Raw genomic sequence first — 115,343 nt, forward strand, 5'->3', positions numbered from 1 at the left:
ATATTTATTAACTATCCCTTTTTCACTGAAATATCAGCCTTATATCTCCTTCATCTTTAGTATCATCTATTTCCATACAGCTATATTCTCTTAATAAACATTTAAGATATGCTCAAGGTTTGAATTGATTAATAGCATTTCCTTTTTAAACACATATACTGGATTAAAAATACATACCTCAATTGATCAAGTGCACCGAACAAACATATGCAGAATACTCGTTCCTTTCATTACTTCACTTTTTATATAACATTAATAGATATTTATCCCATACCTATATTTACGTTTTACCGCTAAAAGAGCGAATCCTTTCACTAACAAAGCATTTAGTTTCATTTCTAGTATATATCCCCCTCGTATATTAATATTTAAGCCCTATCTCAGGCTTAGTTTTTCTCTCTAATAAGAGTCCAGTAATAAAGAAAATACTTGGACGTCTCAAGATATTTCTAGATAATGGTCTTAGGATCATTTGGGACAATTCTGTATTCCCCTGTGGATTTACCACACGAAAAGAGTGTTTCTCAGTGAACGCGCGGGGCTCCCTACTCGCAGGCTGAGCAGCCTGATCCTCGAACCTAGATGTTAGTAGCTCTAGGGCGGCTTTCGATTCAGGACTAGCTCTTATACACGAGGTTGTTGGTCGGCGTACACACTAGAGATATCTCGAGACGTCCAAGCAATGATTCTAAATCGAAAGGAGGTCTCTTACGTGAGATTATTTGTTGGTCTAGATGTAAGTTCGTTTGATATGAAAGTTTGCTTTTTAAATGGTGAAGGAGAAAAGCTAGATTCTTTTTCAGTCAGTAATGACTTACCAGGTGCACAGGTACTTAAAGAACGATTATTACAGTGCACAACCAATCAAGAGGTTGAAACTTTAAAAATCGGCTTAGAATCTACATCTGTTTACAGTTTTCACCCATCCATGTTTCTCCATCATGACGAAGACTTAAAAAGATTTGGCACAAAGGTATTTCTTCTAAATCCAAAACAAGTCGCAAACTTCAAGAAAAGTTATTCAGACATGAATAAGACTGACGAAATTGATGCCTTTGTCATCGCTGATTATTTACGATTTGGGCGAAATCAAATGTCCATCGTGAAAGAAAGTCAATACGTGGCATTACAGCAATTAACAAGAGCTCGTTATCAACTCGTTAGAATGTTGACAAAGGAGAAACAACATTTTCTACAACACCTAAGTTATAAATGTAATACGTTCTCACAAGAAGTCGATTCTTCTATATTTGGTAACGCCATGATGGAATTGTTCCTTGAAAAATTCAGTCTAGAAGAGCTAGCTGACATGCCTTTAGAGGAACTCGCTGAGTTCCTACAGGAAAAGAGTAAAAATCGATTTGGTGACCCGAAATGTGTCGCATCAACCATTCAAAAGGCTGTTCGCACGTCGTACCGTTTAGATAAGGTGGTAGAAGACTCAATCGATATTCTTTTAGGAACATCAATCGAAATCATTCGTACCTATCAAAGACAAATTAAAGAACTAGAAAAATCTATTAAGCGGATCATGGCTGGATTAACGCAAACATTAGAATCCATTCCTGGAATCGGGCCTATATATGCCGCTGGTATTATCGCTGAAATTGGCCAAATCGAAAGATTTGACGATGAAACCAAAATCGCAAAATATGCCGGGTTATATTGGCGTACATACCAGTCTGGCCGGTTCACCGCTGAAAATACTTCATTATCTCGTAATGGGAATCATTACTTGCGGTATTACTTAGTTGAAGCCGCCAACTCTGTAAGAAAGCATGTATTGGAATACCAAGAATATTACGCAAAAAAGTATAATGAAGTACCAAAACATCAACACAAACGTGCACTCGTTCTAACCGCAAGAAAATTTGTGCGATTGGTGGATGCGCTACTACGTAATCACCAACTCTTTACGCCTGAAAGGTGTGTGAAAGTGTGACATAAAACTTGTCATCGCTACCTTTCAATCAATTCCAGTATTTTACATGCGGTGCTGGTCTAGTTTCGTGATGTCTTTTTTAAGCAATTTGTCCTTTGATAACTTCAAAATATATTATTTTTCAGTTGACATACTACCGCAGGTCTTTTAAAATACATATAGAATCATAATTTCCTTTGTTTCTATCTCCCCCTAAGAATACAATACACAACCATACAAAAACAATTCTACAACAAGGTATACGACGGCTGCACAATTATAAATCATAATCCCCTCAATACCTACAGAGGTGCTGTCCGCCTTTAACGCAAATATATACTAAAAAAATTTCAATATGAAATGGGCCGGAATTTCTATTCTAAGAAAAATCCGGCTCTTATTTTTAAGCAACAACCAACATCATTTTTACATTTAGTATTAAATGTCTATTCAATATTCTCTACTCTGGTAAAGGTGAATGTATCATATCTGTCACTGCATAATATAGATTTTCTGGATGTTCGGCTATCCGATGACATAAATATAAATACCGTTATTTTCCACGAGTCAAATATACTCTAGCGTTATGTCCTTTGTTTTTCAAATCTCTTAACATATCCGGACGAATTCCATATAACATTTCTATTTCTACATTAGGGTGACTAAAATATTGACGTTGCTCCATCTCTTTAATAAGAATTTCATCATGTGTAGCTATAGATACAGGGTGATGGTTTTCAGCTAGTTTTTCTACAATTTGAAGATACTGTTGATTTAAATCAGTTGATCTAGGCATAGCAATATCCGGAACTTCTTGATAGGCACCTTTTACAACTCTTATTTTTCCTGGATAATGAAGGAGTTCTTGAATATCATTGTTTGAGCGGTATAAATGTGCCTGTATTGTTATCCCTACATTATGATATTGCTCAGTTACCTTTTTATAAATGGAAAGAATGTCCGCTGCTTTAGATGATTCTTCCATACTTATCATAAGGGTAGTTCCATGTACTTTCGCCTTCTCTGCCAACTCCATTAAATGAATATAAGATATTTCTGGATCTATAGACAATCCAATATGAGATAAATCAAGTGATACTGTTTGTTTCATAGATAGAGTACCTATGTCCCCAATAAGATTCAAAAACTCATTTTTTGCTTTATAACATCCCTCTATATCAAGAGTATTTTCCCCTATGCATTCTAGTGAAGTATGATAACCTTTTGTAATTAGTTCTTTTGCCGTCCCAATCCCCTCATGTCTCGTTTCTCCGGTGACAAAGCGTTTCGCAGCTTGTAACAATAACGTATAGAGTTCATTGGATTGTTGAACATATGCTTTTATATGTTCATTCCGTTTTACATACACCTTCTTTAAATCAGCTTATCCTTTCTAAATTTATTGCTGAAGATTATTTGGAACGGCATATTATGAAGATGAAAAAAATCTATAAAAATCGAAGAGACTTCCTTATCCAGCAATTAAAATCAACATTCTCAAATACAATCAATATTTTCGGTTATTTTACAGTATTACATCTGATTGTTGAATTCAATCAAGTTCAATTCACAAAAGAATTACTTGAGAAAATCCAACAACTCGGAGTGAAAGTATATCCTGTGGAAGATCACGCCATTGAAAAAGGAAAACATTACAATCGAATTATTATAGGGTATGGACATTTAACAACTGCAGAAATAAAAGAGGGTGTGAGTAGGCTCCAGAGGGTAATACTTCGTATATATATTCTTGTTAGCAAATAGACTTTAAAGCTTAGTCATATTTTTCCGAAGGTATGCTACTTAAATGTGAAATTCTAATAAAATAAAGTTGTTTCTTGCTAGATAAACTTACTCATAGAGCTTACATTAATTACAAGTTTATTTTACAAAACACAAAAAAGACAAGTCATTCTGACTTGTCTTAAAGTTGCTTGGCGACGTCCTACTCTCACAGGGACAAGGTCCCAACTACCATCGGCGCTAGAGAGCTTAACTTCCGTGTTCGGTATGGGAACGGGTGTGACCTCTCTGCCATCATCACCAAACTATTGAAGGCATATTCCTTCAAAACTAGATAACATTGCTACATATTATATGGTTAAGTCCTCGATCTATTAGTATTCGTCAGCTCCACATGTCACCATGCTTCCACCTCGAACCTATCAACCTGATCATCTTTCAGGGATCTTACTAGCTTACGCTATGGGAAATCTCATCTTGAGGGGGGCTTCATGCTTAGATGCTTTCAGCACTTATCCCTTCCGCACATAGCTACCCAGCTATGCCCTTGGCAGAACAACTGGTACACCAGCGGTGCGTCCATCCCGGTCCTCTCGTACTAAGGACAGCTCCTCTCAAATTTCCTACGCCCACGACGGATAGGGACCGAACTGTCTCACGACGTTCTGAACCCAGCTCGCGTACCGCTTTAATGGGCGAACAGCCCAACCCTTGGGACCGACTACAGCCCCAGGATGCGATGAGCCGACATCGAGGTGCCAAACCTCCCCGTCGATGTGGACTCTTGGGGGAGATAAGCCTGTTATCCCCGGGGTAGCTTTTATCCGTTGAGCGATGGCCCTTCCATGCGGAACCACCGGATCACTAAGCCCGACTTTCGTCCCTGCTCGACTTGTAGGTCTCGCAGTCAAGCTCCCTTATGCCTTTGCACTCTACGAATGATTTCCAACCATTCTGAGGGAACCTTTGGGCGCCTCCGTTACACTTTAGGAGGCGACCGCCCCAGTCAAACTGCCCACCTGACACTGTCTCCCGGGTCGATAAGACCCGTAGGTTAGAATTTCAATACAGTCAGGGCGGTATCCCACCAGCGCCTCCACCGAAGCTAGCGCTCCGGTTTCAATGGCTCCCGCCTATCCTGTACAAACTGTACCAAAATTCAATATCAGGCTACAGTAAAGCTCCACGGGGTCTTTCCGTCCTGTCGCGGGTAACCTGCATCTTCACAGGTACTATAATTTCACCGAGTCTCTGGTTGAGACAGTGCCCAAATCGTTACACCTTTCGTGCGGGTCGGAACTTACCCGACAAGGAATTTCGCTACCTTAGGACCGTTATAGTTACGGCCGCCGTTTACTGGGGCTTCAGTTCAGAGCTTCGCTTACGCTAACCCCTCTCCTTAACCTTCCAGCACCGGGCAGGTGTCACCCCCTATACTTCGCCTTACGGCTTCGCAGAGAGCTGTGTTTTTGCTAAACAGTCGCTTGGGCCTATTCACTGCGGCTTTCCGTTAAGAAAGCACCCCTTCTCCCGAAGTTACGGGGTCATTTTGCCGAGTTCCTTAACCAGAGTTCTCTCGCACACCTTAGGATTCTCTCCTCGCCTACCTGTGTCGGTTTGCGGTACAGGCACCTTTTATCTCGCTAGAAGCTTTTCTTGGCAGCGGGGAATCAAAGACTTCGCTCCATAAGGAGCTTCCCCATCACAGCTCAGCCTTCACGATAAGCGGATTTGCCTACTTATCAGCCTAACTGCTTGGACGTGCACAACCAATCGCACGCTTCTTCTATCCTTCTGCGTCCCTCCATTGCTCAAACGATAAAGAGGTGGTACAGGAATATCAACCTGTTGTCCATCGCCTACGCCTGTCGGCCTCGGCTTAGGTCCTGACTAACCCTGAGCGGACGAGCCTTCCTCAGGAAACCTTAGGCATTCGGTGGACGGGATTCTCACCCGTCTTTCGCTACTCATACCGGCATTCTCACTTCTAAGCGCTCCACCAGTCCTTCCGGTCTGACTTCACTGCACTTAGAACGCTCCCCTACCACTGATACCATTGGTATCAATTCGCAGCTTCGGTGGTGTATTTAGCCCCGGTACATTTTCGGCGCAGAGTCACTCGACTAGTGAGCTATTACGCACTCTTTAAATGGTGGCTGCTTCTAAGCCAACATCCTAGTTGTCTAAGCAACTCCACATCCTTTTCCACTTAATACACACTTTGGGACCTTAGCTGGCGATCTGGGCTGTTTCCCTCTTGACTACGGATCTTATCACTCGCAGTCTGACTCCTAAGGATAAGTCATTGGCATTCGGAGTTTGACTGAATTCGGTAATCCGATGAGGACCCCTAGTTCAATCAGTGCTCTACCTCCAAGACTCTTACACTTAAGGCTAGCCCTAAAGCTATTTCGGGGAGAACCAGCTATCTCCAGGTTCGATTGGAATTTCTCCGCTACCCACACCTCATCCCCGCACTTTTCAACGTGCGTGGGTTCGGGCCTCCATTCAGTGTTACCTGAACTTCACCCTGGACATGGGTAGATCACCTGGTTTCGGGTCTACGACCACGTACTAAACGCCCTATTCAGACTCGCTTTCGCTGCGGCTCCGCCTCTTCAGCTTAACCTCGCACGGGATCGTAACTCGCCGGTTCATTCTACAAAAGGCACGCCATCACCCATTAACGGGCTCTGACTATTTGTAGGCACACGGTTTCAGGATCTCTTTCACTCCCCTTCCGGGGTGCTTTTCACCTTTCCCTCACGGTACTGGTTCACTATCGATCACTAGGGAGTATTTAGCCTTGGGAGATGGTCCTCCCAGATTCCGACGGAATTTCACGTGTTCCGCCGTACTCAGGATACATTCAAGAGAGAACGAAGTTTCGACTACGGGGTTGTTACCCTCTACGACGGACCTTTCCAGGTCGCTTCGTCTACCTCGTTCCTTTGTAACTCCGTATAGAATGTCCTACAACCCCAAGAGGCAAGCCTCTTGGTTTGGGCTATGTTCCGTTTCGCTCGCCGCTACTCAGGAAATCGCATTTGCTTTCTCTTCCTCCAGGTACTTAGATGTTTCAGTTCCCTGGGTCTGTCTTCCATACCCTATGTATTCAGGTAAGGATACCATACCATTACGTATAGTGGGTTTCCCCATTCGGAAATCTTCGGATCAAAGCTTACTTACAGCTCCCCGAAGCATATCGGCGTTAGTCCCGTCCTTCATCGACTCCTAGTGTCAAGGCATCCACCGTGCGCCCTTTCTAACTTAACCAAACTAAAATTAAAAAAATATGAGCTACACTGTTATCTAGTTTTCAAAGAACATACATTTATATATGAGAGATAGTTCTCTCAAAACTGAACAAAACGAAACACGGAAACTTATATTGATGAACAGCGTTCATCAATTCTCCATAGAAAGGAGGTGATCCAGCCGCACCTTCCGATACGGCTACCTTGTTACGACTTCACCCCAATCATCTGTCCCACCTTAGGCGGCTGGCTCCAAAAAGGTTACCCCACCGACTTCGGGTGTTACAAACTCTCGTGGTGTGACGGGCGGTGTGTACAAGGCCCGGGAACGTATTCACCGCGGCATGCTGATCCGCGATTACTAGCGATTCCAGCTTCATGTAGGCGAGTTGCAGCCTACAATCCGAACTGAGAACGGTTTTATGAGATTAGCTCCACCTCGCGGTCTTGCAGCTCTTTGTACCGTCCATTGTAGCACGTGTGTAGCCCAGGTCATAAGGGGCATGATGATTTGACGTCATCCCCACCTTCCTCCGGTTTGTCACCGGCAGTCACCTTAGAGTGCCCAACTTAATGATGGCAACTAAGATCAAGGGTTGCGCTCGTTGCGGGACTTAACCCAACATCTCACGACACGAGCTGACGACAACCATGCACCACCTGTCACTCTGCTCCCGAAGGAGAAGCCCTATCTCTAGGGTTTTCAGAGGATGTCAAGACCTGGTAAGGTTCTTCGCGTTGCTTCGAATTAAACCACATGCTCCACCGCTTGTGCGGGCCCCCGTCAATTCCTTTGAGTTTCAGCCTTGCGGCCGTACTCCCCAGGCGGAGTGCTTAATGCGTTAACTTCAGCACTAAAGGGCGGAAACCCTCTAACACTTAGCACTCATCGTTTACGGCGTGGACTACCAGGGTATCTAATCCTGTTTGCTCCCCACGCTTTCGCGCCTCAGTGTCAGTTACAGACCAGAAAGTCGCCTTCGCCACTGGTGTTCCTCCATATCTCTACGCATTTCACCGCTACACATGGAATTCCACTTTCCTCTTCTGCACTCAAGTCTCCCAGTTTCCAATGACCCTCCACGGTTGAGCCGTGGGCTTTCACATCAGACTTAAGAAACCACCTGCGCGCGCTTTACGCCCAATAATTCCGGATAACGCTTGCCACCTACGTATTACCGCGGCTGCTGGCACGTAGTTAGCCGTGGCTTTCTGGTTAGGTACCGTCAAGGTGCCAGCTTATTCAACTAGCACTTGTTCTTCCCTAACAACAGAGTTTTACGACCCGAAAGCCTTCATCACTCACGCGGCGTTGCTCCGTCAGACTTTCGTCCATTGCGGAAGATTCCCTACTGCTGCCTCCCGTAGGAGTCTGGGCCGTGTCTCAGTCCCAGTGTGGCCGATCACCCTCTCAGGTCGGCTACGCATCGTTGCCTTGGTGAGCCGTTACCTCACCAACTAGCTAATGCGACGCGGGTCCATCCATAAGTGACAGCCGAAGCCGCCTTTCAATTTCGAACCATGCAGTTCAAAATGTTATCCGGTATTAGCCCCGGTTTCCCGGAGTTATCCCAGTCTTATGGGCAGGTTACCCACGTGTTACTCACCCGTCCGCCGCTAACTTCTTGAGAGCAAGCTCTCAATCCATTCGCTCGACTTGCATGTATTAGGCACGCCGCCAGCGTTCATCCTGAGCCAGGATCAAACTCTCCAATAAAGTTAGTTTGTCTAGCATCTAAAAATAAAAATTGACGTTTCACGTTGTTTGTTTCGTTCAGTTTTCAAAGAACTACTTAGTCGCTCATTTGCGACTTCCTTATGTTAACATCTTCATCTTTCAATGTCAACTAAGTTTTTCATTTCATTTGTCGCTTGCGACGTTATTGTCATCGGCGACTTGTTCTATATTACACCTCTAATCTCTAATCGTCAATATGTTTTTATAAAAAATATAAAAAGGCTTATTTCTTTTAAAATAAGCCTTTTTATCACATATCATTCTATTCATTTATTATTTTTCTATAATTGGTAAAGAGACGATAAATTGAATAATACCATCCCTATATTCCGCTCGAATACTACCACCTTGCAACTCAACAATACTTTTCGCAATCGCTAAGCCAAGTCCCGATCCTTCCGTTACTCTACTTCGAGATTGATCCTTCTTATAGAAACGTTCAAACAAATTCACTAACTCTTCTCTCGTAAACTCTTCACTATGATTCGCAATTACAATTTGTATATCCCTACGCTGCCTTTGAAGAGAAACTTTTATCTCTCCATCATCTTTACTGTACTTAATCGCATTCATTAGTAAATTATCAAATACACGAACCATCTTTTCCGAATCAATCGATGCATAAGTACGTTCCTCAGGAAACTTCTTAACAAACGTAAGTCCATGTTCTTCCGCCTGCGGTACTAACTCTTCTATTAATTGCTCAAGCAACTCATTTACACATACTTCTTGTTTTTCTAATACAACTTGTTCATTTGTTAACTTCGTATACTCAAATAAATCTTCTATTAAATTCTTTAACTGCTCCGACTTTACAAAAGCAATTCTTGTATACTCATCATGTTGTTCTTTATTTTCATATTTAGAATCTCGAAGTAATCGTAAGTAACCCATAATAGAAGTAAGTGGTGTACGCAAATCATGAGATACATTTGTGATAAGCTCATTTTTCTGCTTTTCTAATTTACGTTCCTTTTCTATATTATTCATAAGCTCTTCCGCCATATTATTAATATTCTCAGTTAAAGACGCAATCTCATCTTCACCTTTTTTCTCAATGCGGTACGCTAAGTTACCTCTTTCTATTTCCTTTACACCTTGTGCCATTGCTTCAATCTGCTTCATCTTTCTCTTTGTTATATAGAAGAAAGAGAAAATGAATACAAGAACACCCATTAAAAACGGGAATGGTCCTTCTACTTTATAGTACACTACCTCCCCTTGAGGAATCCCACTTACAAACATATATAAGTTCTTACCTTCAATTGTAATAGGCGAGAATGTAATAAACTCTTTTCTTGATCTTTCAATATCATTATTATTTGAATAATTGATAGCAAATGAAGTCGCATTACGAATTGTATTATGCAAATTAATTTGTTCTTCTTGCGCTTGCTTCGTTTTATACAAAACTTTACCATTTTCGTCAGTAACTAATATTTTAAAGGCATCATGCCCTTGCTCTAAATTCTCATTTTCTAGCTCTATCATGTTTTGTACAGCATCTAATTTATTTTCAACAACCATCATTTCCGCTGTACTTTGAGCTTTACGATTAATTTGCTCCATACCATCTCTGTAATTAATCTCGGCATGTTGGCTAGCATCTTCAAAAATAGGTGCTACTATCTTCGTTGATACAAAGAGACCTAATAACGCACAAGCAGTAAACGCCGTAATAAGTTGAATCCTTATACTCCGTTTCACGCTCTTTATTATCTTTTCAATTAATTCTCGAATTTTCCGAACGTAAGTAAACGGATTAAATATCTTTTTCAATCTTATATCCCACTCCCCATACCGTTTTTATATATCTAGGTTTCCTTGGATTCTCCTCAATCTTTTCACGCACTTTTCGAATATGCACCATTACAGTATTATCAGACTGGAAAGATCGTTCGTTCCACACCTTTTCATAAATTTGCTCCGCACTAAACACCATACCTGGATTTCTAGTTAGCAATTCTAAAATTGAAAATTCCCTCGGAGTTAGTTTCACTTCTTCTCCCTCTACAATAACTTTATGGGTCGAGATGTTGATTTTCATCTCTCCAATTTCTAACTCGTCCTCATTTTGGACAGCGAAACCATTCATTTTCATATAACGGCGTAACTGAGATTTAATTCGTGCAATTAACTCTAATGGATTAAAGGGCTTCGTTACGTAATCATCTGCTCCTGTTGTTAATCCTAAAATCTTATCCATATCTTGCGTTTTCGCAGAAAGCATAATAATAGGCATCTCTTTCGCTTCCCTTACTTTCATACACATATGAATACCATCCACTTTCGGCATCATAATATCTAATACGACTAGATGTACTTCATTTTCTTCTAGTAAACGTAATCCTTCTTCCCCGTCTCCTGCTTGCAATACTTTATATCCTTCATTCTTTAAATAGATTGTAATTAAATTTCGAATTTCTTTTTCATCATCTACGACAAGTATTGTTTCGTGTGCCACAATATCTCCCCCATCACTTTTTTAATCCCTAACTTCTATTATAGAAAAACTTCTGAAGAAAAACGCTCGGAAATCCTTAAGTTTTTCTGAAGACGCAAAAAAGGTCTAGACTCCCCTTAAGTCTAGACCTTTGAAAAAACCCCTTTTATTTACGAACGTAGATGAAATATAGTACGAATAAAACTCCCATAACATACATAATCGGATGAACCTCTTTACGACGACCACTCACAACCATTGTAATTGGATAGAAGATAAATCCAATCGCAATCCCAGTTGCGATACTATACGTAAGTGGCATAGAGATAATTGTAAAGAATGCTGGCACTGCAATCTCGAATTTCTTCCAATCAATTTCCCCTAAGGAAGAAACCATCAAGATTCCTACAATAATTAAAGCTGGTGCCGTTACAGCTGGCGTTACAACACTTAGTAATGGCGAGAAGAATAATGCCAGTAAGAAGAATCCTGCTGTTACAACTGCTGTAAATCCAGAACGTCCTCCTGCTGCTACCCCTGCAGAAGACTCAATGTAAGACGTTGTTGTTGATGTACCCAAGATTGCACCAATTACAGTTGCAATCGCATCTGCAAATAATGCTTTTCCTGCACGTGGTAATTTATTGTTCTTCATTAATCCAGCTTGATTCGCAACCGCTACAAGCGTACCTGCTGTATCAAAGAAATCGATAAAGAAGAACGTTATAATAACAATACCCATTTGAACAGTGAAAATATCTCCAAAGTGCGTTAACGCAGCACCGAACGTTGGTTCTAGACTCGGTATTGCTCCCACTACAGCTTTCGGAGTATCAATTAATCCTGTTGCCACTCCTAAGATCGCCGTAAGAATCATACCGTAAAATACTGCACCATTAACTTTCTTAATCATAAAGATGATTGTCGTAACAACCCCGAAGATTGCTAGTAACGTTGTGCCCTTTGTTAAGTCCCCCAACCCAACAAGAACAGCATCATTTTTCACGATAATTCCGGCATTTTGGAATCCAAGAAATGCAATGAACAATCCGATACCTGCTGCTACTGCAAACTTTAACTCCGATGGAATTGCATTGATGATTTTTTCACGAATACCTGAAGCAGTAAGAATAATAAAGATAATACCTGACATTAATGTTCCGGCAATGGCCGTTTGCCATGGAATCCCCATCGTTAACACTGCTGTATAAGCAAAGAACGCGTTAATTCCCATACCTGGCGCTAAAGCAATTGGATACTTCGCGAAAATACCCATAATTAACGAACCGATCGCTGCCGCTAATGCCGTAGCAACGAATACTGCACCTGGATCCATCCCTGTACCTGCTGGTAACCCTTTAACATTTCCAAGCGACAGCGTAGCAGGATTGACAAATAGTACGTAAGCCATAGATAGAAATGTCGTTAACCCTGCTATGAACTCAGTCTTATAATTCGTACCGAGCTCATCAAACTGAAAATAGCGTTTCATCCTACGTTTCCCCCGTTATATGATTACTCGCCGTATTTCCCCTAGCCCTCTTTTATCCCGAGAAATAAAAAAGGCTTCCATTGCATATATACATGGAAGCGTTCTATAAACAAAGACAAGTTTCCCCTCATCTTTATACAAACGCCTCGTAGTCAAGCCATTTACGGTAGCTAGGTAGAAACTTTCGGGCCATATCCCCGATATTATACGACGGCATAATATTCACTTTTCGTTTGAATTACATACTCATATTAACTCGAGGTAGTGTTTTTGTCAATTTAAAAACGAACAATTTTATAAATTTTTATATTTTCGTTCGTATTAATAACGAAAACAAAAAGATCCATCTATTCATGAATGATAGATGGATCTTTTTTATTACAATACTATTCCCACTCAACTTACAAAAAGCGTCACATAATAACACACACTGATAAATTAATACTTTTAAAACGCATAAAACACTTATTTTCATCTAAATCACTCAAATAAACATAAATAAGTACCATATGAGTACCACACAACATATAAACAAAAGAGCACAGCGTGTATATAAAGTGCGTCAACACTCTATATACCGTCCACCTGATTACGCCAGGTAAACATTTGCTATACTCTCATGAATTATTGTACATCATGTAGGGTTTCTTAAGCAACGTTTACCAAATTATTGGTGACGTTGCTTTTTTGTTTCTAAAAAAGGAGACCCTATAATGAAAAAACGAATCAACGTTATCGCAAATGAAGAATCCTTCCACAACTTATCCTCATTCAAAGATGTGGAAGAACTAAATCAAACGATACGCACATACAGAGACACAATCCGTATGTCTATTAAGCGTACCGATGTACAAGCTAAACTCCTTACATTACTTGAACTGTTAAAGCGCCACAGCTGCAAATATGTAGGTGTGAGTTTCCTATGCAAAAATAGTATAGCTGAAAAAATGAAAGTTTCCTATAAAACTGTGCAACGTCTTATGAAGAAACTTGTGGATCTAAAGATGATTAATCAAGTAGCAATGAAGCGTACAAAAGATATGTTACAAACTTCAAATGCTATTATCATTCAACCGATTGTGGAAGAAGTGTCCGACAAGGTAGGTATAAAAAGTCCTCCAAAGTGTCCTACCATTAAAACAAAACCTGTTTCCTTAAAACAAAATATAAAAGATATAAACAAACGTAATAGTAATACTCCAGAAGAAAATATTGAACAAGCTGATTTTGTTGCTCACTGGGTACCAGAACGTTTTGTTTCTTTGGTTAGTTCTTTTTACAGTGAATCTAAGACAATTCAAGAACTGTGGAAGGTCGTAAGACAGTGTAATAGGACCGTGAACTATACAACAGGTGAACAAGCCTTTACGAAAGACCAAGAACTAGTCATCGGCTTACAAGCAATAAAAGAATTTGTGATGAAAGTAAAATCGGGTATACATATGAAAAAAGGTCCATTTGCGTATTTCAATGGCATTGTCAATAACCTCATGGACAAGTTGTATTTTGATGAAACTTTCACGCACAAAGCGTTCCTATGAAAAAGCCTGTCCTACTCGTGGAGCGAATTAACCCTTTTTCTTATGTTGGGATATCAAAAAATAACTTGCACCACGCATATCGATTCTACATAGGATTGTCTATTTGCCGGACACTGTTTCGTTTTCGTACAGATAACATATGCAACTTACGATACAATGTGGATTGAGATATTTGTGTCTGTGCACAAATTTGATGAATGGTCATCTTTCTCTGTGCATAAAGAGCAAGGGCTTGCTCCAAATTAGGATGCTTTTCATGGTACTTTTCTACTCGCCCCACATACTTCCCTTTTTGTTTGGCAAGCTCAATGCCCTCTCGCTGCCGCATGCGAATGAGGTCTCGCTCTAACTGATTGACGCCGCCCATCACAGTCAGTAAAAATTGACTATACGGATTTTCAGATGTTAAATCCAGCCATGTATCTTTTATGGATTGTAAGTTGGCCCCCTTCTTTTGGATATAGGCGACTAATTCAAACAATTCCGCCGTACTTCTTGTAATGCGTGTTAAGTCTGTTACCCAGATCGTATCCCCCTTCTGTACATGTTGTAATAGCTGCTGGAGGATAGGCCGATGGCGGTCCGCCCCGGACGCCTTTTCTTGATATAAGATATCCATTCCTATTTGCTGTAACTGCTCGATTTGCCTCGCTAGATTTTGATCAACGCTACTCACTCGTACATATCCTATTTTTCTCATTTGTTTCTCCCCCTTACTCCGTACGTTCCACGCAAGATCCTCTGCGTATTGTCTCTTCTGTCGGGTTCTCTGTATACCCCATTCACATTTCACATGATATGTCATCTATACAACAATCTGTTTTTGATGTTTTTTGACGTACGAACGGCTCTTAACATTCCCTCTATCCCCACCCTTTATAAGTACCTTGACTGTTCCTCCGAAAAGAATCTCCCTATCCCCATCAAGTTCTCATCCGAACCGATCACGCATGAATGTGCCGATACAACGTAGATTGAGATATCTGTGTATATTTATAATTCTCTCTCTCAATATTCTGAATGATCATCCTTCTTGCAGGAAAACGAGATTTTTATACATGCAACCTTGAATCTTTATACGTTTTACAATATCCTCTAAACGCTGTAAACAATCTAGTCAGATATACTTAGCAAACAGGTTGCCCATTTGTACAAATGTGTAAAAATCACTTCTAAACGATTCCTTTTCACATATAGTAGACGTAAATACAACGATAGGATTTGAGGGAAGGGTGAATAGTTTGGTTACAATTAGTTTATGCATGATTGTAAAGAATGAAGAAAAAGTATTAGAACGATGTTTACAGTCCATCGAAGGCATTCCAGATGAAATTATTATTGTAGATACTGGATCAACAGATTGTACAAAGGAAATTGCAAAAAAATGGACGCCCCATGTGTATGATTTTAAATGGATAGATGATTTTTCAGCTGCGCGTAATGAATCCTTTCGACATGCGACGAAAGACTACATTTTATGGCTAGATGCAGACGATGTTTTACTAGAACAGGATAAGACCGCATTACAAACGTTAAAACATTCTTTACAGCCCCAAATTGATGCCGTATCTATGAAATATCATGCTCACTTTGATACACAAGGGAACGTAATTAGTAGTGCCTTTCGTTTTCGTCTTCTGAAACGAGAGCGGCAGTATCGTTGGATAGGGGTTGTCCATGAACATATTCCAGTGACCGAACAAGATCAAACCTATCAAAGTAATATTGTTGTGACACATCAAAAAGAAAATCCGCAACGTTCCGTTCGAAATCTAACTATTTATGAAAAATATGTAGCGGGTGGCGGTACACTCACGTCACATGATTTATTTCATTATGGAAGAGAATTAATTTCCAATCATAGATATGAGGAAGCAGTGGATGTATTTCACAAATTTTTAGATTCTCCGGATATATCAGATGAGATGCGGCTCTTTATTTTTAATGAGCTTGCCTCCTGCTACTATTTCTTACAGAATATAGAACAAGAGCATCAAATCACACTCCAATCTTTATCCTATGATATGCCGCAACCTGTATTTTGTTGTCGACTGGGAGAGCATTTTTTACGTCAAGGGAAAGTGGAGGGCGCCATTTTTTGGTACAAACAGGCGACACAGCTACCCGTTTCGTATTCTTGGACCGTGGACAAAAAGCCGTTTTATACGTGGTTACCCCATAAGCAATTGGGGGTTTGCTATGAAATGAAGAAAGAAAATCGACAAGCACTGAAGTATTATCAAAAATCCTTAACATTCCTTCCAGACGATACCGAAGTACAACAAAAGATTCAGCATCTAAAAAAACAAATGAAAAAAAAGTAATTCGTTATCTTTCATTCACTTGGTCATACCTATTATTGCATACAGCGTATGCTAGGACATGAGATTTTTGATACGAGGAAAAATAATATCGTATTAGAATTTACAGAATATCCTGTTATAAATATTTAATTGTATATTTTTCACACCAGGAAACACCCCCACTACATTGGCGCAGTTACACGGTAAATTGTAGTGGGGGGTTCTCTATTTTATCCTTTGTACTCCATAGATAGTCGTATGCAAAGGATTACGAAAATCTTTCTTACTAACTTAATTACTTGGAAATGGAAATGACATAAGGTGTTGTGCCTACAGGAATATTTCCGATAATCGTATCTGTAACTATATCGATTATCGCAACTGAAGCAGCGGTCGCTCTGGCAATATACGCTCGATTTAAGTCCACATTTACAGCTATTCCACGAGGTTGAGACGTAACTGGGATTGTGCCAATTACGGTATGAGATTCCGTATTAATTACCGACACACTGTTACCACCAGTATTTGAGACATATAACTTGTTGTGCACAGGATCTAATCCCATGTTCGTTGGCTGTGATCCTACAATAATCGTAGTAATCGAAGTATTCGTTATCGTATCAATGACAGAAACATTATTGCTACTAACATTGGCAACATATAACAGATTGTGTTCAGAATCTATTAGAACACCTTCTGGGCTGGTACCCACAACAATCGTCCCAATAACAAGATGCGTATCAATATCAATGATAGTTACAGTATTAGAATTATGAGCTGATACGTATAAATGATTCGTAATTGGATTTAGATCCATTCCAGCAGGAAATGGGCCCACAGGGATGGTCGCAATTACAATGTTAGTTGCCCCATCAATAACGGAAACAGTAGCATTGCCGTTATTAGAAACGTAAATTTGATTCTTAATTTGATCATCTATGACATATACTGGACCACTAATACCAGCAGTGATAGTAGTAATGACGACATTGAAAGATCCACTTATAACAGAAACAGCGTTACCAGTTCCATTTGCAACATAAATACGATCCGTAGTAGCATCCGCTGCTACACCACGTGGTAAACTTCCTGTTGAAATAGTGGCAACAACCGCATTCAAGTCGCTATTAATAACGGAAACATTATTAGTTCCTTGATTAGATACATACATATTTCCAGGTTGTGAAAGGGGCGGCGTACCTGGTCCCGTCGGTCCGCGGGCACCTGTCGCTCCTGTTGCACCAGTTGCACCGGCTGGTCCTGTTGCTCCTGTCGCTCCATTGTCACCTTCCACCCCTTGAATCCCTTGAGGTCCCTGCGGCCCTTGTAATCCTTGGATCCCTTGCGGTCCTTGGTCCCCCTCTGGTCCTTCCATTCCCTGCGGCCCGGCTGGACCTTGCAACCCTTGCGGTCCAGGAATGCCCTGTGCTCCAGGCGTACCTGGGGGTCCCGTCGGTCCCGTTACACCCGTGCTTGGTCCTGTTGCTCCTGTCGCTCCCTGAGGCCCTGCTGGTCCCGTCGGTCCTGTTGCTCCCGCACCACTACTAGGAACAGCTGCTGTTCTTGTCACTAAAGTAGATAAAATATTGAGGATTTGGTTGCGTGTGGCAACATCCATAATAAATTCTGCCATTAAAAATGATAAAGTAGTATACAGAGATTGTAACATGGTAGCAATTTGACCAACTTCTGCTGAAGTAGCTGAGGCTAAACGATTGTTAACAGCTAAGAGAAGATATAAACTATTTCGTGTAGCGTTCCTCTCAGTTGCAGTAGGAAATTCGTTGAGTAAAAAGTCATACAGATTCATTAAACTATTTTGTAAAGCTATACGATTTACTAAATTTGGGTTATTAAAATACGTATTAATAGCAATTTGTAATTGTTGGATTAAGGCTAAAAGTTGTGCTTGTTGCACTGGAGTAATAGGAACCGTAGGTACTAGCTGTGGGGTGATGAGATTATTAAATACATTTTCGTTCTTACTCATATAAATGATCCTCCTTGTTGTAACGTACCATACATCTGATAGGAAACTCGTAAGTTATTCATCATACACGTCCTCCTTTTTTAAGTGCGTGCACACACCGCAGCCACAACTTATGCCCGCCCAGTGCTTCCTCGAGCCACGCTAGGCGCTGGCGGTCAGGTGTGAAATAATAAATCTGCGGAACGGGCGTTCCTCGTTTTTCCGCCTGTTTGACCAGCCCCTCATAGCGACGCATGTTGCCAAGCGTTGTATACAAATTCTCCCCCGTATCGATTTCCACGACATGTAGACGCTGCCGATTATACCAATAGGCTGCCGGCACAAGCGCTTCCCGTTTACCAGCAGGTAATAATTCCTCGTGCCACCGCCACTCCGGATACCCGCACCATTCCCAAATGTCATTGCGGTAGAGGACATCGTAGATGTCATGTAAATCACTGAGCATCGTGACATGAGGTGTGCCAAGTAACGCCCCGCCTTTGCTATTGATTCCAAAAATATGACGAGACGGTTCGACAATACTGTGAAGATACGGACGCAGGTGCTCCAGCTTACGCAGAATACTGCGCCTACTATACGATCCCAAATAAGCAACGAGTTGTCCTGTCGTCGTCCATCCAAACTGCTGAATAACCCCCAACAATTCCAAATCTGTCACCATTTGTTTCACAATCACCTTTTTCGTCATGATCCAACCTCCTTTTTTACAAAATAGAAACAAACGAACAAAAAAGAATCCAGTACACACAAGGATTTCTACGAAAAAGTTCCCAATAGGGTGTACCCTAATGAATAAACTGTAAAACGTTAAGAATAGGGATATATTAGAATTATATAGAATATATTGGATATCTCTCTTGTTCGTTGCTCACACAACGCGTGATAAAAAGAAATACCTATCTTGTTCCAAGAAAAGTAAAACCTCTCTATCTCGTTGCTTACTGTATTCTATACAACCCCCAAGCACTTCGTGCTAGTTTTTTTGATTATTTCACCAAAAAAATGTGGTAATATCCAGAGAATATAAGAAAAATCCCCGAATATATGGTGAATTAAGCCAATCGCTCTATTCCCCAGTCAATGGAAAAGGGACTACTTTATATTTACAAACAAAAATATTATGTATAATAAACATTATGATTATGTATCTCCCGTTTCGTTTTACGAGATGCACACGAATATACCGATACAAACCATTTTTTATGCTTCTCATTGAGGTACACCCTATTGGGAACTTTACACCTCATATCAGCAGAAATACATGATACATATACCCAGAAAACGCATGATAGATTCCTACTTTCCTAGCTTTCAAACCATACAAACTCCCCTTCTGCTACTCTCCCATTTTTCAGTTCCTTCACCCACCAAAACAGACACACCCTGCCCCTTCCCCCCGTACATAGCCACTCCCCCTCTCACGCATTCCTCTACATCGGCCAATGCTTGCCCCACCTACGTTTTCCTCCCGACCTATTTCTTGTCATACAATAAAAATTGCCGCATGTTCTCTCCACTGCGCCATGGTTTTCACATCATTTCCTACAAAAGGAATCTCTTCTTTTCCGTTCCATCTACCCATCCTAGTTTCCTATCTTGCAAGATTTCCTAACAGTGATAACGGCCACTGTGGAAATTTTTTATGTAATAACACATGTTGCTTCTACCTTACATATCTTAGAGCACTCCCAGTTTATGATATGCCTTACAAAAAAAGCAAGCCAGACCACTATCCTGGCTTGTTTCTTCCCGTTTTATCTTTATGGTGATGAGAGCCCAGATATAAGTAAGCATGTACACTTATTCTTATTTGTAAGGAAGTGTCATATCTGCAATTTGGTCACATATAAGAAAAGTGATTCAGCATCGCTTCACATAGATGGTTCTATCACAAAACAGCGTACTCCAGTCAAGAATGCTCTTTTTTTATTTTTATCGTTCATATTCATTTCTACTGTTACATATAATACTATTGGTAAACCAACAATGGGAGATAATATATCTTTATAATGTCAAAAAAGAGCGTTCCTCACACTCGCCAGAGGAATGCTCTGCTTTTGCTTACCTCACATACACGTAGGCTTCACTTGCTGTTACATAGTATGTTTTTCCTTTGCTATTGTGTACTTTATATTGTGGTGAACTATTTACATTTACTTTCGCCTCAATTGTAAATCCTAACCCCTCATCCACAGTTCCCGCAACATCTCTATCTAACCAGGAAGGCTTTGAATAGAATCGTAAGTCATTCACTTTAGAAACTACACGTTTACCTTCCACAGATGACGATTCTTCTTTATAGCGAATGTATGAGGAATCGTTATAAATCCACTGATTTCCTCCAAGATTCAACCAGTTGCCTACTTTACCGCAGACTTTATATGCTTCACCTTTTTGTAATTTACGAATAACACTATTTATTGTGGATGGACCAGAACGAAGGTTTATATTGTATCCATCAATATACGCTACTCCCACTTCATTCATAACACCAGGTACTTCACTTGGTTGCTTTGGTTTCGCTTCAACTGAAATAGAATTTCCATTATATGCTTTTAATACATCAGTACGAAACTTTGATTCTGATACACCATGACTGAGAAGATAATCAATCGGATCTTCGTGATCTGTGCCACCAAGCTTATACGTAATGTCTTTATGCGTCCACAATCCAATGGATGGATCAATGTTTCTATCACGTAAAATCTTAGCGAGTAGCTTCACATATCTCTCATAGGATTTTTTAAATTTAATAGAGTCACTCGTTTCAGAGAGCTCTACATGAACAAATCGTTTATTGGCTGCTAAGCCCGCTCCCCATGCTTGATATTTTGTGGAAGCAATTTGAACTGTTTCATCCCAGTCTGTTACATAATGTACAAATGCCGAACGCCATGTTCTTGCTTCATAGTTTCGAATATTAATAGCAGGCGCTTCAGGAGTTGCTGTAGAATGTGCTATTACACCTTCATATGCTCCATATCCATTGCGATATTCGACTTTAGGTAACCCAGGAATAATCATTTCTCGATCAGCAAAGACACTACCTATTGAAGTAAATGCAATGATAGCTGCAGTAGAAATTGAGGCTAATAATTTAATAGATTTTTTCATTTGTCGTCACCATTCCCCATAATTTTTTGTTTAATATCTGATACATCCTTTGAAAGTGAACCAAATGCTTTTGCCTGTTCTTCGATGACTGCTTGGTTTTTTTCGATTACTTTTTGATACTGTTCTTCACGCTGTTCATTCTTTTTTTGCGTAGTAAAAAGCATCCACACAAATAACGCTGCGAATGCTCCTTGTTGAATCATTGAATTGAAGATTTGTTCCTCCACTGTTCTCATCCCCTTGAGCAAAATAAATAAGCCTGCTTATGCACGCTTAACTTGTACGATTTAAATTAAAAAGTTCATTGCAATATGAACCGTACTCCCGCTCGGAACACCATTCACGAAAATCCCCCCATCAGGTTTTATTGTCACTTCACACGCTGCGGGTGTATATCCATATGCCAGCGCTGGAAAAGCAATGTGTTGTACCGGTCTAAATCCAACTGGTAATGTAGCGAATACTGCCTCATTTTGAGGATTTCGAACTGAACCAATTACACTCATGTTTTCACCACTTCTCTTGTATTTCATATCTCTGTTAGCAACATTTTCCACCCCAGTTGTAGCAAGCTTAATCCATCCTGTATCATTTTCAGCGGTTGCTATCTTTTTACCTTTCAAGGTTGCTGATCCATCAGGTCGAACTATTAACCCACTTTGAGAATCCCAGGGAGTAGCACCGAATCCCATGTACAGATATTCTTCACCGTTGTTAGCCCCTTTGAAACGTCCCATTCCGCCACGATTAACGCTTCCGTCTGTGTCTTTATCCGCGTAGTGTAACCCACGAGCAGAAGGACCTGTCGCTGAATCAGGTTGAGTCATCAACATTTGACCCAGAGCATGGAACTTTAAAAGCCCTGTTATAATATCTCCTGTTTTCTTTAAGAGGTTCGTGTTAGATATAACTGTGAAAGTATCCGTGTCACTGAAGTAATCCCAAATAAACTTATTTGACGTGATATCTGAGAGTACTAGCTTATTCTGTCCCGCTTGACCTCTAAGAACATAATTATTATTAGTACTTCCACTTGATTTAAACTGAACTGATTTACCTGGGTCCATCCCTAGGTCACCTGTCATGGTGTCTCCGCTTTTCTTAACAACATCCATAGCATTTAATTTCTTCTGCAGCTCGTCTAACGTTTTCTTAATAATCTCAAACTCAGAAATATAGTTTTCGATTTTAATATTTCCTTCTTTTACATCACGTCTTAATGTAATACGAATGTCTGGTGTACTCATTCGCTCTGTACTTTTTTCCATCACAAAATAAGCTGTCCAATCATCTGATGTGGAAACAGCTTGAGATGTAAGGGTGTAGGAAAACACTCCATTCTTTGCATCTACGATTTGCGCATCATCACGAATACATCCTCCTGTATGATTGGTCGCTTCATATTTCACCGCATAACCTGTTAAATCGATAGGTTGCCCCTTTTCTCTTACATATACCGTAAGCTTCAACCCGTTTTTATCATTTTGCCTGGAACGAATTGTTTTTGTAAACACATGATCTGCTAAATCTATCACGATTTCCTCATTTCTCATGACTACACCTCTTTCTATCTTGTCCTTTTCACATGTCTAGGTGGCCTTCTCTGCCGTTTTTGCTTATTCCGGTGTCTTACATTTCCTTTTCGTGATATCGGCTCACTTTCTTCTAATCTCGCATCTGTTTTTGTCACGTATTCTTGAAACCCTCTGGTAAGTTGTGAAAGTATTCCATATAAACCAACTCCATTTTCCTCCGATTCTTTCGGAATAACGAAACCATAATGAGTAGGAATTGCCTCAGTAGTGATAGTTGGCTCTCCTTCCCCACGGTTCATACGCAATTCATAGAGCTTCGGAATGTCCGTTTTCAGATTATATTGTTTAATATCCCAGGCCATTACCTTTTCTAATATACTACTTGTAATCGGCCTAATGTTTGTTTTAAACATTACTTTGGAAGCCACTTTAAAATCAGAAGCAATGACACCCTGATAATAGGTCCCAAGAGCGGTTTTCACTTGGATATACCCATCTTCGTAACTCGAATTTCGTATCATCGCACTTGGGAGCATAATGTCTGTATCTCCTCCGGATGAAGTCCCAATACTTGCAATCCAATTATCATTCCGATAAAAGCGAAACTGATCTTTGACTTTAAACCTCATTTCACTTTGAGCATTTAGAACAATCATTTTATCAGCGTCAAGCATTGCATTCCCTGTTTGCGAAAAGTATAAAGAAGCTGCATTCAAGTATCCATTGCCCTCGAGTCCTTTTGTAATTCCGATTCCACCAGACTTAACGCTCGTATCTGAGAATTGGTACACCATAATAGCGCCATTCGCTCCAGTAGAATCGGAATTCCCACCTAAAATAAGAGTGGGTTGTATTTCATTTCTACTATTTTTGTAGTACCCGACAAACACCCTTGTTTTAGAAGACTCATACAGGCGGATAAATTGCTTTGAAATATTGACATAGTTGACACTATCTGAAGTTCGTAATGTTGCCCCTGTTATTTCTCCGCCTTGTACAAGATTCCCACTTAACGTACCCGCCGTAATAAAATCAGCAACAATTCTACCATCACTTGTAATGGCAGTTCCATATGGTCCATTCACACCTGTGGAAGAATACCCTAATCCATTCAAGTTCCACTGCCAAACTTTTTTCGCACTCTTTTCATCTTTCGTATCCATAATTAAAATACAATCTGGATAAATACGGACATGTCCTCCGAATCCTGAGTTAATAAGACTTGTAGCATTTGCTTTTGCTGCATCCAAAATAGAGCTTGGCATATTGGATAACTCTTCTTGCACCATGTCTACTTTACTAGAAATGTCCGTAAATGCCTCTTTACAATTCCCAATCGTTATGTCCAGATACTCTTTTTTGATGGGATCATACTTATACGCAATTACCTTCGCCTTGATCGAAATCCCATCTTCTTCATGGATTACTGTAACGGTATCTGCCATATACACACGTTGTAAATGCTTATAATCCTTATACTCTTCCGTTTGTGATAACTCCTGAAACGTAATGGTATACGTTGCTTTAGGTTGGTCGATTTTTTGAATCGTAAACATATCTTTAGCTGCTTGACGTAATAATCTATATGCTTCTTCTAACGGAACTGCATCTTCATCATCAGCATTTTCACCAATAGCCGCTTTAATATGTTTAAATTCAACCACTTTAATTTTAGGATGAGGATACTTATTTATAAGTGGGCTATCCACATATTTTTCAGGAAGAAATAACCCATCAAAACCTTGTGGCATAATTCTAGTTGTAGGACTTTTCCAATCCACATTCCCTTCATATCCTACTAAATCTTTCTTATGGCGAATCACTACTCCACGATCCATACCGCGATTTAGTAGCATCTTCACATCAAAATTATCTCGTTTTAATTCGCCGCCCCAACGATTCACAAATGAATTGTCTTGACTAGAATCCAATAATGCTTCTACAGGATTTTTACGGACAATACGTGCACTTGCAATAGTAGGGACATCAGAATAAAAAGTAAAAGGATGCTTGTATTGGCATCCTGCTACTATACGATTCATCGCCCCATTCCCATTTGTTGTTTCCGCAAAAATGTCTTCAATCAGATTTTCTGTTAGGTCATAAAAAATGTGATAACATTGCGCTGTAATCTCTCCCATACTGACTTTCGGCGTTACGACGCGAAATAATTGATCTCCATCAGGCGTTGGAACTTTAATAATACTCATTCCCTCTATTTCCAGACCATGCGGCGCAAACAATGGATAACGAAATGAAAATACAAATAAACCATTGAGTTCTTCCTCAACAGTTGCATGATAAATATCTTTATCCAAAGCCCCAATGCCGTTGTGTGTAAAATCCGTCTCATTTGGCTGATACAACACAATCATATATATCTCCACCTTGGCTTGATTGACATGAATTGAATGGCACCTGACCACTCTATTTTATTTTCTCCTATTTTCAATATCGGAAAGTCTCCTATCATTTTGTCGTTCATTGCGATTGTATCGGTATATGCTTCCAGTACTTCTGAATCTATGACAACCGAACCATTCACATCTTTTATTTGAAAAGAGACGTCATTGATCGTTATCCGGAACGTACCATTTCCCACAATCCATAGCTTAGGCTCAGATTCCATTGTACCTGGATTATACATAACACCTGGTTTGGTGAGCTTTAGGTTTACCTCTTCTGTATATACAAAGGGATCTAGCGTGAAATCCACCTCAAATTCACCGTGTTCTTCGATTTCATTTACAACATCGCCTATTGCAACATGTTTAATTTTCCGATATACATCGTCATCTGTAAAAAAGAGTGTTTTTCCCTGTAATAACCAGGGTTTTACACGTCGTAGAAAGAGCTTTATATTCTCCTTTTCCAACATATTGAATTTCACCTTAAGAGGGATATTTTCATATGCACCTTTCTTCGTAAGGGAACCGTGTCGTCCTGGTATTTCTATGTGTTCTACCTTTTGTTTTGCCGTTGGGATTACTGGACGACCTACTAAACCTAATCCGTAGCTACTTGCTAATTCATGATCGATTCCTATATCCAACAATTAAGTCATCCTCCCGATTCCTATTTTTGCATGACGTCCTTTTTGAGCCAGTGCATCATCTATTTTTCCAACCATGCGGTCGATATCACGATTTTCTCTTACGGAAGGATTATAAATATTGACGATAGTTGGTTCCGTAGACATCGTTGCTGCAATCCCTTCCCCAATCGCACCTAGTGTCTTTTTATTCAACGGTAAAACTGCTTCTCGCCCCGCTTCTCCTGCACCTTGCAACTGACCATTACTCATACCGAAAATGGTAGGTCTAGTAAAGATACCTCCTTTTGCACGCCATTGGACATCGATACCAGATGGGAAAGTAATGTCTTTACCCAAAATATTTTTCGTACTAGTCTGCAGACTGAAGTGTGGCATTTTAGGCATTTCCGGTTTCGGAATCTTTAATTTCAAATCATTGAAAAACCCTTTGATTTTATCAATGAATCCCTTCACTTTTTCCACCGCATCTTTAATTGGATCAATAATAAAACGTTTAGCTGCTTCGAATTTTTCCATCGCTGCATTTTTTACAGCGTCAAATTTCTCTTTTGCACTGGTATACATTTCACCAAATTTTTCTTTGACTGAATGATAGACATCTGTAACTGGTTGAATAACATATTGTTTGACTACATTCCACGCTGAAAGTGTGTAGGATTTTAATGTTTCCCAGTTTGAATTCACCCATGATACTAAATCCCCAATCTTTCCTTTCGTCCAATCCCACAATTCTTGAACCGGTTGAATCACATACTGTTTTACCAAATTCCATGCTGTGAGTGTATAAGATTTCGCTGTTTCCCATTGTGAGTTTAACCAAGAAACAAGCTCACCGAGCTTTTCTTTACACCAGTTATACGCCTCAGTAATCGGATCAATCATGTACTTACTTATGGCTGCCCAGGCAATTTGTGTACCTGCCTGTATCAGCAACCATCCCGCTTCTAGTATCGTAGAAACTGCCGAAATAATAGGATCTAAGACGGTCAGTATCGTATTCCAAGTATCTTGCCAGGCTTGTGTCAATGCTCCCCACAAGCTTGATGCAGTTGTGACAAGATTCGACCACCAAGACGATGCTGTTTCGACAATTCCAGACCATAAATCACTAAAAAACTGACCTATGGGGTCAAAGAAACTATGCAGCATTTCCACAAAAGAAGACCAGGCTTCTGAGAAATACTCAACTGTAGAAGACCAACCATCACTACAGACTTGAACTATACTAGACCACAATCCACCAAACCAGGATGAAAATTGTGACCACTTTTCAGAAAGCCAGTCAGTTATGGCACCCCAGTTTTTTATTAACATGATAATACCAGTTATCACCAAGGAAACTGCTGCAATGGTAGCTATCACAGGTAAAAACGCCAGATTCAACGCACCAAATGAAACAGCGAGAGCTGCTACAATTGGAGTTAGAATAATAAACGCTGTACTTAATGCACCCATCACGATTAAAAGTGTTTGATCAGCTTCAGACAACTTACTGAACCAGTCCATTACAGATTTAACTCCATCAACAATTGGAGGTAAAATATCTTTCGCTAATTCTGCAAATTTCTTTCCAAGTGGCTCTAACGCAGCCTGTGTTTCTCTTACTGCTTTTTGGAATTGCTGCCCCAAAGATTCTTCCTGAAGTTTCTTCATTTCATCCATACGGCCAGTTACATCACCAAGACCACCATGAACATCATTTAATCCTAATACCGCTGCCGCGCCCATGTCTTCCCATTTCACGCCAAATAAGGCAACACCAATCTGGTTTGCCTTTACTTTGTCATCCATCTTTTGCAGGTCACCTAATACAGCGTTGAACACATCCGCTGCGGTTCCCTTTCCCTCATTGAATGACTTCCATACGTTTTGTGTCTCTTTTGATAAACCACCGAACCCCTCAGAAACACCTTTCGACCCATCCTGTACACGAATACCGAATTCTTTCACAAGATCATTAATATAATCCAGATTATACGAACCATTTTTTGTCCCATTCGCAAGAATGGTAAACATTTCTTGCGCGCTAAAACCACTTTGTTTGAATAAAGGCGCGTATTCAGAGAGGTTATCAAATAACTCGTCTGAATAATTAAGACCTTCTTGAGCACCGGCAGCCAGTAAGTCAAAGGTTTCCTGTGTTGATAAACCAAACTGACTCATCAACTGCCCTGCACCACGAGTCGCTTCGTTTAAATCAACATCGTAAACTTTAGCTAATGTCAAAACGTTTTCCGATGCACCTTGTAATTCTTCATGTGGAACATCGCGCATATTTTGATAGACCTTTATCAGTGCATTGTCTACCTCTTCCAGATTTTCACCAAAACCTTTTTTCCAAGTATCAACAGCAATCTTTTGAAGGTTTTCGGCACCTTTCCCAGTTAATCCTAATGAAGCTTGAATTTTCCTCTGTGATCCATCAAACTCTATTGCTGTATTTACAATTGACCTTCCCATTTCAATTAACTTTTCAGATATTCCTTGTAGAACTTCAGTGGCTTCCATTACATTGTTCCTATCAAGTTTCTTATTGATTTCAGCCATACCATCAGCAGCTTGTGAACCACTTCGCCCGACACTCTGTAAAGAGTTTTCGAATTGCTTTACTGTCGTTTTGGCTTGGTTTAATTTAGTCTCAAGTTGCTGCACTTCAGTAGAGTTCTCACCATACACACGCTTTGCTGCACCTAATTGTTGTTCTAAGTTGTGGACGACCCTATCAGTCATTTCCATTTGCTGACGTAGTTGTTTCTGCGCTAATTCTAACTTATCCGCTTCACTAGCATTTTGACCTAATTCAGCATTTTGAAGTTTGAATGAACTTGTCAAACGCTTCTGTTCAGCTTCAAGCTTCTTAGAATCCTCTTGTAAATTCAATAAAGTTCCACGTGCTTCCCTCGCTTCAATTGCTTGTTCGGAAAGACCTTCATTCACTCTTTTCATTGCATGATCAAGAGAAGTTTCAGCACGTTCTGCATCAAGCAACTTCCCGTACATTTTATTGAGTTGTTCGGCGGTTGTACTTGTGTCTTTAGACATAGCTTGATATTCAGCACGTAACATAGCTGTACGTTTCTTGGCTGCTTCCATTTGAATTTCAAGCTTCTTCTTTTCAGCAAGAAGTTTATCCGTCATCGTTGCATCTTGGCCCATTGCTGCAATATGATTTTTATATTCTTTCGCTGCATTATTCATAACCATATTGATTTGTTTCAATGTATTTGCATACTGAACTTGACCATCCATTTTAAAATTGAGAACAACGTTTCTTTCTTTACTATTCCCTGGCACTTTCTCATCTCATTTCTTATAGAAATGGTGTTTGATCTAACGTGTAGATTTGTTTTGGTTTCTGCTCATGTAATGCATCCGGATTGTTATATCTGAGGTGCATGATGAATTGTTTCAGAAAATGGGCAGGTGTGATTTTCCAGAAGTCATCCATACTTAAACCCAGCAACGTATTACCGACATAAAAATAAAAATCCCAGTCGAGTTCCGACTGAGATTCATCCTTTTTCGTCAGTATGTTTTTTACTTTTTTTCTTGCTTCAGCTTCTCCATATCAGAATACTGGAACGTTTGGCCACTGAAAATTTCGTAGACAACGATGAAGATGTCAGGTAAATCATTCATAGGAATGGCACCTTTCAATTCATCTAATGTACATTCCGTACCGCCGCTACGTACCATCGCATAAATTAATGCACGCATCAATTTCGCTTCATTTTCTCCCAAACTAAATTGACCTTTTGCTAACATATCATTCATTTCTTTTTCAAATTCATGATAGGGCGTGCCGTATGCTTCTTCCACATAAGGGAAAGATTCAAAAGTAAAAACAACAGGGATTGAAACACCCTGTATCTGAATGCTATTTCTAGTTATATTTACATTTACTAAATCACTTAAACGCGCCATAATGCCCCTCCTTATTTACCTGTTTCAGTCGTTCCACCTAGACCAGCCAGTTGCGATTCATCACAAATCACTTGTTTTAAGAAATCCTCCACTTTGATTCCTTTTGCTTCTGGATGACCTGTATCCAATTCAGCCTGCGTAACATCATTGTACAGTAGCGGATCAGCTGTAATCGTATAGGCAATATCATCCACTGTCATTTCTTCATTTTGTGTTTTCCAAGATTCTTCTACTGGTGCGACTGTACATTTTGGATACCAACGAACAAGCTTGGTTCCATCATTCAGAGGAAATACAACACCTACTGCAAATTTCGGATATGCTTTCGGCTTTGCGGTTTCAAAAGAGACACCTTTTTTACGCACTTTGGCGAAGAGTTTATCCTTTACTTCACGGTTTAAACCAGCAAGATTAAAAGCTAATCCAAACGCTGTATTTTTGACAATGTTAATAATTTTTTTGTTAGATGCCCACTTTGTAAAATTAGTAGATGTCGTCGAAATTGTTAAATCTGTAATGTTGGTTTGCTGATAAATGGTATCCTCGTACGTTGGCATCGTCTGAGACGTTTCCGTCCCCTTCATCAAGCACAGATATAAATCTTCAATCCCTACCGTATATTGAATGTCCTTATTTTCAATTGGCATGTCTATCACCCTCACATTCTATTTACTATTTTTTGCAGCATCTTATCAGCAATCCGATCACCTTCGGCATCAAAGGTATTCTGAACAAAGTGTAATCCCTTCACACGACCCTTACCATTTGCTTTTTTATGGCCATGTTCAACTAAATACCAATACCAAGCTTCATCTTTAAATTCCACAGATACACGATCATCTTTCACAACAATCTTTAGGCTATCTCTTAAATGTGTCCGTTTGTTTTTATTGGATGCTTTGATTTTCGGTTTTAATTTACTAGCAAAATACTTCGCTGCTTCGTCTAATACATCTAGTTCCACCTTTTTATTCACTCGTAATAGCGTATTCATATCTTCTAAAGCTTCAGCAAAACCATTGTTATTTGAAGCCATTACTGAATGCACCTCACATACGTTATAAACTGTGTGATAGTGTCGTCGTTCTCATCATAACCCATTCCATCAAATTGAGAATACGACACGCCTGCTTCGTTAAAAACAGCCTTTAATGGCTCATAATCTTTTTCAGTTCCGTTTGTAATAACTGCAATTTGATAAAGTGGCATATCCTTTAGGACCCTATTAGAAGCTCTCTTATGCTGCTCATTCACAAATTCATACACAATATAAGGATAGTTTGCTGTTGTAGGGGCTTCATCACGATATACTGGAATGCCCGTTTGTTTCATAAGCGTTCGTAATTGCTCAAAATTAATTTGCATAGGACAATGACACCTCCATCAATCGGTCTTCTTCACGTACATAAATGCGCTCAATATTATAGATACGGCCGCCAACTTTTACACGGTAATCCTTTTGATTATTTTCCATATCCCTATCGATACGAACCTCTATTTTCTTTATGATTTCATTCGTATCTGTCGTTGTAAATTTATCCGTAGCCGTAACGCCAATATTGTTATAACGAATGTTCCGTTCGAACGGATATCCCATCACAACACGGTCTGTTTCCGGGTCAATGGTTTCTCCTAATTTCAGTAGCTCACCCATCCATTTGAGTTTATTCGTCTTCCTCTTCAGCATCATACACCTCCTGGACAAAGAATGGTGTTAAAGCATCTAAAGCCTGTTCTAATTCTTTTTCCGCCACACGATATTCATAAAAAATACCTGCGCACATAATGACCAGGTATTCAGCTTCTTTTCCACATGCTTTTTTTACATATCGCTGACCTTGTTTTATATAAAAAGAGAGCATAGAATCATCCATGCCCTCTTCCCAATGAATATGTGATTTTAACTTAGCAATTAGATTATTCATAGTTCCTCCCCATACTAACTATTGATGGTAATACTATTTGACTTATCATCTGTTCCAATCCATATTCCACCTGTTACTTTTCCAGTGCCATCAACAGTCAAAGAAATAGATTTCACTCCAGTGCCATTTGTTCCATTTTTTCCGTCAGCACCTTCCGCACCAGCAACTCCTGTCTCTCCCTTGTCTCCTTTATCCCCTTTAGGACCTTGCGCTCCTGCTACATCAATCAAATCAGTAAAATCTTGTTGCTTCGGTGTATACCCAGTTACAAACACTGCTTTTAATGCTTCTTTTGTGTTTACCATTCTTTTCGCTCTCCTATTCAATGATTAAATTCTTACCGATTACCGCTTCGCCAATTGGAAGCGGCTGATTAGGGTGTCGCTACTCCACTCAACACATATTTATAAACGGGAACTTCAAATGGCGAATGAATAAGTTGTGCATCTAATAAGTTCCAAATACGAAAACCAACACGGTTTGTACGTGCGAATAACTCCACTAACTTTTGTACTTCTAATGAACCAATCACATCTTGAATATAAAACTTAGAGAAGTCACCAAAATAGAAAACTGGTGTATCTGGCACACGAGGAACATCAATCGCATCTTCTTCTTCCACAGGGAAGCCCAATAACGTGTAACCAATTCCGCCTTCTGCCTGATTGAATGGACGAAGTAATGGGAAACCATCATCTGTTTTCATGGTTTCAATTTTTGTTAGTGCTGCAGTATTCAATACCCACCGACCTTTTTTACGCACTTCTTTCACTGGTGTATTTTTCATTTTTACCAATGCATTGTATAAATCTTTCTCATCCGTTTGAAATACAGCTGCTTTCTTTGCTAATGCCCCATCATTTACATTGTCTTTCTCATCACCATGTACCATGTATTGAATTTCTTTCCGAACGTAAGCTTTCTTCAATTCGTCCATCACAATTTGTTCAATTGGTAACCCTGTACGTGCTAATAACTTTTTCGTTACCGTAGCAAGCGCATCAAATTCTATTGGAGATAGTTCGATTTCATCGAATTCAATATCCGTTTCTGGTATTTCATTCGTTGTTCGCTCAGTTTTATGACCTTGTACCTCTGCCTTTTTCACTAAAACAGGGTATTTAATATTTTCTTTTGTTTTTACACCTGTCCCTAATCGGCGTAAGAAATTTTCTTCTTGTGCATACGTAAGTATTTCTTTACTTAAGAAATCTGGAATCGTAACAGAACCGTTTCCAGTAACTAAACCTAAAGCCCGAGCTTCCGTTTCATCAATGTTCCCCACAATATAGTTCGCAAAAGCGGAACGAGTTTCCTTTTCTTTGTTGATTGTAGATGTATGACCTTTCGTAGAAAGAGCCGCTGCGATAGATGCTGAAATAACAGAACGTTGTTCTTCTGACAGTTCCGTTTTTGCATCCGGATTTTCTTTGGCTTCTGCATCTCCTTTTTTCTCTAGATCATCATCTTTCTTTTTGTCTGGATCCTCTTCCTTTTCTTCCTCTTCTAGTGCTGCTAATTCTTCTGAAATCGTTCGTACCTCTAATGTTAATTGCTCTACTTCTGCTTTTACAGCTGTTAATTCTTCTGAACGCACCTCATTTTTTTCAACTTTACTTTGTAATTCTGCTAATCTAGATTTTGTTCTTGTTAAAGATGCATTTAAAATTTCTTTTACCTTCATCCTATATTCCCTCCAAAACAGTTTTTATTTGTTGAATCAAATGATTTCTTTCTTCCCTTTCTTCGTCCACAACTGTTTGTACCGCTGTTTCTTCCCTTCTCATTTCAATCATAGCTGTCTGTTCGCCTCTAGTTTCAATCGAAGTGGCAACATAGGCTGGTGTCATATCCAAAATAGATACTTCTAACAGCTCTAGTTCTTCAATCGAACGCTTTTGCACTCCAGATTCACCTTCTTCCCATGAATCTTTTTCAGAAACAAAACCAAATGACCAACCACGTAATTCTTTATTCCTTGCTTTCTCAATTATTTGTTCATCTGTAACTGTAGCAATAGCTCGTAACCCAATATTGTCTTCATACAATTCCAGATTTCCGTCTTGGGTTGAACCAAGCTTTTTGTTTTTATCGTGGTTAAACAGCAAGTCTACATTTTTTGCTTTCTGTAACGCTTTTTCAAACGCTTTTGGGACAATTCTTTCTTTGAAATACCCCCTTGGAGAAGGCAATAGGCGACTTTCTCTATCCACAACATTTACATAACCATCTAGTATGACTTGGTTACCTCTGACTTCGATTTTCATTCTTTTCACCTCCCCTCAACAGACCATCCGCCGCCTCTTTCTTACCGATTTCAGTTATATCATTTGAAATATATATTGCTTGCGTTTCAGGTCTACTTTGTTTCGGGAATCCAAGCATACCGGCAACGTTATCAGGTGAAGTAATAGCCGTACGTACCAGGTTGTAACCGATGTTTGTCTTGTTGCTATACGTAACAAAATCTAAAATATTCATCTTAAATTTGATTCGTTTCCCCGAATTTTCCCCATAAAAAAGAAGACTCAAATGGTCTTCAAAATTTTTCATGATGGGTCTCACCGCTTTGTTGTGGATATACATCATTGCTTTCTCAATGTCTTCTTTGATTAGCTCTGTATATGTATCCACATTTATGCCTAGAAACTTACCCAAATCCTTTTTATATACATTTAAGTATGCTAGCGTCTTTTCGTCATCTAACGGACTTTTCAGTGTATCAATGCTATACCCTTTTCCAAGCGGAATCATTTTAACAGACCTTGATTCATCAATGGATTCCAGTTGATCTAAAATGGCATTGATTAACTTGGACTGCGCACCATTCTGCGGATTAATATGAGCATCCAACTGTAACAAGAATGCTAATAGTCCACCCTTTTTATATTTGTCCGTTAACGTTTTCTCAGCTGACATCACACCTTCTAGTGTATCTCTTCCTAAATCAAGAATTCCCTTCCCTCTCAAATGATCGGAGCCAATATTTTTCACATGTCGAATCATAAATGGTGGAATCTCTTGCCCACCAATGTGAAAATGCTCTATTAAATTGTCATCTAACTCTGTAAAAACATTAGAAGCTAGATGTATTTGATTTCCATTCAATATAGGGAACGTTTCTCCCTCGAGTAAATAGGTATTGGTCATTAACTTAATGAATTCAGATTGTGTGAGATAATCATTCGGGTTCTTTAAAATACGAAGTGCAACATCATCTTTTATTTCATTACCACATTCATCCTCCACAACAATATCAGCCAATACCATTTGATTACTGATATCTTGCAATAATTCGTACACATCACTAGATTGTAAAATATTAGAATCCGTTACATACACGCCACCATACCGAATACTTTTTCCTAACACATCGTCAAGATAGCCACGCTTTTCCGCTTGTTTCCATAAAAAATTTGAAAACCGATCTCGTAAACCCAATTTTCCACCTCCTACCTATAAATCTCACCAATTAATGCATCCATTCCTTCTTCACTCACATCGTCCAGCAACATCATTGTTTCTTTATGGGCAACTAAAAAGGCCACAAATCCATCAATCTTCTTTTTGGACTGCCGCTTACTTGGTGCTTTCATTCCGTTGATATTTGTCACAACCACCACATTCAGAGCGCAATAGACAAATAATGGATTGTCTGTAAATAAACGTTTTTCATACAGGAGTACCTCTGTATCATCCAGCATGGCGTTCATCACGTTTGGATACTGATTGACTGCAATGCACTCTAAGCCGAGATTTTCAAGCTTCTCGATTAATTTTTGAGACATCGCTGGATCATAATTGATTTGTTGTACATCGTACAACTCCATGCATGCAACGATATATGCCATCACTTGATCCTGGTCAATCATCTTTCCGTCACAAAACATGGCAAAACCACGTTCCACCATACTTGTATAAGGAACATTGTCTTCCTTTTCCCTAAAATCAACCTTGTCGTTTGGAAGAAAATACATCTGTTTTACTTTCAAAATGGATGTCCCTTCCTCATCGTGTGTAGGAAAATTCAAACTGACACATGTTAAATCTGTTGTTTTGGATAAATCCAAACCGATATAACAAGTTTCCCCGGTCAGATCACCCAAATCTTCCACAAGAACATGTTGTACTTGATCCTGTTCAAAATAATTATCAGCACCATTTACGAAAACATTTAAGTGTTTGGATAGAAATTCTGCTTTTGAGTGTGCGGATTGTTGTGCTTTTTTATACTCATTCTCGAGTTGTTCCATTGTAACGGAAACACCAATATTCGGGTTCACCATTTCCCACACTTTACGATCTTCCCAATCATACTTTTTATTTGGCTCCCAAATCGCAACAAATAAAGGATCATCATTATCTTTTTCTAGCGCTTCTTTTGCTAGTTTATAGACACGCATCCCAACACTCGATGAACCTTTACCCGCTGTTGAAATATTCAGCATCATGGGCTGTTCACGAGATACCTGGGCAGATTTTAAATTATCGTACATGTCCATATTTTCTTGTGCATGTAACTCATCGTTCAATACAAAATAGGGGTTCTTTCCCTCAAGACCCTTCGTGTTTTTAGTTAATACCTTAAATTTATTCTGATAAGCAATACCATTTTTATGATATCGGTACATGGCACCACTCACTGTACCATTGATTCCTTTATACACCTGTGTATGTCGTGCCAACGGTTCCGAGTTTTCTATTGCTTGCGCAATAGGTTCCGCTGCATTTTGTGCTTGTTCATAATCAGATGCTGCACAATAACAATCCGCTCCCAGTTCCAGTTCTCCATACATCGCATAGAGCAGTGCACCTGCGGCAATAATTGTTTTCCCATTCTTTTTTGGCACTTGCACATAGGCCTCTCGAACAACACGGACATCTTTCCCTTTTTCATTTTTACGATACCAACCATACATATTAGCAAAGACAAACATTTCCCACAATTCTAATTCCATCAATTGACCGGCCAGTGGTCCTTTCACATGGCGGATGAAAGATTGAACGAAATCTAACATTTCATTTGCTCGATCTACTTCAAACCAAATATCTTTTCTTTTTTTCCACTTCTTATATCGCTCTACCGCAAGAATGATCGATTTCGGGTATTTCTTTTTATGCTCCATGACGTGACTTGCATACTGATCCGCATAGTTCACGCCTAGTTTAATCATCATGTAGATTTCCGCCATTTGGCTCGATGAACTGCTAATTCATCTTTTGGTTCATGAGATAGGCTATTTTTTTCATTTTGGGACGCTTTTTGTAGACTTTTCCCCTTATTCGTCATTCCGAGAGCTTCTAGCATTTTATTCTTCTTATCATTCCAGGTTTCTACCTGCTGTGCGAGCGGATGCTTCATCACATTGATTGCGCCAGCCTTGTTCTGATGCGTTTTTGTAGGCGGAAACCCATCCTCTTTCCATTCTTCAAACATCGTTTTATAAATGATAAAAGCATCTACATAATTTTCAAGTAGTGGTTCTAAGAAAGGTGTAAAATTGTCCTCCTCAGTCAATAATTGTATGATTCTATTTCGCTCTTCATCCCTTGCCACATCTAACATTTCTAGCCTTTTCTTTTTCGACATATAAGCCATTTTCACACCCCCCTTACTTTTTTCAACATCGTGCAACCATTGATGTGCCCCCAAGCTACCTATCCTCCCCAAAGAGGAAATTTTAATTTTTGATAGGGGGGCTTCCAAAATAACTCGGAAATACTTTTTTCGGTTTATCTTCATTTTCTTCGATTGTATGACAAACTGGACAAAGTAATCTGAGGTTATTCTCTTCTAATTTAAGAGTTTGATCTTCTTTGATTGGTATTACGTGGTGAACATGAGCACTTCGACCAAAGACGAACCTTCCACATCGCTGACAGCAGCCATTGTCTCTTTCGTATACCTTTGACCTAACATACTTCCATGCATCAGTTCGATAGAATGGTTTGTTATCATGATGGTAGATGTTCTTCTTATCTTTCTTCTTCCTTGGTTTGTTACGCTTATGTTCCCCACAGTAACGTCCTTTACTTATCTTATTATGGCAGCCATTGAAGTCACAGTACTTCATGATAGCAATTCAATGATGTCTTCTTTCTTTTTAATATCAGAAGGAATCTCAATGCCTAGCTCATCAGCATACTCACGTAATTCTTTTACTGTCTTGTTACTTAAGATAAACTCGGTTCCTGATTCACCAATTACTAACTTATCTTTAGTCAAATACCCTCCTGTTGCAAATCCTTTATCTGCAATCATGCTCTCAGGATTAACCGTTACTTCAAATCCTGGTTCTTCACCAGTTGACACAAATAGACTCTTCTTCTTTTCGTTATCCCAATACTCTGTACCTGATATTGTTTTTCTAACTTCAGTAATCATTTACATTCACTCTCCTTATCGTTATTTTCTTTCTTCCAAGTCTCAAACTCTTCTTTAGCAAATGCTACACGTTTATTCTTATCTTTCTTTAATAACAAATAGGACGCTATATCGATTACGACAGCGCCTACAAAAATTGCTATGAGTTGGATCCCTTTATTTACCCTACCGTTATTTATTTCTGCTTTTCCATACCCCATTCTCTTTACGATACGTATCCTTACCATTCATAAATTCAGCCACATTACCTGGAATGCTATATTTCTTATTTTTTTTCTTAGCTTGTTTTCTCAACCTTTTCTCTTCTTGAACAGCTTGCAAATCCGCCTTCCATTGTTTTAACAGCTCTTTTTCACGTCGCATCGAATTTGTACCTCTTGAATGTAATAATTTTTCTATATTATATAATTTATAAATATTTCTATTTCTCCAAATAACATTGTAATAAATTCAGGATATAAATATGTCCACTTTGAAATACGTATTTATATGCTTAATCTACACTAGCAATTACGCTTTTCCTTCCTTAACCAACAAGACGCCAATAAGATTACGACATCTCCTACACATCATCATTATTTTTCTTCAACATTCACGCTATCAAATCCTTATCCATAAAAAAGAGCACAGTCCTCCTGAGCCTATAGGATTAAACCGTGCTTTAAGTAAAAACATGTACATACATTCATAAAACAAAATAACATCATCTAGTTTGGTGTTTCCGCACCTTTCAGCATACAGCTTCTTGTAGTTAATAAACTTTGCTATATTCTCAAAGAAAGGGAAAACCTTCCCCTTACTCGATTGGATTTGTTTACACAATACGATGAAATCAAGTGTCAACAGTATATAAGTTGCCCATCATTCCCTTGCTATATACCATTGATACTGTTTACTATAGCAAATTCATTTTAATTTGTTGTGACCACTCTGTGATAACAATTTATATACTCTGTGAACTTTCAAAATACTTCATCATGTTTGGCCTAATGACAATATTTACATGAATGTTTCTTTCTCCTCTTCACAAAACATTCCTAAAAGTAATCTTTTATGAGTTAACAACTTCCATCGTCGTTTGGATTCTGTCTCTGATATTATCTTTTTGAGCTTTGTCCCATTGATTTTTTTTAAAAAAACAACTATATACCAGTTACCTTTTCGGCAATTTCTTATGTTATTACTATAATCGATATTTTCAAGAGTGAACATTCATAAAACTGAGTGTCAGTAAAGTGCAAGTTCTTCAGCAAATTTTATTCTTTTTATGATTTCCGCATGTTTCTTATAGATATAACTAGAACTGTAATTCATGCTCTCTGCTATTTCTTCTAACGTTATTCCGTCCACATATTTCATTTTTAACATTTTATTTTCTAAACCTTTGAACCTATTTATCAATTTCAATACATCCTGCATTGCGTTCATCTTGTGCGCTAACTCATATTCAATTGCTTCTATACGTTCTTCTACCTTCGCACCTTCTGATCCAGCCGTTAAACGGACGTCTTGTAAATCACCATGAATCCAGCGTTTTAATTCTGCTTTTGTTTTATCTAGATTATATTCTAAATAGGCAATCTCCTCTTCTAACCTTTGATATTCTTTCAGCCAATTGAACAATGACGATACACCTACTCTCGTTCCTGTTATTTCTACCTCACCACATCTACACTTTTATAATTTTGTAATTCTATACACACATCGGTTTCATGTTTACTTTAGCCCTCTTTTTTTAAGGTGATGATACAAACTGTTCCGACTACACCCTAATTGCTGACAGATTGCTTGATAAGTAAGTCCTTTTTCACGAACATGACAGCTTGTTTACATCGTTCATCCCATCTTTTATGAGCATTTTCTTGTATTTGTTTTCTGCTTGTTGACTGCCATAATCCCATTTTTTTGAGTTGCTTCTGCAACGTGTTCACTTCACAGTTTACTTCTATAGCAATTACATACATCGGTAGTTCTCTTTGTAACATTTCTAAAATTTTCGGCATCAATTCTTCCCAATTTTTCCGTTTCGGATTTTCTCTGACTTGTCCTACACAAGGAGCTAATTTTTTTCCTAATCTATACAATTCTTCTCCAACCTTACAATTCTTCAAACAATACTTCGGAGACTGATTTGCCCGATATTCACACGTTGCGCAATGCTTGTCTTGCAAATCTAATATATACATTCTTATTTCTTTTGCATTCATGGTGTGGACTCCTCAAATTTCTCTATTTTTCATGATGACAAGGTAGGTTACAGATAAGCCCTTCAAAAACACACCTTGCATTCTCAAAACTCATTATACATACTTAACATCCATTTACAGATACTTTACCCTTCTAGATACCTATGGTATTCAGAAAGAATTCAACCCCCGATTTCCTAGGTTTCTGTCAGTCTTTTTTCTTCAAAACATACTTTTGTTTCACTTTATACTCGTATACATGATGTACCTAGCCTGCTATATGCTTTCATGTTTTCCTTCCTGCATAAAATTCTAATTTCTGCTCATACTATCCATAAGCTGGTGAATAGCTGAATCTATTGAAAACTGAGACCTGATTTAACGAAATTCCTCTTATCAACTGGGCAGTTAGCATTTGCTAGCTGCTTTGTTGTATATATTTTTATACTTTGGATATACTATTCATACGCCAATTTTTTGAATTTGCGATTCACCTAATTTCCTCTCAGGGCTCTCATATAAGAGTCCTCTTTTTTATCTCCTAAAAAGCCCCCAATTTAAAGTAATGTTTCGCTTGATAATAAAAATGATGATAAATCCAATTCCCACTGAATTTCTTATCCAAATACACGATTTCAAAACCGTATTTTGCTTTAAATGTATTTAGCCTTCCCAGTAACGCTAGTGGATTATATTTGGAATGATACTTCCCTTGCAACATCTTTCCATATCCATGTAGGTCCTCCACAATTAAGGTGAAGGGAATCTCTTTTGATCGAATTAATTCATTCTCAAATGCTGTTTGCGTATTTTTTTGTAAATTTCCTGTGATTTCATCCATATGGGCTTTCCGTTCTACTCGGCTATCTAAATAGATATCACGAAATATGCCCAGCTCTTCATTTTTCGGTATCATACAGCCGTAATCGCCAGTATCTAATTTTTGATTTTTTATCGATATTCCCTTTTGATGTAAATAATCTCGAATATGAGTATTATCTTTCTCTCTCGTATCCATCACGATGGTGAGTGTTTTAAGAATGTTATTTATTTCCGTATCGGTATAACGATAACTGATCATGCTCCTACTCCTTTCTTCGCATGTATAACTGCACGTTCATATATCTTTCTTGCCATTGCATTTGAGTTATCATTTTGAAATGGGCGATAGTCTTCATAGATGTCTGTCCATCCATTCTTCGCAAGAACAATCGTCCAGTCATAAAACAGTTGTAATGAATCCGTATCGGCCAGTAACCAGTCATTTAATTTTTGATTATGCTCCCATCCACAGAATTGATACAAGATTTTCAACATGGTGATTTCCTCCACACTCTCATTCTTCCAGGATTGAAACCATGTATGGATTTCCTGAAAATGTTGTTCTGCAGCTCGCATCACTTCCGTTGAAATTAAGTTTTGTCTCGTTATTCCCATTCGGTTATCATTTGGATCTAGATAGATATTTGCACCTGATTTCCAAATGTCTGATACAATTTTTAATACTTGCATGGTAGTAGTTTCACTCCCCATCTAGCTGTTTTTCCTTTCGATTTATGCCATGCTCCAATTCGATTTTTAGTAAATCTATAAGTAAATCCATTCCTACCAATAGGTTTCAATTTATAAATTCTGCAATATATTAAGTAACGCTTATATAAGTTTTCTAATAGCTCAAAATTCTTACTATCTCGTTCGATATTTTCCTCAATAAATTTTTCAAACATTTTATTCATCCATTCTTGTTATCAAAAATTATTTAAAATTGTTACTGAAAAACACCTAAAATCAGTATATGTTACTAAAAAATAACACACTTCACCCTTAGAACCACAAGGGATTGAAGTACTTTTGTTACCAATGTTACCGCGTGAGACCTTTAGCGCTCCTAATAAAGAATATATATATATTTATTTTTTGTTTATGGTTGTACTTAGTAACAAAAATAACAAAAAGAGTATAAAAAACAACTTTACCCCTTGATACATAAGGTTTTTTACGAGATTTTAAATTTGTTACTTTTAGTAACATTCTCACTATTTTCTTCGTTTTCCAGTAACTTTGATTGCTTATCAGTATTATTTTGGTCTACTAAAGTAACACCTTTGATGTAATACTTATTTCTGTTGCCACGCTCTCTTTTAAAACCCTGCGTTTCCAAAATCCGATAAAATGCCCTATTTTTTAATTGATGCTCACCATTTCTAAAACACCAATTCGCATACGTTTCATATAATTGTTTTGCTTCCATTTGAACGTCATCTCTTTTAAAACAACACTCAAACATAAATGGACCAAGTATATCCATTTCTTCTTTGTAATCACCTGTGGCTTTCCTAACAATCGCCGTATCATTTAAACCTGACTGCTGCCACTTCAGACAACCTTCAATCGCCCAATTTAGAATACCCGGCATTTCCAAGCTAAGTTTCTCTGGCAATTTCTTATCTCGTTTTTCCTTTGGTAACTGTAGATTGAATGGAATCAAACGAATACGTCTCCAAATCCCTTCATCTACACCTTTTATGACCGGCTTATGATTTGTTGTAAAAAACACTTTAAATTCGGGTATGAACTCAAAAAATTCTTGCCGTAAGAACCTTGCTAATATAGGCTCACCACCTGTTATTTGCTTGACAAAGGTCTCTGATAATTGTTCACCATCCTCACTTTCAATTGCAGATACAAAACGAGATCCCACCAATCTAGCAATATCATTATTCGCTCCCGTTTCTTTCTTCTTGATAAAAGTATCTGATTTCGCTTGTCTCCCGTATTCACCCATAAGGTCCTTAATAATATTAATAAAGGTTGATTTTCCATTGGAACCTCCGCCAATGAGAAACACCATGATTTGCTCTGTAATTTCTCCAGTAAGAGAATAACCAATTAGTCGTTGCATATAATCCGTCAACTCTTGATTCCCCTGAAAAATTTGTTCTAAAAACTTCAGCCACTCTGGACATTTCGCTTGCCCATCAAATGTAATATTGCTGATTTTTGATAGATATACATCCCGGTTATGTGGACGAAGCTGCCCCGTCTGTAAGTCTACCATTCCATTTGCAACATTGAATAAATATTTATGGCTATCAAAATCTTCACGCGCTCCTGGGACCAATGGCATAAGATCTTTGATACTATTCATTCTTACATTTCTACGCTCACACATACGTGCCCATTTTATTTCCGATTCATCTTCTGATTTAGAAAGACTACGGAGAACTTTTGCTGTAATTCTTTCAATTTCTTTCTTCGTATCCACTCTCCATCGTTTTCCATCCCATATATACCAACCGATATCATGAACGAATTTAATTACATGGCCGTATTCGTAAGCAATACGTTCCGCATTTCCAAGTTCCGTTAGTTTAAATTTCCTTTTTAGTTTGTCTTCCACAACTTCAGCTACATCTTCACTTATAAAATCAAATGAAAATTCATCGAATGGTTGCTTATAATCTAGAATTGTGGAAGAAGTAGATGAAATAGCCGTTGCTATCGTTCTTTCCCCATATGTTTCGTTTGTATCTCTGAAATGGATAACGTCCCATTTATCACGTATTAAGCTCGTCTCACGAAACATGGAATCCATTCGTGTTGCTGATTTCCCTGTCCAAAATGCTAAATGGTTACATAGAGAAAGGTCACTTGCCGAATGATCTTTATTAATTAGGCTTCCATTGTATAATGAGCGAATTTCATCGCCATTTTTACTACGGAACATTTTCTCCCATAAAGCATCATTTGAAATTTTGATTTCATCTTTTTCAAATTCTGCTAAATTCACGCGACCTTGTATGTCACTATCATCGAAATACTGTTCAAACACTTCTGCTAATTCATCCGTACGATCATACACATCATTAGAATTTTCTCGATTTCCAGTGAATGTGAAGAATCGTCCGTATGAGTAAATTTCTAAACCGTGTTTTGTATTCTTCCTTCCAGTACCTAAAACAGATTGTGGAAGGTTCCCTTTGATAATGATGTGGATACCTTTTCCTGATGGTGAAAACTCTGTATAACTGTCTAATGTATCGATAATTTCTGTTGCAAAAGTATTTGTTTTTCCGGCCACAACACACTTATCAATGTCTATTCCTATATAGTTATCCTGCCTGCTGAACACGAACCCTATTCCGTCATAATCGCCTTCTAAATAAAACTTGACCGCTGTTGCAAATGTCGACCATGTACGCCTATTATTTGCTTGCGCCATTTCGCCGTTGGCTTGATACGGTATCTTCGTCGGTTTTCCATTTCTCTCTTCTTTGCGCCAAAGCACCCACTGCGGTAAGTTTTTCAGCTCTGTTGGTATCTCATTAAAATTGTATGGATTCTTTTTCATTACAACCTCCGGTTAGCCTTTTAAGATATAAAAAAGAGAAGTCGGTACAAACCAACCTCTCTATGTAGTTATTTAAAACGGTAACATATCATCACCGACTGTTACTGCTGGACCACTTATTATCGGATTTACGTCTGACACATCATAATATTTTGCCTTGGCTACCGTACGTTTTTGTTTTTGACCATCCACAATCTTATCGTACTCTTCATGTTTTACTGTGATTTGTAGATTCTTATTGAGAAGTTGTTTCCCCATATCTTCAGCAGATGCGAAAGCATGATGATTTCCAAAACCACATGCTTTTAATAAAGAATTGACGATTCTAACCGAAACCTCATGTTCGAACGTAAACATGTTATACAGCACTTTTGCTCCTTGATGATGTTGTGTTACATCACTTCGAATTTCAAAATCTATTGATAATTTCTCTTTACCAGCTTGTGTTTTGCCAGCTTCCGCATTTACAATTACCGCTTCATATTTACCTTCAGCAACTAATTCAAAACCTGTATTTACGTTTGTTTCATCAAATTTAAAGAAACTCATTATTTATTTCCCCCTGTTTATTAGTTTGCGGATGACATGATTAATTCTTCTTGTATACAGCCTTTCCGCACATCAAGATGGTTCTTAGCAAAAACACTTTGATTACCTTCTAAAACAAATCCTCTTGTACCATCTGTCTTTTTAACCAATTGACCAACCACATGAACAATTCCCATAATATGATTGACGATTTTATCCCGAATATCTGGAATGAATTGTGTATATTGCTGCCCATCATCATGAATGATATTTCTTGTTGTTTCCCAAGCTGTAAAAATAACATTTGCATCTAATGAGTTAAACGTTTCTACTACCTTTAAAAGATGGTTATCTAGTAAAGCGTAATCCTTTAATTCCGGCATACCACTTTTCGTATTTTCACCTTTTTTAAGTAACCATAACTTTTGGTAATGTGTTAAATTATCAACAAAGATGTTATCGTATTTAGCGATATTTACTTTTGCTAATGCATAAAATTGTAGGATGCTATCATGTGGATTTTCACCATCAATTTTAGCTACATCTACATTTTCATAGCCTTCTAAAACTTGGCTTGTCCCATCAATATCCAAGACTAATGTTTTACCTGGTAACAATCCAGCAACCGTTGTTTTACCGTTACCTGGCTTTGAATAGATAATGATTTTTGCTTTTTTACTTTTGGTAATGGCAGCACCGTTTGTAATTTCCAATTGATTCACTCCTTCGCCATGCTTTTCAAAACAAAAATAGAAGCTTCCAAATCAAAAATTTTACTTTCCGTGTTCCAAATATTTTGTTCCACAATCGGTTTCTTTTCTATTAGCCTTTCTAACTCTCTTTTATGTTCACTTAACCTTCGTTGTTCCACACTTAATGACTTTTCTAGTTCTTCAATTCCACCATTCAAAACGGCAGCACCTCTTTTTGTTTACTCATTTCATTTGCTTCTATCAACGCCTGCAATCCATATTCATAGGCAATCACCATACAAATGGATTCCGAATCATCACAAAATTTGTATCGATCAATTAGACGCCTTAAAATGGATATCTCACTTTCAATCTTTTGTTGTAAGTTCATTTCATTCACCTGCTATCTTTTGGGTAGAATGTACAACAACGTATTCCTTAACGCATTCTGTTGAATTGTGTATACAATCACCTTCAAAATCCAAGTACTCTTCACCGCAGTAGATTTCCTTATTGCAACTCGCACAATGCCCCATAACATTCGTTATCGCTGAATCATTTGGATTTCCTATAATCATTGGATTTTCAATTATGATCGTTCACTCCTTTACATGAATTCATTTCATGATATAATGACCTCAACATGTGTTTTTATTAGGCCGTCAGCCCCAACTGGCGGTTTCTCCTTTTATACAGCTCGAAAACATTCAACATTTTGTTCTGCAATTAAGTAATTCGTTAGATTCCCTTCAAGTACAGCATCCTGGCCAAACATAAAATACTTATCATCTTGCTGAATTTCACAACCATAGAAATCTTCAATTGGATGATCAGGTTCTTTAGTGGATCCCTTTCCACCAATGTCTTCCACAAATATTGCATCGATATTACTCAAACTAATGTGGAATGGTACTGTCGGAGTTGCACCTTCATATTCAATTCCTGATAAAAAACCAAAGCTATTTTTAAATGTTTTAAATTGTTCTACTGTAAAACTTGTTTTAACTCCTGATTTAAAAACTAGTGTTACCTCCTTCAATTAATTCACCTCCCTCGATTTGAAACCTTACGGTTCATGTCACTAAACTTACAATTCACTCGCATATATACGCACATTATTTTTCGCACTTGAGTTTTCCTTGCGAATAATGCTACTCTCATGAGAACTCACCTTACTTTAGATAAATCATTGCTTATTCTTGTACACTAAGAAAAATTTCTTATTGAAAATCCCTTATCTTTTAGGAATTTTTGTTCTCTCGTGAAAATAATCTACCGCAACCCTCCCTGATACCGTAATATACCCTTTTTCTTTTAATTCATCGTTAAGCTGTTTAATAATTTTCCTTGCTTTCGTTTCCTTGATATTTAAAAAATCCATGACATGTTCACATCTATACACAACCATCATTTAAACCTCCTCCCATTCTGAATTCCAGCTAGTTACGAAACGAAACATACGTAGAGAAAAAAATTCTAACCACCTCATTGGGCTCTATGTTTAATTCTTTTACAATTTTATTAACTTCTTCTGTATCGAACACAGAGTAACCATTAATCTTATCGTTCAATGTAGTTGGACTTATTCCTATTACCTTTGCTAACTCTCTGTAACTAGAATTACATTCTCTTATCTTTCCTTTTAAATAGTTTAATTCTGGATATCTTCGTGTTTTATTCATATATCACACCCCTATTCAATACATTTTGCAACCGTTGGTTGCGTTTCGTAACACAAACTTAGAATACACCTGAAAAAAATGCATGTCAATACGTTTCGTAACATTTTCGTTATCTATACCCCTAACGTTATTGCGTTTTGTAACAAACTTGTTTATACTATCGAATAAGGAGGTCGATTTTTCAAATGGCTCAAAAACAAATTTTAGACAAACAGATATTTCCCATTCGATTGAAAAAAATTATGGAAGAACATGACCAAACAATTTATACAATTGCAGAAAAGATTAACCTTTCTGCCGCTACAGTATCCCGATATTGCAGTGGTAAAATGGCTCCCAAAATTACCACTGTAGAAGTTATTGCTAAACAATTTAATATAAATCCCGCTTGGTTAATGGGCTATGATGTAAAAAAACGAATAAAAGACACTCAACCCGAGCGGAAATATTATGAAATAACCGAAAAAGATAAAAAAGACATTGCTAAACAATTAGAAAAAATGTTAGATGGTTTAGAAGATGGAACAGATGGTTTTGCCGCCTTTGACGGCGAACCACTCGATGAAGCTACAAAAATGGTACTAAAAGATTCACTCGAGCGTTCAATGCTTTTAGCAAGAGAAATAGCTAAGAAAAAATTCACTCCCAAGAAGTATAGAGATCCAGGGAGGAACTAAATTGAATAACAATATAAAAAAACAGGTACAAGATTTAATAAAAGAACATGGAACAAACAATCCATTCAAAATAGCTAAACATAGAAACATTGAGTTAATATTCGAAGACCTACAACATATTTATGGATACTATCTTTACTGCAGGCGTGTGCAGATTATCCATATCAATTGCACTCTAAAAGAGTTTATCCAAAAATATGTATGTGCCCACGAATTAGGACACGCTGTCAGACACACTGATGATAATACAGCTTTTCTGAGCCAGAATACACTTTTTTCTACCGATAAATTTGAAATAGAAGCAAACACTTTTGCTGTTGAATTGCTGTTACCAGATGATGAAATTTACCATTATCTGCATTCTGGATATTCTATTGAACAAATTGCATGCCTTTACGGTATACCTAAGCAATTCATACAATTTAAAACCTTCAATTTTTAAGCGAAATAAAAGGAGATATACAACCATGCCTATCTATAAAGATAATGAACGAGGAACGTACTACGTGAAAATTGTTTATCGTGATTATGAAGGGAATAAAAAACAGAAGAAAAAGCGCGGTTTCAAGAAAAAGAGTGATGCCGTTTCTTGGGAAAAAGAGTTTCATAAAAAATATAATGAAAGTAGTGATATGAGCTTTTCCAGCCTTGTAGAATTATATATGGAAGATATAGTTCATCGTATCAGACCTAATACTCTTGAAAATAAAAAATATCTCATCAGCTCCAAAATATTGCCTTTTTTCTCTAAACTTGCTATAAATGAAATTAAACCAATGCATATCCGTAAATGGCAAAACAACTTAATTTCTCAAGGGCTCAGTCCAACGTATTTAAAAACCATTAACAATCAATTAAATGCGATATTAAATTTTGCGGTTAAATTTTATGGTCTATCTATCAATCCATCTCGTATAGTAGGCACTATCGGAAAAAAGCAAGCTGATTCCATGGATTTTTGGACTTTGAAAGATTTTTTTCAATTTTATGACCACTTAGAAAAAGAAGAAAGTAAAGTGATGTTCTCTATATTGTTTTGGACAGGTATTCGATCTGGAGAGTTGTTAGGGCTACAATGGAAAGATATTGACGCTCAAAAAAACACAGTATCCATTACCAAATCACTCCAACGAGTACGCGGTGAGATTATTTTAAATCCCCCGAAAACACCGAAGAGCAATAGAGTCATTCATATACCAGCATCCCTTAGCAAATTGATATCCACCTATAAAACAAAACTATATCAACCCAAGCCTACTGCCCATCTATTCACTTGTTCAAAATATTATGTACTATACGAACTAAGGAGAGGTATTCAAAAAGCAAATGTAAAAAAGATACGTGTTCATGATTTAAGACATTCACACGCATCTCTTCTAATCGAATTAGGATATAGCCCATTATTGATATCGGAAAGATTAGGTCATGAAAAAATCGAGACGACACTGCAAGTTTATTCACATCTGTATCCAAACAAGCATGATGCTGTCGCAAAGACGCTAAATAACTTAATGGAACAAAAAAGTTCCATATGAGTACCACACTTCTAAAAACACCGTTTAAAAGCGTGGTACTTCAACGTACATAGCTATTTATTCATTTATTCCCACTCAATAGTTGCTGGTGGCTTACTCGTTACATCATACACGATACGGTTAACGTGTTTCACTTCGTTTACGATACGAACAGAGATTTTCTCTAGTACGTCCCAAGGGATACGTGCCCAGTCAGCTGTCATACCGTCAATAGATGTTACTGCACGGATACCTACTGTGTAATCGTAAGTACGCTCGTCACCCATAACACCTACGCTACGCATACCAGGAAGTGCAGTGAAGTATTGCCAAATTTCACGGTCTAATCCCGCTTTAATAATTTCTTCACGTAAAATCGCATCAGATTCACGAACGATTTCTAATTTCTCTTCTGTGATTTCACCTAATACACGAATACCAAGACCAGGACCTGGGAATGGTTGACGCCATACGATTTCATCAGGAATTCCTAGTTCAGATCCTAATACACGTACTTCATCTTTAAATAATGTATTTAAAGGCTCAATTAATTTGAACTGCATGTCTTCTGGAAGTCCACCCACGTTATGGTGAGATTTAATTGTTTGTGCCGTTGCTGTACCACTTTCAACGATATCTGTGTAAAGTGTACCTTGTGCTAAGAAGTCCATACCTTGTAATTTAGATGCTTCATCATCAAATACGTAAATGAATTCGTTACCGATGATTTTACGTTTTTGTTCTGGATCTTCTACACCTTTTAACTTATTCATGAAGCGTTCTTGTGCATCCACTTTAATAACGTTCATATGGAAGCCTTCGCTAAATGTTTTCATAACGCCTTCTGCTTCACCTTTACGAAGTAAACCGTGGTCAACGAAAATACATGTTAACTGATCGCCGATTGCTTTATGAATTAATACTGCTACAACAGAAGAGTCTACGCCGCCACTAAGTGCACATAGTACTTTTTTGTCTCCAACAGTTTCACGAATCTTTTCTAATTCTACTTCGATAAAGTTCTCCATGTTCCATCCTTCAGAACAACCACATACGCCGAATACGAAGTTTTTAATTAAATCGTTACCGTGCTCAGAGTGACGTACTTCTGGGTGGAATTGTACACCGTATAAGTTTTTCGCTTCATTGCTCATACCAGCAATTGGGCAAGACTCACTTGTTGCGTCTACTACGAATCCTTCAGGTAAACCAGTTACTAAGTCGCCATGGCTCATCCATACAACTTGCTCTTCTGGAAGGTTCGCATATAATTTTGATTCGTTCTCTACTTTAAGAACAGCTTTTCCGTACTCACGGTGGTTGGCACGCTCTACTTTACCACCGAAGTGTTGTGTCATAAGCTGCATACCGTAACAGATACCGAAGATCGGTAAACCTAGTTCGAAGATTTTTTCATCACAATGTAATGCACCTTCACCGTATACGCTATTTGGTCCACCAGAGAAAATAATCCCTTTTGGATTCATTGCTTTAATTTCTTCTGCAGTAATTGTATGTGGATGAAGTTCACTGTATACACCGAACTCACGAATTCGACGTGCTATTAACTGATTGTATTGACTTCCAAAATCTAAAACGATAATTGTATCGTGTTGCTTCTTCAAAATAATCACCCCAACGTTAGTTCTCGTATATAAATATTTTCACCAATTTGGCGAAAAGCATTACTAATATAATAAAAAAAGCCAGTCCTCCGCCTCTAGTCTCATAACAAAGAAAAGGCAGGGGTCTGGCTTTATAAAGAAAGATAGTCTCCGCTCTTTATAAATATAAGACACACTGCCTTCATAGTCAGGTTGTTTACGGTAACCCAGTAGAGACTCTCAAACCATATCATTGAGGATATATGAAGGATCGTTTTATATTATCTTCCTAGATTCTAACAATGAAGTATCTATATGGTCAAGAGAGAAAGCGACAAAATTCTACAGAAATTCATTTCCTTTTCTAAAAAACATAAAAAAACATCCATTTCTATATAGAAATGGATGTTTTTTAGGGCAAACGGAATTACATCATTCCGCCCATACCGCCCATGCCCATGCCGCCCATGTCAGGCATTGCTGGTGCATTTGGTTCTGGCTTGTCAGCTACTACAGCTTCAGTTGTTAAGAACATAGCTGCAACAGATGCTGCGTTTTGAAGTGCAGAACGAGTTACTTTAGCTGGATCTACGATACCAGACTCAAGCATGTTAACCCATTCGCCAGTAGCTGCATTGAAACCAACGCCTACTTTTTCGCCTTTTAGACGCTCTACAACTACAGATCCTTCTAGACCAGCGTTGATTGCGATTTGACGAACTGGCTCTTCTAGTGCGCGAAGTACGATGTTGATACCTGTTGCTTCGTCGCCTTCAGCTACGATAGAAGCTACTTTCGTGTATACGTTCATAAGTGAAGTACCACCACCTGCAACGATACCTTCTTCTACTGCTGCACGAGTTGAGTTAAGTGCATCTTCAATGCGAAGTTTGCGCTCTTTTAACTCAGTTTCAGTTGCTGCACCTACTTTAATTACCGCTACGCCACCTGCTAGTTTAGCAAGACGCTCTTGTAATTTTTCACGATCGAATTCAGAAGTTGTTTCTTCTAATTGCGCACGGATTTGACCGATACGAGCTGCGATTTGCTCTGTATTTCCAATACCTTCAACTACAGTTGTGTTTTCTTTTGTAACAACAACTTTACCAGCGCGTCCTAAAGATTCAACTGTAGCAGATTTTAAGTCACGACCTAATTCTTCAGTGATTACTTCGCCACCAGTTAAGATTGCGATATCTTCTAGCATTGCTTTACGACGGTCACCAAATCCAGGAGCTTTAACAGCTACTACGTTGAATGTACCACGAAGTTTGTTCACTACTAATGTAGCTAAAGCTTCGCCTTCTACATCTTCAGCAATGATAAGAAGTGGTTTACCTTGTTGTACCACTTGCTCTAATACTGGTAAGATTTCTTGGATGTTAGAAATCTTTTTGTCAGTAATTAAGATGTATGGGTTATCAAGAACTGCTTCCATTTTGTCAGAATCAGTAATCATGTAAGGAGATGCATATCCACGATCAAATTGCATACCTTCTACTACGTCTAATTCTGTTGTGAATCCTTTAGACTCTTCTAAAGTAATAACGCCATCGTTACCAACGCGCTCCATTGCTTCAGCGATTAATTGACCTACTTCTTCGTCAGCTGCAGAAATAGCAGCTACTTGCGCGATAGAAGATTTGCCTTCGATTGGTTTAGAAATCGTTTTTAATTCTTCAATTGCAGCAGTAACAGCTTTTTCGATACCTTTACGAAGACCCATTGGGTTAGCACCAGCTGTTACGTTTTTAAGACCTTCACGAATCATAGCTTGCGCTAATACAGTTGCAGTTGTTGTTCCGTCACCAGCTACATCATTTGTTTTGCTAGCAACTTCTGCTACTAATTTCGCACCCATGTTTTCGAATGCATCTTCTAATTCGATTTCTTTTGCGATTGTTACACCATCATTTGTAATAAGTGGTGAACCGAATTTTTTCTCAAGTACAACGTTACGACCTTTTGGTCCAAGCGTTACTTTTACTGCGTTTGCAAGAGTGTCGACACCGCGAAGCATCGAACGACGTGCTTCTTCACTAAATTTAATATCTTTTGCCATAATAATTGACCCCCTTGGATTTTTTTAAGATTTATATAATTAACCGATAACTGCTAAAATGTCACTTTCACGTAAAATCAAGTAGTCTGTACCTTCATATTTCACTTCAGTACCTGCATATTTTGAGAAGATGATAAGATCACCTGCTGCTACCTCTAAAGCAACACGCTCACCATTTTCAAGCACTCGACCAGTACCTACTGCAACAACTTTACCCTCTTGTGGTTTTTCTTTTGCAGTGTCTGGTAATACAATACCACTTGCTGTTTTTTCTTCTGCTTGAACAAGCTCAATTACAACGCGATCACCTAATGGCTTTAGCATGAACAATAACCTCCTCATTTTGTTATGTAAATTTTATTTATTAGCACTCAAGTCACCCGAGTGCTAACACACTTATAATAATAAATAATCTCAATTTCTTTTGCAAGTAAAAAAATCATAATTTTTTCGCAAATTACTATATAAACTTTCTATATAGAATACTGCCTCTACTATATGAATCGTTGTTTCCCCTACTCGTATGTTACAATATGAAAGACACCCTAAGTTGTTTTCGCTAAACGTACAACTTTTTCCTGTCTCCTACTTTAATTTAAAATACGTATTTACAAAAAAATCATAATTCGAATGAAAGTTTATATCGTAGATAACATATTTACATGTTATCCTACCTCATCTCATACACTAGAGTTAGAAAGGATGGTTAAACCATTTGAAGAAACAATACTGGTGGATTATCGTTACATACATTTTAATGCAATTATCTGGCGCTGTTGGATTACCACTTCTCCTAAAAACAGGACTCTATGATAATAGAGGATTTACCATTGAGGAAAAAGGACAAATCATAATGGGACACTGGGCAATTATTAGCTTCTTTGTTGCATTATGTATCGTACTTTGGTTACTTAGAACAGATATTCGCGACAGACATTTAGATGCAACGCGCTCTTCTGTTCCAGCTACAATTGGGTGGATTTTCATCGGATTATTCTTAGCTTTCTTTTCACAAATAGTTGCCGGTATGATCGAGATGCAGCTACTAGGAATTAAACAAGGTTCAGAAAATACAATGAAACTGATGGAAATTGCACGAACTACTCCTTGGTTCCTTATTGTTGTATCTATAATCGGACCTATCTTAGAAGAAATCGTATTTAGAAAAATTCTATTCGGTGCACTTTATAAGAAGTTCAACTTCTTTATTGCAGCTATCATTAGTTCACTTGTATTCGCAGCAATTCATTTTGATTTTACTCACTTATTGGTATACACTGCTATGGGGCTCGTATTCGCCTTCTTATATGTGAAGACGAAGCGCATTATCGTTCCTATTGCAGCTCATGTTGCGATGAATACATTAGTCGCTATTGGGCAAATTTTTATGAGCAATGAGCAAATTCAAGAAATGATTAAAGAAGCTGAAAAAATGCAAGGATTTATCGGAGGATTTTTTGTATGAGAAACTCACCATTGTTCATGGCCGCATTATACTTCCTTCTTGGATGTATCTTTACACGCTTCGCCATTACGAACGTGACAGATACAATCTGGAATGTGTGGACAATACTATTTGCAGTTATGGCAACAATTGATTTTAATTTGGCACTTCGCCTTATATTAGTTAAATTCACAAAGAAGAAACAATAATAAAACGCAGAGGTCGCTTCCTCTGCGTTTTATTGTGGATAGTTTTTCAAAAAGTAAACTAATGTTTGTAACTCTACAGCTAAATCAATATGATGAATTCTAATATTCTCTGATACGTTTAATCGTGCTGGTGTGAAATTCAAAATACCGTGCACGCTCGTTTCAGCTAATCTATCTGCTACAGCTTGTGCTACTGTAGCCGGTACTGTTAATATTGCCACTTGTATATCATTTGATAATCTCTCTTCTAATTCATCTAAATGATATACAGGAATGCCCCCGATTTCTGTTCCAACTTTCTCTTCACTAACATCAAATGCCATTTCAATTTTTGTATTATTGTTTTTCGTGAAATTATAATGTAAGAAAGCGGTCCCTAAATTACCTACTCCAATAAGTGCTACACGCGTTATATCATCTTGATCAAGTGTTTCGCGGAAAAATGATAATAAATAATTTACGTTATATCCATATCCCTTTTTCCCTAATGCTCCAAAATACGAAAAATCTCTTCGTATTGTTGCGGAATCTACTTTTACCGCTTCACTCAATTCGGCCGATGAAACACGCTGCTTACCAGAAAGAGATAAGTTTTGGATAAATCGATAGTATAGAGGCAATCTTTTAGCAGTGGCTTGTGGAATCTTTTGCTGATCCATATGACCTCTCCTCTCTTCCTATCTTTATTCATATACTTTAATCAAATACAGAAGTTTAGCACTCATTAAATTCCTTGTATAATAAAGAGAAGAAGTATTCTCTCTTTATTTTAAACTATACACTATTTTTAGTATGATTGAGAAATATAAACATGGCAAAGTTAAGAAATTATTTGAGGTGAGAACATTGATTTTATTACAAGTAAATGGACTTTCGAAATTATACGGTGCAGAAACAATTCTTGCAAACATAAAATTGGAAGTACAAACAAAAGATCGTATCGCATTAGTTGGAAGGAATGGAGCTGGAAAATCTACATTATTAAAAATTATCGCTGGTGAGTTATCACATGATGGTGGCGAAATTATAAAACCGAAAGATGTCTCAATCGGGTATTTAGCTCAAAATACTGGCCTAGAAACGTCTTTAACAATTTGGGATGAAATGCTAACCGTCTTTACCCACTTACGGCAAATGGAGACAAAACTTCGAAAGCTTGAGCAAGAAATGGGAAAAGAAGAAAACTTTTCAAACGAAGCTATATATGAAAGATTGTTAGCTGATTATGACCAATTGCAACTCAATTATAAAGATCAAGGTGGATATCAATACGAAGCGGATATTCGCTCCATTTTAAGCGGCCTTGGCTTCCCAGTTGAAACACACCAGACGACGATCTCTACTTTAAGTGGCGGGCAAAAAACAAGATTAGCTCTCGGGAAATTATTATTAACAAAACCAGACTTACTTATTTTGGACGAGCCTACAAACCATTTAGACATTGAAACATTAACATGGCTTGAGCAATATTTACAAGGTTATCCTGGCGCAATATTAATCGTTTCCCATGACCGTTATTTCTTAGACAAACTCGTTACACAAGTATATGAAATTTCGAATAAAGAAAGCAGACGATTTGTTGGTAACTACAGTAAATATTTAGACTTAAAATCAGCATTATATGATCAAGAAATGAAACGTTACGAAAAACAACAAGATGAAATCGCAAAACTTGAGGACTTCGTTCAAAAGAATATAGCTCGCGCTTCTACAACGAAACGTGCTCAAAGTCGCCGTAAACAACTAGACAGAATGGAATTATTAACGAGACCATTAGGGGATTCTAAGTCAGCATCATTCCACTTCGATATTGAAAAGCAAAGTGGAAATGATGTTTTACAAGTAAAAGATGCAACCATCGGCTATGAGGAGGACCCTATAATTGAACACGTAACTATGCGCTTAACTCGCGGAGATAGTGTTGCCTTAGTTGGTCCAAACGGAATTGGGAAATCCACATTATTAAAATCTATTGTGAATAAGTTACCACTATTAAATGGTAATGTTTCTTTCGGATCAAATGTATCTGTTGGCTATTATGACCAAGAACAAGCAAATTTAACATCTTCTAAACGGGTTTTAAATGAACTATGGGATGAATATCCACTGCAACCTGAAAAAGAAATCCGTACTATACTCGGGAATTTTTTATTCACAGGAGATGATGTACTGAAACCAGTATCTTCCCTTAGTGGTGGACAAAAAGCTCGATTAGCTCTTGCGAAACTTATGATGCAAAAGTCAAATTTATTAATTCTGGATGAGCCTACGAACCACCTTGATTTAAATAGTAAAGAGATTTTAGAGAATGCTTTAATTGATTATCCAGGGACTCTTCTATTTGTCTCACATGACCGCTACTTTATTAACCGTGTAACAACGACTGTGGTTGAGTTATCAACAGAAGGCGCACAGGAATATTTAGGGGATTACGATTACTATGTGGAGAAGAAAAATGAAATGATTGAACGTGCAGCATTTGAACAACAAGAACAGCAAGAAAATCAGGCACCTGTTCAAAAAACTGTAGCTCAAGAAAAATTAAATTATCTCGAAGAAAAAGAGCGTAAACAATTAGAACGTCAACGCACTCGAAAAATTGAAGAGCTAGAACAAAATATCGTAAACTTAGAAGAAGAAATTGCTACGTTAGAAGATCAACTTTGCTTACCAGAAATATATGCAGATTATGAAAAAGCTAGTGAAATTACAACTAAAAAACAAACGCTACAAGAACAGCTTGAAACTTGTATGGCAGAGTGGGAAGAGCTGCATGTATAAGAGTATTTAAATAAGGAAGATGTCTCATCAGTCATGATTTTTGACTATGCGACATCTTTTTTCTTTAAGTACATAAATAATTTTTTGGATATATCAATGGTAACTGGGAATATATCAACGATTTTTCAAATACATCTATCGTAACCCTATATACATAAACGATTCGACACGAAATATCGATTTACCGACAAGGATTGACAATATCAGCACCCTCTATAATGGAGGGATATTAAAAAATGTTTTTCGGGGATATCTTCTTGCTTTTTATTTCCCGAAAAACAATACACTCAAAGGTCAGACTTCATCTAGTTTATCCACAAGTTTATACACATATCCACCTTTATAAAATAACTATTAAACCAACTTTTCCACATTACCCACAGCCAACGAAAAAGTTATCAACACTTTATATACACAATAAAACCCACATTATCAACAGATAACATGGGTTTTATCCACAAGCTGTGGTTAATTATGTGCATAACTATGCTTCAATATCTAATCCTGGATTCGCATTTAAGGCTAATGTTGCACGCTTGCCTTGTTCATACGCAATTGTCCCTGCCGCTGCAATCATTGCTGCATTATCTGTGCATAAAGATAGCGGTGGAATAATTAGTTCAATGTTTTCTTTTTGTGCAAATTCTTCTTCTAATCGGGCACGAAGTCCTTTATTAGCAGCTACTCCACCAGCAAGAAGTAATTGCTTTACATTATAAGCTGCTGCTGCACGAGCTGCTTTCGTTACAAGTACATCTATTACACTTTCTTGGAAACTTGCCGCTAAATCTTCTGGTTTAATTTCTATACCACGTTGTTTCGCGTTATGCACAGTGTTGATAACTGCTGATTTCAATCCACTAAAGCTAAAATCATATGAATCCGGTTCTAGCCATGCACGAGGCAAATCAATTGTTGGTTCTCCTTCATGTGCAAGGCGATCAATATGAGGACCACCTGGATATGGCATAGATAACGTACGAGCTACTTTATCATATGCTTCTCCAGCTGCATCATCTCGCGTTTCACCAATTACTTCAAATGAACCATGTTCTTTCATATAAACAAGTTCTGTATGCCCACCAGATACAACAAGTGATAATAGCGGGAATTGCACTTCTTTTACTAAACGGTTCGCATAAATATGACCAGCAATATGATGAACACCGACTAGCGGAATATCATGTGCAAAAGCTACTGCCTTCGCTGCATTTACCCCAATTAGAAGTGCTCCTACTAAACCAGGCCCTTCTGTTACAGCGATTGCATCAATATCATCAAATGTTATGTTTGCTTCTTTTAAAGCTTCTTCTAACACAACTGTAATTTCTTCTACATGATGACGGGATGCAATCTCTGGTACAACGCCGCCAAAACGTTTATGACTTTCAATTTGTGATGCAACGACATTCGCAATAATTTCCGTCCCATTTTTAACAACCGCTACCGCTGTTTCATCACAGCTCGTTTCAATCCCAAGTATAATCGTATTTTTTTCCATTATATATTCACCCACATTACAAGACCATCTTCCTGATTGTCTGCATAGTATCGTTTACGAATTCCACCATTTTGAAATCCATATTTTTTGTATAACTGCTTTGCTACTTCATTTGATACACGTACTTCAAGCGTCATTGTTTTTACCCCTAGTTCTTTCGCTTCTGAAATAACTGCTTTCAATAAGGCATCTCCTAACTTTTGACCTCGGTATTCTGGCAAAATAGCTATATTTGTTATATGTGATTCATCAATAATTATCCACAATCCACAATACCCGATTACACGACCATCTTTTTCTAACACAATATAATGTGCATGTTCATTCATCGTTAATTCACGGTGAAAAGCATCTGCAGTCCAAGGAGTTGAAAAAGATACTTCTTCAATAGCTACAATTTGAGCAATATCATCAAGTTCCATCTTTCTAAATATCATATCCATCTTCTGCAAGGCCCCTACTTGTTTTGACTTTCTAACCACTTTGTTTCAGCTTCAGCTAAACGAAGATAGCTCGGAACAAACGTATGCACATCATGTTCTTCTTTTTGTAATCCTAAAAATGCTAGCTCACTTGGTCTTGGATTATTTTTAGTAAAAGGAGCGAATACAGCTTGATCACCTAAATATTCTATAATTGTTTCTTTATGCAATTTAACATCATTACCGATAAATAAAACAGGCTGTCCTTTATCTTTTAACATTTGCAACCAGTCTACAATAAGAATAATTCGGTCTTCTTCTATTGAAGTTAACTGCTCTCCTTCGTATGTATATAATCCAGTATAGATTTGCCCACGCCTTCCATCAAATAAAGGACAAATTAATCCATTAAAGTTAGCACCGTTTGCAGCTACTACCTCTAAACTTGATACACCTACAATTGGTATTTGAAGTGACCAAGCTAATGTTTTTGCCGCTGTCACGCCTATGCGAACACCTGTATATGATCCAGGTCCAGCAGCTACAACGATTTTAGTTAATTCCTTCGGTTTTACACCACATTCTTTTAACAGTTGCTCTACAGCTGGCATAAGACGTACAGAATGGTTTTTCGTCAAATTTGTAATGATTTCCCCAATCACGTTTCCTTCCTCAATAAGGGATACACCCATTACGTAATTTGAAGTATCAATTGCTAGTACTTTCATCTTGTAATAGCTCCTCACATAATCTAATATAGCGATCTCCAATTGGCTCGAGTATAATTTTTCTTGTGTCATCTCCCGCATGGAATAAACTAATTTGTAACTTTTCATTCGGTAAATATGCTTCTATTAAATGAGCCCATTCCACTACCGTAATTCCTTCACCGTAGAAATACTCATCAAAGCCTAAGTCCTCTTCGCTTTCTGCTAAGCGATACACGTCCATATGATATAGCGGTAATCTTCCTTTATATTCTTTAATAATATTAAAGGTAGGACTATTTACAACTCTTTTCACTCCAAGACCTTTTGCTAGTCCCTTTGTAAAAGTCGTCTTACCAGCTCCAAGATCTCCTTCTAAAATAATTACATCTTGTGCCTCTACGAGTTCACCTAGTTTTTCTGATAATCTTTGTGTTTCCTCAGAAGATTTTGTTGTTACTTCATATTTACTCACAGACTTCACCTACTTTACTCACAATGTTCTCTGCTCTTTATTATACAGGTTTTGAATATATAAAAAAGTCCTTAGGAGTTGTCCTAAGGATAGTTTGACTGTCTTTATTAGTTTTTTGTTAAAACAAATAAAAAAATACGAAACAACTTGTTTCGTTCTTTTCTTTATATAAAATGGCGGTCCCGACCGGGGTCGAACCGGCGATCTCCTGCGTGACAGGCAGGCATGTTAACCACTACACCACGGGACCATTTGGTTGCGGGGACAGGATTTGAACCTGCGACCTTCGGGTTATGAGCCCGACGAGCTACCGTACTGCTCCACCCCGCGATGATATAAATAGCTTGGCGACGTCCTACTCTCACAGGGACAAGGTCCCAACTACCATCGGCGCTAGAGAGCTTAACTTCCGTGTTCGGTATGGGAACGGGTGTGACCTCTCTGCCATCATCACCAAACTATGAAGGCATATTCCTTCAAAACTAGATAACATTGCTACATATTATATGGTTAAGTCCTCGATCTATTAGTATTCGTCAGCTCCACATGTCACCATGCTTCCACCTCGAACCTATCAACCTGATCATCTTTCAGGGATCTTACTAGCTTACGCTATGGGAAATCTCATCTTGAGGGGGGCTTCATGCTTAGATGCTTTCAGCACTTATCCCTTCCGCACATAGCTACCCAGCTATGCCCTTGGCAGAACAACTGGTACACCAGCGGTGCGTCCATCCCGGTCCTCTCGTACTAAGGACAGCTCCTCTCAAATTTCCTACGCCCACGACGGATAGGGACCGAACTGTCTCACGACGTTCTGAACCCAGCTCGCGTACCGCTTTAATGGGCGAACAGCCCAACCCTTGGGACCGACTACAGCCCCAGGATGCGATGAGCCGACATCGAGGTGCCAAACCTCCCCGTCGATGTGGACTCTTGGGGGAGATAAGCCTGTTATCCCCGGGGTAGCTTTTATCCGTTGAGCGATGGCCCTTCCATGCGGAACCACCGGATCACTAAGCCCGACTTTCGTCCCTGCTCGACTTGTAGGTCTCGCAGTCAAGCTCCCTTATGCCTTTGCACTCTACGAATGATTTCCAACCATTCTGAGGGAACCTTTGGGCGCCTCCGTTACACTTTAGGAGGCGACCGCCCCAGTCAAACTGCCCACCTGACACTGTCTCCCGGGTCGATAAGACCCGTAGGTTAGAATTTCAATACAGTCAGGGCGGTATCCCACCAGCGCCTCCACCGAAGCTAGCGCTCCGGTTTCAATGGCTCCCGCCTATCCTGTACAAACTGTACCAAAATTCAATATCAGGCTACAGTAAAGCTCCACGGGGTCTTTCCGTCCTGTCGCGGGTAACCTGCATCTTCACAGGTACTATAATTTCACCGAGTCTCTGGTTGAGACAGTGCCCAAATCGTTACACCTTTCGTGCGGGTCGGAACTTACCCGACAAGGAATTTCGCTACCTTAGGACCGTTATAGTTACGGCCGCCGTTTACTGGGGCTTCAGTTCAGAGCTTCGCTTACGCTAACCCCTCTCCTTAACCTTCCAGCACCGGGCAGGTGTCACCCCCTATACTTCGCCTTACGGCTTCGCAGAGAGCTGTGTTTTTGCTAAACAGTCGCTTGGGCCTATTCACTGCGGCTTTCCGTTAAGAAAGCACCCCTTCTCCCGAAGTTACGGGGTCATTTTGCCGAGTTCCTTAACCAGAGTTCTCTCGCACACCTTAGGATTCTCTCCTCGCCTACCTGTGTCGGTTTGCGGTACAGGCACCTTTTATCTCGCTAGAAGCTTTTCTTGGCAGCGGGGAATCAAAGACTTCGCTCCATAAGGAGCTTCCCCATCACAGCTCAGCCTTCACGATAAGCGGATTTGCCTACTTATCAGCCTAACTGCTTGGACGTGCACAACCAATCGCACGCTTCTTCTATCCTTCTGCGTCCCTCCATTGCTCAAACGATAAAGAGGTGGTACAGGAATATCAACCTGTTGTCCATCGCCTACGCCTGTCGGCCTCGGCTTAGGTCCTGACTAACCCTGAGCGGACGAGCCTTCCTCAGGAAACCTTAGGCATTCGGTGGACGGGATTCTCACCCGTCTTTCGCTACTCATACCGGCATTCTCACTTCTAAGCGCTCCACCAGTCCTTCCGGTCTGACTTCACTGCACTTAGAACGCTCCCCTACCACTGATACCATTGGTATCAATTCGCAGCTTCGGTGGTGTATTTAGCCCCGGTACATTTTCGGCGCAGAGTCACTCGACTAGTGAGCTATTACGCACTCTTTAAATGGTGGCTGCTTCTAAGCCAACATCCTAGTTGTCTAAGCAACTCCACATCCTTTTCCACTTAATACACACTTTGGGACCTTAGCTGGCGATCTGGGCTGTTTCCCTCTTGACTACGGATCTTATCACTCGCAGTCTGACTCCTAAGGATAAGTCATTGGCATTCGGAGTTTGACTGAATTCGGTAATCCGATGAGGACCCCTAGTTCAATCAGTGCTCTACCTCCAAGACTCTTACACTTAAGGCTAGCCCTAAAGCTATTTCGGGGAGAACCAGCTATCTCCAGGTTCGATTGGAATTTCTCCGCTACCCACACCTCATCCCCGCACTTTTCAACGTGCGTGGGTTCGGGCCTCCATTCAGTGTTACCTGAACTTCACCCTGGACATGGGTAGATCACCTGGTTTCGGGTCTACGACCACGTACTAAACGCCCTATTCAGACTCGCTTTCGCTGCGGCTCCGCCTCTTCAGCTTAACCTCGCACGGGATCGTAACTCGCCGGTTCATTCTACAAAAGGCACGCCATCACCCATTAACGGGCTCTGACTATTTGTAGGCACACGGTTTCAGGATCTCTTTCACTCCCCTTCCGGGGTGCTTTTCACCTTTCCCTCACGGTACTGGTTCACTATCGATCACTAGGGAGTATTTAGCCTTGGGAGATGGTCCTCCCAGATTCCGACGGAATTTCACGTGTTCCGCCGTACTCAGGATACATTCAAGAGAGAACGAAGTTTCGACTACGGGGTTGTTACCCTCTACGACGGACCTTTCCAGGTCGCTTCGTCTACCTCGTTCCTTTGTAACTCCGTATAGAATGTCCTACAACCCCAAGAGGCAAGCCTCTTGGTTTGGGCTATGTTCCGTTTCGCTCGCCGCTACTCAGGAAATCGCATTTGCTTTCTCTTCCTCCAGGTACTTAGATGTTTCAGTTCCCTGGGTCTGTCTTCCATACCCTATGTATTCAGGTAAGGATACCATACCATTACGTATAGTGGGTTTCCCCATTCGGAAATCTTCGGATCAAAGCTTACTTACAGCTCCCCGAAGCATATCGGCGTTAGTCCCGTCCTTCATCGACTCCTAGTGTCAAGGCATCCACCGTGCGCCCTTTCTAACTTAACCAAACTAAAATTAAAAAAATATGAGCTACACTGTTATCTAGTTTTCAAAGAACATACATTTATATATGAGAGATAGTTCTCTCAAAACTGAACAAAACGAAACACGGAAACTTATATTGATGAACAGCGTTCATCAATTCTCCATAGAAAGGAGGTGATCCAGCCGCACCTTCCGATACGGCTACCTTGTTACGACTTCACCCCAATCATCTGTCCCACCTTAGGCGGCTGGCTCCAAAAAGGTTACCCCACCGACTTCGGGTGTTACAAACTCTCGTGGTGTGACGGGCGGTGTGTACAAGGCCCGGGAACGTATTCACCGCGGCATGCTGATCCGCGATTACTAGCGATTCCAGCTTCATGTAGGCGAGTTGCAGCCTACAATCCGAACTGAGAACGGTTTTATGAGATTAGCTCCACCTCGCGGTCTTGCAGCTCTTTGTACCGTCCATTGTAGCACGTGTGTAGCCCAGGTCATAAGGGGCATGATGATTTGACGTCATCCCCACCTTCCTCCGGTTTGTCACCGGCAGTCACCTTAGAGTGCCCAACTTAATGATGGCAACTAAGATCAAGGGTTGCGCTCGTTGCGGGACTTAACCCAACATCTCACGACACGAGCTGACGACAACCATGCACCACCTGTCACTCTGCTCCCGAAGGAGAAGCCCTATCTCTAGGGTTTTCAGAGGATGTCAAGACCTGGTAAGGTTCTTCGCGTTGCTTCGAATTAAACCACATGCTCCACCGCTTGTGCGGGCCCCCGTCAATTCCTTTGAGTTTCAGCCTTGCGGCCGTACTCCCCAGGCGGAGTGCTTAATGCGTTAACTTCAGCACTAAAGGGCGGAAACCCTCTAACACTTAGCACTCATCGTTTACGGCGTGGACTACCAGGGTATCTAATCCTGTTTGCTCCCCACGCTTTCGCGCCTCAGTGTCAGTTACAGACCAGAAAGTCGCCTTCGCCACTGGTGTTCCTCCATATCTCTACGCATTTCACCGCTACACATGGAATTCCACTTTCCTCTTCTGCACTCAAGTCTCCCAGTTTCCAATGACCCTCCACGGTTGAGCCGTGGGCTTTCACATCAGACTTAAGAAACCACCTGCGCGCGCTTTACGCCCAATAATTCCGGATAACGCTTGCCACCTACGTATTACCGCGGCTGCTGGCACGTAGTTAGCCGTGGCTTTCTGGTTAGGTACCGTCAAGGTGCCAGCTTATTCAACTAGCACTTGTTCTTCCCTAACAACAGAGTTTTACGACCCGAAAGCCTTCATCACTCACGCGGCGTTGCTCCGTCAGACTTTCGTCCATTGCGGAAGATTCCCTACTGCTGCCTCCCGTAGGAGTCTGGGCCGTGTCTCAGTCCCAGTGTGGCCGATCACCCTCTCAGGTCGGCTACGCATCGTTGCCTTGGTGAGCCGTTACCTCACCAACTAGCTAATGCGACGCGGGTCCATCCATAAGTGACAGCCGAAGCCGCCTTTCAATTTCGAACCATGCAGTTCAAAATGTTATCCGGTATTAGCCCCGGTTTCCCGGAGTTATCCCAGTCTTATGGGCAGGTTACCCACGTGTTACTCACCCGTCCGCCGCTAACTTCTTGAGAGCAAGCTCTCAATCCATTCGCTCGACTTGCATGTATTAGGCACGCCGCCAGCGTTCATCCTGAGCCAGGATCAAACTCTCCAATAAAGTTAGTTTGTCTAGCATCTAAAAATAAAAATTGACGTTTCACGTTGTTTGTTTCGTTCAGTTTTCAAAGAACTAAAAGCGGGTGAAGAGAATCGAACTCTCGACCAGAGCTTGGAAGGCTCTTGTTTTACCACTAAACTACACCCGCGTGGTCGGGAAGACAGGATTCGAACCTGCGACCCCCTGGTCCCAAACCAGGTGCTCTACCAAGCTGAGCCACTTCCCGTAATTGGCGCGCCCGAGAGGAGTCGAACCCCTAACCTCTTGATCCGTAGTCAAACGCTCTATCCAATTGAGCTACGGGCGCTTATTCATGATGTTTTTTCGTCGTTGTATTTTGGCGACTCAATTATCTTATCATACTACATTTTCAAATGCAAGTACTTTTTTAAGATTTTTTTGATGCGGCCGAGAGGACTTGAACCTCCACGGGGTTTCCCCCACTAGGCCCTCAACCTAGCGCGTCTGCCGTTCCGCCACGACCGCGCGGAAAAAACAAAAAAGTGAGCCATGAAGGATTCGAACCTTCGACCCTCTGATTAAAAGTCAGATGCTCTACCAACTGAGCTAATGGCTCGTAAATGGCTGGGCTAGCTGGATTCGAACCAGCGCATGACGGAGTCAAAGTCCGTTGCCTTACCGCTTGGCTATAGCCCACTGAAAAAATATCTTATTTTCAAAGACAAATGTTATCGTACCATAATGTCCAATAAAAAACAACTGCCAATTAGCAGAAGTTAAAATGGCGGTCCCGACCGGGGTCGAACCGGCGATCTCCTGCGTGACAGGCAGGCATGTTAACCACTACACCACGGGACCATTTGGTTGCGGGGACAGGATTTGAACCTGCGACCTTCGGGTTATGAGCCCGACGAGCTACCGTACTGCTCCACCCCGCGATGATACTATTCATATAAAATTCATATGGTGGAGGATGACGGGATCGAACCGCCGACCCCCTGCTTGTAAGGCAGGTGCTCTCCCAGCTGAGCTAATCCTCCGAAGTGGTGACCCGTACGGGATTCGAACCCGTGTTACCGCCGTGAAAGGGCGGTGTCTTAACCACTTGACCAACGGGCCAATATGTATGGCAGAGAAGAAGGGATTCGAACCCTCGCACCGCGTTAGCGATCTACTCCCTTAGCAGGGGAGCCCCTTGAGCCACTTGGGTACTTCTCTGTATGGCTCCGCAGGTAGGACTCGAACCTACGACCGATCGGTTAACAGCCGATAGCTCTACCACTGAGCTACTGCGGAATAATGAAGACAATTTGTATCTTATAAAATTTCTTTCTGTAAGTCAAGAAGTTTTTAACAACATCTTGTTCAAACGTGACATGTTTATAATATACTGGATTGCGTTTTTACTGTCAAGATGTTTTCGATATCGGTTTGAGTTTCCCTTTACACTTTCCGCAGACATATCTTTTTGTATTTATTTGACGCCTTCTTACATATTGAAGTAAACACTCCATACATTCATACTTATAAATCTTTTTTTCCTTCTCTTCATTAATCATTCGTTTACAAAAACGAGGTGCATCAACTTTCTTTAACAACTCACGAAAATCTCTGTCCCTGTGCTTATACCCTCTTCCTGTAATATGCAAGTGATAATGACACAGTTCATGTTTGATGATTCCGATTAATTCCTCCTTACCATACATTTCGTAATATCGATAATTCAGTTCAACATTGTGACTCTTCAACAGATAACGCCCGCCAGTTGTACGCAACCTACTATTGAACTTTACTTTATGTAAAAATGGCATTCCGAAGTATTGTAGCGATACTTCTTCCACTAGCCGTTGAATTTCTTTCTCGTCCATTCTCATTCCTCCTAAACAAAAAAATATTTTTACACTTTTCACGCTTCTTATACATATATTAAATAGTACATATACCCATCCTCATTCAAGACGCGTGGTTTCTAAAAACACAACATGAATAGAAATCCACTCACCAACCTCTCATTAATAGTACTTTAGATTTTTGAGAGTAGGATTAAACAAGGAGGGATTCCTATGCCTACGTGGCTAAAAAAACAGATGCAACGTGCATATTTCGAAAAAAACCGGTATCAAATTAAATTGCTAAATGAATGCTGGTTTTATTATAGCAAAATACATCAAAACTCATGATCCATTACACTTTTTATTCTATAAAAAAAGAGCAGTTTTTGAAGTGACCCCTAAAAGTTAGACACGGTTATTTGATTAGGCAGCTTGATAAAAGTGAGTCCGGTATTGTACCGGGCTCATTTTTAATTTTGCCTTAATCCGTTTCGTATTATAATAATCTATATATTTTTCTAATTCTATTTTAAAGTGCTCTACATTTTCAAATTCTTTTATGTAGAGGAACTCCGATTTCATAATCCCAAAGAAATTTTCTATTACTGCGTTGTCGTAACAGTTGCCTTTTCGAGACATACTCTGGACGATAGCTCTTGATTCTAGTGTACGGACGTATTGTCTCATTTGATAATGCCATCCTTGATCCGAATGCATCAGTAGCTGGTGCGTTTCAGGTAAACGTTCCAATGCTTTCTCTAACATGTCTGAAACAAGCGAATACGTCGGTCTAGAACCAATTGTATAGGTAATAATTTCACCATTATACAAATCTAATACAGGTGATACATACAGTTTTTCTCCAAACAATTTAAACTCTGTGATGTCTGTTACCCACTTTTGATTCGGTGCATCTGTATGAAAATTACGCTCTAAAATATTAGGTGCAATTCTACCGACTTTTCCTTTATAGGATTTATATTTCTTCATACGCACAACACACTTTAACCCAAGCTCTTTCATAATGCGCTGAACCTTCTTGTGGTTCACTTTCTGGCCACGATTCGTTAATTCATCACGAATGCGACGGTAACCATAACGACCTTCATTTTCCTCATAAATCGCTTTAATCTCAGCTTTCAAATCGGCATCTACATCTGGACGATTCATTTTCTTTACTAAATCATAATACGTGCTTCGAGGAATAGTAGCTAGCTCCACGAGTGCCTTCACCGAATATTTATGCCTTAATTCATAGATTACTTGCGCTTTGTCTTGTTTTGTGATTTTTCCTTGTTTTGAACTAAGGCATTTAACTTTTTTAAGTACTCATTTTCCATCTCAAGCTGTTTAATGCGTGCTTCAAGTGCTTCGACTGACCCTTCAGCTAAATGTTGTTTTAATTGTTTATTTGAATCTTTTTTCATGGATGGACGCCCCTTTTTCTTAGATTGAAGGGCATCAATTCCTTGTGTTTCGAGCTGTTTTTTCCAAACAGAAATCGTTGAAGGGGCAGGAATATTAAAGATAGCTGCCGTCTCAAATAAGGACATACCGTTTTCAATCATAAAGTTTAGTACGTCTAGTTTAAATTGTTGTGTGTAATTTGTACATCGTTTTAGAAAAGCTTCCAGACCATTCTGTTTATATTGGTTTACCCAATTCAAAATGATTGTGTCACTTATACCGAGCGATCTACCCATTTCTCGATAACTTTCATTTCCGTTCAAATAACGTAGAACGATTTGTATTTTTTCATCAGCTGTAAATTTAGCCATAGAAAAACTGCACCTCCAATTGTTAGACTGTGTCTAACAATTGGGGTGCAGTTCATTTTATCTGCTCTCTTCTCTTACTATTCAATCGGCAACATAGATAGTGCAACGCGTCCTTTTTTTGTATCAATATCATCTACCCATACTTTTACAATTTGTCCTACTGATACAACATCTAACGGATGCTTTACAAACTGTTTGCTAAGCTTAGAAATATGCACTAAACCATCTTGCTTTACGCCAACATCAACAAAAGCACCAAAATCAACAACGTTACGCACTGTTCCTTCTAGTTCCATACCACGTTTTAAATCTTCTAATTTCAAAATCCCTTTTTTCAGAAGTGGTTTAGGCAACTCATCCCTCATATCTCGTTCTGGACTAATGAGTGCATCTATAATATCAACTAACGTCGGCTCCCCAACTCCCGTTTCTTGAGACAACTTAGAAATCTCTACTTCTTCCAATCTCTTTTGTAATTGCGGTTGTCCTACGTCATCTATCGATAACCCTAAACTCTTCAATAACAATTCAACATTTTTATATTGTTCAGGATGAATACCTGTCCGATCTAATGGATTCGCTCCTTCTAATATACGCAAGAAACCTATACATTGTTCGTACGTCTTTGCACCTAAACGTGGGATTTTCTTTAATTCCGTGCGCTTTGTGAATTTCCCATCCTCTTCTCTCTTTGCCACAATATTTTTCGCAACAGTTTTCGATAAACCTGAAACATATTGTAACAATGCAACCGAAGCCGTATTTACATTAACCCCAACTTGGTTAACAGCTGTCTCTACTACAAATGTTAATGACTCATTCAATCTCTTTTGAGATACATCATGTTGGTATTGTCCAACTCCAACTGATTTAGGATCAATTTTCACAAGTTCAGCCAGTGGATCTTGCAGACGTCTTCCAATAGAAACAGCACTTCTCTCTTCAACTTGTAAATTTGGGAATTCTTCACGAGCTAAATCAGAAGCTGAATATACACTAGCACCCGCTTCATTTACAATAATATAAAAGACTTCCTGTTTCACACTTTGCAATACATCTACTATAAATTCCTCTGTTTCTCTAGATGCTGTCCCATTACCAATTGCAATCATTTCAACTTGATATTTATCTATAATAGAAAGAACTTTCGTTTTTGCGTCATCATATTTACGAACAGGCGGATGCGGATAAATAACATCAATATGTAGTACTTTCCCCGTATCATCTACTACAGATAATTTACAACCAGTTCTATATGCCGGGTCTACCGCTAGCACGACTTTCCCTTTCATCGGAGGTTGTAATAATAAGTTACGTAAGTTCTCAGAGAAAATATGTATCGCTTGTTCTTCAGCTGTTTCTGTTAATTCTTTACGAATTTCTCTTTCAATTGAAGATTGAATTAATCGTTTATAACCATCTTCAATCGCTAATTGTACATAATGCGCACTTTTAGAATCGTTATCACGAATTACTTTCTTATTTAAGAAATTTAATATCTCATCTACTGGTGGGACAACAGAAACTCTCAATATATCTTCTTTCTCACCGCGATTCATTGCTAATACACGATGTGGTACTACTTTTTGCAATGGTTCTTCATAACTGTAATACATTTCATATATATTCTTTTCATCTTTTTCTTCACCTTTTACAGACGAAGACATAATACCTTTTCTAAAAGTAATATTTCGAATCCAACTACGATACGTAGCTTCATCTGAAATCATTTCTGCAATAATGTCTTGTGCACCTTGTAAAGCTTCTTCTGCAGATTGCACTTCTTTCTCTGCATTAATAAATTCCACTGCCTTTTTAGCCGGATCTTCTTTCTTATATAACAATAACCATTCAGCTAACGGTTCTAACCCTTTTTCTTTTGCAATCGTTGCTTTCGTTCTTCTTTTCTCTTTATATGGACGATATAAATCTTCTACTTCCTGCAACTTTGTAGCTTTAACAATTTGCAGCCTTAGCTCTCCTGTCAGTTTTCCCTTCTCACCAATAAGACGAATAACTTCTTCCTTCCTATCTTCAAGTTGCATCATATATTGCCATCTCTCTAAAATCGCACGAATTTGCACCTCATCTAAAGAGCCTGTCCATTCTTTTCGGTAACGAGCAATAAATGGAACTGTGTTACCTTCTTCTGTTAATTGAATAACATGACGAACTTGCTTTTCGCTAAAGCCTAATTCTTTCACTAACATTTTCATTAACGCTTGTCGATTATCTACCATTTCCATATACAACCGTAACCTCCTCTATAATAAAAAAAGTTGCCCTTCAAAGAGAGCAACTTAAACTGCCGATTTAAAAATCTATTAGTCCTAAACTAATTTGTAACGCTTCATCTACACGACTCATCATCACTTCATCTAAATGAGTGATTTTGTCCGTTAAGCGTTGCTTATCGATTGTTCGAATCTGCTCAAGTAAAATAACAGAATCTCTCTCAAAACCATACTTTTTCGCATCAATTTCCACATGAGTGGGTAATTTCGCTTTTTGAATCTGTGCAGTAATAGCCGCTACAATCACCGTTGGACTAAAACGATTTCCGATGTCATTTTGAATGACAAGAACCGGACGAACGCCTCCTTGCTCAGAACCAACAACTGGGGAAAGGTCTGCAAAATACACGTCGCCGCGTTTTACAATCAAAATATTACCCCCCGCTAACTAAGCGTTCTACTGTATGAGCTGCTTCATACTCCGCTAAGAAAGCTTCAGATGCAATACCAAGATTAATTTTTCCCATTTCAATATACCCACGTCGCATTGATTCATGTTGGTAGCGTTTCTTCGTCTTATGTTGACGCAATAACAATTGTGTTGCCTGGCAAATTAGTTCATGGCGATTCTTATTCTCTTGTTTTCCAATTCCGTCCAATTCCGTTACCATTTGCTTTGGCAACCGAACCACGATTTCAGTAGTTACACTTGATTCGGACACAAAAATACACCTCCACCGTCAACTACACACCCAAATATATATATATGACACCTATTGTAATAATACCATTGTATGGAGCCTGTTGCAAAGACTTCCTTATTCCTTGCTTATGTTTTCCAATTCACAAACAAAACATTCATCTTCTTAAATTTTTTATCTCATAACTAACTAAAAACAATAGAACTCCTCTTCAAAACTTACGTGTAACTTATATAAAAAATGATTATAAGTAAAAAGCTTCTCATCAAAAAGAGCTTATTATCCAGCAATGAACAGTCACTCCAATGACAAGAAGCAATCATGCTACCTTCTATATATTGTTCAAGTAATTAATTATCTCTACAACCTTACCATTCCGTATAAATATTCTTGGCACACGGAAACTGATCGTTGCAATAATTTCATAATTAATAGTCCCTGAATATTCCGCAACCTCTGTAGCGCTAATATACTCATCTCCCTGCCTTCCAATAAGCGTAACTTTCGTACCAAGCGGCACTTCACAAGGAAGATGAATCATGAACTGATCCATTGTTACTCGCCCTACAATCGGTACCCTTTTACCATTTATAAGCACTTCAAATCCTTGTAATCTTCTAAGCCATCCATCTGCATAACCAATCGCTACAGTCGCGATCCATTCTTCAGTTTTCGTTCGATAAGTGACGTTATAACTAATTCCATCACCTTTAATCACCTGTTTAATATGAGCTACTTTCGTATGCAGTGATAGCGCCGGTTCTAATTCAAATGGTAAAAAAGGACGTATTTCTACAGAAGGAGATAATCCATACATTGCAATCCCAATTCGCACTGCATTAAATGTAATCCCTTGAAAACGTAACGTGGCAGCACTATTAGCTGTATGGACAAACTTAGGATCCACTCCGAATTCTTTCAACCAACTTAACTGCTCTAAGAACGTGTTATATTGCTTATCAAAATACGAAGTCTCAACCTCATCTGCCGTTGCAAAATGCGTGTATACTCCTTCTAACTCTAAAAACGGTGCACCTTCTAAACTCCTTAAAAATTCTTTCAGCTCTTTTCTTTCACGTATTCCAATTCTCCCCATACCACTATCAAAATTAATATGAAATTTCATTACAGATGAACCATCCCAAAGTTTAATTGCTTCGTCCACCCATTCTTTTTGAAAAACAGTTAGCGCTACATCATTTTCAGCAGCTACATTTACATCACGCGGCGGCGAGGGACCTAACACTAAAATCGGCACAGTAATACCAGCCCTCCGAAGCACTAGAGCTTCATCTAAAAAAGCAACAGCTAACCTTGTTGCACCCGCTTCTAATGCCGTTTTAGCAACCGGTACATAATCGTGCCCATATGCGTTCGCTTTAACTACAGCAAAAATCTCTACATCACTTGGGATGAACTCTTTAATATGTGTAACGTTGTTATAAATGGCATCTAAATCCACTTCCACCCACGTGTCACGATAAAATGGTGCTTCTTCCATAAATACACTTCCTTATACACGATATGCGAAGCTTATTCTTTTATATGCTTCTTTTATGAAATCCACCTTCAAACTAAGAAAAGACGTGGTGCACATATATCACCACGTCTAAGAAGTTTACTTCACCTGCTTCGCTGTAACTGAACGAGCAACCATTAACAGCTCCTTCGGCTCTAAACCTTTAGACACGAGCATATATTCTACTCCGTTATGCGACCACGTTACAGAGTCTTTCGTCAACGCACCAATCGTAAACCCAAGATCAACCGGTTCTCCACTTACACTTACCGCTGATGAAGCCTCTGCAACTTTTGCCTTTTCTTGTATTAAAGTAAAGGATTTCTTATTTCCAGTGTATGTGAGTATCGCACGCTTGCCACTGTCTGTCTTCAACTCTTTTTCATCTTGCAGAGTCATACCTTGTGGTGTATCAAGCGGATACAAAGTAGCAAACGGTTTGTCTTCTTTCGCTGTTGTTTGAACATCTACCTGCGCTCTAGACATATTTTGTTTCGTATCAAATGCACCTTTATCAAATTTCGCATCGAATTTTACCTTAGAGAAATCTACTTTTACAAGAACATTTTGATCATTATCCATTAACTTCACTGAAACTGGAGTCAAATCGCTCTTCTTCAGTGTAATCTCTTGTTTCGGCAACATATTTTGATGTTGATAGTTTGTTTTTGTTTTAAAAATATAATACTTATCTGTTTTCTCGAAAGTAAGGTTTTTCTTATCCTGCAAAATATCTCTTACAAGTGATTCATATAAATAAGCCTGGCTGCTATTTTGCGGCCAATCACTTTGAAAACGGAAGCTCTTATTAAGTGCTGGCGTTAATACAAATACACCTTCTTCATTTCTTAAAATAATTTGGCTCTGATCTTTTTTTGCATTCTTTAAATTCACACGATAAAAAGACGGTTCCTTATGCCAAATTTCTACGTTATACTCCTGAGGCTCATTTCCTGTTTTAATCGATAATTTCGCTTCAGCTTGATAACTTTTCATCCCTTTTACTTTCGCTTCTAAATCTTTCACGACATCATCTTGTTTCTTTTCCACACAACCCGCCAATACAAAAACGGTCAACAAACCGACAAGAACTAAAAACAGACGCCTTTTCATCACTTCAGCCCCTTTGCCCCTATAAATGAATGGAAGATGTACCTTCCTTATCGCTACCTCAAATATATGAGACAAAGATATAAAATATGCAGACTAGCGTGACGAGCTTTCTAAAACAACTTGAGCAACAGCAAATTCCTTACTATGACTAATTGATAAATGAACAACATACTCTGTACTTGTAATCAGAATCGGCTTACCTCTTTCATCATTTTTCACTTCAATATCTAAAAAGCTCACTTCTTTCCCGATACCAGTACCTACAGCTTTTGAATATGCCTCTTTCGCTGCAAATCTTCCAGCTACAAACTCTGTAAGGCGACTTCCTTTCAGCTCCATAGCAACATTACGTTCATTTTTCGTTAAAATACGTTCCATAAATTTAAGCTTTCCATCTAGCATTTTTTCAATACGATTTAATTCAATAATATCGATTCCAATCCCTATAATCATTTCAAAATCCCCTTCTTCTATTTAACTTTCTTCTTTCATATTGATAAGAATAACAGAGAATCTTTCTGATGCAAAAGGGGTGATAGTAACCGTATGCTAATAAGATCCACTCAGATTTCTTTACAATCGACTATTCTCACCTTACTTCTTATTCACTTAGTCCTGATGATATTAGGCGACTTTTTCCTCTTCCCACTGGCAGCCTCTAATGAATATATCGCTAAAGGAGAATGGTGGCGTGTCATAACTTCCCTTCTGGTACACGTAGACTTACAACATTTTCTTTCTAATAGTATTTTTTTGTTTGCACTTGGTTCTTCTATCGAAAAGCAACTCGGACACTTTTCTTTTTTTATTCTATTTTTTATTTCTGGAATTTCTGGAAATATTTCTTCTTATATTATTATGCCACCTGAATATATTCACGCAGGTGCATCAGGTGGGATTTTCGGACTATTAGGCGCACAATTATTTTTATTGTACAATCGTTACCGCTCTTCACAACCAAAAGAAATTGCCATTTTCTCAATTATGATACTTCTATTACTGCTATTTACTTTCTTTAACCCTTCCGCCAATCCGATCAGTCATTTAACAGGTTTAATAACCGGCGGCATTTTAACTCCTTTTTTAACCAAAAAAAACGATGGTGCAAAGCTTATTTAATATAAAAGCTTGCACCATCGATAATTTCTACATCTACCTGTTCGCTTAAATCCCTCATTAATTGAAATAAAGACTCATCCTTCATCTTCGCCTCAATCATACAATCAATTTGCGGAACACTTCCCTTTATCCTTCTTAAAAAAGATAAAAATGCGTCTACATTAATATAATCTGCATGAGCTCTTGGATCTTTTCCCTCTCTAGGGCTAGAGATATGCATTTTAACTGGCAACAAAGATGTTTCCCACGTATGAACAACACGTGCCCAATCTTCATACCAATCTTCTTGCTCATTATTCATCATATGGTGATGCAAATCAAACACGACGGGAATATCTAATTTTTCTCCTAAATATAATGTTTCCTCTAACGTAAAAGTTGTATCATCATTTTCTAATATAATCATTTCTTGAATACCCCTTGGGACATTAGACCAATTCTCTATAAAACGCTCTAATGCAAGTTCTTTATCTTTATACCCTCCTCCAACATGTAGTACACATCGTTGCTTATGTTCAATCCCCATGCCTTTTAATAATTTTTTGTGCATCTGCAATGTCTTTACAGATTGTTTGAAAACACTCTCCTCAGGTGAATTTAGTACAACAAAATGATCTGGATGAAAATCAATTCGCATATTCATATGAATTGCATATTCACCTAATTCTTTCAATTTTTCTTTTAAAGGACGAATATAGTTCCACTCTAACAATTCCTCATGATTCGCTAAAGGAATGAGCTTAGAACTAAGCCGAAAGAAAGATATGTCATGTCCCTTATTATGCTTTAATAAACGCAAACAATTTTCCAAATTGGAATTAGCAATTCTTTCAAGTTTACGAATTGCAGCATCACGATCATCTATTTTCTGAAACTGTGCGTACGTCATCGTTTGAGATGGGGATGCATTCTTCAAATGCACACTCATCGCAACGTAACCAAGCCTTACAAGCATATAACAGCCCCTTTTCTATCATAACTACTATGTAGTATGCACAATTACAGAAATAAAAAAAGAGAATGCCCGCAAAGGGCATTCTCTTTTTTTATTAAGCTTGTGGACGGCTATGATGTTTTCTTTCGCCGCGTCCATTTGAAGATCCTGGGCGACCTTGACCTTCACCTCTACGACCACGACTACCACCATCACGATTACGATCACGGTTTCCATCACGATTGCGATCACGGTTTCCGTCACGATTACGTCCATCACGGTTACGACCATCGCCACCACCGCGTCCATCACGACTACGATTACGGTTACCATCACGGTATCCGCCTCCGTTACCGCCACGTTTTTTAGAACCGCCACCTCTTGAAACAACTGGTGGTTCTGATGTTAAAGCAATCGGAGTTGTATCCGGCTCTTTAGTCATCATTTTTAAAGCAGCAGCTACTACTGTTACAGAGTCATTCTCTTCTAACATTTCTTCTGCAATACGCTTGTAGTATGATAAGTTCTCATTTTGAATCGTGCTTTGAAGTTTTTCAGCGATTAAACGTTGTTGACCTTCTAATGCCTCATCAAGTGTCGGTGCTTCCATGCGATCAACTTTACGTTTTGTTGTACGCTCGATATTTTTTAATTGTCCTGATTCACGTGGTGTTACAAATAACATTGCAATACCTTTTTTACCTGCACGGCCAGTACGACCGATACGGTGAACGTATGATTCTGGATCTTGTGGGATATCGAAGTTGTATACGTGTGTTACGCCTGAAATATCAAGACCACGTGCAGCAACGTCTGTTGCAACAAGAACTTCAATAGCACCTTCTTTAAATTTACGTAATACAGACATACGTTTCGCCTGTGTTAAGTCACCATGAATACCTTCTGCTGCATAACCACGTAAGTTTAATGCTTCTGATAATTCATCAACACGACGCTTTGTACGACCGAATACGATCGCAAGCTCTGGAGATTGAATATCTAGTAAGCGTGTTAACACGTCAAACTTTTTCTTTTCTTGCACTTCTAAATAGAACTGCTGAATGTTTGGCATTGTTACTTCTTTTGCTTTTACTTTAATGTGTTGAGGCTCAGTCATGAAACGCTCAGCAATACGACGGATTGGATCTGGCATTGTCGCTGAGAATAATAATGTTTGATGTGTTTCTGGCACATCTGTTAAAATCGCTTCAATATCTTCAATGAAGCCCATGTTTAACATTTCATCCGCTTCATCAAGAACAACAGTCTCTACGTTTTGTAAGCGAAGTGTTTTACGGTTAATATGATCTAAAATACGACCCGGCGTACCAACAATAATGTGTGGGTGTTTTTTTAGAGCACGAATTTGGCGGTTAATATCTTGACCACCATAAATTGGTAGAATACGAACACGTTTATGTTTACCAATTTTGTATAGCTCTTCTCCAACTTGAATTGCTAATTCACGCGTTGGCGCGATAACAATACCTTGAACTGCTTCTTTATTTGTATCCACTTTATCTAATAGTGGTAATCCGAATGCTGCTGTTTTCCCTGTACCTGTTTGCGCTTGCCCAATAATATCCTTACCTTGCAATGCATGTGGAATTGTTTCAGCTTGAATCGGCGTAGCCTCTTCAAAGCCCATACTTTCAACCGATTGCAGTAAAGACTCACTTAATCCTAATTCTCGAAATGTTGTCAATGTTACTTCTCCTTTTCTATCCTATACTTATCATTTAAAAAAAGGCGTTTTCCGAATTTGCGGAAAAGCCCTTTTCCTGAATGCTCACGTATATAACCGGGCGTATATTCTTCACGAAAATACTTCTAAACGTTATTACACTTTATCAATTATAAGTTTTGTATGTGTAAAAAGCAAACCCAACTGTTACCTTATTTTATATTAAGGGCCTTTTTCTTTACTTTTATTTTTTTATCATTTACTGTAAGCGCTTATTATAAGTTTCTTCTATTTTCGTGACTATCATCCCTATTTATATACACCAATTATTTCAACATCGTAATTACTTCTTCTAATTTCATACCGCGAGATGCTTTTATTAATACAACATCTTTGGCATCGACTACCGCTTGTAAATCTCTTACTAACTCTTCTTTATTATCATACGCCTTTACACGTTCATTAGGGAAATTAATTTTCGCTCCTTCAGCAATTTGAGCTCCTAATCTACCGTATGTGAATACATGTGCGATTTTTGCTGGATCGATTAATTTACCTACCTCATAATGGAACTGCACTTCTTGATTTCCAAGTTCTAACATATCACCGAGCACAACGATTTTTTTAGTAAATCCATCTAAACCATTCATTAAATGGAATGCTGCCTCCATAGCCGTCGGACTTGCATTATAAGCATCGTTGATAATTGTTAATCCACTATCCGTTTTTACAATCTCCATACGCATGCCCGTCATTTGAAGTGTTACTAAACCTTGTTTCATTTCTTCCCACGTCACCCCAAAATGTGTCGCAATTGCCATTGAAGCAAGTGTATTGTACACATTATGTTTTCCTAACACCGGTAGGTAGAATGAAATATTTTCATCTCTATTCATTTTAAAATGTGTCCCAGTTGCCTGTAATGTTACAGTTGTTGGATAGTAATCGTTGGCTCTTGCATCACCAAACGTAACTGTTTCTGCTGCTAAATTCATTTCAGGAACACGATTCGTTAATAACGGCTCATCTCCATTATATACGAACACGCCACCTTCTTGTAACCCTGTAACAATTTCTAATTTCGCTTCAGCAATTGCCTCACGAGATCCTAAATCCATTAAATGTGCCTCACCAATATTCGTAATGATAGCTGCATTAGGACGAGCTAACTTAGATAAAAATTCAATCTCTCCTCGGCTTGACATACCCATTTCTAATACAGCTACTTCTGTATTTTCTTCTAAGTTTAAAATAGTGAGAGGTAACCCAATATGGTTATTGAAATTTCCTTCTGTTTTTTGAACTTTGAACTTAGTCGCGAGAATACTTGTCACAATATCTTTCGTGGATGTTTTACCGTTACTACCTGTCACACCAACAACTTTAACATCCAATTGATCGCGATAGTTTTTCGCTAACATTTGCAGTGCAGATAGCGTATCTTCTACAAAAATAACCGGAAGATTCTCGGGTGGATTTGCTACATCTTTCATCCATAATGTAGCTACAGCTCCATTTTCAACTGCTTTATCTACAAAAGCATGTCCATCGAAACGCTCCCCTTGAATCGGAACATATAAGTTTCCTTTTTCAATTTTTCTCGTATCAATAGACACGCCTTGAATAATAGTTCCCTCATATTGCTCTGCTAATCCAGTACCATTTACCATCTGTTCTACTTGCTTTAACATTCGCTTTATCATATAGAAACGCTCCTTACATAGAGGAAGCACTATTCCTACGAATAGTGCTTCCTCCTTTTTTTGTTAGATTGTATATTTAATTTTTTGTTTTTCTTCGTGACGTTCAATCGCTAAACGAATTAGCTCTTCGATTAACTCTGGATACGGTAACCCAGTATGTTGCCATAATAGAGGGAACATACTAAACGGTGTAAATCCTGGCATAGTGTTTACTTCGTTAATATACACTTCTCCGTCTTTCGTTAAGAAGAAATCAGCTCGCGTTAAGCCTGCACCATCTAATGATTGGAACGCAATAATTGCATCACGCTTAATCACATCAGATTCTTCTTCTGTCATTTCAGCTGGAATAATTAACGCCGTATCACCATCGATATATTTCGACTTATAATCATAGAAGTCCTTTTTCGGAACGATTTCACCTACAACTGAACATTTCGGCTCATCATTACCTAGTACCCCCACTTCTACTTCACGACCTACAATATTTTCTTCTACAATAATTTTGCGATCAAATTGGAATGCCTCTACAAATGCATTCTCAAGTTCTTCACGATTTTTACACTTATTAATACCAACACTTGAACCAAGGTTTGCTGGTTTTACGAAACAAGGATATCCTAACTTATCTTCTACTTTAGAATAAGCTTCCTCACGATCTTTTTCCCATGCACTGCGAATGAAAGACGCATATTTTGCTTGTTTTAAACCAGCCTCTGCAAAGATGTTTTTCATAACAACTTTATCCATACCAGCAGATGATGCTAGAACACCATTTCCTACATAAGGAATATTCATCAATTCTAATAGTCCTTGAACCGTTCCATCTTCACCGTTTGGTCCATGTAGTAATGGGAAAATAACGTCAATAGCGTTTTCCTCAGAAGCTGCAGATGGAATAATCTCTGTACTTAATGATAACGGAGAAATCGCATTTTCTGCACTACTCATTTTTAAAGCTTCAACATCTGTTACTTCGCCTTCAATACGCTCACCACGTACCCATTGACCTTGTTCTGTAATATAAATTGGATGAATCTCGAATTTATCTTGATTTAACGCTTTAATAGCAGCAAGAGCCGTCTGTAACGAAACTTGATGCTCAGCTGATTTTCCACCATATAATAAACCTAATTTAATTTTTGTCACTGAAATCACCCTAACCAATTGTTTTCATTTTTCTATTTTAGCACTTTTTATAAAAATAGGTAGTTCCTATTTGAAATAAAATGTAACTTCCACAAATAATTAAATGACACCACTTATTGGTTTTCTACACTTTTTCTATTCCACTACTATACAAAGGTGAATTTTAAAATGAAATGGTAATCCTATCTAGTTATGTACCTAAAATATGTAGAAATCCCCTTTTTTGTGTATGTCACCTATTTACTAAGAAGATTGTTTGGTTAGTGTATCTTTTTGCCTTTGCTCAACAAGGCGATCTAAAGAAATATATACAATACCTGCAACTACACATCCTACAGCTAAAATTGTAAATAGAAAGTGGCCAAGTAATCGATCTAATAAAAAGCCTCCCAAAAGTGGACCAAATGCGCTTCCTGTAATCCACTGCAAACTTGCAGCGCCCATATAAGTCCCTCTCAAATGCTCAGGTGCCAAGTTTGCTACAAATGTCATTTGTACAGGCGACATAATCATCTCACCTAACGTATATATAGCATAAACGAACAGTAGTGTTATTAAAATAACTGTAGCATTTGTATTAAACTCTCCAAACCACTTCGGTAACCACCCTATAAAAAATAATCCAATCCCGAACAAACATGCACCATATAACATCGTCTTCCCGACTGGTTTATCCGTAGCCCATTTTGAAATTTGAAATTGGAATAAAACAACTAATAGTCCGTTTAACGCCATTAAATATGGATATGGATTATTCGTTCCAAAAATACGCTTCATTTCGTTATCAAAATGTAGTGGCAACATGCCTTCTGTTTGAGAAAACCCCATCGAAATGATAATACCTGCTAATAAGTAAATCATTAATACCTTATCTCGCATTACAATTTTCCAAACTGCCCCAGATTCCTTTTCTTTATGTTCTTCCTTATCTGTCCTCTTTGGCATCGTCTCTTGAATAAGAAGTAATACAAGTAACGCATAAAATAGCATTGTAGAAGAGGCAATAATAAACACAAGATTCTTTGACAACACAACTACTGATGCTCCCATTATCGGACCAATCGCAGCACCTATATTGTGTCCCATTCGTAATAAACCATATGCCTCTGTTCTTTTTTCTGGTGCCGTTACATCTGCGACCATAGCTGATGCAGCTGGATGAAATAAAGAATTACTCAATCCTAAAAAAATAGATAAAATTGCATATGGAATAAATCCTTCTATAAATAGAAAACCGAGCATTAATAATGCATTACTTGCCATAGAAAATATCATAATCGGTTTTCTTCCATATATGTCAGCAATTCTTCCTCCTATAAGTGATCCAAAGCTTGCAGCAATTGGAGAAAGCGCCATAATAACCCCAACTTCCAACAACGAATCTACCTTATCTTTTAAATATAATGCAAAAAAAGGCATTAACATCATCATTGCAATTCCATTTAACGTCTCTCCAATAAATCGAATCCATACGTTACGGTCCATCTCCCTTAACTCACGCCACGTATTTTTCATCATTTCACCCCTTTAGTTAGCCAACAATTATCTTATAATAAGTTCAGAAAAATGTAAATTTTCAAATAAAAAAATCCATTCTAACAGAATTAGAATGGATTTTTTTCGCTTATAAATTCGCAACATCTTCTTCTTTTTTACTATTATTTAAAGCACTATGTTTTCGGCTATATAAGAAGTAAACCGCTATACCAATAACCATCCATATCCCAAAACTAATCCATGCTGTCCCCGATAATTGAAGCATTAAGTATAAACAGAAAATCACTGTTAACGCTGGTAAAAACGGTACAAGCGGAGCCTTAAATGCCCTTGGTAAGTCTGGATGGGTTCTTCTCATTACAATTACCGCAACAGCTACGAGTGCAAATGCTGACAATGTCCCCATGTTTACAAGATGTGCTAAAACATTTAAATCTATTAATCCTGAAATCAGTGCCGCAATAATTCCCGTTGTCCATGTATTTAAAAATGGCGTTTTAAATTTCGGATGAACTTTAGCAAGACGCTTCGGCAGTAAACCATCTCGGCTCATCGCATAAGAAACACGAACTTGCCCATACATCATAACTAGCATTACTGTTGTAATTCCTGTAATTGCTCCTACTGAAATTACTCCAGCTAAGCCATCTTGTCCAATAAATTGAAGTGCAAAAGCAACTGGATCTGATATATTTAACTGTCCGTATGGAACAATTCCTGTCAAAATAAGCGAAACAACGATATAAAGAACTGTACAAATTAATAACGATGCAATAATACCAATTGGTAAATCACGTTGCGGACGTTTCACTTCTTCTGCCGCTGTTGAAACTGCATCAAATCCTATAAATGCGAAGAATACTGTAGCCGCTCCAGCCATTACACCATCTAAACCAAACGGCATAAAAGGCGTCCAGTTTTCAGGTTTCACATAATTAAAACCAGCAAAGATAAAAATAAGAACAACTGCTATTTTAATAAATACCATAATGTTATTTACTCGTGCACTTTCACGAACACCCCTAGATAAAAGAACTGTCATCACTAAAATAATTAGAACTGCAGGTAGATCAATTATTCCACCCTTCCCTGTACCAGGAGCCGAGGAGAGAATAGTCGGAATGTGAATTCCAAACCCCTTTAATAAAGATTGAAAATATGCAGACCAACCGTTTGCTACAGCAGATGTAGCAAGTAAATATTCAAGCATTAGATCCCAGCCAATTAAAAATGCGAATACTTCTCCCATCGTCGCGTATGTATACGTATACACACTGCCCGATACAGGAACTGAAGAAGCAAATTCAGCATAACAAAATGCAGCAAAGGCACAAGCTAGCGCGGCAATCGCAAATGATAATATAATAGCTGGCCCAGAATGTTTCGCTGCCACAACACCCGTTAGAACAAAAATACCAGTTCCAACAATTGCTCCGATTCCAAGCATAGTTAAATCTAGCGCGCCCAATGTTCTTGCTAACGTTTTTTGCTTACTTTCTTGCATTAACTTTGCAATTGGCTTCTTTTGAAAAATTTGCTTCATCTTTCACTCCTCCAAGTTTTAAATTTTCTGAAAATTTTTAATTCGCTTTTTTATTTTACTCATTACGCTTTTCCTAGTCAATACTTTTGTCGAAACAAGTAGAAATTCTTCTGAATATGCACTATCCTTATCATTCTTTCTATATATCTTTCGACAACTCTTTTTGGTATTATTATACATGTCGATTCCACAAAAAAAGGCATGCTCCCTTATTGAGAGCATGCTTTTTTTACTTATTTCACAGTATATGAACCTTGTTCAATCCAGCTATACATATACTTTTCATCTTCTGTTTCATGTGCTTGTTTTACAATACGAAGCGGACGGAATGTGTCTATCATAACAGCTAATTCAAGTGTCTCTTTCTTCCCTATACTTGCCTCTGTTTTCCCCGGATGCGGCCCATGGGGAATCCCGCTCGGATGAAGTGTAATAGAACCTTCTTCCACACCTTTGCGACTCATAAAGTTTCCTTCTACATAGTAAAGAACTTCATCACTATTAACATTACTATGATAATATGGTGCCGGAATTGACTCTGGATGATAATCGTATAAACGTGGTACGAAAGAGCAAATAACAAAATTATGCCCTTCAAATGTTTGATGTACTGGCGGCGGCTGATGAATGCGCCCTGTAATTGGTTCAAAATCCTCTACATTAAATACCCACGGATACAAATAGCCATCCCATCCAACAACATCTAACGGGTGGTGTCCTAAAACATGTTTGTGCATATAACCTCTTGATTTTGTCATTACGACAAAATCGCCTTTTTCATCATAGGTCTCTAATTTTTCTGGACCACGAAGATCTCTTTCACAAAACGGACTATGCTCTAACAATTGTCCGTATTCATTTCGATAACGACGCGGCGTTGTAATTTGGCTATTCGCCTCTACAACAAGAAACTTAGTCTCTCCTTCATCTGGAATAACACGATAAATCGTTCCAATTGGGATCGTTACATAGTCGCCTTTTCTATAGTGAATCGTTCCAAACATCGTTTCAATTTTCCCTGTTCCATAATGAACAAATAACATTTCGTCGCCATCACCATTACGATAGAAATAATCCATTTTTTCTGTTGGGCTCACTACTCCAATTAACAAATCTTCATTTCCAAGTATGAAATTTCGTCCACTTATTGCATCACCACTTTTTTTATTTTCTTTCGTTCGGAAGTGGCGATGAGAAAGAGCAACATCCTCTTCATACTGCAACTGACAAGAATGCGATAATGCAGAATGACCTACTTCTGTTGGCATATAGTGATGATACAAAATAGACTGCGTACCAGAAAAACCTTTTGTTCCCATTACCTGTTCACGATAAAGCGATCCATCTTTTTTACGAAATTGTACATGTCGTTTATGAGGTAGTTCTCCCATGTGACGATAAAACATGCCCATCACTCGCTTCCTTTTCTTTTTTGATCGTATTACGTAGTGTACCTAAACCAGTAATCGACAGCTCTACAACATCTCCATCTTGTAGCCACTCTTCTGTACCAAGTTCTAAAATACAGCCTGTTCCTACTGTCCCAGAACCAATCACATCTCCTGGATATAACGTAACGTCCTCTGAAGCACGTTCAATCATTTCAGCAAATGTATAGTAAATATCTTGGAAGTTTCCCTTTGATAATAGTTTTCCATTTACATGAGCAGTCATTTCTAAATCATATCGATCTCCATTACGATAAACATCTAATTCCTCTTTCGTAACAAGATGTGCTCCTAACGAAGTTGCAAAGTCCTTTCCTTTCGCTGGACCGAGACCTACTTTCATTTCTGTTGCTTGTAAGTCTCTCGCACTCCAGTCGTTCATAATACAATAACCAAAAATATATTCCTCTGCTTGCTCACGAGAAATATTTCGCCCTTCTTTTCCTATTACGCAAGCGATCTCCAACTCGTAATCAAGCTTTTTAGACTTTTTCGGACCAATTACAAAATCACCGGAACCAATTACAGCACGATGATTAGTAAAATAAAAAACCGGAATATCGTACCATTCAGGCACAACATCTAGTCCTCTTCGTCCGCGAGCTGTTTTTACATGTTGTTCAAATGCGTAAAAATCTCGAATACTACTCGGATTAGGAAGAGCAGCTGTCAATTGTACTTCTTCTAAAGCATATATACCCTTATTTGGATTCTTAACATTCCTCACTACTTCTACATACTCATCAGCTTTCTCTAAAAAAGCCATCATAGAAGAAGGGATTCTCCCTTCACTAGCAAGATTCATATCTATTACTTTGTCACCTTCAAGCCATCCAGCCCGTATTTCTTTTGAAGGAAGACGAAATGTAACAAATTTCATCCTGATTCCTCCTTATAAAAATGAAATTTCCACCAGCAAAGGGACTTTTGCTGGTGGATATAAATCTTATAAGTTTCCGCGACGCTCTTGTTCTCTTTCAATTGATTCGAATAACGCTTTAAAGTTTCCTTCACCAAATCCACGAGAACCTTTACGTTGAATGATTTCAATAAATAAAGTCGGGCGATCTACAATTGGTTTCGTAAAGATTTGTAGTAAGTAACCTTCATCATCACGATCTACTAAGATCTTTAATTCTTTTAGCTTATCAATTTCTTCATCGATTTTTCCAACTCGTGCAGTTAACTCATCATAATAAGTATCAGGTGTATCTAAAAACTCCACCCCATTTGCACGAAGCGCTTCAACTGTTTTAACAATATCACTTGTTAATAAAGCAAGATGCTGTACACCAGCTCCATTATAGAATTCTAGATACTCTTGAATTTGTGACTTTCTCTTTCCGTCTGCTGGTTCGTTAATCGGAAACTTAATACGGCTTCCATTCGTCATAACTTTCGACATTAACGCCGAATACTCTGTACTAATATCGTCATCATCAAAATGAATCATTTGTTTAAAGCCCATGACATTCTCGTAATAACTAACCCACTCTTCCATTTTTTCAACATTACCAACTACATGATCGACAGCAATTAAACCAGACTCTTCAAATGGAATATTAAACTCTACCTTTTGGAATCCTGGCATAAATGCCCCTTTATAATTTTTACGCTCTACAAGCGTATGAATTGTATCACCATACGTACCAATAACTGCTTTTTTCAATGTACCGTCCTCATCTGTTAATTCCTCTGGTGGAGCAATTGCGACGGCACCACGTTTCACTGCTTCTGAGTATGCTTTATCAACATCATCAACAAGTAGTGCCACATCCTTCACGCCATCACCATGAGTCTTTACAAACTCTGCAATACGATTTTCACTACTTAAAGCTCCAGACACAACGAAACGCATATTTTTTTGCACAAGAACATAAGATACCTTTTCACGGTTTCCAGTTTCTAATCCAGAGTAAGCCACAATTTTGAATCCGAATGCTCTCGCAAGATAATAACTCGATTGCTTTGCATTCCCTACGTAAAATTCCAAATGATCTACATCACGTACTGGAAAAAAGTCCTCCATTTGTGCAGCTAGCGTATCCATAGATTTTTGTTTCATAATATCTTCATCCCCCTGTAAATAGATTAAATGGTCCATACTTAAAACCAACCGAAAACGCTTCCAACATTAATTAATAGAAATTAGTTAGCAAGCTAACAAATTCTGACCTTTAAAATTTTCTATCTTTTCTGTCAAATTCCTCTTTTTTTCTTACATATAAAATTCGACTTTTTTCTCTTTGAAATAAAGTGAAACTTTAATCAGTGGATTTTTGACTATTCGTTGAATCAAGTTGCAACCGCAGCGTCTAATTAGCCATGGATACTAAATAATGAGGTAACTTTAATACTTGAAGGTATATAAGAAGAAAATAAAAAAGACTCCAACATATTAACTACTTACTAATACGTTAGAGTCTTTATTTTTTTTGAATGATTGTATTTATATATATCATACTAATACACTTGCAAGGAATAGAATAAATGATGTTAATATTACCGCTCCACCTAAGGATCCTAATAAATCTGTTTTTGTTACTTGAAACACTTGTTCACTGTTCATATCCCTCATTCTCCCTTCTTTTTCTTTTGTTACAAAGTTTCTATTATACTAATACACTTGATAGAAATACGATTAATGCTGTTAATACTACCGCTCCACTTGCTGATCCTACGAAGTCACCTTTTGTTACTTGTAATACTTGCTCTTTCATATCTTTCATTCTCCCTTCTTTTTCTTTTGTTACAAAATTTCTATTATACTAATACGCTTGATAGAAATACGATTAATGCTGTTAATACTACCGCTCCACTTGCTGATCCTACGAAGTCACCTTTTGTTACTTGTAATACTTGCTCTTTCATATCTTTCATTCTCCCTTCTTTTTCTTTTGTTACAAAATTTCTATTATACTAATACGCTTGATAGAAATACGATTAATGCTGTTAATACTACCGCTCCACTTGCTGATCCTACGAAGTCACCTTTTGTTACTTGTAATACTTGCTCTTTCATATCTTTCATTCTCCCTTCTTTTTCTTTTGTTACAAAATTTCTATTATACTAATACGCTTGATAGAAATACGATTAATGCTGTTAATACTACCGCTCCACTTGCTGATCCTACGAAGTCACCTTTTGTTACTTGTAATACTTGCTCTTTCATATCATTTATCCTCCCTTTTCATAAGTTATCTATATGTAATTTCTAAGAAATGTTTATTTCATAGTTTTTATGTTAACGTTACATTAAATTTGATAACGTAATGTTTGTAACATTAATGTAACATAACTATTGTTACGTTGCAATATAATAACGTGAAATTTATTACACTTTTTTTACGTTTTTTTATAATAATCCCCAAAAACCTTTATTTAATGCACTTTTCACTAAGCTCACGTTTGTAACATTCATGTAATATTACAGTCATAAAGTGAAATATAGTCATACTCCTCTCTATTTTTGTTACAAACAGTTTATTTAGTGACACTAAACCTATCTAATCTTTACTTACTTTTAATATGAGATAAAATACCTTCTTTCCAAGATAAGTTTATATGTTTCCTCTATATAACTATGTATAATAAAAACAAAGAGGTGGTCATTTTGAAATTAATCGCATTAGATATGGATGGTACACTACTATCATCTAATCTTGAAATCTCCAAAGAAAACCTACAAGCAATCCAAACTGCACAAGAAGCTGGTCATATTGTAATGATTTGTTCTGGTCGTGCGAAAGAGGATGCTTTAAAGCTATTGGAAGAATATAAATTATCTCTTCCAGTCGGAGCAAGCAATGGGGCTATTGTTTATGTGGATGGAAAAGTAATTAACTCGCGTTGTATACAAAACGACAAAGTGTACAAACTTGCAAAATTACTAGAATCTGAAAGTTTCCCATATAAGTTATATACAAATAAAGGAGTTTATTCTCCATATACATGGCAAGATCAAGTGATGCAAGCATTCGAAGAAAATAAGCAGGCGCTCGATGTTACATTAGAGGAACTTGAACGAATTACAGAAAAGCAAAAGAAATCGAACTTAATTACTGATTTCAAAAAAATAGAAGATGTTGTAAATAACCAAGAACTAGAAATATCTAAATTCTTCATTTCAACATTTAATGCAGCGCATCGCGCACAGCTATTAAGCGTGTTACAAGAAGACGCTGATATTATGGTTACAGCATCAGCTCCTACTAACTTAGAAATTATGGATAAGAATGGACATAAAGGAAACGGACTACAGCAGATGGCAGCTCATTTTAATATTCCTATTGAAGATACAGTTGCTATTGGTGATAATTTTAATGATGTACCAATGTTAGAAGTAGCAGGCTTATCTGTTGCAATGGGCAACGCTGAAGAAGATGTAAAAAAACTATGTGATGTTGTAACATTAACAAACAATGAACATGGTGTTGCTCACGCAATCGAGCAATTTGTATTGAAACAAACTTCATCTAGTAAATAAAAAAAGGACTCTTTCCATTTGAAAGAGTCCTTTTTTTATACATGATGACAAGAAACAAAATGATCATCACCAACATTACGAAATTCTGGTATTGTTTTTTTACAAACATCTGTTGCAAACGGGCAACGTGTATGAAAACGACAACCTGAAGGTGGATTTGCTGGACTTGGAATATCCCCTTCTAGTATAATTCGCTCTCGCTTCACTGTTGGATCTGGTATTGGAACGGCTGATAACAATGCTTTTGTATACGGATGTAGCGGATTGGTAAATAACTCATCACGCGGCGCCGTCTCCACAATCGTACCTAAATACATAATTCCGATTTTCGTACATAAATGTTCTACTACACTCAAATCATGTGAAATGAATAAATAAGATAATCCCTTTTTCTCCTGTAACTCACTAAATAAATTAATAATTTGTGCTTGGATAGATACATCTAGTGCCGCCACAGGTTCATCAGCTACAATGAATTCTGGATTTAACACCATAGCCCTTGCGATTACGATACGCTGACGTTGTCCACCAGAAAACTCATGGGGATACCGGTCAATATGATAAGGAGCTAAGCCACATAACTCCAATACTTCAATTACCTTTTCACGAACATTTTCTTTCGTCGCTAATCCGTGGGCCAACATCGGCTCTCCAAGCGCTTCTCCAATTCTCATTCTCGGATTTAATGAGCTAAATGGATCTTGAAAAACAAGCTGCATATTAGGACGATGTTTTCTCAATTCATCCTTCGATAAAGAATGAACATCTTTCCCTTTAAACTTCACTTCCCCCTCCGTTTTTTGAATGAGACGTAAAATTGTTTTTCCTATCGTTGTTTTTCCGCTCCCTGATTCGCCAACGAGACCAAACACTTCGCCTTTATTAATAGTAAAACTTACTCCATCAACTGCTTTTACATGTCCGATCGTTCTACTAAATATGCCACCTTTAATTGGAAAATATGTCTTTAGGTTTTTTACCTCTAATAATGGTTCACTCATTGCTCCGCACGCTCCTCATATAACCAGCAAGCTACTTTATGATTTTCATCATTTACATTTAGATTTGGGACTTCTTTTTCACATATTTCCATACAATGCTCACAACGCCCGCTAAAGTAGCAAAACTCATCCAAACCAACTAAATTAGGAACTTGCCCTGGAATAGAATATAGTTTATCTATTCGTTTTCCCATCACTGGTTTTGATTTCAACAAGCCTTTCGTATACGGGTGTTTCGGATTTTGGAATATCTCTAGTACTGGGGCTTCTTCAATAACTTTCCCGCCATACATAACAACAACGTAATCAGCCATTTCTGCTACAACGCCTAAATCATGTGTAATTAGTAAAATAGATGTTTTAAACTCTTCTTTTACTTGTCTTAATAAGTCTAATATTTGAGCTTGGATCGTAACATCAAGAGCCGTTGTCGGTTCATCAGCAATTAATAACTTAGGATTACAACTAAGCGCAACAGCAATCATAATACGTTGTAACATCCCGCCGCTCAATTCATGCGGATAAGAATGAACAATTTCATTAGCACGGGCTATGCCAACTTTACGAATTAACTCAATTGCTTTCTTATACGCTTCATTTTTACTAAGTAATTCATGCTCCCTTAGCGTTTCTACAATTTGCTCACCTACAGTGAAGACCGGATTTAGCGATGTCATCGGTTCTTGGAAAATCATCGCAATATCATTGCCTCGTAAACTACGAAGTTCTTTCTCTTTCATTCCTAAAAGACTTTTTCCTTCATATAAAATATCTCCACCCACTACACTGCCAGATTCAGCAATAAGCCCCATAATAGATAAAGCCGTTACACTCTTCCCGCAACCTGATTCTCCTACTACACAAACCGTTTCACCTTCTCGAACAGCAAAGCTAACATGGTTTACAGCCTTCACTGTCCCTTCCTCTGTTTGAAAGTGTGTTTGTAAGTCTTTTAGCTCTACTACCGCTCTACTCATACCTTCTCACCTACCTTCTCATCTTTGGATCTAACGCATCACGAAGTGCATCACCAAGTAAATTAATTGATACAACTGTTATAAAGATTGCAAAACCAGGCGGAATCCATAACCACGGACGCTTTTGGAAATCAATTAATGAGTTAGCTGCGCTAATCATGTTCCCCCATGATGGTGTAGGTGGGACGACGCCGAGACCTAAGTAGCTTAGCGCGGACTCACTTAAAATAGATCCAGCCACACCCAAAGTTGCTACAACAATAAGTAACGGAAAGACGTTAGGAATTAGATGATGAATGATTTTTCGAGAATCTTTTAATCCTAATACATCTGCCGCTTGCATAAAGGCTTGCTCCCGCAATGTTAAAATTTGTCCTCTCACAAGACGGGCAAGTCCTGGCCATCCTACTAAACTTAAAATAATCATTACAACATATAAACGGTACTCCGATGGTAATTTCCATTCTGATAAAATTGCTCCCATTATAATAAGTAGCGGTAATCCTGGAATGGACATTAAGACATCTGCAACACGCATAATTAAATGATCTACAACTCCTCGATAAAAACCAGCAATGGCTCCTAATAGAGCACCTAGTATAACGGATAGTAGCATCGACGCTAAACCAATTGTTAATGAAATACGCCCTGCTTGCATAAGTCTAGTTAAAATATCCCGTCCCAACTGGTCTGTTCCAAGCCAATGTGACAGGCTGGGTGGTTTATTAATTTGTGTTACTTGTACTTTCCCATCAGCATACGGTGAAAAGATTGGACCGATAAAACTAAATAAAAACATAAATATTAAAACGTATAAGCCACACAGTGCCATCTTATTTTTCTTGATTTTTTTATACGCTTGGCGCCATGGTGATGATTCATTTCTCTTTTTCCGTTCTTTCTTTTTCTCTATTATGGGTGTAATAGTCTCCATATCTTTCCCCCCTTACTTCAATCGAATTCTTGGATCAACAAACGCATATACAATATCAGCTAAGAAATTAGCCATAATCGTTAAACAAGAAAGAAACATTGTAAAGGCCATTAATACCGTATAATCACGGAAGTTTAATGCTTCTAATTGAATACTCCCAATCCCTGGCCAATTAAAAATCTGTTCAATAATAATAGCTCCTGAAAATAAACCCGGTAATTCAAAAGCGAGTAATGTAATTGCTGGCAAAATTGCATTTTTCAATGCATGTTTATAAATAACGGTTCTTTCTTTTAAACCTTTTGCACGAGCAGTACGAATATAATCTTGCCTAATAACATCCAACATGCCCGTTCTAAAATAGCGTGTTAACGATCCTACACCAAGAAGAGTTAAAATAAATACAGGTAGAATCATATGACGTAATACTTCTAATATGTATGCTATCCCTGTTGAGTTACTCCCAATATCAATCATGCCACCAATAGGTAATAACTTTAAATCAACTGCTAATAATTTAATTAAAAATAGTCCGATAAAGAATGATGGAAATGACATTGCTGCAAAGACACCGATTGTTACCAATCTATCAAACCAAGAATGCTGCTTTGTTGCAGAAATAACCCCAATAATAAGAGCAATAATCCAAGTGAAAAATAAAGCTGCAGCAGCAACAATAAATGTATTCCAAATGAATTTATTAAGTAATGAAGTTACCGGTTCTTGATACTGTAAAGAAAATCCAAAATCACCATGCAAAGCATTCACTAACCAATGAAAATACCTTTCAATAATCGGTTTATTTAAACCGTACAACTCTCTTAATTCTTGAGCCCTCTCTGGTGTTAATTTTGGATTTGAATCGATATAATCACCCGGTAAGAGTGCAAATAAGAAAAAGATAATAATAGACGTACCAAACAATGTAGGAATCATTTGTAGAAACCTACGAATGATATATGTTTTCACCTTTTGTCTCCCCAATCCTATTTACTTAAAAATAGAAGAACATTTTTTCAAAACAGCTACCATTCCATTGCTGTGTGAAAAAACGTCTTCTATTATTTAGGTCAACCCTTATTGTTCAATAGATAACACTGGTAAGTTGGAACTGATGCTATCGTACTTTTCTGGATCAATTCCTTTTATACGTGCATTATGAGCATAAAGTAGTTTACGATAGTTTAATAAAATAACTGGTGGATCATCACTTAACTCTTTATACAGCTCTTTATAAATCGCTTTACGTTTTTCAATATCTGTCGTTCCTATACCTTTTACAATCAAATCATCTACTTTCGGATTATTATAACCCGTATCACTTTTTGGATTAGTTGATAAGTACTCACTTACAACTTCACTTGGATCACTAATTCCTGGTGTTGAAACTGCCGCTAAATCGTAGTCACCTTTTCCTACTTTTGAAAGCATCGTATTAAAGTCCATCAACTCTGGATTTAATTCAACACCAATTTCTTTGTAACTTTCTTTTGCAATCGGAATAAAGATATCATTTGTTTTACCTGTATTTGATGCGTAGTATGTTAATTTTAATTTTTGACCATCTTTTTCACGAACCCCGTCAGAACCTACTTTCCAACCAGCCTCATCCAATAATTTTTTAGCCTTTTCTACGTCATGCGGATATTTATTAATACCTTCTTCTGTATATGCCCATGAAACTGGAGCAATTGGTACGTTAGCGACAGAGCCATAGCCTTGTAAAGCTGTATCCACATACTTCTTACGGTCTAATCCATAAGTAAGTGCTTGGCGTACCTTTTTATCTTTCAAATACGACTTCTTATTATTTACATAGATATAAGCAATATCACTTGATGATTCAAGATTAATATTTGCAAACTCTAATCCTTTTAATTGGTCTATATTTTCAGGGTTCGCTCTAAACCCACTATAGTCCAGTTCACCTGTTTGGAATAATTGGAATCCAGTATCACCTGATGTGATTTTGTAAATAAAGTTTTTAATTTTTGGTTTACCTGCATAATAATTTTCGTTAGCAACAAAGCGGACTTCTTGACCTGGAACATATTTTTCAAATTTATATGGACCCGCTGCAATTGGTTGCCCATATAATGCTTTTAAATAGTCTAAACTTGTATTTTGTTTATAATCTTTTCCATAATAAGCTTTTGATAGCACTGGGCCACCTAAATTCGTTAGCGCCTGTGAATTAACTTTTTCAGTTGTAATTTTAATTGTCTGTGGATCAACAACTTGGATTCCTTCAATAGAAGTTGCTTTTCCTTCTTTATATTCTTTCCCACCTTTAACAGCATACTGAGCAATATCCAATCCACCTTCATACGCTTTATCATGAAGTAGTGTTAATGTAAATGCTACGTCATCCGCTGTTAAAGGCGACCCGTCACTAAATTTTAAGTTTTTACGTAAGTGGAATGTATATGTTAACTGGTCAGCAGAAATATCCCATTTTTCTGCAAGATCCGGAACAGGTTTACTTTGTTTGTCTGTTGTTACTAATGAAGCAAAAATAACCGACGTTACATTTCCATCCCAACCATTATCTTGGAAATACGGAAGGAAAACTCCCCCTGGCTTAGAAATGGCTGTAATGAAAGTATCTTTTCGTTGATTTGCTTTCTCTGGACTTTTCTTTTTATCTGTAGCTGGAATTGATTCAATCTTAGAATCTTTTAAATCCTGCTTTTTTACTGGTTCTGTAGAAGCCGTATCCTCCTGTCCCCCACAAGCAGATAACACAAGCGAACTACTAAGTAATACTGAAAATACACCAGCCCATTTTTTTGTCTTTTTCTTCATTGTCCCCACCCTAACTGTTTAATAGTTATACCCTTTGAACTTATTAGCTTATGTATGCCTCCCACAGCACATTTATAGCCAATCGGAAAAGTCGGTTTTAATCAAAAAAAATAGATGTTTTTGAGGGGTAACAATCTTATTCCGACCTTTCCGGTAGACTTTATGGTTATTAGCTTATATCGTTCAGTATATTTTGTCAATTCTTTCTAAATAAATATTTTGAGAATTTTTCCAAAATTATCACTCTATCCTTATACTTTAAGAAAACTCAGCTATAATTCGTATTAAAAACTTAAAAATCTACTTCTATTTCTTCAGCATGAAACATAGAATACTAATAACCAATTACCAAAAAGGGGGCGAAAATATGGACAACCTATTCCAATACGTCCTGCACTACGTATTATTAACAATTATGATAGTCGGGGCGCTATTACTATTCCCGTTCTTCCCAAAGTTCGTCCTCTTTTTAGCTTTTTTTATCATGCTCGGGATCGCTATTATAATTTCAACGAGAGAAGATACCACGCAAAAAGAGAGCAGAGTTCAGCGCGTAAAGCTGTAACTTTGCTCTCTTTTCGTTTTCATTCACTAGTCTCTTTTACACATATTTATCCCACTATTTTCCGGTCAGTAAGACCCTCACCTCAAAATTCAGCGAAAGCAAAGAAGTTAGGTGGGGGGCGTGCTGCCCGTAAAAGCCCGATTCGTGAGGACTGATTAAAGTCTCACTTTATCTCTCGGGAAATAATTAGCCTTTGTTTTTGTAATTACTCCTATCGAAAAACCACTAATGACATTTATTTTTCACCTTATCATTTCATATGTTTCACAAGCTATGCAAATTGAGGAACACGAATTTATCTAAGTTACTGTTTCACGTGAAACACATCGCTTTATTTAACCTTTAAAGCCAAATATCATTATGAAAAAAGCCACTTCCTCCAGCAAAACTGAAAGGAAGTGGCTTTCTACTCATTACTCCACAATATTCTCTAATTCATTATATAACTCTGCTCGTAACAACTCTTTCTTCGTTTTTTCCTCATATAATTTTTCAAGTCTTTCAACATCAGCTACATGTTCCATTTCACATTCTATTGCATATACATCTTCTTCTACATGCATTAACTCGTTTTCAATCTCTTCAAGATTCCTAGCTTCTTTCTCTTTTACAGGAACCGTTTCAACACTTTTTTTTCCTTGGCGTTTCTGCTTTATTACTTGCTTCTCAAGCTTTTCTTCCCACTTTTGACGAGCCCATGCATAGTTTCCTGCAAACTCAAATAATTTACATTCATCAATCCAGTACGTCTTTTCAAATAACTTATTTAAAAAATATCGATCGTGTGAAACAGCTAAAATCGTCCCGTTATATTGCTCAAGGGCTTCCTCTAAAACTTCTCTTGATTCAATATCAAGATGGTTTGTCGGCTCATCTAAAATTAGAAAATTGATGTCTTGATACATAAGTTGCGCAAGTCTTAACCTCATTTTTTCTCCACCACTAAGTTGCGTTACTTTCTTAAATACTGCTGGACCATAAAATAAAAACTTAGCTAATATATGTCTTGCTTCTCCCTCTGTTACAGCCACATTCTCCCTGAATGCTTCCAATACATTACTCTTCATATTTTCATACATATGCTGTGATAAATAACCGATTTTCACACTACTACCAACCCTAATTGCGCCAGCTTCTGGTTCCATTTCTTTTAATAGTAATTTTAGTAAAGTGGTCTTCCCTGTGCCGTTGCGACCAACGATAGCAGCACGCTCTTGAAAACGAACATGTAAATTCGCTTGTTCAAATAAAGGTCGGCCAGCAAAACCTTTACTCACTTCTTTCATTACAACAACATCTTTCCCGCTTCTCTCTTGCCCTTCAAACTGAAGACCCATCTGTTTTCGTTCTAAAATCGGCCTCTTTAATTTCTCTATACGTTCTAACGCACGTTCCATATTTCTCGCTCTTTTATGCAATCCTTCATTCGGAGGGTTCGCTTGATTTGCCCATTCACGTAGACGCTTAATTGCTTCTTTCATTTTCTTTATTTTCTTTTGTTGCTCCTGATAAGCTTGAAACTCTTGAAGTAATCTTTCTTCCTTCTCCTCAACGAACTGAGAATAATTCGTATGGTACACGTGAATCTCTCCATCTTCCAAATCAAAAATTTTCGTTACAACTTCATCAAGGAAATAGCGATCATGTGAAATAACCATAACTGTTCCATTATATTCTTTTAAAAATTGCTCTAACCATTCAACTGCAAACAAATCTAAATGATTTGTTGGTTCATCTAATAGAAGTAAATCTGGTTTCTGCAATAGCATATATGCAAGGCTTACTTTCGTCTGTTCTCCTCCACTTAATTCCGTAAATACTCTTGAAAATAAGTTTGTCACTTGTAAGCCATTTGCTACCTTCATTATATTTGCCTCTATTTCATAACCACCGAGAAATGCAAATTTTTCTTGAATTACTCCGTACCTCTCCATTAGCTTTTGCAAAGAAGATTGTTCCTGCTCTTCTGCCATATTTTTTTCTAGAGTATGCATTTCTTTTTCTAATTCCTTTTCTACTTTAAAAGCGGAACTCAATACATCATATACAGTCATGGCCTCATCAAACTTCGGAATTTGTGCGACATGACCAATACGTGTACCTTTCTTCATATGAATAACTCCTGTATCCAAACTCTCCATTCCCGTTAGAAGCCCAAAGATTGTTGTCTTCCCACTACCGTTACGACCAACTAACCCAACACGTTCACCATTCTTTATTTCAAGCGATATATTTTCAAATATGATGTTTCCACCAAAAGATTTCGTTACATTATTTACACTACAAATAGTCATTTTCCGTACTCCTTTCAATATAAAAAACCATGAGAAAGAAACATTCCCATGGTTTTCGGCATAGAAAAAGGAAGCCAAATAGCTCCCTTTTCACACGTTTATTAAAAATGGGTGAAGAGATTCCTATCGTTCAATAGTCACTATGCAATTGTTAAAAAAGGGCATACGTATCCCGTTAACAACTACATCATGAAAAATCGCACGACAAAAATAGATAAAATCTAAAAATTTGGCACGTGCAGCTAAAGAACGTTTCATCTCATTCACCCCTTTCGTACGGAATTTAATACTTACTTCTTTATTATACTTCCCTATTTCATGTTTGAATAGTCATTTTTCTGAAAATAATGAAGATAGACTAAACATTTCAATGAGTGACATCAAATCTTACAAAACTGTTATGTTCACGTAATAGAAAGCGATAGTACGAAAAGATGCCTCCCTATACAATAAAGATGTAAACAAGAGAGACAAACAAAAGGAGGAAACAAACATGATAAAAGAAATCGTAAAAGCAATCTTTGAGGTATTAGTGAACGGACAAGCAGTTGTAAAAGAACTAAATGAACTATAAAAAGGAGTGAAGAAATATGATGAACATGGTAAAAATGATTTTACACGCTTTGGTCGATGCAAAAGCAGTTAGCCAAGAATTAAACCAACAATAAAAAGACCTGCGGTAGTATGTCAACTGAAAAATAATATATTTTGAAGTTATCAAAGGACAAATTGCTTAAAAAAGACATCACGAAACTAGACCAGCACCGCATGTAAAATACTGGAATTGATTGAAAGGTAGCGATGACAAGTTTTATGTCACACTTTCACACACCTTTCAGGCGTAAAGAGTTGGTGATTACGTAGTAGCGCATCCACCAATCGCACAAATTTTCTTGCGGTTAGAACGAGTGCACGTTTGTGTTGATGTTTTGGTACTTCATTATACTTTTTTGCGTAATATTCTTGGTATTCCAATACATGCTTTCTTACAGAGTTGGCGGCTTCAACTAAGTAATACCGCAAGTAATGATTCCCATTACGAGATAATGAAGTATTTTCAGCGGTGAACCGGCCAGACTGGTATGTACGCCAATATAACCCGGCATATTTTGCGATTTTGGTTTCATCGTCAAATCTTTCGATTTGGCCAATTTCAGCGATAATACCAGCGGCATATATAGGCCCGATTCCAGGAATGGATTCTAATGTTTGCGTTAATCCAGCCATGATCCGCTTAATAGATTTTTCTAGTTCTTTAATTTGTCTTTGATAGGTACGAATGATTTCGATTGATGTTCCTAAAAGAATATCGATTGAGTCTTCTACCACCTTATCTAAACGGTACGACGTGCGAACAGCCTTTTGAATGGTTGATGCGACACATTTCGGGTCACCAAATCGATTTTTACTCTTTTCCTGTAGGAACTCAGCGAGTTCCTCTAAAGGCATGTCAGCTAGCTCTTCTAGACTGAATTTTTCAAGGAACAATTCCATCATGGCGTTACCAAATATAGAAGAATCGACTTCTTGTGAGAACGTATTACATTTATAACTTAGGTGTTGTAGAAAATGTTGTTTCTCCTTTGTCAACATTCTAACGAGTTGATAACGAGCTCTTGTTAATTGCTGTAATGCCACGTATTGACTTTCTTTCACGATGGACATTTGATTTCGCCCAAATCGTAAATAATCAGCGATGACAAAGGCATCAATTTCGTCAGTCTTATTCATGTCTGAATAACTTTTCTTGAAGTTTGCGACTTGTTTTGGATTTAGAAGAAATACCTTTGTGCCAAATCTTTTTAAGTCTTCGTCATGATGGAGAAACATGGATGGGTGAAAACTGTAAACAGATGTAGATTCTAAGCCGATTTTTAAAGTTTCAACCTCTTGATTGGTTGTGCACTGTAATAATCGTTCTTTAAGTACCTGTGCACCTGGTAAGTCATTACTGACTGAAAAAGAATCTAGCTTTTCTCCTTCACCATTTAAAAAGCAAACTTTCATATCAAACGAACTTACATCTAGACCAACAAATAATCTCACGTAAGAGACCTCCTTTCGATTTAGAATCATTGCTTGGACGTCTCGAGATATCTCTAGTGTGTACGCCGACCAACAACCTCGTGTATAAGAGCTAGTCCTGAATCGAAAGCCGCCCTAGAGCTACTAACATCTAGGTTCGAGGATCAGGCTGCTCAGCCTGCGAGTAGGGAGCCCCGCGCGTTCACTGAGAAACACTCTTTTCGTGTGGTAAATCCACAGGGGAATACAGAATTGTCCCAAATGATCCTAAGACCATTATCTAGAAATATCTTGAGACGTCCAAGTATTTTCTTTATTACTGGACTCTTATTAGAGAGAAAAACTAAGCCTGAGATAGGGCTTAAATATTAATATACGAGGGGTATATGAATATGAAGAAAGCCATTATTATAATTGCAAGCACAGCAATTACCTTATACACAATAAAAAATAGAAAAAAGAAAAATACTGAAAATGTTCTATATTATCCATACACACTATTAGAGAAAAAATAAAAGACAAGGTACCCTATCGTAATGAGGATATCTTGTCTTTTATTTTTCCCCTTATTCCTTTAGAGGATTTCCTTCTCCTTTTCCCGAATGTATTAAGCGGGATTTTTACACATATTTTAAAGGGGCATATATATAAATGGATACACAACAACTATATTTTTTAAACGATATCGGTAAACAAAAACCAGAAAGTATTCGGAATAGAAGCGCTGCATGTCCATTTTGCGATACAGAACATTTAACGGATATTTTAGCAACTGATGGTTCTATTATTTGGTTAAAAAATAAATTTCCTACATTACAAGATACATTTCAAACAGTGTTAATTGAAACCGATAATTGCGAAGATCATATCGCAACATATACAGAAGAACATATGCGGAAATTAATGCAATTTTCTATTCAACATTGGTTACACTTACAGAAGAAAGAAGAGTTCGCATCTGTAATTTTATACAAAAATCACGGTCCATTTTCAGGTGGAAGTTTGCATCATGCACACATGCAAATTATCGGAATGAAATATGTAGATTATCTTGAAAATATTGAAGAAGAAAATTTCCAAGGGGTAATTGTTCAAAAAAACGAACGCATTGAGCTTAATATTTCAGAGCGTCCCATTATTGGCTTCACTGAATTCAATATAATCATTGATAATATTTCATATATAGATGACATGGCAAATTACATTCAGCAAACTGTACGTTACATACTGACAGATTTCCATAAAGGATGCAGTAGTTATAACTTATTCTTCTATTACTTAAATGGAAAAATCATTTGTAAAGTTGTTCCTAGGTTTGTCGTTTCACCGCTGTATGTAGGATATAAAATACCTCAAGTTTCCACAAAACTAGAATACGTAAAAATACAACTAGCGGAGTATTTCACAAAATGAAACGATTATCAAAAAAAAATAGAGTAGGTATCAAAACCTACTCTTTAATTACACCTTTATTTCGATAGTACACATCTTCTAATCCGATGTTATACTTCATGTTATTATCCGTCCACTCTGGCCCTAAATTCCCTGGCCATCCAGATGTATTCGCTATATATTTCAGTAATGCAAAATCAGTCAAACCTTTTTGCACCCCACGCTTATATCCTTTCATTAAATGCGGCATTGCAATTTGCGCATTTGTACGTGGATCTTTCAGCTCATCATCAGTTAAATGTTCTGGTGCAAGCCCGCCGCCGCGGTGTAGTTGAAACAATCCGAATGAAGTTCCATTATCTCCAACACTTCTTGGATTTAATCGACTTTCATGCTCAGCAATTGCAAGAGGTATCCATTCCGGAAGATTTACTTTCTTCGCTTCCTCTATAATGATTTGTTTCATCTGTTTTGCTTCTTCTGAATCAACATAGCTTGTTCCATTCACTAGCTTATCCATTCCTTCAGACTTTCCTTGGAAATATAAATATACTCCAAGAACAACTAAAAATCCTACAAAGAATTTCTTCACTACCTCTACCTCTTTCTCCGCTGAAATTTGTCCCCTTTCAGCCTTCCCTTTACAATTACCTACATTCTACTACTCTTTTATCATAGCAAATAACTATACATATTATCATCATGCTTTAGACCGATTTTGTGAAAAAAAATCTGGTAAATACGTGCAAAAATGTAACTTTCATAGACTATAACGCGTTTATTGTATATAATTGTAAATTGAATTCTAAATATAAACTAGGAGAATAATAATATGAAAAAATGGCTGTTACTCTTATTTAGTTTACTACTATTAATTCCTGTCCCTATTTCCGCACAAAAAACCGAACAACCAAAAACCCTTATTTTATACAGTTCAAACGATGATCAAATTACAAGTGATATCCAAATACTTAATACACAAGGTAACTACTCAGCTTCCTCACGGAGGCTTTTTTCATTTACTAGTCTGATATGTACTTTTTGTGTGAATACTAGATATATCAGACAAGGAGGTGGTATTTATGTTGAAAAAACAAGAAATTCTAGCTGTCTATCAAAAGGGACCTCAAGCTATTTACGATTTTGTTCATCAATTAGAAAGTCAAATACAGAATTTAAAAGAGCGTATAGAAGAATTAGAAAATCGTTCAAAAAAAAACTCTACAAATAGTCATAAACCACCCTCTACAGATGGTTTTCGTAAGCCTATTACAAAAAGTTTGCGAAAATCATCCCAGCGTCAAACCGGTGGCCAGTTGGGCCACAAAGGACATACACTTCATTTGACAACGACTCCTGACAATATGATTACCTATTCTCCTACGCATTGTATTTGTTGTCACACGTCCTTAAAACATGAACCTGTAAAAGGATACCGCATTCGCCAAGTGTATGATTTACCACCTATCCTGATAGAAGTCACAGAACATAAAGTGGAACAAAAAGAGTGCCCACATTGCCATTCTATCCAAGAATCCCAGTTTCCCTCTACTGTCTCTCGTCCTGTTCAATATGGTCCAAATATAAAAACACTGATTCCTTATTTAACACATTATCAATGCCTTTCTTTGAAACGAACAAAAGAATTCTTTCAAGATTGTTTTGGACATTCGATAAGCGAAGGGACGTTAGTCAATCATACCCATGCTTTTTCTGCTCAATTGCGGCCGTTTCTCGAAGAAGTAAAAGAACAGATTCTGCAGTCTTCTGTTGTCCATTTTGATGAAACCGGTATGCGAGTAGAAAATAAAACACAATGGTTACATACTGCGAGTACACCGGAGGTGACATTTCAACATATTCATGAAAAACGCGGAAAAGAAGCGATGGATGCAGGTGAAATCTTGCCTTCTTTTTCTGGAATTGCTATGCATGATGGGTGGAAACCGTATGATGTGTATACAGATTGTCGTCATGTTTTATGTAATGCCCATCTCTTGCGAGATTTGCAAGGGATTATAGATAGTACCGGAGAAACATGGGCACAACAAATGAAAGAATTCCTTACACAAGCTTTGACAATAAAAAAGCAATACAAGGGAAATATTCCAGAAATAGAGAAAAAGAATCTGTTTGCCGCATACCAGGCCATATTGAAAGGCAAACAGGTGCCTTCTGCAGAACAAAAAAAGAAAAGAAAACAGACGCCTTCTCAAAATTTATGGAATCGCTTTGCTAAGTATGCGGACAGAATTCTAGCGTTCTTAGAAAGTCCAGATATTCCATTTGATAACAATCAAGCGGAGCGAGATATTCGGATGACGAAAGTCAAACAAAAAGTGTCTGGGACGTTTCGAAGTAAGGAAGGTGCAGAATCATTTTGCCACATACGTAGTTTTATGAGCACCATGAAAAAACAAAATCAATCAGTATTACAAGCGATAAGTCAGGTGTTAAAAACCGGAACGGTTCCTTGGAATACCACTCTTTCGTAAGAGAATGTTTCTATTTCATATAGATTCTTTCTCTTATCGGAGTGTGTTCTTTTTCATGTTTTCGAACAGGAAACATGTATTTGGCATGCTTTTTTGTTTAACTAAGCTGAGTAGTTACTACACAAGTAGGACATTTCACTAATAATATAACAATTAAAAACATAAAACAGTTAGCTGAAATAACTGATAAATCTTCGTATACACATGTTATTTACATGAGTGAAAAACAAGAAGAACTTTCTACTGAAGCAAAGAAATTTCTAGAAGGATTCCCAGGACCATTACTAGTTTTAGGTCAAAATATAGAACAGTTATCTAATCGTTTTTCATTTATCACACTTAAAAATGAAGATATAAACTCTGATACAATTGAATATCCAACACGTAAACTAAAGAATATATTAGAAGAAGAAAGAACAATTAAACAACTTGACACAAATGGAACAATTCTCGCCCATGCTTTAAGAGGAAATAATACTTATCCATTAATTGTACAGCAAAACAATTCTTATTATGTAGCAACTTCTAACCTCTTTGATTGGATATCTTATTATATTGGCGAAAGCCTATTTTCTTATTTTCAGCAAAAACCCGAAACTAATAAAAAATTAGCTTATTTACGTCTTGAGGATGTTCACCCAGCCGCAGATACATATCAATTAAAAGAAATTGCTGAATTACTAAAAGAGAAAAAGATTCCTTACATGATCACTGTTATTCCTGTATATACAGATCCAGATACAGGTAAAACACTACATTTAAAAGATAAACCCGAACTAGTTGATCTTTTACGCTCTATGCAAGATGATGGTGCAGCGATTATTATGCATGGTTACACTCATCAATTTTATGATAGTGAAACTGGGGAAGGTTTTGAATTTTGGGACGTAAAGACAGATCAACCAATTCGCCAACCGAAACATGAAAAACCTAAGACAAAAGATGACTTTCCAAATATAGAGGCATATAACCAATATGTAAAAAAAGGGGAAGAGTTTGAGGAAAAATATACGACAGATCATATCGAAAAGGGGATTCAAGAACTTGTAGATGCTAAACTATATCCTGTCGCCTTTGAAGCACCTCATTACACAATGTCTCAAAAAGGGTATGAAATATTATCAAGATACTTTTCAACTTATGTAGGACAACTACAGTTAAGTGATACAACTTGGAAATCCATGCACTCTCCAGCATATAGAAGTACACCATCATTTCTACATGGAATGAAATTAATGCCTGAAACAGTCGGTTTTATTGAAGAAGATAAGCCACAAGCTATTGCTAAAATGAAAGCAAATGCTTTATCTGTTGCTAAATTATACGATGGGGTTATTGGAGCATTCTATCATCCTTACTTAGGTGTGAAACCATTAAAAGAAGTGTTAAAGGATCTAGAGAGTATTCCAAATATAGAATGGATTGATTTACAAAAGGAAAAGAATGAAGTAAAAATGAAAGATATTCATATTACGACGAATAAAGATGGCATTCACGTTGAAAAACCAACCAGTGCGAATGACATAATTGATTATATAAAGCAATATGGCTTCTTCCTTATACTAGGGTTCGTTATCATTGTGTTTCTTTTATTATTAAAACGTGCGAAAAAATTAGAATCCTAATACAAAACCACCGAGCGGAACGCTTGGTGGTTTTTTATCATATATCAAACCGTGGTATTTTACTAAATAAATTCAACTTTTACTTTTTCCGTTACATGATTAAAACTATAATTCTCCTATCCTTTCAAATAAAATCGACTTGTATTTTCATATATTGTTTCTGCGACCTTATCAATGGATATGTTTTTTATAGAACTAATTTCCTTTAATACCTCTCGAATCATTCTTGGATGCGTTATAACACCCTCTTGAAATTCCCACGGTCCATCTGTTTCTACCATCATATATTCAAGCGGATAATACGAAACGATTTTTCTAATCTTCTCCTTATGTAAAACATCCGGTGTAATCGAAATATAATAACCATTTCTCATCATCCGTTTCATTGTTTCATCGCTTCCTTTAAACCAATGGAAGTGTGCACGTGAAACTTTATATTTCTCTAGCAAATCACATACAATGTCAGCATCTTCATAAACTACGTGTAATACAATCGGCAAATTATACTTACTAGCTAGTTCTATAAATTTTTTCAATACAGCTATGTATGGATCTGCAGCAATCCTTTCATCTTCTTTTCTCAAATAATAGGGCAAACCTACTTCACCAATCGCAACAATTCCCTCTGCGTTCTGTTCAATAAGTTGATAAATCTGTTCACACTCCTCTTTATGAATCTGTTGCTCTGGATGAAACCCTATCGCTGGATATATAAAAGGATACTTCTTCGCTAAAGATAACGTTTCCTTACAAGAGTGATAATTTATAGATACTGCAATAAGCCCCTTTATTTCATTACTATTTTCCACCTCTTTTAGTAATCTGCTCTTCTCTTCATCCTTATATTGATCAACATGTATATGACTATCAATCCATTTCATCTTTATGCCCCCATAAAAAAAACAAGAAAGGACTTCCTTTCTTGTTTTAGCATCTATATTATTTAACAATTAAGTTTGTTATGATATCAAATAATCCAATACACACTACGGCAACAGTAAAGTAGCTACAGAAATCTTTAATTGGTAACTTCACTACTTCTTCTTTACGCATCCCATTTTTCTCCCTTCTTACTAGATCCCTAATTATTTTTCTATCTGTATCTATTATGCAAAAAATATGACAAATTTACTATCGAATTAACTTACGTAAACCTTACAATGTTGTAAGGTTTTAAAAAAGATCCCCATCTTTATTCAGATGAGGATTATTAAAAATTAGTTGGTTTTTCATTCTTCATTACAAACAGAAAGTAATACATTGAGACTTTCTAGTTATACTATATGAAAATTACTATCTTTTAACTATCGAATTACATTACAGAAGGCTTACATGTTTGTAAGTTATGTGTAATGTAATTCGATAGTTCCCCTTACTTATATTTCGTACAATAACGTTAGAAAGTAAGCCAAATAAGAAGAACACTCACATAACCAAATTACATTGCTAGTAGCTACTCTTCTTATACCTTTCACCTATGCTGCTACAATGTACCCCCTTCCCCTTTATATAATAAAAAAGCCTTAGTCTATATGTACTAAGGCTTTTTTGTTAATCTCAAAATACCCTTACCCAGTATTTTTATTTTCGACAAAAAATAGCTGGGGGTATATTTTACTATCTCATCGTTAAAAGTTTGCTCTTCGCATTTATAGGAATATTTGCAACCTCAATCTCTTCAATCGATTCACCGTAACGTCCTTTTGCAAAAACCTTTAATGCTTCATCTCTCTTTAACATATGCTTAACCGTTTTCTTTATTTTCTGCTCTCTACCACGTTCATCGAATGCAATAAATTCATATTCATACCACTCATCACCAATATGCTGACCAATTGTATTCACAACCGTATAGTATTCTTTCGTCTTATAAAATGGATTATATTTATCGATAACCGGTCCAAGTTTCGTAGGCAGTAACATTACTACTATTACTATCATCGCTATTATAGTAGTGATCATTTTTTTCTTCATAATAAACATTCCTCCTCTGCAGGATATATATACATCCATTTTAAAAAGGGGGAATAAAATCTACTATTGAATCTCATTACATTACACTTACATTTTTGTAAGAATTAAAAAAGGTGAACGAATTTACTCGTTCACCTTTTAGCTTGCTTTAAAGCCACCGCCAAGTACATCACGTACATCATGTATAACAACGAAAGCATCTTCATCTACCCGGCTAATAACTTGTTTTAACTTAACAAGCTCTTGTTTATTAATAACAACATATAAAACTTCTTTATTTTTACCAGTATATCCGCCGCGCCCTTCTAATACAGTAACACCGCGTGTCATATTTTTCGTAATAGCCTCACGAATTAAATCTGGTTGATTCGAAATAATCGTAACAGCCGTTTTTGTATCCATTCCTTCTACAATGAAATCAATCACCTTCGCTCCGATGAACACAGCTACAAGTGTATACATTGCCTTTTCTTGCCCTATTATAAATACAGAACCAGCAATTACAACAATATCAATAATTAGTACGCCTTTACCTACGCTCCAACCTAAATATTGATTTGCTAACTGAGCTAAGATTGCTGATCCTCCCGATGTACCTCCGGCTTTGAACATACAGCCTAATCCAATACCCACAAATAAACCAGCAAATAAAGCTGCTAATAATGTATCACTATTTACATGATACTCAATATGTTCTGTAACGTATAAAAACAAAGATGTTTCTACAATCCCTAAAATTGTATAAATCATTGTTTTCTTATCAAAAAATTTATAACCAACAGCTAGTAAAATTGCATTTATAGCAAAGTTCACAATTCCTGGTGACCAATCAAATAAGTAGTACGTAACAACCGTTAAACCAATAATTCCACCTTCCGATAAACGGTTTGGAATTGCAAAGTAATTAATACCAATTGCGAATAATAATGAACCAATTGTAATTAGTGTTATTTCCTTTATACGTTGATTAACCATAGTTCATACCCTCCCCCCATTTGACATTGTATCACTATCTCCTAGAGGTTTAGAAGTGGTTTTTATTCCGCTTTTTCCCTGTTAAAAATTGAAATATTATGTTTAAACATAGGGGTGATTAATTATTCATATTTACTCTAACTGCACGGACAAATTGCTCCACATTCCCTTTCTGAATATACTTAGCGCGAATGGTTTCATGATTACAAGTAAATTCAAAATACGGATGAAAATCTATGCTATCTATATGCAAATATGAATACTCTTTAAATGTTGAAGAATAGTACGGAAATTTCCCGTAAAAAAGGAGACGTCTAGTAGTGGCAACAAAAACCCCATGTTGATACGATAATATAAAATTATCCTTCTCAAATATCCCTACCACAAAAGCCAGAATCTTTTCATCATCATCTACATACTTTTTCATACTCGATAAAAGTTCATTCATGCATATTCCTCCAAATTCTATTCATTGCATTAACACTTGAAAAGAATCCATGGATTATTACAAACCGGTTTAACTCCTTTATAAAGTATGAAACGCGTTTCCTGTCAAAGATATTTCAAAAAAAATAATCCGTTATGCGATTATACACATAACGGATTAAAATTAAACTGTAGAGCGTTCCACAAGTTCGTATGGAATTTCCAGCTTTTCTTGTTCAGAACTCTCGTCATTCACTTTTCTATGCAACATTTCAAAAGCAGTTTTCCCTATCTCCTTTAAATTTTGATCAATAGTTGTCAGTTGTAACACTTGTGAGATAGGTTGATTATCAAAGCCAATAATTGCTAAATCCTCAGGAACTTGAATGCCTAATTTTTCAACCTCTGTCATAACACCAATCGCAACCTCATCACCTGCTACTATTAATGCTTCAGGAAGATCCTGCATCTCTTTTAACTTATGAGCTACTTTCACACCATCTTCTAGTGTAAAACATTCTGTAAAAATCCATTCTTCATTAACATCTTCGTCTATAGATTGCAATTGCTGTTTATAAACATCAAAACGCTTTTGACTACTCGGCCCTAATTTTCTTCCCGTACAATAACCAATTTTTTTATAACCTTTCTCAATCAAATAATCCATTCCTAATTGAAAGGCCGCTGAATGATTCGTATATACACTTGAGATGTTTGAAATATCATTGTCTTCACAAGCAATTATTGCGCCGTAAGAAGCATACGGTTCTATCGTTTCCCAATCATTTGCACGTGAACAAATAATAAGACCATCCAATTGTTTTGTTTTTAACATATGTAAACTTTTCATTTCTTCTTTTTTATTATAATTCGTTTGGCAAAGTAGCACCCTGTAATTATGCGCTAACGCAGTCTCCATCATTCCGCTCACCATCGCATCAAAACACGGATGATTAATATACGGTAAAATCACACCAACAATATTCGTTTTTCCTTTTGATAAATGAACAGCATTTGCGTTTTGCGAGTAATTCAATTTCTCAACTATCTCTATAACCGCTTTTCTTTTTTCTTCACTTACATATGGGTGATCATTCAACACTCTCGAAACAGTCGTAACTGAAACTCCCGCCATCTTTGCAATATCTTTAATATTAGCCATACACTCACCTCTACCTTTAACTTAATGAATCTCATGAACATATGTCAAATCTTCTTATCATTACACCTTCATTCGTTTCTCTTACAAAAGTGTAATTTTTCTGTAAGCTAATTCGATAGTGACTTTCCGCAACATTTCATACAATTGAGTCAGAAACAGGGTAACAACTATTCGAAAAGGAGCGGATTAATATGATGAACAAAATGAAAACAAACAATTTCTTAAATACAATGGGCATGGTATTTTCCGCTCTTATCGACGCAAAAGCTGTTGCTTCTACATTAAACAAGTAAGGAGAATGTATTATGAATAACATCACTTTTAACAAATTAGATTTTTTAGGACTAGCTAGTGGCTCGCTTCTTCTTACTGCTTTTATTTACGTCGCTACGCTTGTATAACTTTGTGTCCCCTTTCCCCTTTATTATAAATAGTAATAGAAAAGACGACCGTCTATGCCCGGTCGTCTTTTCTTATTTTTGATTTGATTGCAAAGCTTCTTTTAACTCCTCAAACTTCTCATTTAATTGATCTGTCATCATTTTCATAGCGGTTTTTCGATCTATTTGTTCTCCAGCCTCAATTTGAATTGGATCTCCAAAAATCAATTGTGCCTTTTTCCCCTTTATTAATTCTTTTACACTTGATGGACCAACATAAGCTGCTGGTACTAACGGAACATTAGAACGCATCGCAATTGTCACAGCACCCGCTTTTAATGAAACATCTTCCGCTGATCTCGTTCCACTCGGAAAAATCCCTACTACCTTTCCTTCTTTTAATAAACGTGATGGAATTTTAAGTGTACTTGGTCCTGGGTTCGCACGATCTACAGGGAATGCATTTACATTTTTAAAGAACCATTTTTTGAATTTCCCTTCAAATAATTCTTTTTTGGCCATGTAATGAATTTGAGTTGGATACATCCCTGTAGCTAACATTAATACATCCATAAAACTTGTATGTGTACATGCAACAACATACGGTCCACCTTCTGGTAGCTTTTCTCTCCCTTGTACTTCTACTTTTCCAGCTGTTTTAAATATATATTTCAACAAAAATGTAATTGGTTTATACATTTGTTTCGTTCCTTTCTAAACATCCGAAGTATAATCATATTCTTATAACAATTATAACACTAAGTTTTAGGAGTTGGTAATAAAATTAAGTATGAATTGTTAAATTTCAATTCTTACAAAAGTGTAATTTTCTTGTAAGCTAATTCGATAGTTACTTCTTACTATATTTCATACAATTAAGTCAGAAACAGGGCAACAATTATTCGAAAAGAAGTGGATTAATATGATGAACAAAATGAAAACGAACAATTTCTTAAATACAATGGGCATGGTATTATCAGCTCTTTTCGATGCAAAAGCTGTTTCTTCTACATTAAACAAGTAAGGAGAATGTATTATGAATAACAGTACTTTTAACAAATTAGATTTTTTAGGATTAGCTAGCGGCTCTCTTCTTCTTACTGCTTTCATTTACGCTGCTACGCTTGTATAATTTTGTGTCCCCTTTCCCCTTTATATAGAAAAAGACGACCGTCTTGATGTGCACCCCAATTGTTAGACACAATTAACAATTGGAGGTGTATTTTTTTATGGGAAAGTTTTCTCCTAAAGAAAAGATACAGATAGTAAAACAATATTTTAATGGAATAGATGGTGGAAAAAGGCTTGCTAAATCTCTAGGGATTCATTCTAGTGTAATTTATCAGTGGATCAAACAATATGAGGCATTTGGAGAAAAAGCTTTTGAAAAACGCTATACAACTTATTCGCTTCAGTATAAACTAGATGTGCTTAAATATATGGATACGCAAGGGACATCTATTAGAGAAACAGCGGCAATTTTTAATATTTCCTCTCCTGAAATAATTCGTAGATGGAAAGTAGCTTATGATTCAAATGGTGTGGATGCCCTACGTTCAAAGCGGAAGGGACGTCCAGCTATGAAAAATAAGAAGGTTAAGGTGCAACCCAAAAAAGATACAGTGCTAGTTGAGGGGTCTATAGAAGCACTACAAGCAGAAAATGAACTTTTACGTATGGAAAATGATTATTTAAAAAAGTTAAATGCCTTAGTTCAGAAAAAGAACAAATCATAGATCAAGACAGAGCACAGGTAATTTATGAATTAAGGCACGAATACAAAATCATCGATCTTGTGAAAATCGCTGGTATTGCCCGCAGTACGTACTATTACTGGATTAAACAAATGGAACGTCCAGATAAATATAAGAACATTAAAGAATTAATCCAAGAGATTTTTGAAGAGAATTATGGTAGATACGGTTATCGTCGTATCACATTAGAATTACGTAACCGTGGATATATATTAAACCATAAAACAGTTCGTCGTTTAATGAATATTATTGGATTAAAATGCATGGTTCGTATAAAAAAATACCGTTCATATAAGGGAGAAGTAGGGAAATTCGCAAAGAATATTTTGAAGCGTGAATTTAATGCATCTAAGCCTAATGAAAAGTGGGTAACAGATGTCACTGAATTTCATCTCCATGGTAAAAAACTATATTTATCTCCTGTTTTAGACTTATATAACGGGGAGATTATAGCTTACAATATAGAAAATAAACCTGTGTATTCACTTGTATCAAAAATGCTTAATAAAGCCTTTACACGCTTAAATGATGGAGAAACTCCTATTCTTCATTCAGATCAAGGATGGCATTATCAGATGAAGATATATCAACAATCACTAAAAAAACATAAGGTTATCCAAAGTATGTCCCGTAAGGGAAACTGTTTGGACAATGCAGTCATAGAAAACTTCTTTGGCTTATTAAAATCTGAATTATTCTATCTTAAAGATTTTGAAAGTATGGAGCATTTTAAGATAGAATTAGAGAATTATATTCATTATTATAATCACAAAAGAATTAAAGTGAAGTTAAATGGAATGAGTCCAGTACAATACCGGACTCACATCCAATCAGTCGCTTAACTTCTTTGTCTAACTTTTTGGGGTCAGTTCATCTATGCCCGGTCGTCTTTTTAATTTTTTCTTTCTTTCAACTCTTTTAAAAGCTGTATCAGCTCAGCTTGTTGTTTTATCTTTTTACGACCATTTCGATTAATTGCTGCAAGCTCACAGGCAACTCCGACGGCGAAGAAAAACAATAAACTTTCTAACATGTGAAATCCTCCATTTGCCTATTAAACAGCTTGACGTAATTGTTCTTCTTGTAAAACTCTCTTATTTATATTTTCTTCTTTTCTCTGGCAAACGTTATTGCGAATAAGTGCTGCAATAACAAGTACAGTCCCTATAATATCAAACATTGTGATCTGATACCCTTGCATCATCATAATAACTAAAGTCGTAATTGGTACAAAATTAAGGTTCTTTCCCGTATTAGTTGAACTCTCGTAATAGAATCTTTTTTCGCAAAATATCAAAATTATTCCTGCCATACATAATCCGTTTGATGAGCTTTGTTTTATTCACACTGCCTTCCGCTAAACCATTACTATAGGGATATTTACAAGCATGGAGTACAGACTCAAAATCTCGTTTTATTCCATGTAGGAAGGAGTCTACTTCTGGAATAGAAAGTTTTTCTGCTTTAAGTATCCATTCAGACAATTTTTCATACTGTTTTTCTGCCAGTATAGTTTGAAACTGGTATAGC

The 115,343-nt window shown here is 37.7% G+C and carries 108 protein-coding genes, 14 tRNA genes, 6 rRNA genes, 4 pseudogenes and 2 riboswitches (1 of these 134 running past the window's edge); of the genes and pseudogenes, 22 read left to right on the forward strand and 110 right to left on the reverse strand.

Going from position 1 to position 115,343, the window contains the following annotated elements; all coding sequences use genetic code 11:
* The first annotated feature begins 712 nt into the window (after positions 1 to 712).
* A complete protein-coding gene (locus tag MHI28_RS16320) occupies positions 713 to 1,942 on the forward strand; it encodes an IS110 family transposase (protein ID WP_100909797.1) in 1,230 nt (409 codons plus the stop codon).
* Between the two features lie 439 nt (positions 1,943 to 2,381).
* On the opposite strand, the pseudogene MHI28_RS16325 reads toward MHI28_RS16320, so the two are convergent.
* Positions 2,382 to 3,290, reverse strand: a pseudogene (locus tag MHI28_RS16325) (proline dehydrogenase family protein).
* Here MHI28_RS16325 and MHI28_RS16330 point away from each other — a divergent pair.
* Positions 3,209 to 3,685, forward strand: a pseudogene (locus tag MHI28_RS16330) (PLP-dependent aminotransferase family protein); the annotation flags it as partial. The pseudogenes MHI28_RS16325 and MHI28_RS16330 sit on opposite strands and share 82 nt — an antisense overlap.
* A gap of 168 nt (positions 3,686 to 3,853) precedes the next feature.
* Here the strand turns inward: MHI28_RS16330 and rrf (MHI28_RS16335) are convergent.
* The 6 genes from rrf (MHI28_RS16335) to MHI28_RS16360 form a co-directional block, all read right to left on the reverse strand.
* Positions 3,854 to 3,969 (reverse strand): 5S ribosomal RNA (gene rrf, locus MHI28_RS16335).
* A gap of 49 nt (positions 3,970 to 4,018) precedes the next feature.
* Positions 4,019 to 6,940: ribosomal RNA gene (locus MHI28_RS16340) — 23S ribosomal RNA — on the reverse strand.
* A 146-nt stretch (positions 6,941 to 7,086) separates the two neighbouring features.
* Positions 7,087 to 8,638: ribosomal RNA gene (locus MHI28_RS16345) — 16S ribosomal RNA — on the reverse strand.
* The 16S, 23S and 5S rRNA genes sit together here, the layout of an rRNA operon.
* 294 nt (positions 8,639 to 8,932) lie before the next feature.
* On the reverse strand, positions 8,933 to 10,438 hold the full coding sequence (locus MHI28_RS16350; RefSeq protein ID WP_000719237.1) for a sensor histidine kinase: 1,506 nt from the start codon (positions 10,436 to 10,438) through the stop codon (positions 8,933 to 8,935).
* A complete protein-coding gene (locus MHI28_RS16355) occupies positions 10,422 to 11,123 on the reverse strand; it encodes a response regulator transcription factor (protein ID WP_000929886.1) in 702 nt (233 codons plus the stop codon). The genes MHI28_RS16350 and MHI28_RS16355 overlap by 17 nt, the downstream gene beginning before the upstream one ends.
* 145 nt (positions 11,124 to 11,268) lie before the next feature.
* Positions 11,269 to 12,594: an NCS2 family permease gene (locus MHI28_RS16360; RefSeq protein ID WP_000833094.1), complete on the reverse strand. Its 1,326-nt coding sequence runs from the start codon at positions 12,592 to 12,594 to the stop codon at positions 11,269 to 11,271.
* A gap of 129 nt (positions 12,595 to 12,723) precedes the next feature.
* Positions 12,724 to 12,825, reverse strand: a riboswitch (purine riboswitch).
* Between the two features lie 482 nt (positions 12,826 to 13,307).
* Between MHI28_RS16360 and MHI28_RS16365 the strand changes: the two genes are divergently transcribed.
* On the forward strand, positions 13,308 to 14,135 hold the full coding sequence (locus MHI28_RS16365) for a helix-turn-helix domain-containing protein (protein WP_340828081.1): 828 nt from the start codon (positions 13,308 to 13,310) through the stop codon (positions 14,133 to 14,135).
* 85 nt (positions 14,136 to 14,220) lie between these two features.
* On the opposite strand, the gene MHI28_RS16370 is transcribed toward MHI28_RS16365, so the two are convergent.
* Positions 14,221 to 14,835, reverse strand: a complete 615-nt coding sequence (locus tag MHI28_RS16370) for a recombinase family protein (protein ID WP_340828447.1) — start codon at positions 14,833 to 14,835, stop codon at positions 14,221 to 14,223.
* A gap of 541 nt (positions 14,836 to 15,376) precedes the next feature.
* Between MHI28_RS16370 and MHI28_RS16375 the strand changes: the two genes are divergently transcribed.
* Complete coding sequence (locus MHI28_RS16375) at positions 15,377 to 16,459, forward strand: glycosyltransferase (protein ID WP_340828082.1); 1,083 nt, start codon at positions 15,377 to 15,379, stop codon at positions 16,457 to 16,459.
* Between the two features lie 274 nt (positions 16,460 to 16,733).
* Here the strand turns inward: MHI28_RS16375 and MHI28_RS16380 are convergent, their stop codons facing one another.
* The 37 genes from MHI28_RS16380 to MHI28_RS16565 form a co-directional block, all read right to left on the reverse strand.
* Complete coding sequence (locus tag MHI28_RS16380) at positions 16,734 to 18,428, reverse strand: collagen-like repeat preface domain-containing protein (protein ID WP_340828083.1); 1,695 nt, start codon at positions 18,426 to 18,428, stop codon at positions 16,734 to 16,736.
* Positions 18,429 to 18,489: 61 nt separating this feature from the next.
* Entirely contained in the window at positions 18,490 to 19,116 is a 627-nt protein-coding gene (locus MHI28_RS16385; RefSeq protein ID WP_340828084.1) for a hypothetical protein, read from the reverse strand.
* A 1,373-nt stretch (positions 19,117 to 20,489) separates the two neighbouring features.
* On the reverse strand, positions 20,490 to 21,542 hold the full coding sequence (locus MHI28_RS16390) for an N-acetylmuramoyl-L-alanine amidase (RefSeq protein ID WP_078187359.1): 1,053 nt from the start codon (positions 21,540 to 21,542) through the stop codon (positions 20,490 to 20,492).
* Complete coding sequence (locus tag MHI28_RS16395; protein ID WP_000392440.1) at positions 21,539 to 21,769, reverse strand: BhlA/UviB family holin-like peptide; 231 nt, start codon at positions 21,767 to 21,769, stop codon at positions 21,539 to 21,541. Before MHI28_RS16395 ends, MHI28_RS16390 begins: the two co-directional genes overlap by 4 nt.
* Before the next feature lie 60 nt (positions 21,770 to 21,829).
* Positions 21,830 to 23,095 carry a BppU family phage baseplate upper protein gene (locus MHI28_RS16400; protein WP_340828085.1) on the reverse strand — a complete coding sequence of 422 codons (1,266 nt, stop codon included), beginning with the start codon at positions 23,093 to 23,095 and terminating at the stop codon, positions 21,830 to 21,832.
* A 14-nt stretch (positions 23,096 to 23,109) separates the two neighbouring features.
* A complete protein-coding gene (locus tag MHI28_RS16405) occupies positions 23,110 to 25,452 on the reverse strand; it encodes a phage tail spike protein (protein WP_340828086.1) in 2,343 nt (780 codons plus the stop codon).
* Positions 25,449 to 26,132 carry a phage tail domain-containing protein gene (locus MHI28_RS16410; RefSeq protein ID WP_277546752.1) on the reverse strand — a complete coding sequence of 228 codons (684 nt, stop codon included), beginning with the start codon at positions 26,130 to 26,132 and terminating at the stop codon, positions 25,449 to 25,451. Before MHI28_RS16410 ends, MHI28_RS16405 begins: the two co-directional genes overlap by 4 nt.
* Positions 26,133 to 29,426 (reverse strand): phage tail tape measure protein, encoded by a 3,294-nt coding sequence (locus tag MHI28_RS16415; RefSeq protein WP_340828087.1) that lies wholly within the window; start codon positions 29,424 to 29,426, stop codon positions 26,133 to 26,135. It lies immediately after the preceding gene.
* Between the two features lie 243 nt (positions 29,427 to 29,669).
* The gene (locus MHI28_RS16420) at positions 29,670 to 30,056 is read right to left on the reverse strand and encodes a hypothetical protein (protein WP_340828088.1); all 387 of its coding nucleotides are present in this window, start codon (positions 30,054 to 30,056) and stop codon (positions 29,670 to 29,672) included.
* A gap of 11 nt (positions 30,057 to 30,067) precedes the next feature.
* Positions 30,068 to 30,703 (reverse strand): phage tail protein, encoded by a 636-nt coding sequence (locus MHI28_RS16425; RefSeq protein ID WP_340828089.1) that lies wholly within the window; start codon positions 30,701 to 30,703, stop codon positions 30,068 to 30,070.
* An 11-nt stretch (positions 30,704 to 30,714) separates the two neighbouring features.
* Complete coding sequence (locus MHI28_RS16430; RefSeq protein WP_340828090.1) at positions 30,715 to 31,092, reverse strand: HK97-gp10 family putative phage morphogenesis protein; 378 nt, start codon at positions 31,090 to 31,092, stop codon at positions 30,715 to 30,717.
* Positions 31,092 to 31,421: a hypothetical protein gene (locus MHI28_RS16435; protein ID WP_340828091.1), complete on the reverse strand. Its 330-nt coding sequence runs from the start codon at positions 31,419 to 31,421 to the stop codon at positions 31,092 to 31,094. The genes MHI28_RS16430 and MHI28_RS16435 overlap by 1 nt, the downstream gene beginning before the upstream one ends.
* The gene (locus tag MHI28_RS16440) at positions 31,411 to 31,743 is read right to left on the reverse strand and encodes a hypothetical protein (RefSeq protein ID WP_340828092.1); all 333 of its coding nucleotides are present in this window, start codon (positions 31,741 to 31,743) and stop codon (positions 31,411 to 31,413) included. Before MHI28_RS16440 ends, MHI28_RS16435 begins: the two co-directional genes overlap by 11 nt.
* Positions 31,721 to 31,981, reverse strand: a complete 261-nt coding sequence (locus MHI28_RS16445; protein WP_340828093.1) for a head-tail connector protein — start codon at positions 31,979 to 31,981, stop codon at positions 31,721 to 31,723. Before MHI28_RS16445 ends, MHI28_RS16440 begins: the two co-directional genes overlap by 23 nt.
* 14 nt (positions 31,982 to 31,995) lie before the next feature.
* A complete protein-coding gene (locus MHI28_RS16450) occupies positions 31,996 to 32,286 on the reverse strand; it encodes a collagen-like protein (protein ID WP_340828094.1) in 291 nt (96 codons plus the stop codon).
* 68 nt (positions 32,287 to 32,354) lie between these two features.
* Positions 32,355 to 33,665, reverse strand: coding sequence for a phage major capsid protein (locus tag MHI28_RS16455; RefSeq protein WP_340828095.1), 1,311 nt, complete (start codon positions 33,663 to 33,665; stop codon positions 32,355 to 32,357).
* A 1-nt stretch (position 33,666) separates the two neighbouring features.
* On the reverse strand, positions 33,667 to 34,248 hold the full coding sequence (locus MHI28_RS16460) for an HK97 family phage prohead protease (RefSeq protein WP_340828096.1): 582 nt from the start codon (positions 34,246 to 34,248) through the stop codon (positions 33,667 to 33,669).
* Complete coding sequence (locus tag MHI28_RS16465) at positions 34,226 to 35,422, reverse strand: phage portal protein (protein ID WP_340828097.1); 1,197 nt, start codon at positions 35,420 to 35,422, stop codon at positions 34,226 to 34,228. The genes MHI28_RS16460 and MHI28_RS16465 overlap by 23 nt, the downstream gene beginning before the upstream one ends.
* A gap of 11 nt (positions 35,423 to 35,433) precedes the next feature.
* Positions 35,434 to 37,158 (reverse strand): terminase large subunit, encoded by a 1,725-nt coding sequence (locus MHI28_RS16470; RefSeq protein ID WP_340828098.1) that lies wholly within the window; start codon positions 37,156 to 37,158, stop codon positions 35,434 to 35,436.
* Positions 37,155 to 37,580: a P27 family phage terminase small subunit gene (locus tag MHI28_RS16475; RefSeq protein ID WP_340828448.1), complete on the reverse strand. Its 426-nt coding sequence runs from the start codon at positions 37,578 to 37,580 to the stop codon at positions 37,155 to 37,157. Before MHI28_RS16475 ends, MHI28_RS16470 begins: the two co-directional genes overlap by 4 nt.
* Before the next feature lie 82 nt (positions 37,581 to 37,662).
* The gene (locus MHI28_RS16480; protein WP_277548061.1) at positions 37,663 to 38,055 is read right to left on the reverse strand and encodes an HNH endonuclease; all 393 of its coding nucleotides are present in this window, start codon (positions 38,053 to 38,055) and stop codon (positions 37,663 to 37,665) included.
* A complete protein-coding gene (locus MHI28_RS16485) occupies positions 38,052 to 38,366 on the reverse strand; it encodes a Rho termination factor N-terminal domain-containing protein (RefSeq protein WP_098939715.1) in 315 nt (104 codons plus the stop codon). The genes MHI28_RS16480 and MHI28_RS16485 overlap by 4 nt, the downstream gene beginning before the upstream one ends.
* Positions 38,363 to 38,566, reverse strand: coding sequence for a hypothetical protein (locus MHI28_RS16490; RefSeq protein WP_006929840.1), 204 nt, complete (start codon positions 38,564 to 38,566; stop codon positions 38,363 to 38,365). The genes MHI28_RS16485 and MHI28_RS16490 overlap by 4 nt, the downstream gene beginning before the upstream one ends.
* Positions 38,538 to 38,729, reverse strand: coding sequence for a hypothetical protein (locus MHI28_RS16495; protein WP_006929842.1), 192 nt, complete (start codon positions 38,727 to 38,729; stop codon positions 38,538 to 38,540). Before MHI28_RS16495 ends, MHI28_RS16490 begins: the two co-directional genes overlap by 29 nt.
* 864 nt (positions 38,730 to 39,593) lie before the next feature.
* Positions 39,594 to 39,989, reverse strand: coding sequence for a hypothetical protein (locus MHI28_RS16500; RefSeq protein WP_277548067.1), 396 nt, complete (start codon positions 39,987 to 39,989; stop codon positions 39,594 to 39,596).
* A gap of 93 nt (positions 39,990 to 40,082) precedes the next feature.
* On the reverse strand, positions 40,083 to 40,151 hold the full coding sequence (locus MHI28_RS16505) for a hypothetical protein (RefSeq protein ID WP_254849831.1): 69 nt from the start codon (positions 40,149 to 40,151) through the stop codon (positions 40,083 to 40,085).
* The gene (locus MHI28_RS16510) at positions 40,136 to 40,573 is read right to left on the reverse strand and encodes a zinc-finger domain-containing protein (protein WP_340828005.1); all 438 of its coding nucleotides are present in this window, start codon (positions 40,571 to 40,573) and stop codon (positions 40,136 to 40,138) included. Before MHI28_RS16510 ends, MHI28_RS16505 begins: the two co-directional genes overlap by 16 nt.
* A gap of 520 nt (positions 40,574 to 41,093) precedes the next feature.
* On the reverse strand, positions 41,094 to 41,633 hold the full coding sequence (locus MHI28_RS16515; RefSeq protein ID WP_197263263.1) for an ERCC4 domain-containing protein: 540 nt from the start codon (positions 41,631 to 41,633) through the stop codon (positions 41,094 to 41,096).
* Positions 41,630 to 42,064 carry a hypothetical protein gene (locus MHI28_RS16520; RefSeq protein ID WP_277548070.1) on the reverse strand — a complete coding sequence of 145 codons (435 nt, stop codon included), beginning with the start codon at positions 42,062 to 42,064 and terminating at the stop codon, positions 41,630 to 41,632. The genes MHI28_RS16515 and MHI28_RS16520 overlap by 4 nt, the downstream gene beginning before the upstream one ends.
* Positions 42,065 to 42,548: 484 nt before the next feature.
* Positions 42,549 to 44,903, reverse strand: a complete 2,355-nt coding sequence (locus MHI28_RS16525) for a phage/plasmid primase, P4 family (protein WP_340828099.1) — start codon at positions 44,901 to 44,903, stop codon at positions 42,549 to 42,551.
* A 72-nt stretch (positions 44,904 to 44,975) separates the two neighbouring features.
* A complete protein-coding gene (locus tag MHI28_RS16530; protein ID WP_340828100.1) occupies positions 44,976 to 45,452 on the reverse strand; it encodes a DUF669 domain-containing protein in 477 nt (158 codons plus the stop codon).
* Between the two features lie 20 nt (positions 45,453 to 45,472).
* Positions 45,473 to 46,144 (reverse strand): AAA family ATPase, encoded by a 672-nt coding sequence (locus MHI28_RS16535; RefSeq protein WP_340828009.1) that lies wholly within the window; start codon positions 46,142 to 46,144, stop codon positions 45,473 to 45,475.
* A gap of 5 nt (positions 46,145 to 46,149) precedes the next feature.
* The gene (locus tag MHI28_RS16540; protein WP_023521063.1) at positions 46,150 to 46,341 is read right to left on the reverse strand and encodes a hypothetical protein; all 192 of its coding nucleotides are present in this window, start codon (positions 46,339 to 46,341) and stop codon (positions 46,150 to 46,152) included.
* Positions 46,338 to 46,514, reverse strand: coding sequence for a hypothetical protein (locus tag MHI28_RS16545; protein ID WP_176116668.1), 177 nt, complete (start codon positions 46,512 to 46,514; stop codon positions 46,338 to 46,340). Before MHI28_RS16545 ends, MHI28_RS16540 begins: the two co-directional genes overlap by 4 nt.
* Before the next feature lie 297 nt (positions 46,515 to 46,811).
* Positions 46,812 to 47,162 (reverse strand): YqaI family protein, encoded by a 351-nt coding sequence (locus tag MHI28_RS16555; protein ID WP_197235317.1) that lies wholly within the window; start codon positions 47,160 to 47,162, stop codon positions 46,812 to 46,814.
* 195 nt (positions 47,163 to 47,357) lie between these two features.
* Positions 47,358 to 47,534, reverse strand: a complete 177-nt coding sequence (locus tag MHI28_RS16560; RefSeq protein WP_197235321.1) for a hypothetical protein — start codon at positions 47,532 to 47,534, stop codon at positions 47,358 to 47,360.
* A gap of 28 nt (positions 47,535 to 47,562) precedes the next feature.
* Positions 47,563 to 47,805 (reverse strand): helix-turn-helix domain-containing protein, encoded by a 243-nt coding sequence (locus tag MHI28_RS16565; RefSeq protein WP_242069958.1) that lies wholly within the window; start codon positions 47,803 to 47,805, stop codon positions 47,563 to 47,565.
* A gap of 185 nt (positions 47,806 to 47,990) precedes the next feature.
* Here MHI28_RS16565 and MHI28_RS16570 point away from each other — a divergent pair, with 185 nt between their 5' ends.
* The 3 genes from MHI28_RS16570 (at position 47,991) to MHI28_RS16580 (ending at position 50,017) form a co-directional block, all read left to right on the forward strand.
* Entirely contained in the window at positions 47,991 to 48,482 is a 492-nt protein-coding gene (locus MHI28_RS16570) for a helix-turn-helix domain-containing protein (protein ID WP_197235318.1), read from the forward strand.
* A gap of 1 nt (position 48,483) precedes the next feature.
* Complete coding sequence (locus MHI28_RS16575; RefSeq protein WP_197235319.1) at positions 48,484 to 48,924, forward strand: ImmA/IrrE family metallo-endopeptidase; 441 nt, start codon at positions 48,484 to 48,486, stop codon at positions 48,922 to 48,924.
* Between the two features lie 64 nt (positions 48,925 to 48,988).
* A complete protein-coding gene (locus MHI28_RS16580) occupies positions 48,989 to 50,017 on the forward strand; it encodes a tyrosine-type recombinase/integrase (RefSeq protein ID WP_340828101.1) in 1,029 nt (342 codons plus the stop codon).
* A gap of 65 nt (positions 50,018 to 50,082) precedes the next feature.
* Here the strand turns inward: MHI28_RS16580 and guaA are convergent, their stop codons facing one another.
* The 3 genes from guaA to groES all read right to left on the reverse strand — a co-directional run bounded on the left by guaA (position 50,083) and on the right by groES (position 53,986).
* Entirely contained in the window at positions 50,083 to 51,621 is a 1,539-nt protein-coding gene (gene guaA / locus MHI28_RS16585) for a glutamine-hydrolyzing GMP synthase (RefSeq protein ID WP_000743908.1), read from the reverse strand.
* A 164-nt stretch (positions 51,622 to 51,785) separates the two neighbouring features.
* Positions 51,786 to 51,887: riboswitch (purine riboswitch) on the reverse strand.
* Between the two features lie 140 nt (positions 51,888 to 52,027).
* Positions 52,028 to 53,662: a chaperonin GroEL gene (gene groL / locus MHI28_RS16590; RefSeq protein ID WP_001029992.1), complete on the reverse strand. Its 1,635-nt coding sequence runs from the start codon at positions 53,660 to 53,662 to the stop codon at positions 52,028 to 52,030.
* A gap of 39 nt (positions 53,663 to 53,701) precedes the next feature.
* Positions 53,702 to 53,986, reverse strand: a complete 285-nt coding sequence (gene groES / locus MHI28_RS16595) for a co-chaperone GroES (protein WP_000917311.1) — start codon at positions 53,984 to 53,986, stop codon at positions 53,702 to 53,704.
* A gap of 391 nt (positions 53,987 to 54,377) precedes the next feature.
* Between groES and MHI28_RS16600 the strand changes: the two genes are divergently transcribed.
* Together MHI28_RS16600 and MHI28_RS16605 are read left to right on the forward strand one after the other, a co-directional pair.
* On the forward strand, positions 54,378 to 55,127 hold the full coding sequence (locus MHI28_RS16600) for a CPBP family intramembrane glutamic endopeptidase (protein WP_000745315.1): 750 nt from the start codon (positions 54,378 to 54,380) through the stop codon (positions 55,125 to 55,127).
* A complete protein-coding gene (locus MHI28_RS16605) occupies positions 55,124 to 55,315 on the forward strand; it encodes a YdiK family protein (RefSeq protein ID WP_001246204.1) in 192 nt (63 codons plus the stop codon). The genes MHI28_RS16600 and MHI28_RS16605 overlap by 4 nt, the downstream gene beginning before the upstream one ends.
* A 29-nt stretch (positions 55,316 to 55,344) precedes the next feature.
* Here the strand turns inward: MHI28_RS16605 and MHI28_RS16610 are convergent, their stop codons facing one another.
* Positions 55,345 to 55,974, reverse strand: a complete 630-nt coding sequence (locus tag MHI28_RS16610; protein ID WP_000372699.1) for a redox-sensing transcriptional repressor Rex — start codon at positions 55,972 to 55,974, stop codon at positions 55,345 to 55,347.
* Positions 55,975 to 56,161: 187 nt separating this feature from the next.
* Here MHI28_RS16610 and MHI28_RS16615 point away from each other — a divergent pair, with 187 nt between their 5' ends.
* Positions 56,162 to 58,096, forward strand: a complete 1,935-nt coding sequence (locus tag MHI28_RS16615; protein WP_000602181.1) for an ABC-F family ATP-binding cassette domain-containing protein — start codon at positions 56,162 to 56,164, stop codon at positions 58,094 to 58,096.
* A gap of 484 nt (positions 58,097 to 58,580) precedes the next feature.
* Here MHI28_RS16615 and tsaD read toward each other — a convergent pair whose 3' ends face one another.
* The 22 genes from tsaD to MHI28_RS16725 all read right to left on the reverse strand — a co-directional run bounded on the left by tsaD (position 58,581) and on the right by MHI28_RS16725 (position 68,156).
* The gene (tsaD, locus tag MHI28_RS16620) at positions 58,581 to 59,597 is read right to left on the reverse strand and encodes a tRNA (adenosine(37)-N6)-threonylcarbamoyltransferase complex transferase subunit TsaD (RefSeq protein WP_000414592.1); all 1,017 of its coding nucleotides are present in this window, start codon (positions 59,595 to 59,597) and stop codon (positions 58,581 to 58,583) included.
* Complete coding sequence (rimI, locus tag MHI28_RS16625; RefSeq protein ID WP_000367207.1) at positions 59,597 to 60,040, reverse strand: ribosomal protein S18-alanine N-acetyltransferase; 444 nt, start codon at positions 60,038 to 60,040, stop codon at positions 59,597 to 59,599. Before rimI ends, tsaD begins: the two co-directional genes overlap by 1 nt.
* Before the next feature lie 14 nt (positions 60,041 to 60,054).
* Entirely contained in the window at positions 60,055 to 60,747 is a 693-nt protein-coding gene (tsaB, locus tag MHI28_RS16630; RefSeq protein WP_000865772.1) for a tRNA (adenosine(37)-N6)-threonylcarbamoyltransferase complex dimerization subunit type 1 TsaB, read from the reverse strand.
* On the reverse strand, positions 60,728 to 61,201 hold the full coding sequence (tsaE, locus tag MHI28_RS16635) for a tRNA (adenosine(37)-N6)-threonylcarbamoyltransferase complex ATPase subunit type 1 TsaE (protein WP_000049642.1): 474 nt from the start codon (positions 61,199 to 61,201) through the stop codon (positions 60,728 to 60,730). The genes tsaB and tsaE overlap by 20 nt, the downstream gene beginning before the upstream one ends.
* A 174-nt stretch (positions 61,202 to 61,375) precedes the next feature.
* Positions 61,376 to 61,451, reverse strand: a tRNA-Asp gene (locus tag MHI28_RS16640).
* 3 nt (positions 61,452 to 61,454) lie between these two features.
* Positions 61,455 to 61,531 (reverse strand) — tRNA-Met (locus tag MHI28_RS16645).
* Between the two features lie 12 nt (positions 61,532 to 61,543).
* Positions 61,544 to 61,659, reverse strand: a 5S ribosomal RNA gene (gene rrf / locus MHI28_RS16650).
* A 48-nt stretch (positions 61,660 to 61,707) separates the two neighbouring features.
* Positions 61,708 to 64,629, reverse strand: a 23S ribosomal RNA gene (locus tag MHI28_RS16655).
* Positions 64,630 to 64,775: 146 nt separating this feature from the next.
* Positions 64,776 to 66,327 (reverse strand): 16S ribosomal RNA (locus tag MHI28_RS16660).
* 77 nt (positions 66,328 to 66,404) lie between these two features.
* A tRNA-Gly gene (locus MHI28_RS16665) sits at positions 66,405 to 66,475 on the reverse strand.
* 1 nt (position 66,476) lies between these two features.
* Positions 66,477 to 66,553: transfer RNA gene (locus MHI28_RS16670), tRNA-Pro, on the reverse strand.
* 4 nt (positions 66,554 to 66,557) lie between these two features.
* Positions 66,558 to 66,634: transfer RNA gene (locus MHI28_RS16675), tRNA-Arg, on the reverse strand.
* 96 nt (positions 66,635 to 66,730) lie between these two features.
* Positions 66,731 to 66,813, reverse strand: a tRNA-Leu gene (locus MHI28_RS16680).
* A gap of 18 nt (positions 66,814 to 66,831) precedes the next feature.
* Positions 66,832 to 66,904, reverse strand: a tRNA-Lys gene (locus tag MHI28_RS16685).
* Between the two features lie 5 nt (positions 66,905 to 66,909).
* Positions 66,910 to 66,984 (reverse strand) — tRNA-Gln (locus MHI28_RS16690).
* Between the two features lie 86 nt (positions 66,985 to 67,070).
* Positions 67,071 to 67,146 (reverse strand) — tRNA-Asp (locus MHI28_RS16695).
* Between the two features lie 3 nt (positions 67,147 to 67,149).
* Positions 67,150 to 67,226, reverse strand: a tRNA-Met gene (locus MHI28_RS16700).
* A gap of 26 nt (positions 67,227 to 67,252) precedes the next feature.
* A tRNA-Val gene (locus MHI28_RS16705) sits at positions 67,253 to 67,328 on the reverse strand.
* A gap of 4 nt (positions 67,329 to 67,332) precedes the next feature.
* Positions 67,333 to 67,407 (reverse strand) — tRNA-Glu (locus MHI28_RS16710).
* 8 nt (positions 67,408 to 67,415) lie between these two features.
* Positions 67,416 to 67,506, reverse strand: a tRNA-Ser gene (locus MHI28_RS16715).
* 3 nt (positions 67,507 to 67,509) lie between these two features.
* A tRNA-Asn gene (locus tag MHI28_RS16720) sits at positions 67,510 to 67,584 on the reverse strand.
* A 113-nt stretch (positions 67,585 to 67,697) separates the two neighbouring features.
* Positions 67,698 to 68,156, reverse strand: a complete 459-nt coding sequence (locus MHI28_RS16725) for a SprT family protein (protein WP_000343552.1) — start codon at positions 68,154 to 68,156, stop codon at positions 67,698 to 67,700.
* A 195-nt stretch (positions 68,157 to 68,351) separates the two neighbouring features.
* On the opposite strand from MHI28_RS16725, the gene cmpA reads away from it, so the two are divergent.
* The gene (gene cmpA / locus MHI28_RS16730; RefSeq protein ID WP_001143640.1) at positions 68,352 to 68,468 is read left to right on the forward strand and encodes a cortex morphogenetic protein CmpA; all 117 of its coding nucleotides are present in this window, start codon (positions 68,352 to 68,354) and stop codon (positions 68,466 to 68,468) included.
* A 75-nt stretch (positions 68,469 to 68,543) separates the two neighbouring features.
* Here the strand turns inward: cmpA and MHI28_RS16735 are convergent.
* The 7 genes from MHI28_RS16735 to acpS form a co-directional block, all read right to left on the reverse strand.
* Positions 68,544 to 69,898 (reverse strand): IS3 family transposase gene (locus MHI28_RS16735; protein ID WP_208730123.1). Its coding sequence is split into 2 segments (ribosomal slippage): positions 68,544 to 69,445 and positions 69,445 to 69,898, totalling 1,356 coding nucleotides; the frame shifts between segments, so codons are not numbered across the junction.
* 77 nt (positions 69,899 to 69,975) lie between these two features.
* A complete protein-coding gene (locus MHI28_RS16740; RefSeq protein ID WP_000426209.1) occupies positions 69,976 to 72,144 on the reverse strand; it encodes a Tex family protein in 2,169 nt (722 codons plus the stop codon).
* A 67-nt stretch (positions 72,145 to 72,211) separates the two neighbouring features.
* Complete coding sequence (ndoA, locus tag MHI28_RS16745; protein WP_000635965.1) at positions 72,212 to 72,562, reverse strand: type II toxin-antitoxin system endoribonuclease NdoA; 351 nt, start codon at positions 72,560 to 72,562, stop codon at positions 72,212 to 72,214.
* Positions 72,563 to 72,566: 4 nt separating this feature from the next.
* Positions 72,567 to 72,854, reverse strand: coding sequence for an antitoxin EndoAI (locus tag MHI28_RS16750; RefSeq protein WP_000004570.1), 288 nt, complete (start codon positions 72,852 to 72,854; stop codon positions 72,567 to 72,569).
* A 310-nt stretch (positions 72,855 to 73,164) separates the two neighbouring features.
* A complete protein-coding gene (gene alr / locus MHI28_RS16755; RefSeq protein ID WP_000390595.1) occupies positions 73,165 to 74,334 on the reverse strand; it encodes an alanine racemase in 1,170 nt (389 codons plus the stop codon).
* A 117-nt stretch (positions 74,335 to 74,451) separates the two neighbouring features.
* A complete protein-coding gene (locus MHI28_RS16760; protein WP_002084009.1) occupies positions 74,452 to 75,402 on the reverse strand; it encodes a LolA family protein in 951 nt (316 codons plus the stop codon).
* A gap of 156 nt (positions 75,403 to 75,558) precedes the next feature.
* Complete coding sequence (acpS, locus tag MHI28_RS16765; protein WP_000583423.1) at positions 75,559 to 75,918, reverse strand: holo-ACP synthase; 360 nt, start codon at positions 75,916 to 75,918, stop codon at positions 75,559 to 75,561.
* Between the two features lie 93 nt (positions 75,919 to 76,011).
* Here acpS and MHI28_RS16770 point away from each other — a divergent pair, with 93 nt between their 5' ends.
* A complete protein-coding gene (locus tag MHI28_RS16770) occupies positions 76,012 to 76,584 on the forward strand; it encodes a rhomboid family intramembrane serine protease (RefSeq protein ID WP_000908529.1) in 573 nt (190 codons plus the stop codon).
* Here MHI28_RS16770 and uvsE read toward each other — a convergent pair.
* The 14 genes from uvsE to MHI28_RS16840 form a co-directional block, all read right to left on the reverse strand.
* Positions 76,577 to 77,539 carry a UV DNA damage repair endonuclease UvsE gene (uvsE, locus tag MHI28_RS16775; protein WP_000961146.1) on the reverse strand — a complete coding sequence of 321 codons (963 nt, stop codon included), beginning with the start codon at positions 77,537 to 77,539 and terminating at the stop codon, positions 76,577 to 76,579. The two genes, MHI28_RS16770 and uvsE, sit on opposite strands and share 8 nt — an antisense overlap.
* Before the next feature lie 94 nt (positions 77,540 to 77,633).
* Positions 77,634 to 79,223 carry a DEAD/DEAH box helicase gene (locus tag MHI28_RS16780; RefSeq protein ID WP_000206602.1) on the reverse strand — a complete coding sequence of 530 codons (1,590 nt, stop codon included), beginning with the start codon at positions 79,221 to 79,223 and terminating at the stop codon, positions 77,634 to 77,636.
* A gap of 305 nt (positions 79,224 to 79,528) precedes the next feature.
* Positions 79,529 to 80,905 (reverse strand): UDP-N-acetylmuramoyl-tripeptide--D-alanyl-D-alanine ligase, encoded by a 1,377-nt coding sequence (gene murF, locus MHI28_RS16785; protein ID WP_000595968.1) that lies wholly within the window; start codon positions 80,903 to 80,905, stop codon positions 79,529 to 79,531.
* 63 nt (positions 80,906 to 80,968) lie between these two features.
* Positions 80,969 to 82,054: a D-alanine--D-alanine ligase gene (locus MHI28_RS16790; RefSeq protein WP_000161432.1), complete on the reverse strand. Its 1,086-nt coding sequence runs from the start codon at positions 82,052 to 82,054 to the stop codon at positions 80,969 to 80,971.
* 243 nt (positions 82,055 to 82,297) lie between these two features.
* Positions 82,298 to 83,569, reverse strand: a complete 1,272-nt coding sequence (locus MHI28_RS16795) for an MDR family MFS transporter (protein ID WP_000799722.1) — start codon at positions 83,567 to 83,569, stop codon at positions 82,298 to 82,300.
* A gap of 109 nt (positions 83,570 to 83,678) precedes the next feature.
* Positions 83,679 to 85,094, reverse strand: a complete 1,416-nt coding sequence (locus MHI28_RS16800) for an amino acid permease (RefSeq protein ID WP_000809361.1) — start codon at positions 85,092 to 85,094, stop codon at positions 83,679 to 83,681.
* Positions 85,095 to 85,327: 233 nt separating this feature from the next.
* Positions 85,328 to 86,500 (reverse strand): homogentisate 1,2-dioxygenase, encoded by a 1,173-nt coding sequence (locus MHI28_RS16805; RefSeq protein ID WP_012614724.1) that lies wholly within the window; start codon positions 86,498 to 86,500, stop codon positions 85,328 to 85,330.
* Entirely contained in the window at positions 86,466 to 87,422 is a 957-nt protein-coding gene (locus MHI28_RS16810; protein ID WP_000673996.1) for a fumarylacetoacetate hydrolase family protein, read from the reverse strand. Before MHI28_RS16810 ends, MHI28_RS16805 begins: the two co-directional genes overlap by 35 nt.
* A gap of 66 nt (positions 87,423 to 87,488) precedes the next feature.
* Positions 87,489 to 88,607 carry a 4-hydroxyphenylpyruvate dioxygenase gene (gene hppD / locus MHI28_RS16815; RefSeq protein WP_000810920.1) on the reverse strand — a complete coding sequence of 373 codons (1,119 nt, stop codon included), beginning with the start codon at positions 88,605 to 88,607 and terminating at the stop codon, positions 87,489 to 87,491.
* A gap of 393 nt (positions 88,608 to 89,000) precedes the next feature.
* Positions 89,001 to 89,111, reverse strand: a complete 111-nt coding sequence (locus MHI28_RS16820; RefSeq protein ID WP_001083691.1) for a DUF3948 family protein — start codon at positions 89,109 to 89,111, stop codon at positions 89,001 to 89,003.
* Between the two features lie 43 nt (positions 89,112 to 89,154).
* A complete protein-coding gene (locus MHI28_RS16825; protein WP_000654250.1) occupies positions 89,155 to 89,271 on the reverse strand; it encodes a DUF3948 family protein in 117 nt (38 codons plus the stop codon).
* Positions 89,272 to 89,305: 34 nt separating this feature from the next.
* Positions 89,306 to 89,422, reverse strand: a complete 117-nt coding sequence (locus MHI28_RS16830; RefSeq protein WP_000654250.1) for a DUF3948 family protein — start codon at positions 89,420 to 89,422, stop codon at positions 89,306 to 89,308.
* A 34-nt stretch (positions 89,423 to 89,456) separates the two neighbouring features.
* Positions 89,457 to 89,573: a DUF3948 family protein gene (locus MHI28_RS16835; RefSeq protein ID WP_000654250.1), complete on the reverse strand. Its 117-nt coding sequence runs from the start codon at positions 89,571 to 89,573 to the stop codon at positions 89,457 to 89,459.
* 34 nt (positions 89,574 to 89,607) lie between these two features.
* Entirely contained in the window at positions 89,608 to 89,715 is a 108-nt protein-coding gene (locus MHI28_RS16840; protein WP_000664237.1) for a DUF3948 family protein, read from the reverse strand.
* A 441-nt stretch (positions 89,716 to 90,156) separates the two neighbouring features.
* Here MHI28_RS16840 and MHI28_RS16845 point away from each other — a divergent pair, with 441 nt between their 5' ends.
* Positions 90,157 to 91,029 carry a Cof-type HAD-IIB family hydrolase gene (locus MHI28_RS16845; protein ID WP_000766426.1) on the forward strand — a complete coding sequence of 291 codons (873 nt, stop codon included), beginning with the start codon at positions 90,157 to 90,159 and terminating at the stop codon, positions 91,027 to 91,029.
* 35 nt (positions 91,030 to 91,064) lie between these two features.
* Here MHI28_RS16845 and MHI28_RS16850 read toward each other — a convergent pair whose 3' ends face one another.
* The 5 genes from MHI28_RS16850 to MHI28_RS16870 form a co-directional block, all read right to left on the reverse strand.
* Positions 91,065 to 92,030 carry an ABC transporter ATP-binding protein gene (locus MHI28_RS16850; protein WP_001294490.1) on the reverse strand — a complete coding sequence of 322 codons (966 nt, stop codon included), beginning with the start codon at positions 92,028 to 92,030 and terminating at the stop codon, positions 91,065 to 91,067.
* Complete coding sequence (locus MHI28_RS16855; RefSeq protein ID WP_000085616.1) at positions 92,027 to 93,007, reverse strand: ABC transporter ATP-binding protein; 981 nt, start codon at positions 93,005 to 93,007, stop codon at positions 92,027 to 92,029. Before MHI28_RS16855 ends, MHI28_RS16850 begins: the two co-directional genes overlap by 4 nt.
* A gap of 10 nt (positions 93,008 to 93,017) precedes the next feature.
* On the reverse strand, positions 93,018 to 93,941 hold the full coding sequence (gene opp4C, locus MHI28_RS16860; protein WP_000447957.1) for an oligopeptide ABC transporter permease: 924 nt from the start codon (positions 93,939 to 93,941) through the stop codon (positions 93,018 to 93,020).
* A gap of 12 nt (positions 93,942 to 93,953) precedes the next feature.
* Entirely contained in the window at positions 93,954 to 94,910 is a 957-nt protein-coding gene (locus MHI28_RS16865) for an ABC transporter permease (protein WP_000860687.1), read from the reverse strand.
* A gap of 108 nt (positions 94,911 to 95,018) precedes the next feature.
* Entirely contained in the window at positions 95,019 to 96,746 is a 1,728-nt protein-coding gene (locus tag MHI28_RS16870; RefSeq protein ID WP_000730676.1) for an ABC transporter substrate-binding protein, read from the reverse strand.
* A 367-nt stretch (positions 96,747 to 97,113) separates the two neighbouring features.
* Between MHI28_RS16870 and MHI28_RS16875 the strand changes: the two genes are divergently transcribed.
* The gene (locus MHI28_RS16875) at positions 97,114 to 97,311 is read left to right on the forward strand and encodes a hypothetical protein (protein WP_000369259.1); all 198 of its coding nucleotides are present in this window, start codon (positions 97,114 to 97,116) and stop codon (positions 97,309 to 97,311) included.
* A gap of 413 nt (positions 97,312 to 97,724) precedes the next feature.
* On the opposite strand, the gene abc-f is transcribed toward MHI28_RS16875, so the two are convergent.
* The 3 genes from abc-f to MHI28_RS16890 all read right to left on the reverse strand — a co-directional run bounded on the left by abc-f (position 97,725) and on the right by MHI28_RS16890 (position 101,651).
* The gene (gene abc-f / locus MHI28_RS16880) at positions 97,725 to 99,605 is read right to left on the reverse strand and encodes a ribosomal protection-like ABC-F family protein (protein ID WP_000150891.1); all 1,881 of its coding nucleotides are present in this window, start codon (positions 99,603 to 99,605) and stop codon (positions 97,725 to 97,727) included.
* Between the two features lie 123 nt (positions 99,606 to 99,728).
* Entirely contained in the window at positions 99,729 to 99,863 is a 135-nt protein-coding gene (locus MHI28_RS16885; RefSeq protein ID WP_000830643.1) for an RAxF-45 family protein, read from the reverse strand.
* A gap of 558 nt (positions 99,864 to 100,421) precedes the next feature.
* Positions 100,422 to 101,651: an IS110 family transposase gene (locus tag MHI28_RS16890; protein WP_100909797.1), complete on the reverse strand. Its 1,230-nt coding sequence runs from the start codon at positions 101,649 to 101,651 to the stop codon at positions 100,422 to 100,424.
* Positions 101,652 to 102,016: 365 nt separating this feature from the next.
* Here MHI28_RS16890 and MHI28_RS16895 point away from each other — a divergent pair, with 365 nt between their 5' ends.
* The gene (locus tag MHI28_RS16895) at positions 102,017 to 102,145 is read left to right on the forward strand and encodes a hypothetical protein (protein ID WP_002083998.1); all 129 of its coding nucleotides are present in this window, start codon (positions 102,017 to 102,019) and stop codon (positions 102,143 to 102,145) included.
* Between the two features lie 136 nt (positions 102,146 to 102,281).
* Positions 102,282 to 103,043 carry a DUF4931 domain-containing protein gene (locus tag MHI28_RS16900; RefSeq protein ID WP_002162952.1) on the forward strand — a complete coding sequence of 254 codons (762 nt, stop codon included), beginning with the start codon at positions 102,282 to 102,284 and terminating at the stop codon, positions 103,041 to 103,043.
* Between the two features lie 37 nt (positions 103,044 to 103,080).
* Here the strand turns inward: MHI28_RS16900 and MHI28_RS16905 are convergent, their stop codons facing one another.
* Entirely contained in the window at positions 103,081 to 103,614 is a 534-nt protein-coding gene (locus MHI28_RS16905; protein ID WP_000713249.1) for a transglycosylase SLT domain-containing protein, read from the reverse strand.
* A gap of 240 nt (positions 103,615 to 103,854) precedes the next feature.
* On the opposite strand from MHI28_RS16905, the pseudogene MHI28_RS36170 reads away from it, so the two are divergent.
* The 3 genes and pseudogenes from MHI28_RS36170 to MHI28_RS16915 all read left to right on the forward strand — a co-directional run.
* Positions 103,855 to 104,008: pseudogene (locus tag MHI28_RS36170) on the forward strand (DUF2334 domain-containing protein); the annotation flags it as partial.
* Positions 104,009 to 104,104: 96 nt separating this feature from the next.
* Entirely contained in the window at positions 104,105 to 105,517 is a 1,413-nt protein-coding gene (tnpC, locus tag MHI28_RS16910; RefSeq protein WP_197233369.1) for an IS66 family transposase, read from the forward strand.
* A gap of 146 nt (positions 105,518 to 105,663) precedes the next feature.
* Entirely contained in the window at positions 105,664 to 107,142 is a 1,479-nt protein-coding gene (locus tag MHI28_RS16915) for a DUF2334 domain-containing protein (RefSeq protein WP_445661796.1), read from the forward strand.
* Positions 107,143 to 107,258: 116 nt separating this feature from the next.
* Here MHI28_RS16915 and MHI28_RS16920 read toward each other — a convergent pair whose 3' ends face one another.
* The 5 genes from MHI28_RS16920 to MHI28_RS16940 all read right to left on the reverse strand — a co-directional run bounded on the left by MHI28_RS16920 (position 107,259) and on the right by MHI28_RS16940 (position 111,679).
* A complete protein-coding gene (locus MHI28_RS16920; RefSeq protein ID WP_000871105.1) occupies positions 107,259 to 108,023 on the reverse strand; it encodes a TatD family hydrolase in 765 nt (254 codons plus the stop codon).
* Positions 108,024 to 108,759: 736 nt separating this feature from the next.
* Positions 108,760 to 109,116, reverse strand: coding sequence for a YxeA family protein (locus MHI28_RS16925; protein WP_000728422.1), 357 nt, complete (start codon positions 109,114 to 109,116; stop codon positions 108,760 to 108,762).
* A 138-nt stretch (positions 109,117 to 109,254) separates the two neighbouring features.
* Positions 109,255 to 110,091: a YitT family protein gene (locus MHI28_RS16930; protein ID WP_000248045.1), complete on the reverse strand. Its 837-nt coding sequence runs from the start codon at positions 110,089 to 110,091 to the stop codon at positions 109,255 to 109,257.
* 118 nt (positions 110,092 to 110,209) lie between these two features.
* Entirely contained in the window at positions 110,210 to 110,539 is a 330-nt protein-coding gene (locus tag MHI28_RS16935; RefSeq protein WP_001004243.1) for a PH domain-containing protein, read from the reverse strand.
* Between the two features lie 162 nt (positions 110,540 to 110,701).
* Positions 110,702 to 111,679, reverse strand: a complete 978-nt coding sequence (locus MHI28_RS16940) for a LacI family DNA-binding transcriptional regulator (protein ID WP_001273902.1) — start codon at positions 111,677 to 111,679, stop codon at positions 110,702 to 110,704.
* Between the two features lie 305 nt (positions 111,680 to 111,984).
* Here MHI28_RS16940 and MHI28_RS16945 point away from each other — a divergent pair, with 305 nt between their 5' ends.
* Positions 111,985 to 112,080, forward strand: coding sequence for a DUF3948 family protein (locus MHI28_RS16945; protein WP_001060009.1), 96 nt, complete (start codon positions 111,985 to 111,987; stop codon positions 112,078 to 112,080).
* Between the two features lie 72 nt (positions 112,081 to 112,152).
* Here the strand turns inward: MHI28_RS16945 and MHI28_RS16950 are convergent, their stop codons facing one another.
* Positions 112,153 to 112,758, reverse strand: a complete 606-nt coding sequence (locus MHI28_RS16950) for a lysophospholipid acyltransferase family protein (protein WP_000277776.1) — start codon at positions 112,756 to 112,758, stop codon at positions 112,153 to 112,155.
* Positions 112,759 to 113,095: 337 nt separating this feature from the next.
* Between MHI28_RS16950 and MHI28_RS16955 the strand changes: the two genes are divergently transcribed.
* Together MHI28_RS16955 and MHI28_RS16960 are read left to right on the forward strand one after the other, a co-directional pair.
* Positions 113,096 to 113,191: a DUF3948 family protein gene (locus MHI28_RS16955; RefSeq protein ID WP_001066117.1), complete on the forward strand. Its 96-nt coding sequence runs from the start codon at positions 113,096 to 113,098 to the stop codon at positions 113,189 to 113,191.
* A gap of 97 nt (positions 113,192 to 113,288) precedes the next feature.
* A protein-coding gene (locus tag MHI28_RS16960) for an IS3 family transposase (RefSeq protein WP_327947199.1) occupies positions 113,289 to 114,655 on the forward strand; the annotation gives its coding sequence in 2 pieces (ribosomal slippage) (positions 113,289 to 113,751 and positions 113,751 to 114,655; 1,368 coding nt in all).
* A gap of 50 nt (positions 114,656 to 114,705) precedes the next feature.
* Here MHI28_RS16960 and MHI28_RS16965 read toward each other — a convergent pair.
* From MHI28_RS16965 to MHI28_RS16975, 3 genes and pseudogenes are all read right to left on the reverse strand, one after another.
* Positions 114,706 to 114,846: a YrzO family protein gene (locus MHI28_RS16965; protein WP_000894065.1), complete on the reverse strand. Its 141-nt coding sequence runs from the start codon at positions 114,844 to 114,846 to the stop codon at positions 114,706 to 114,708.
* A gap of 21 nt (positions 114,847 to 114,867) precedes the next feature.
* Positions 114,868 to 115,053 (reverse strand): annotated as a pseudogene (locus MHI28_RS16970) (EamA family transporter); the annotation flags it as partial.
* Positions 115,054 to 115,066: 13 nt separating this feature from the next.
* Positions 115,067 to 115,343, reverse strand: the end of a protein-coding gene (locus MHI28_RS16975; protein WP_157812401.1) for an ISL3 family transposase. The gene runs 1,016 nt beyond the window's last position; only the last 277 of its 1,293 coding nucleotides appear in the window; the start codon falls outside the window, past its right edge; the stop codon is at positions 115,067 to 115,069.

The organism is Bacillus sp. FSL K6-0268 (assembly GCF_038005425.1).
GTDB classification, from domain to species: Bacteria; Bacillota; Bacilli; order Bacillales; family Bacillaceae_G; genus Bacillus_A; species Bacillus_A thuringiensis_S.

What these genes read in the sequence shown, in the direction of transcription:
- MHI28_RS16360 (WP_000833094.1), bottom strand. Translation starts at nt 12,594, where the DNA reads ATGAAACGCTATTTTCAGTTTGATGAGCTCGGTACGAATTATAAGACT.
- MHI28_RS16365 (WP_340828081.1), top strand. Translation starts at nt 13,308, where the DNA reads ATGAAAAAACGAATCAACGTTATCGCAAATGAAGAATCCTTCCACAAC.
- MHI28_RS16370 (WP_340828447.1), bottom strand. Translation starts at nt 14,835, where the DNA reads ATGAGAAAAATAGGATATGTACGAGTGAGTAGCGTTGATCAAAATCTA.
- MHI28_RS16380 (WP_340828083.1), bottom strand. Translation starts at nt 18,428, where the DNA reads ATGAGTAAGAACGAAAATGTATTTAATAATCTCATCACCCCACAGCTA.
- MHI28_RS16385 (WP_340828084.1), bottom strand. Translation starts at nt 19,116, where the DNA reads ATGACGAAAAAGGTGATTGTGAAACAAATGGTGACAGATTTGGAATTG.
- MHI28_RS16390 (WP_078187359.1), bottom strand. Translation starts at nt 21,542, where the DNA reads ATGAAAAAATCTATTAAATTATTAGCCTCAATTTCTACTGCAGCTATC.
- MHI28_RS16400 (WP_340828085.1), bottom strand. Translation starts at nt 23,095, where the DNA reads ATGAGAAATGAGGAAATCGTGATAGATTTAGCAGATCATGTGTTTACA.
- MHI28_RS16405 (WP_340828086.1), bottom strand. Translation starts at nt 25,452, where the DNA reads ATGATTGTGTTGTATCAGCCAAATGAGACGGATTTTACACACAACGGC.
- MHI28_RS16420 (WP_340828088.1), bottom strand. Translation starts at nt 30,056, where the DNA reads ATGGCGCGTTTAAGTGATTTAGTAAATGTAAATATAACTAGAAATAGC.
- MHI28_RS16425 (WP_340828089.1), bottom strand. Translation starts at nt 30,703, where the DNA reads ATGCCAATTGAAAATAAGGACATTCAATATACGGTAGGGATTGAAGAT.
- MHI28_RS16430 (WP_340828090.1), bottom strand. Translation starts at nt 31,092, where the DNA reads ATGGCTTCAAATAACAATGGTTTTGCTGAAGCTTTAGAAGATATGAAT.
- MHI28_RS16435 (WP_340828091.1), bottom strand. Translation starts at nt 31,421, where the DNA reads ATGCAAATTAATTTTGAGCAATTACGAACGCTTATGAAACAAACGGGC.
- MHI28_RS16440 (WP_340828092.1), bottom strand. Translation starts at nt 31,743, where the DNA reads ATGCTGAAGAGGAAGACGAATAAACTCAAATGGATGGGTGAGCTACTG.
- MHI28_RS16445 (WP_340828093.1), bottom strand. Translation starts at nt 31,981, where the DNA reads ATGAATAATCTAATTGCTAAGTTAAAATCACATATTCATTGGGAAGAG.
- MHI28_RS16450 (WP_340828094.1), bottom strand. Translation starts at nt 32,286, where the DNA reads ATGGTAAACACAAAAGAAGCATTAAAAGCAGTGTTTGTAACTGGGTAT.
- MHI28_RS16455 (WP_340828095.1), bottom strand. Translation starts at nt 33,665, where the DNA reads ATGAAGGTAAAAGAAATTTTAAATGCATCTTTAACAAGAACAAAATCT.
- MHI28_RS16460 (WP_340828096.1), bottom strand. Translation starts at nt 34,248, where the DNA reads ATGAAAATCGAAGTCAGAGGTAACCAAGTCATACTAGATGGTTATGTA.
- MHI28_RS16470 (WP_340828098.1), bottom strand. Translation starts at nt 37,158, where the DNA reads ATGATGATTAAACTAGGCGTGAACTATGCGGATCAGTATGCAAGTCAC.
- MHI28_RS16475 (WP_340828448.1), bottom strand. Translation starts at nt 37,580, where the DNA reads ATGGCTTATATGTCGAAAAAGAAAAGGCTAGAAATGTTAGATGTGGCA.
- MHI28_RS16480 (WP_277548061.1), bottom strand. Translation starts at nt 38,055, where the DNA reads ATGAAGTACTGTGACTTCAATGGCTGCCATAATAAGATAAGTAAAGGA.
- MHI28_RS16485 (WP_098939715.1), bottom strand. Translation starts at nt 38,366, where the DNA reads ATGATTACTGAAGTTAGAAAAACAATATCAGGTACAGAGTATTGGGAT.
- MHI28_RS16490 (WP_006929840.1), bottom strand. Translation starts at nt 38,566, where the DNA reads ATGGGGTATGGAAAAGCAGAAATAAATAACGGTAGGGTAAATAAAGGG.
- MHI28_RS16495 (WP_006929842.1), bottom strand. Translation starts at nt 38,729, where the DNA reads ATGCGACGTGAAAAAGAGCTGTTAAAACAATGGAAGGCGGATTTGCAA.
- MHI28_RS16510 (WP_340828005.1), bottom strand. Translation starts at nt 40,573, where the DNA reads ATGAATGCAAAAGAAATAAGAATGTATATATTAGATTTGCAAGACAAG.
- MHI28_RS16515 (WP_197263263.1), bottom strand. Translation starts at nt 41,633, where the DNA reads ATGATCAGTTATCGTTATACCGATACGGAAATAAATAACATTCTTAAA.
- MHI28_RS16520 (WP_277548070.1), bottom strand. Translation starts at nt 42,064, where the DNA reads ATGCAAGTATTAAAAATTGTATCAGACATTTGGAAATCAGGTGCAAAT.
- MHI28_RS16525 (WP_340828099.1), bottom strand. Translation starts at nt 44,903, where the DNA reads ATGAAAAAGAATCCATACAATTTTAATGAGATACCAACAGAGCTGAAA.
- MHI28_RS16530 (WP_340828100.1), bottom strand. Translation starts at nt 45,452, where the DNA reads ATGAGTTTCTTTAAATTTGATGAAACAAACGTAAATACAGGTTTTGAA.
- MHI28_RS16545 (WP_176116668.1), bottom strand. Translation starts at nt 46,514, where the DNA reads ATGAACTTACAACAAAAGATTGAAAGTGAGATATCCATTTTAAGGCGT.
- MHI28_RS16560 (WP_197235321.1), bottom strand. Translation starts at nt 47,534, where the DNA reads ATGATGGTTGTGTATAGATGTGAACATGTCATGGATTTTTTAAATATC.
- MHI28_RS16565 (WP_242069958.1), bottom strand. Translation starts at nt 47,805, where the DNA reads ATGAATAAAACACGAAGATATCCAGAATTAAACTATTTAAAAGGAAAG.
- MHI28_RS16570 (WP_197235318.1), top strand. Translation starts at nt 47,991, where the DNA reads ATGGCTCAAAAACAAATTTTAGACAAACAGATATTTCCCATTCGATTG.
- groL (WP_001029992.1), bottom strand. Translation starts at nt 53,662, where the DNA reads ATGGCAAAAGATATTAAATTTAGTGAAGAAGCACGTCGTTCGATGCTT.
- groES (WP_000917311.1), bottom strand. Translation starts at nt 53,986, where the DNA reads ATGCTAAAGCCATTAGGTGATCGCGTTGTAATTGAGCTTGTTCAAGCA.
- MHI28_RS16605 (WP_001246204.1), top strand. Translation starts at nt 55,124, where the DNA reads ATGAGAAACTCACCATTGTTCATGGCCGCATTATACTTCCTTCTTGGA.
- MHI28_RS16610 (WP_000372699.1), bottom strand. Translation starts at nt 55,974, where the DNA reads ATGGATCAGCAAAAGATTCCACAAGCCACTGCTAAAAGATTGCCTCTA.
- tsaD (WP_000414592.1), bottom strand. Translation starts at nt 59,597, where the DNA reads ATGGAAAAAAATACGATTATACTTGGGATTGAAACGAGCTGTGATGAA.
- rimI (WP_000367207.1), bottom strand. Translation starts at nt 60,040, where the DNA reads ATGGATATGATATTTAGAAAGATGGAACTTGATGATATTGCTCAAATT.
- tsaB (WP_000865772.1), bottom strand. Translation starts at nt 60,747, where the DNA reads ATGAAAGTACTAGCAATTGATACTTCAAATTACGTAATGGGTGTATCC.
- MHI28_RS16725 (WP_000343552.1), bottom strand. Translation starts at nt 68,156, where the DNA reads ATGGACGAGAAAGAAATTCAACGGCTAGTGGAAGAAGTATCGCTACAA.
- cmpA (WP_001143640.1), top strand. Translation starts at nt 68,352, where the DNA reads ATGCCTACGTGGCTAAAAAAACAGATGCAACGTGCATATTTCGAAAAA.
- MHI28_RS16740 (WP_000426209.1), bottom strand. Translation starts at nt 72,144, where the DNA reads ATGGAAATGGTAGATAATCGACAAGCGTTAATGAAAATGTTAGTGAAA.
- alr (WP_000390595.1), bottom strand. Translation starts at nt 74,334, where the DNA reads ATGGAAGAAGCACCATTTTATCGTGACACGTGGGTGGAAGTGGATTTA.
- acpS (WP_000583423.1), bottom strand. Translation starts at nt 75,918, where the DNA reads ATGATTATAGGGATTGGAATCGATATTATTGAATTAAATCGTATTGAA.
- MHI28_RS16770 (WP_000908529.1), top strand. Translation starts at nt 76,012, where the DNA reads ATGCTAATAAGATCCACTCAGATTTCTTTACAATCGACTATTCTCACC.
- uvsE (WP_000961146.1), bottom strand. Translation starts at nt 77,539, where the DNA reads ATGCTTGTAAGGCTTGGTTACGTTGCGATGAGTGTGCATTTGAAGAAT.
- murF (WP_000595968.1), bottom strand. Translation starts at nt 80,905, where the DNA reads ATGATAAAGCGAATGTTAAAGCAAGTAGAACAGATGGTAAATGGTACT.
- MHI28_RS16795 (WP_000799722.1), bottom strand. Translation starts at nt 83,569, where the DNA reads ATGAAAAATACGTGGCGTGAGTTAAGGGAGATGGACCGTAACGTATGG.
- MHI28_RS16800 (WP_000809361.1), bottom strand. Translation starts at nt 85,094, where the DNA reads ATGAAGCAAATTTTTCAAAAGAAGCCAATTGCAAAGTTAATGCAAGAA.
- MHI28_RS16805 (WP_012614724.1), bottom strand. Translation starts at nt 86,500, where the DNA reads ATGTTTTATCGTCACATGGGAGAACTACCTCATAAACGACATGTACAA.
- MHI28_RS16810 (WP_000673996.1), bottom strand. Translation starts at nt 87,422, where the DNA reads ATGAAATTTGTTACATTTCGTCTTCCTTCAAAAGAAATACGGGCTGGA.
- hppD (WP_000810920.1), bottom strand. Translation starts at nt 88,607, where the DNA reads ATGAAACAAAAATCTATGGATACGCTAGCTGCACAAATGGAGGACTTT.
- MHI28_RS16820 (WP_001083691.1), bottom strand. Translation starts at nt 89,111, where the DNA reads ATGAACAGTGAACAAGTGTTTCAAGTAACAAAAACAGATTTATTAGGA.
- MHI28_RS16825 (WP_000654250.1), bottom strand. Translation starts at nt 89,271, where the DNA reads ATGAAAGATATGAAAGAGCAAGTATTACAAGTAACAAAAGGTGACTTC.
- MHI28_RS16830 (WP_000654250.1), bottom strand. Translation starts at nt 89,422, where the DNA reads ATGAAAGATATGAAAGAGCAAGTATTACAAGTAACAAAAGGTGACTTC.
- MHI28_RS16835 (WP_000654250.1), bottom strand. Translation starts at nt 89,573, where the DNA reads ATGAAAGATATGAAAGAGCAAGTATTACAAGTAACAAAAGGTGACTTC.
- MHI28_RS16840 (WP_000664237.1), bottom strand. Translation starts at nt 89,715, where the DNA reads ATGAAAGAGCAAGTATTACAAGTAACAAAAGGTGACTTCGTAGGATCA.
- MHI28_RS16850 (WP_001294490.1), bottom strand. Translation starts at nt 92,030, where the DNA reads ATGAGTGAACCATTATTAGAGGTAAAAAACCTAAAGACATATTTTCCA.
- MHI28_RS16855 (WP_000085616.1), bottom strand. Translation starts at nt 93,007, where the DNA reads ATGAGTAGAGCGGTAGTAGAGCTAAAAGACTTACAAACACACTTTCAA.
- opp4C (WP_000447957.1), bottom strand. Translation starts at nt 93,941, where the DNA reads ATGGAGACTATTACACCCATAATAGAGAAAAAGAAAGAACGGAAAAAG.
- MHI28_RS16870 (WP_000730676.1), bottom strand. Translation starts at nt 96,746, where the DNA reads ATGAAGAAAAAGACAAAAAAATGGGCTGGTGTATTTTCAGTATTACTT.
- MHI28_RS16875 (WP_000369259.1), top strand. Translation starts at nt 97,114, where the DNA reads ATGGACAACCTATTCCAATACGTCCTGCACTACGTATTATTAACAATT.
- abc-f (WP_000150891.1), bottom strand. Translation starts at nt 99,605, where the DNA reads ATGACTATTTGTAGTGTAAATAATGTAACGAAATCTTTTGGTGGAAAC.
- MHI28_RS16885 (WP_000830643.1), bottom strand. Translation starts at nt 99,863, where the DNA reads ATGAAACGTTCTTTAGCTGCACGTGCCAAATTTTTAGATTTTATCTAT.
- MHI28_RS16895 (WP_002083998.1), top strand. Translation starts at nt 102,017, where the DNA reads ATGAATATGAAGAAAGCCATTATTATAATTGCAAGCACAGCAATTACC.
- MHI28_RS16900 (WP_002162952.1), top strand. Translation starts at nt 102,282, where the DNA reads ATGGATACACAACAACTATATTTTTTAAACGATATCGGTAAACAAAAA.
- tnpC (WP_197233369.1), top strand. Translation starts at nt 104,105, where the DNA reads ATGTTGAAAAAACAAGAAATTCTAGCTGTCTATCAAAAGGGACCTCAA.
- MHI28_RS16920 (WP_000871105.1), bottom strand. Translation starts at nt 108,023, where the DNA reads ATGAAATGGATTGATAGTCATATACATGTTGATCAATATAAGGATGAA.
- MHI28_RS16925 (WP_000728422.1), bottom strand. Translation starts at nt 109,116, where the DNA reads ATGAAGAAAAAAATGATCACTACTATAATAGCGATGATAGTAATAGTA.
- MHI28_RS16930 (WP_000248045.1), bottom strand. Translation starts at nt 110,091, where the DNA reads ATGGTTAATCAACGTATAAAGGAAATAACACTAATTACAATTGGTTCA.
- MHI28_RS16935 (WP_001004243.1), bottom strand. Translation starts at nt 110,539, where the DNA reads ATGAATGAACTTTTATCGAGTATGAAAAAGTATGTAGATGATGATGAA.
- MHI28_RS16940 (WP_001273902.1), bottom strand. Translation starts at nt 111,679, where the DNA reads ATGGCTAATATTAAAGATATTGCAAAGATGGCGGGAGTTTCAGTTACG.
- MHI28_RS16945 (WP_001060009.1), top strand. Translation starts at nt 111,985, where the DNA reads ATGAATAACATCACTTTTAACAAATTAGATTTTTTAGGACTAGCTAGT.
- MHI28_RS16950 (WP_000277776.1), bottom strand. Translation starts at nt 112,758, where the DNA reads ATGTATAAACCAATTACATTTTTGTTGAAATATATATTTAAAACAGCT.
- MHI28_RS16955 (WP_001066117.1), top strand. Translation starts at nt 113,096, where the DNA reads ATGAATAACAGTACTTTTAACAAATTAGATTTTTTAGGATTAGCTAGC.
- MHI28_RS16965 (WP_000894065.1), bottom strand. Translation starts at nt 114,846, where the DNA reads ATGTTAGAAAGTTTATTGTTTTTCTTCGCCGTCGGAGTTGCCTGTGAG.